The 112,299-nt window shown below is 56.8% G+C and carries 120 protein-coding genes, 1 tRNA gene and 5 pseudogenes (1 of these 126 only partly in view); 70 read left to right on the top strand and 56 right to left on the bottom strand.

What is annotated here, in order from left to right:
- From C8N45_RS15035 to C8N45_RS15025, 3 genes are all read left to right on the top strand, one after another.
- Positions 1-469: the 3' portion of a LysM peptidoglycan-binding domain-containing protein gene (locus C8N45_RS15035; protein ID WP_245882685.1), read on the top strand. 731 nt of this gene lie to the left of the window's left edge; 469 of the gene's 1,200 nt are visible here — the last part of the coding sequence; its start codon lies beyond the left edge, outside the window; its stop codon occupies positions 467-469.
- Positions 470-535: 66 nt separating this feature from the next.
- Positions 536-2,356, top strand: a complete 1,821-nt coding sequence (locus tag C8N45_RS15030) for an ABCB family ABC transporter ATP-binding protein/permease (RefSeq protein WP_108387073.1) — start codon at positions 536-538, stop codon at positions 2,354-2,356.
- A gap of 149 nt (positions 2,357-2,505) precedes the next feature.
- A complete protein-coding gene (locus tag C8N45_RS15025; protein ID WP_108387145.1) occupies positions 2,506-3,702 on the top strand; it encodes a multidrug effflux MFS transporter in 1,197 nt (398 codons plus the stop codon).
- Here C8N45_RS15025 and C8N45_RS15020 read toward each other — a convergent pair whose 3' ends face one another.
- Positions 3,703-7,443, bottom strand: a complete 3,741-nt coding sequence (locus C8N45_RS15020) for an efflux RND transporter permease subunit (RefSeq protein ID WP_108387072.1) — start codon at positions 7,441-7,443, stop codon at positions 3,703-3,705. It lies immediately after the preceding gene.
- Positions 7,440-8,675, bottom strand: a complete 1,236-nt coding sequence (locus C8N45_RS15015) for an efflux RND transporter periplasmic adaptor subunit (protein ID WP_108387071.1) — start codon at positions 8,673-8,675, stop codon at positions 7,440-7,442. The genes C8N45_RS15020 and C8N45_RS15015 overlap by 4 nt, the downstream gene beginning before the upstream one ends.
- A 266-nt stretch (positions 8,676-8,941) precedes the next feature.
- Here C8N45_RS15015 and C8N45_RS15010 point away from each other — a divergent pair, with 266 nt between their 5' ends.
- From C8N45_RS15010 to der, 3 genes are read left to right on the top strand one after another with little or no spacing between them, the layout of a single operon-like run.
- Positions 8,942-9,598 (top strand): tetratricopeptide repeat protein, encoded by a 657-nt coding sequence (locus C8N45_RS15010; protein WP_108387070.1) that lies wholly within the window; start codon positions 8,942-8,944, stop codon positions 9,596-9,598.
- Between the two features lie 18 nt (positions 9,599-9,616).
- Entirely contained in the window at positions 9,617-10,912 is a 1,296-nt protein-coding gene (locus tag C8N45_RS15005) for a PQQ-like beta-propeller repeat protein (protein WP_108387069.1), read from the top strand.
- A gap of 51 nt (positions 10,913-10,963) precedes the next feature.
- Positions 10,964-12,421 carry a ribosome biogenesis GTPase Der gene (gene der / locus C8N45_RS15000; RefSeq protein ID WP_108387068.1) on the top strand — a complete coding sequence of 486 codons (1,458 nt, stop codon included), beginning with the start codon at positions 10,964-10,966 and terminating at the stop codon, positions 12,419-12,421.
- Here der and C8N45_RS14995 read toward each other — a convergent pair.
- Positions 12,396-13,103, bottom strand: a complete 708-nt coding sequence (locus C8N45_RS14995) for a TspO-related membrane protein (protein ID WP_108387067.1) — start codon at positions 13,101-13,103, stop codon at positions 12,396-12,398. The genes der and C8N45_RS14995 overlap by 26 nt on opposite strands.
- 110 nt (positions 13,104-13,213) lie before the next feature.
- Between C8N45_RS14995 and C8N45_RS14990 the strand changes: the two genes are divergently transcribed.
- Positions 13,214-14,497, top strand: a complete 1,284-nt coding sequence (locus C8N45_RS14990) for a T6SS phospholipase effector Tle1-like catalytic domain-containing protein (protein WP_108387144.1) — start codon at positions 13,214-13,216, stop codon at positions 14,495-14,497.
- Here the strand turns inward: C8N45_RS14990 and serS are convergent.
- Together serS and C8N45_RS14980 are read right to left on the bottom strand one after the other, a co-directional pair.
- A complete protein-coding gene (gene serS / locus C8N45_RS14985) occupies positions 14,494-15,786 on the bottom strand; it encodes a serine--tRNA ligase (protein ID WP_108387066.1) in 1,293 nt (430 codons plus the stop codon). The two genes, C8N45_RS14990 and serS, sit on opposite strands and share 4 nt — an antisense overlap.
- Positions 15,787-15,945: 159 nt before the next feature.
- Positions 15,946-16,227: a hypothetical protein gene (locus tag C8N45_RS14980; protein WP_108387065.1), complete on the bottom strand. Its 282-nt coding sequence runs from the start codon at positions 16,225-16,227 to the stop codon at positions 15,946-15,948.
- 274 nt (positions 16,228-16,501) lie between these two features.
- Here C8N45_RS14980 and yajC point away from each other — a divergent pair, with 274 nt between their 5' ends.
- Genes yajC through C8N45_RS14935 form a run of 9 tightly spaced genes read left to right on the top strand, consistent with a single transcriptional unit; the run spans position 16,502 to position 22,518 of the window.
- Positions 16,502-16,786 (top strand): preprotein translocase subunit YajC, encoded by a 285-nt coding sequence (gene yajC, locus C8N45_RS14975; protein WP_108387064.1) that lies wholly within the window; start codon positions 16,502-16,504, stop codon positions 16,784-16,786.
- Between the two features lie 3 nt (positions 16,787-16,789).
- Entirely contained in the window at positions 16,790-18,463 is a 1,674-nt protein-coding gene (secD, locus tag C8N45_RS14970) for a protein translocase subunit SecD (protein ID WP_108387063.1), read from the top strand.
- A gap of 1 nt (position 18,464) precedes the next feature.
- Positions 18,465-19,433, top strand: coding sequence for a protein translocase subunit SecF (secF, locus tag C8N45_RS14965; protein WP_108387062.1), 969 nt, complete (start codon positions 18,465-18,467; stop codon positions 19,431-19,433).
- A gap of 11 nt (positions 19,434-19,444) precedes the next feature.
- On the top strand, positions 19,445-19,798 hold the full coding sequence (locus C8N45_RS14960; RefSeq protein WP_108387061.1) for an Mth938-like domain-containing protein: 354 nt from the start codon (positions 19,445-19,447) through the stop codon (positions 19,796-19,798).
- A 1-nt stretch (position 19,799) separates the two neighbouring features.
- Positions 19,800-20,423, top strand: coding sequence for a heme ABC exporter ATP-binding protein CcmA (ccmA, locus tag C8N45_RS14955; RefSeq protein WP_108387060.1), 624 nt, complete (start codon positions 19,800-19,802; stop codon positions 20,421-20,423).
- Complete coding sequence (gene ccmB / locus C8N45_RS14950; protein ID WP_108387059.1) at positions 20,420-21,076, top strand: heme exporter protein CcmB; 657 nt, start codon at positions 20,420-20,422, stop codon at positions 21,074-21,076. Before ccmA ends, ccmB begins: the two co-directional genes overlap by 4 nt.
- A gap of 42 nt (positions 21,077-21,118) precedes the next feature.
- The gene (locus C8N45_RS14945) at positions 21,119-21,853 is read left to right on the top strand and encodes a heme ABC transporter permease (protein ID WP_108387058.1); all 735 of its coding nucleotides are present in this window, start codon (positions 21,119-21,121) and stop codon (positions 21,851-21,853) included.
- Entirely contained in the window at positions 21,846-21,989 is a 144-nt protein-coding gene (gene ccmD, locus C8N45_RS14940) for a heme exporter protein CcmD (protein WP_108387057.1), read from the top strand. The genes C8N45_RS14945 and ccmD overlap by 8 nt, the downstream gene beginning before the upstream one ends.
- Positions 21,982-22,518 carry a DsbE family thiol:disulfide interchange protein gene (locus C8N45_RS14935; protein WP_108387056.1) on the top strand — a complete coding sequence of 179 codons (537 nt, stop codon included), beginning with the start codon at positions 21,982-21,984 and terminating at the stop codon, positions 22,516-22,518. Before ccmD ends, C8N45_RS14935 begins: the two co-directional genes overlap by 8 nt.
- A 46-nt stretch (positions 22,519-22,564) precedes the next feature.
- Here the strand turns inward: C8N45_RS14935 and C8N45_RS14930 are convergent, their stop codons facing one another.
- Positions 22,565-22,879: a hypothetical protein gene (locus C8N45_RS14930; RefSeq protein ID WP_108387055.1), complete on the bottom strand. Its 315-nt coding sequence runs from the start codon at positions 22,877-22,879 to the stop codon at positions 22,565-22,567.
- A 266-nt stretch (positions 22,880-23,145) separates the two neighbouring features.
- Positions 23,146-25,917 carry an aconitate hydratase AcnA gene (acnA, locus tag C8N45_RS14925; protein WP_108387054.1) on the bottom strand — a complete coding sequence of 924 codons (2,772 nt, stop codon included), beginning with the start codon at positions 25,915-25,917 and terminating at the stop codon, positions 23,146-23,148.
- 212 nt (positions 25,918-26,129) lie between these two features.
- Between acnA and C8N45_RS14920 the strand changes: the two genes are divergently transcribed.
- Positions 26,130-26,819, top strand: coding sequence for a DUF1223 domain-containing protein (locus tag C8N45_RS14920; protein WP_108387053.1), 690 nt, complete (start codon positions 26,130-26,132; stop codon positions 26,817-26,819).
- Between the two features lie 35 nt (positions 26,820-26,854).
- On the opposite strand, the gene C8N45_RS14915 is transcribed toward C8N45_RS14920, so the two are convergent.
- The 6 genes from C8N45_RS14915 to C8N45_RS14890 form a co-directional block, all read right to left on the bottom strand.
- Positions 26,855-27,751 (bottom strand): lysophospholipid acyltransferase family protein, encoded by an 897-nt coding sequence (locus C8N45_RS14915; protein WP_108387052.1) that lies wholly within the window; start codon positions 27,749-27,751, stop codon positions 26,855-26,857.
- A gap of 13 nt (positions 27,752-27,764) precedes the next feature.
- A complete protein-coding gene (nthA, locus tag C8N45_RS14910; protein ID WP_108387051.1) occupies positions 27,765-28,409 on the bottom strand; it encodes a nitrile hydratase subunit alpha in 645 nt (214 codons plus the stop codon).
- Positions 28,399-28,680 carry an SH3-like domain-containing protein gene (locus tag C8N45_RS23940; protein ID WP_108387050.1) on the bottom strand — a complete coding sequence of 94 codons (282 nt, stop codon included), beginning with the start codon at positions 28,678-28,680 and terminating at the stop codon, positions 28,399-28,401. Before C8N45_RS23940 ends, nthA begins: the two co-directional genes overlap by 11 nt.
- Positions 28,673-28,978 carry an SH3-like domain-containing protein gene (locus C8N45_RS23935; RefSeq protein WP_108387143.1) on the bottom strand — a complete coding sequence of 102 codons (306 nt, stop codon included), beginning with the start codon at positions 28,976-28,978 and terminating at the stop codon, positions 28,673-28,675. The genes C8N45_RS23940 and C8N45_RS23935 overlap by 8 nt, the downstream gene beginning before the upstream one ends.
- Before the next feature lie 88 nt (positions 28,979-29,066).
- Positions 29,067-30,113, bottom strand: coding sequence for a FliG C-terminal domain-containing protein (locus tag C8N45_RS14895; RefSeq protein ID WP_108387049.1), 1,047 nt, complete (start codon positions 30,111-30,113; stop codon positions 29,067-29,069).
- A 50-nt stretch (positions 30,114-30,163) separates the two neighbouring features.
- On the bottom strand, positions 30,164-30,652 hold the full coding sequence (locus C8N45_RS14890; RefSeq protein WP_108387048.1) for an autoinducer binding domain-containing protein: 489 nt from the start codon (positions 30,650-30,652) through the stop codon (positions 30,164-30,166).
- A gap of 138 nt (positions 30,653-30,790) precedes the next feature.
- Here C8N45_RS14890 and C8N45_RS14885 point away from each other — a divergent pair, with 138 nt between their 5' ends.
- Positions 30,791-31,399, top strand: a complete 609-nt coding sequence (locus C8N45_RS14885; RefSeq protein WP_108387047.1) for an autoinducer binding domain-containing protein — start codon at positions 30,791-30,793, stop codon at positions 31,397-31,399.
- Between the two features lie 120 nt (positions 31,400-31,519).
- The gene (locus C8N45_RS14880) at positions 31,520-32,197 is read left to right on the top strand and encodes an acyl-homoserine-lactone synthase (protein WP_245882683.1); all 678 of its coding nucleotides are present in this window, start codon (positions 31,520-31,522) and stop codon (positions 32,195-32,197) included.
- Positions 32,198-32,248: 51 nt separating this feature from the next.
- Here C8N45_RS14880 and purB read toward each other — a convergent pair whose 3' ends face one another.
- Complete coding sequence (gene purB, locus C8N45_RS14875; protein ID WP_108387046.1) at positions 32,249-33,556, bottom strand: adenylosuccinate lyase; 1,308 nt, start codon at positions 33,554-33,556, stop codon at positions 32,249-32,251.
- Positions 33,557-33,686: 130 nt separating this feature from the next.
- Between purB and C8N45_RS14870 the strand changes: the two genes are divergently transcribed.
- Together C8N45_RS14870 and C8N45_RS14865 are read left to right on the top strand one after the other, a co-directional pair.
- Entirely contained in the window at positions 33,687-34,100 is a 414-nt protein-coding gene (locus tag C8N45_RS14870; RefSeq protein ID WP_245882682.1) for a DUF6314 family protein, read from the top strand.
- A 113-nt stretch (positions 34,101-34,213) separates the two neighbouring features.
- Complete coding sequence (locus tag C8N45_RS14865; protein ID WP_108387044.1) at positions 34,214-34,813, top strand: biotin transporter BioY; 600 nt, start codon at positions 34,214-34,216, stop codon at positions 34,811-34,813.
- A gap of 85 nt (positions 34,814-34,898) precedes the next feature.
- Here the strand turns inward: C8N45_RS14865 and C8N45_RS14860 are convergent, their stop codons facing one another.
- The 7 genes from C8N45_RS14860 to C8N45_RS14830 all read right to left on the bottom strand — a co-directional run bounded on the left by C8N45_RS14860 (position 34,899) and on the right by C8N45_RS14830 (position 42,459).
- A complete protein-coding gene (locus C8N45_RS14860; RefSeq protein WP_108387043.1) occupies positions 34,899-35,651 on the bottom strand; it encodes an ABC transporter ATP-binding protein in 753 nt (250 codons plus the stop codon).
- Positions 35,648-36,514, bottom strand: coding sequence for an ABC transporter ATP-binding protein (locus C8N45_RS14855; protein ID WP_108387042.1), 867 nt, complete (start codon positions 36,512-36,514; stop codon positions 35,648-35,650). The genes C8N45_RS14860 and C8N45_RS14855 overlap by 4 nt, the downstream gene beginning before the upstream one ends.
- On the bottom strand, positions 36,511-37,425 hold the full coding sequence (nikC, locus tag C8N45_RS14850) for a nickel transporter permease (RefSeq protein WP_108387041.1): 915 nt from the start codon (positions 37,423-37,425) through the stop codon (positions 36,511-36,513). The genes C8N45_RS14855 and nikC overlap by 4 nt, the downstream gene beginning before the upstream one ends.
- Complete coding sequence (locus tag C8N45_RS14845) at positions 37,422-38,480, bottom strand: ABC transporter permease (protein ID WP_108387040.1); 1,059 nt, start codon at positions 38,478-38,480, stop codon at positions 37,422-37,424. Before C8N45_RS14845 ends, nikC begins: the two co-directional genes overlap by 4 nt.
- Positions 38,481-40,082, bottom strand: coding sequence for an ABC transporter substrate-binding protein (locus tag C8N45_RS14840; RefSeq protein WP_108387039.1), 1,602 nt, complete (start codon positions 40,080-40,082; stop codon positions 38,481-38,483). It abuts the gene before it with no gap.
- A 32-nt stretch (positions 40,083-40,114) separates the two neighbouring features.
- Entirely contained in the window at positions 40,115-41,164 is a 1,050-nt protein-coding gene (locus tag C8N45_RS14835) for a dipeptidase (RefSeq protein ID WP_108387038.1), read from the bottom strand.
- A gap of 89 nt (positions 41,165-41,253) precedes the next feature.
- The gene (locus tag C8N45_RS14830; RefSeq protein WP_108387141.1) at positions 41,254-42,459 is read right to left on the bottom strand and encodes a bifunctional alpha/beta hydrolase/OsmC family protein; all 1,206 of its coding nucleotides are present in this window, start codon (positions 42,457-42,459) and stop codon (positions 41,254-41,256) included.
- 101 nt (positions 42,460-42,560) lie between these two features.
- Here C8N45_RS14830 and C8N45_RS14825 point away from each other — a divergent pair, with 101 nt between their 5' ends.
- Positions 42,561-43,418: an endonuclease/exonuclease/phosphatase family protein gene (locus C8N45_RS14825; protein ID WP_108387037.1), complete on the top strand. Its 858-nt coding sequence runs from the start codon at positions 42,561-42,563 to the stop codon at positions 43,416-43,418.
- 154 nt (positions 43,419-43,572) lie between these two features.
- On the opposite strand, the gene C8N45_RS14820 is transcribed toward C8N45_RS14825, so the two are convergent.
- The 4 genes from C8N45_RS14820 to C8N45_RS14805 form a co-directional block, all read right to left on the bottom strand.
- The gene (locus C8N45_RS14820) at positions 43,573-43,893 is read right to left on the bottom strand and encodes a hypothetical protein (RefSeq protein ID WP_108387036.1); all 321 of its coding nucleotides are present in this window, start codon (positions 43,891-43,893) and stop codon (positions 43,573-43,575) included.
- Positions 43,894-44,199: 306 nt separating this feature from the next.
- The gene (locus tag C8N45_RS23010) at positions 44,200-44,472 is read right to left on the bottom strand and encodes a hypothetical protein (protein ID WP_133175991.1); all 273 of its coding nucleotides are present in this window, start codon (positions 44,470-44,472) and stop codon (positions 44,200-44,202) included.
- Between the two features lie 463 nt (positions 44,473-44,935).
- Positions 44,936-46,342 (bottom strand): type I glutamate--ammonia ligase, encoded by a 1,407-nt coding sequence (gene glnA, locus C8N45_RS14810; RefSeq protein ID WP_108387034.1) that lies wholly within the window; start codon positions 46,340-46,342, stop codon positions 44,936-44,938.
- A 33-nt stretch (positions 46,343-46,375) separates the two neighbouring features.
- The gene (locus tag C8N45_RS14805; protein WP_108387033.1) at positions 46,376-46,714 is read right to left on the bottom strand and encodes a P-II family nitrogen regulator; all 339 of its coding nucleotides are present in this window, start codon (positions 46,712-46,714) and stop codon (positions 46,376-46,378) included.
- 171 nt (positions 46,715-46,885) lie between these two features.
- Here C8N45_RS14805 and C8N45_RS14800 point away from each other — a divergent pair, with 171 nt between their 5' ends.
- Positions 46,886-48,532, top strand: a complete 1,647-nt coding sequence (locus tag C8N45_RS14800; protein WP_108387140.1) for an NAD(P)H-hydrate dehydratase — start codon at positions 46,886-46,888, stop codon at positions 48,530-48,532.
- On the opposite strand, the gene C8N45_RS14795 is transcribed toward C8N45_RS14800, so the two are convergent.
- The gene (locus C8N45_RS14795; protein ID WP_108387032.1) at positions 48,529-48,996 is read right to left on the bottom strand and encodes a Hint domain-containing protein; all 468 of its coding nucleotides are present in this window, start codon (positions 48,994-48,996) and stop codon (positions 48,529-48,531) included. The two genes, C8N45_RS14800 and C8N45_RS14795, sit on opposite strands and share 4 nt — an antisense overlap.
- Positions 48,997-49,162: 166 nt before the next feature.
- On the opposite strand from C8N45_RS14795, the gene C8N45_RS14790 reads away from it, so the two are divergent.
- Positions 49,163-49,247 (top strand) — tRNA-Leu (locus C8N45_RS14790).
- A 25-nt stretch (positions 49,248-49,272) separates the two neighbouring features.
- Positions 49,273-50,604: a trigger factor gene (tig, locus tag C8N45_RS14785; protein WP_108387139.1), complete on the top strand. Its 1,332-nt coding sequence runs from the start codon at positions 49,273-49,275 to the stop codon at positions 50,602-50,604.
- Positions 50,605-50,686: 82 nt separating this feature from the next.
- On the opposite strand, the gene C8N45_RS14780 is transcribed toward tig, so the two are convergent.
- The 5 genes from C8N45_RS14780 to rpsF form a co-directional block, all read right to left on the bottom strand.
- Positions 50,687-51,304 carry a hypothetical protein gene (locus tag C8N45_RS14780; RefSeq protein ID WP_108387031.1) on the bottom strand — a complete coding sequence of 206 codons (618 nt, stop codon included), beginning with the start codon at positions 51,302-51,304 and terminating at the stop codon, positions 50,687-50,689.
- A 197-nt stretch (positions 51,305-51,501) separates the two neighbouring features.
- On the bottom strand, positions 51,502-53,457 hold the full coding sequence (locus C8N45_RS14775) for a bifunctional 2',3'-cyclic-nucleotide 2'-phosphodiesterase/3'-nucleotidase (protein WP_108387030.1): 1,956 nt from the start codon (positions 53,455-53,457) through the stop codon (positions 51,502-51,504).
- 369 nt (positions 53,458-53,826) lie between these two features.
- The gene (gene rplI, locus C8N45_RS14770) at positions 53,827-54,447 is read right to left on the bottom strand and encodes a 50S ribosomal protein L9 (RefSeq protein WP_108387029.1); all 621 of its coding nucleotides are present in this window, start codon (positions 54,445-54,447) and stop codon (positions 53,827-53,829) included.
- A 12-nt stretch (positions 54,448-54,459) separates the two neighbouring features.
- Positions 54,460-54,687: a 30S ribosomal protein S18 gene (gene rpsR, locus C8N45_RS14765; RefSeq protein ID WP_108387028.1), complete on the bottom strand. Its 228-nt coding sequence runs from the start codon at positions 54,685-54,687 to the stop codon at positions 54,460-54,462.
- A gap of 27 nt (positions 54,688-54,714) precedes the next feature.
- Positions 54,715-55,068: a 30S ribosomal protein S6 gene (gene rpsF, locus C8N45_RS14760; RefSeq protein ID WP_108387027.1), complete on the bottom strand. Its 354-nt coding sequence runs from the start codon at positions 55,066-55,068 to the stop codon at positions 54,715-54,717.
- Positions 55,069-55,327: 259 nt separating this feature from the next.
- Between rpsF and C8N45_RS14755 the strand changes: the two genes are divergently transcribed.
- On the top strand, positions 55,328-55,915 hold the full coding sequence (locus tag C8N45_RS14755) for a hypothetical protein (protein ID WP_133175990.1): 588 nt from the start codon (positions 55,328-55,330) through the stop codon (positions 55,913-55,915).
- A 213-nt stretch (positions 55,916-56,128) separates the two neighbouring features.
- Entirely contained in the window at positions 56,129-56,707 is a 579-nt protein-coding gene (locus tag C8N45_RS14750) for a YceI family protein (protein ID WP_108387138.1), read from the top strand.
- On the opposite strand, the gene C8N45_RS24040 is transcribed toward C8N45_RS14750, so the two are convergent.
- The 4 genes from C8N45_RS24040 to C8N45_RS24025 all read right to left on the bottom strand — a co-directional run bounded on the left by C8N45_RS24040 (position 56,621) and on the right by C8N45_RS24025 (position 57,977).
- Positions 56,621-57,016, bottom strand: a complete 396-nt coding sequence (locus C8N45_RS24040) for a YceI family protein (protein ID WP_309499054.1) — start codon at positions 57,014-57,016, stop codon at positions 56,621-56,623. The genes C8N45_RS14750 and C8N45_RS24040 overlap by 87 nt on opposite strands.
- Positions 57,017-57,020: 4 nt before the next feature.
- A complete protein-coding gene (locus C8N45_RS24035; protein WP_309499026.1) occupies positions 57,021-57,215 on the bottom strand; it encodes a hypothetical protein in 195 nt (64 codons plus the stop codon).
- A gap of 144 nt (positions 57,216-57,359) precedes the next feature.
- Positions 57,360-57,791, bottom strand: coding sequence for a cytochrome b (locus C8N45_RS24030; protein WP_309499024.1), 432 nt, complete (start codon positions 57,789-57,791; stop codon positions 57,360-57,362).
- 33 nt (positions 57,792-57,824) lie between these two features.
- Positions 57,825-57,977 (bottom strand): hypothetical protein, encoded by a 153-nt coding sequence (locus tag C8N45_RS24025; RefSeq protein WP_309499022.1) that lies wholly within the window; start codon positions 57,975-57,977, stop codon positions 57,825-57,827.
- Positions 57,978-58,146: 169 nt separating this feature from the next.
- Here C8N45_RS24025 and fabD point away from each other — a divergent pair, with 169 nt between their 5' ends.
- The 3 genes from fabD to C8N45_RS14730 all read left to right on the top strand — a co-directional run bounded on the left by fabD (position 58,147) and on the right by C8N45_RS14730 (position 60,253).
- Positions 58,147-59,085, top strand: coding sequence for an ACP S-malonyltransferase (fabD, locus tag C8N45_RS14740; protein ID WP_108387025.1), 939 nt, complete (start codon positions 58,147-58,149; stop codon positions 59,083-59,085).
- A 14-nt stretch (positions 59,086-59,099) separates the two neighbouring features.
- Positions 59,100-59,837 (top strand): 3-oxoacyl-[acyl-carrier-protein] reductase, encoded by a 738-nt coding sequence (gene fabG, locus C8N45_RS14735; protein WP_108387024.1) that lies wholly within the window; start codon positions 59,100-59,102, stop codon positions 59,835-59,837.
- 182 nt (positions 59,838-60,019) lie between these two features.
- Positions 60,020-60,253 (top strand): acyl carrier protein, encoded by a 234-nt coding sequence (locus tag C8N45_RS14730; protein ID WP_108387023.1) that lies wholly within the window; start codon positions 60,020-60,022, stop codon positions 60,251-60,253.
- 47 nt (positions 60,254-60,300) lie between these two features.
- On the opposite strand, the gene C8N45_RS14725 is transcribed toward C8N45_RS14730, so the two are convergent.
- Positions 60,301-61,179 (bottom strand): hypothetical protein, encoded by an 879-nt coding sequence (locus C8N45_RS14725; protein WP_133175989.1) that lies wholly within the window; start codon positions 61,177-61,179, stop codon positions 60,301-60,303.
- 263 nt (positions 61,180-61,442) lie between these two features.
- Complete coding sequence (locus C8N45_RS14720) at positions 61,443-61,937, bottom strand: hypothetical protein (protein ID WP_133175988.1); 495 nt, start codon at positions 61,935-61,937, stop codon at positions 61,443-61,445.
- 284 nt (positions 61,938-62,221) lie between these two features.
- Here C8N45_RS14720 and fabF point away from each other — a divergent pair, with 284 nt between their 5' ends.
- From fabF to cysE, 20 genes are all read left to right on the top strand, one after another.
- Positions 62,222-63,481, top strand: coding sequence for a beta-ketoacyl-ACP synthase II (gene fabF, locus C8N45_RS14715; protein WP_108387020.1), 1,260 nt, complete (start codon positions 62,222-62,224; stop codon positions 63,479-63,481).
- Positions 63,481-64,638 (top strand): endolytic transglycosylase MltG, encoded by a 1,158-nt coding sequence (mltG, locus tag C8N45_RS14710; protein WP_108387019.1) that lies wholly within the window; start codon positions 63,481-63,483, stop codon positions 64,636-64,638. The genes fabF and mltG overlap by 1 nt, the downstream gene beginning before the upstream one ends.
- A 142-nt stretch (positions 64,639-64,780) precedes the next feature.
- Positions 64,781-65,152 (top strand): hypothetical protein, encoded by a 372-nt coding sequence (locus tag C8N45_RS23715; protein ID WP_245882681.1) that lies wholly within the window; start codon positions 64,781-64,783, stop codon positions 65,150-65,152.
- Complete coding sequence (locus tag C8N45_RS14705) at positions 65,073-66,416, top strand: DNA-packaging protein (RefSeq protein ID WP_245882686.1); 1,344 nt, start codon at positions 65,073-65,075, stop codon at positions 66,414-66,416. The genes C8N45_RS23715 and C8N45_RS14705 overlap by 80 nt, the downstream gene beginning before the upstream one ends.
- A gap of 127 nt (positions 66,417-66,543) precedes the next feature.
- Positions 66,544-67,725, top strand: a complete 1,182-nt coding sequence (locus C8N45_RS14700) for a phage portal protein (RefSeq protein ID WP_108387018.1) — start codon at positions 66,544-66,546, stop codon at positions 67,723-67,725.
- Between the two features lie 207 nt (positions 67,726-67,932).
- Positions 67,933-68,463, top strand: coding sequence for an HK97 family phage prohead protease (locus C8N45_RS14690; RefSeq protein WP_108387016.1), 531 nt, complete (start codon positions 67,933-67,935; stop codon positions 68,461-68,463).
- 31 nt (positions 68,464-68,494) lie between these two features.
- The gene (locus tag C8N45_RS14685; RefSeq protein WP_108387015.1) at positions 68,495-69,676 is read left to right on the top strand and encodes a phage major capsid protein; all 1,182 of its coding nucleotides are present in this window, start codon (positions 68,495-68,497) and stop codon (positions 69,674-69,676) included.
- Positions 69,677-69,859: 183 nt separating this feature from the next.
- The gene (locus C8N45_RS14680) at positions 69,860-70,459 is read left to right on the top strand and encodes a head-tail connector protein (protein ID WP_108387014.1); all 600 of its coding nucleotides are present in this window, start codon (positions 69,860-69,862) and stop codon (positions 70,457-70,459) included.
- The gene (locus C8N45_RS14675; RefSeq protein ID WP_108387013.1) at positions 70,456-70,794 is read left to right on the top strand and encodes a head-tail adaptor protein; all 339 of its coding nucleotides are present in this window, start codon (positions 70,456-70,458) and stop codon (positions 70,792-70,794) included. The genes C8N45_RS14680 and C8N45_RS14675 overlap by 4 nt, the downstream gene beginning before the upstream one ends.
- Positions 70,791-71,204, top strand: coding sequence for a DUF3168 domain-containing protein (locus C8N45_RS14670; RefSeq protein ID WP_108387012.1), 414 nt, complete (start codon positions 70,791-70,793; stop codon positions 71,202-71,204). The genes C8N45_RS14675 and C8N45_RS14670 overlap by 4 nt, the downstream gene beginning before the upstream one ends.
- A 21-nt stretch (positions 71,205-71,225) precedes the next feature.
- The gene (locus C8N45_RS14665) at positions 71,226-71,642 is read left to right on the top strand and encodes a phage major tail protein, TP901-1 family (RefSeq protein ID WP_108387011.1); all 417 of its coding nucleotides are present in this window, start codon (positions 71,226-71,228) and stop codon (positions 71,640-71,642) included.
- A complete protein-coding gene (locus C8N45_RS14660) occupies positions 71,642-71,956 on the top strand; it encodes a gene transfer agent family protein (protein WP_108387010.1) in 315 nt (104 codons plus the stop codon). Before C8N45_RS14665 ends, C8N45_RS14660 begins: the two co-directional genes overlap by 1 nt.
- A complete protein-coding gene (locus tag C8N45_RS14655; protein WP_108387009.1) occupies positions 71,953-72,156 on the top strand; it encodes a rcc01693 family protein in 204 nt (67 codons plus the stop codon). The genes C8N45_RS14660 and C8N45_RS14655 overlap by 4 nt, the downstream gene beginning before the upstream one ends.
- The gene (locus C8N45_RS14650; RefSeq protein WP_108387008.1) at positions 72,149-72,808 is read left to right on the top strand and encodes an RcGTA-type gene transfer agent tail tape measure protein; all 660 of its coding nucleotides are present in this window, start codon (positions 72,149-72,151) and stop codon (positions 72,806-72,808) included. The genes C8N45_RS14655 and C8N45_RS14650 overlap by 8 nt, the downstream gene beginning before the upstream one ends.
- 12 nt (positions 72,809-72,820) lie before the next feature.
- The gene (locus C8N45_RS14645) at positions 72,821-73,453 is read left to right on the top strand and encodes a DUF2460 domain-containing protein (RefSeq protein ID WP_108387007.1); all 633 of its coding nucleotides are present in this window, start codon (positions 72,821-72,823) and stop codon (positions 73,451-73,453) included.
- Positions 73,450-74,334: a phage/gene transfer agent baseplate hub protein gene (locus C8N45_RS14640; RefSeq protein WP_108387006.1), complete on the top strand. Its 885-nt coding sequence runs from the start codon at positions 73,450-73,452 to the stop codon at positions 74,332-74,334. Before C8N45_RS14645 ends, C8N45_RS14640 begins: the two co-directional genes overlap by 4 nt.
- Positions 74,331-74,759 (top strand): NlpC/P60 family protein, encoded by a 429-nt coding sequence (locus C8N45_RS14635; protein ID WP_108387005.1) that lies wholly within the window; start codon positions 74,331-74,333, stop codon positions 74,757-74,759. The genes C8N45_RS14640 and C8N45_RS14635 overlap by 4 nt, the downstream gene beginning before the upstream one ends.
- Positions 74,760-74,764: 5 nt before the next feature.
- Positions 74,765-78,694: a baseplate multidomain protein megatron gene (locus C8N45_RS14630; RefSeq protein ID WP_108387004.1), complete on the top strand. Its 3,930-nt coding sequence runs from the start codon at positions 74,765-74,767 to the stop codon at positions 78,692-78,694.
- 1 nt (position 78,695) lies between these two features.
- Positions 78,696-78,989, top strand: a complete 294-nt coding sequence (locus C8N45_RS14625) for a DUF7742 family protein (RefSeq protein ID WP_108387003.1) — start codon at positions 78,696-78,698, stop codon at positions 78,987-78,989.
- Between the two features lie 79 nt (positions 78,990-79,068).
- Entirely contained in the window at positions 79,069-79,872 is an 804-nt protein-coding gene (gene cysE / locus C8N45_RS14620; RefSeq protein ID WP_108387002.1) for a serine O-acetyltransferase, read from the top strand.
- Between the two features lie 27 nt (positions 79,873-79,899).
- Here the strand turns inward: cysE and C8N45_RS14615 are convergent, their stop codons facing one another.
- From C8N45_RS14615 to C8N45_RS14580, 8 genes are all read right to left on the bottom strand, one after another.
- Complete coding sequence (locus C8N45_RS14615; RefSeq protein WP_108387001.1) at positions 79,900-80,292, bottom strand: hypothetical protein; 393 nt, start codon at positions 80,290-80,292, stop codon at positions 79,900-79,902.
- The gene (locus C8N45_RS14610; RefSeq protein ID WP_108387000.1) at positions 80,289-80,495 is read right to left on the bottom strand and encodes a hypothetical protein; all 207 of its coding nucleotides are present in this window, start codon (positions 80,493-80,495) and stop codon (positions 80,289-80,291) included. The genes C8N45_RS14615 and C8N45_RS14610 overlap by 4 nt, the downstream gene beginning before the upstream one ends.
- Before the next feature lie 215 nt (positions 80,496-80,710).
- Positions 80,711-82,015 carry a pyruvate dehydrogenase complex dihydrolipoamide acetyltransferase gene (locus C8N45_RS14605; protein ID WP_108386999.1) on the bottom strand — a complete coding sequence of 435 codons (1,305 nt, stop codon included), beginning with the start codon at positions 82,013-82,015 and terminating at the stop codon, positions 80,711-80,713.
- 12 nt (positions 82,016-82,027) lie between these two features.
- On the bottom strand, positions 82,028-83,389 hold the full coding sequence (locus C8N45_RS14600) for a pyruvate dehydrogenase complex E1 component subunit beta (protein ID WP_108386998.1): 1,362 nt from the start codon (positions 83,387-83,389) through the stop codon (positions 82,028-82,030).
- A gap of 3 nt (positions 83,390-83,392) precedes the next feature.
- A complete protein-coding gene (gene pdhA, locus C8N45_RS14595; RefSeq protein WP_108386997.1) occupies positions 83,393-84,403 on the bottom strand; it encodes a pyruvate dehydrogenase (acetyl-transferring) E1 component subunit alpha in 1,011 nt (336 codons plus the stop codon).
- Between the two features lie 234 nt (positions 84,404-84,637).
- The gene (locus C8N45_RS14590) at positions 84,638-84,937 is read right to left on the bottom strand and encodes an FtsB family cell division protein (protein WP_108386996.1); all 300 of its coding nucleotides are present in this window, start codon (positions 84,935-84,937) and stop codon (positions 84,638-84,640) included.
- Positions 84,938-85,033: 96 nt separating this feature from the next.
- Positions 85,034-85,927, bottom strand: coding sequence for a fructose bisphosphate aldolase (locus tag C8N45_RS14585; protein ID WP_108386995.1), 894 nt, complete (start codon positions 85,925-85,927; stop codon positions 85,034-85,036).
- Between the two features lie 173 nt (positions 85,928-86,100).
- Complete coding sequence (locus tag C8N45_RS14580) at positions 86,101-87,276, bottom strand: phosphoglycerate kinase (RefSeq protein WP_108387136.1); 1,176 nt, start codon at positions 87,274-87,276, stop codon at positions 86,101-86,103.
- Between the two features lie 131 nt (positions 87,277-87,407).
- On the opposite strand from C8N45_RS14580, the gene C8N45_RS14575 reads away from it, so the two are divergent.
- The 3 genes from C8N45_RS14575 to C8N45_RS14565 all read left to right on the top strand — a co-directional run bounded on the left by C8N45_RS14575 (position 87,408) and on the right by C8N45_RS14565 (position 89,434).
- A complete protein-coding gene (locus tag C8N45_RS14575; RefSeq protein ID WP_108386994.1) occupies positions 87,408-87,914 on the top strand; it encodes a peptidylprolyl isomerase in 507 nt (168 codons plus the stop codon).
- On the top strand, positions 87,907-88,452 hold the full coding sequence (locus C8N45_RS14570) for a peptidylprolyl isomerase (protein WP_108386993.1): 546 nt from the start codon (positions 87,907-87,909) through the stop codon (positions 88,450-88,452). The genes C8N45_RS14575 and C8N45_RS14570 overlap by 8 nt, the downstream gene beginning before the upstream one ends.
- An 85-nt stretch (positions 88,453-88,537) precedes the next feature.
- Positions 88,538-89,434: a DMT family transporter gene (locus tag C8N45_RS14565; protein ID WP_108386992.1), complete on the top strand. Its 897-nt coding sequence runs from the start codon at positions 88,538-88,540 to the stop codon at positions 89,432-89,434.
- Here the strand turns inward: C8N45_RS14565 and C8N45_RS14560 are convergent.
- Both C8N45_RS14560 and C8N45_RS14555 read right to left on the bottom strand, forming a co-directional pair.
- A complete protein-coding gene (locus C8N45_RS14560) occupies positions 89,412-90,803 on the bottom strand; it encodes a protein adenylyltransferase SelO (protein ID WP_108386991.1) in 1,392 nt (463 codons plus the stop codon). The genes C8N45_RS14565 and C8N45_RS14560 overlap by 23 nt on opposite strands.
- Complete coding sequence (locus C8N45_RS14555; RefSeq protein ID WP_108386990.1) at positions 90,800-91,741, bottom strand: nucleoside hydrolase; 942 nt, start codon at positions 91,739-91,741, stop codon at positions 90,800-90,802. The genes C8N45_RS14560 and C8N45_RS14555 overlap by 4 nt, the downstream gene beginning before the upstream one ends.
- Positions 91,742-91,915: 174 nt before the next feature.
- On the opposite strand from C8N45_RS14555, the gene C8N45_RS14550 reads away from it, so the two are divergent.
- Positions 91,916-92,113 (top strand): hypothetical protein, encoded by a 198-nt coding sequence (locus tag C8N45_RS14550; RefSeq protein ID WP_108386989.1) that lies wholly within the window; start codon positions 91,916-91,918, stop codon positions 92,111-92,113.
- An 87-nt stretch (positions 92,114-92,200) separates the two neighbouring features.
- Here the strand turns inward: C8N45_RS14550 and ilvN are convergent, their stop codons facing one another.
- The 6 genes and pseudogenes from ilvN to C8N45_RS14515 form a co-directional block, all read right to left on the bottom strand.
- Positions 92,201-92,764, bottom strand: a complete 564-nt coding sequence (ilvN, locus tag C8N45_RS14545; RefSeq protein WP_108386988.1) for an acetolactate synthase small subunit — start codon at positions 92,762-92,764, stop codon at positions 92,201-92,203.
- A gap of 149 nt (positions 92,765-92,913) precedes the next feature.
- Positions 92,914-94,665: an acetolactate synthase 3 large subunit gene (locus tag C8N45_RS14540; protein WP_108387135.1), complete on the bottom strand. Its 1,752-nt coding sequence runs from the start codon at positions 94,663-94,665 to the stop codon at positions 92,914-92,916.
- Between the two features lie 333 nt (positions 94,666-94,998).
- Positions 94,999-95,217, bottom strand: a complete 219-nt coding sequence (locus tag C8N45_RS14535; protein ID WP_108386987.1) for a hypothetical protein — start codon at positions 95,215-95,217, stop codon at positions 94,999-95,001.
- Positions 95,218-95,420: 203 nt separating this feature from the next.
- A pseudogene (locus C8N45_RS14530) lies at positions 95,421-95,651 on the bottom strand (transposase); the annotation flags it as partial.
- 271 nt (positions 95,652-95,922) lie between these two features.
- Positions 95,923-96,172: pseudogene (locus C8N45_RS23710) on the bottom strand (transposase); the annotation flags it as partial.
- A 536-nt stretch (positions 96,173-96,708) separates the two neighbouring features.
- Positions 96,709-97,239 carry a MaoC family dehydratase gene (locus C8N45_RS14515; RefSeq protein ID WP_211095475.1) on the bottom strand — a complete coding sequence of 177 codons (531 nt, stop codon included), beginning with the start codon at positions 97,237-97,239 and terminating at the stop codon, positions 96,709-96,711.
- Between the two features lie 582 nt (positions 97,240-97,821).
- Between C8N45_RS14515 and C8N45_RS14510 the strand changes: the two genes are divergently transcribed.
- The 4 genes from C8N45_RS14510 (at position 97,822) to C8N45_RS14490 (ending at position 100,960) form a co-directional block, all read left to right on the top strand.
- Entirely contained in the window at positions 97,822-98,028 is a 207-nt protein-coding gene (locus C8N45_RS14510) for a hypothetical protein (protein WP_108386984.1), read from the top strand.
- A 559-nt stretch (positions 98,029-98,587) separates the two neighbouring features.
- Positions 98,588-99,418, top strand: coding sequence for a class I SAM-dependent methyltransferase (locus C8N45_RS14500; RefSeq protein ID WP_108386983.1), 831 nt, complete (start codon positions 98,588-98,590; stop codon positions 99,416-99,418).
- A 145-nt stretch (positions 99,419-99,563) separates the two neighbouring features.
- Positions 99,564-100,154 (top strand): histidine phosphatase family protein, encoded by a 591-nt coding sequence (locus C8N45_RS14495; protein WP_108386982.1) that lies wholly within the window; start codon positions 99,564-99,566, stop codon positions 100,152-100,154.
- Positions 100,151-100,960 carry a GNAT family N-acetyltransferase gene (locus C8N45_RS14490; RefSeq protein ID WP_108386981.1) on the top strand — a complete coding sequence of 270 codons (810 nt, stop codon included), beginning with the start codon at positions 100,151-100,153 and terminating at the stop codon, positions 100,958-100,960. Before C8N45_RS14495 ends, C8N45_RS14490 begins: the two co-directional genes overlap by 4 nt.
- A 124-nt stretch (positions 100,961-101,084) precedes the next feature.
- Here the strand turns inward: C8N45_RS14490 and C8N45_RS14485 are convergent, their stop codons facing one another.
- The gene (locus C8N45_RS14485) at positions 101,085-101,627 is read right to left on the bottom strand and encodes a hypothetical protein (protein ID WP_108386980.1); all 543 of its coding nucleotides are present in this window, start codon (positions 101,625-101,627) and stop codon (positions 101,085-101,087) included.
- 52 nt (positions 101,628-101,679) lie between these two features.
- Positions 101,680-101,976, bottom strand: coding sequence for a hypothetical protein (locus tag C8N45_RS14480; RefSeq protein ID WP_108386979.1), 297 nt, complete (start codon positions 101,974-101,976; stop codon positions 101,680-101,682).
- 413 nt (positions 101,977-102,389) lie between these two features.
- Here C8N45_RS14480 and C8N45_RS14475 point away from each other — a divergent pair, with 413 nt between their 5' ends.
- From C8N45_RS14475 to C8N45_RS14450, 5 genes and pseudogenes are all read left to right on the top strand, one after another.
- Positions 102,390-103,370 (top strand): hypothetical protein, encoded by a 981-nt coding sequence (locus tag C8N45_RS14475; RefSeq protein WP_133175987.1) that lies wholly within the window; start codon positions 102,390-102,392, stop codon positions 103,368-103,370.
- Positions 103,371-103,727: 357 nt separating this feature from the next.
- Positions 103,728-103,919: pseudogene (locus C8N45_RS14470) on the top strand (transposase); the annotation flags it as partial.
- Between the two features lie 84 nt (positions 103,920-104,003).
- Positions 104,004-104,717 (top strand): annotated as a pseudogene (locus tag C8N45_RS23705) (M48 family metallopeptidase).
- 229 nt (positions 104,718-104,946) lie between these two features.
- Entirely contained in the window at positions 104,947-105,333 is a 387-nt protein-coding gene (locus C8N45_RS14455; protein ID WP_108386975.1) for a transposase, read from the top strand.
- Positions 105,334-105,478: 145 nt separating this feature from the next.
- On the top strand, positions 105,479-105,868 hold the full coding sequence (locus tag C8N45_RS14450; protein WP_108386974.1) for a DUF2938 family protein: 390 nt from the start codon (positions 105,479-105,481) through the stop codon (positions 105,866-105,868).
- 319 nt (positions 105,869-106,187) lie between these two features.
- Here the strand turns inward: C8N45_RS14450 and C8N45_RS14440 are convergent, their stop codons facing one another.
- Positions 106,188-107,201: a LacI family DNA-binding transcriptional regulator gene (locus C8N45_RS14440; protein WP_108386972.1), complete on the bottom strand. Its 1,014-nt coding sequence runs from the start codon at positions 107,199-107,201 to the stop codon at positions 106,188-106,190.
- Between the two features lie 114 nt (positions 107,202-107,315).
- Here C8N45_RS14440 and C8N45_RS14435 point away from each other — a divergent pair, with 114 nt between their 5' ends.
- From C8N45_RS14435 to C8N45_RS14405, 7 genes and pseudogenes are all read left to right on the top strand, one after another.
- On the top strand, positions 107,316-108,272 hold the full coding sequence (locus C8N45_RS14435) for a tripartite tricarboxylate transporter substrate binding protein (protein WP_168769491.1): 957 nt from the start codon (positions 107,316-107,318) through the stop codon (positions 108,270-108,272).
- 70 nt (positions 108,273-108,342) lie between these two features.
- The gene (locus C8N45_RS14430; protein WP_108386971.1) at positions 108,343-108,798 is read left to right on the top strand and encodes a tripartite tricarboxylate transporter TctB family protein; all 456 of its coding nucleotides are present in this window, start codon (positions 108,343-108,345) and stop codon (positions 108,796-108,798) included.
- Between the two features lie 9 nt (positions 108,799-108,807).
- Complete coding sequence (locus C8N45_RS14425; RefSeq protein ID WP_108386970.1) at positions 108,808-110,298, top strand: tripartite tricarboxylate transporter permease; 1,491 nt, start codon at positions 108,808-108,810, stop codon at positions 110,296-110,298.
- Positions 110,295-111,125, top strand: coding sequence for a sulfite exporter TauE/SafE family protein (locus C8N45_RS14420; RefSeq protein ID WP_108386969.1), 831 nt, complete (start codon positions 110,295-110,297; stop codon positions 111,123-111,125). Before C8N45_RS14425 ends, C8N45_RS14420 begins: the two co-directional genes overlap by 4 nt.
- A complete protein-coding gene (locus C8N45_RS14415; RefSeq protein ID WP_108386968.1) occupies positions 111,122-111,952 on the top strand; it encodes an alpha/beta fold hydrolase in 831 nt (276 codons plus the stop codon). The genes C8N45_RS14420 and C8N45_RS14415 overlap by 4 nt, the downstream gene beginning before the upstream one ends.
- Before the next feature lie 22 nt (positions 111,953-111,974).
- A complete protein-coding gene (locus C8N45_RS14410) occupies positions 111,975-112,103 on the top strand; it encodes an NAD(P)-binding domain-containing protein (protein ID WP_309499052.1) in 129 nt (42 codons plus the stop codon).
- 41 nt (positions 112,104-112,144) lie between these two features.
- Positions 112,145-112,299, top strand: a pseudogene (locus C8N45_RS14405) (IS3 family transposase); the annotation flags it as partial.

Genomic DNA, 112,299 nt, shown 5'->3' with positions numbered 1-112,299 from the left:
GCTTGATGCCATCACCTATGACCCCAACGGAGCAGTCCAGATTTCGGGGCGGGCCAGTGGTGACGGGGCGGTTCAAATCTATCTTGATAACGCGCCTGTTTCGGCCTCTGCGGTGACGGAAGGCGGGGACTGGAAAATTGAATTGCCGGACATAAAAACCGGCGTCTATACGCTGCGCATTGATGAAGTCGATGAGACGGGGGATGTCGTGTCGCGGCTTGAAACCCCATTCAAGCGCGAGGTGGCGCAGGATGTTGCCGATGCCCTGGCGGCTGAACTTGCGCAAGAGGGCAGCGATGTCGCTGTCAGAACGGTCCAGCCGGGGTCCACACTTTGGGCCATTGCCGAAGAGAATTTGGGACATGGCCTTTTCTTTGTAGAAGTCTATGCGGCCAATTCCGATTTGATAAAAGACCCTGACCTGATTTATCCCGGCCAAATCCTGAGCATCCCGCAACGCAACGAATAAGCCGGACAGGTATGGTCATCTGGTGGACAGCGCCCTACTTAAAGGGGCTGTGATCCGGAGACCGCCATGCGCCGCCTTACCAAAACCGATGCCAATTTGAGCAATGCCAAGGTCCAGGGGATCGCGGTAATACGTCGTGTCATTCCTTATCTGTGGCCTGAAGACCAGACTTGGGTCAAGCGCCGCGTCATTCTGGCCCTTGCCGTGCTGGTCCTGTCGAAGCTGATCGCGGTAACGACGCCGATATTCTACAAGCAAGCGGTGGATGCGCTGGCCCCGGAAGGTACCGATGCGGCGACGGTTCTGGGGCTGGGGGCCGTCGGGCTGACGCTGGCCTACGGGCTTGCTCGGCTGATGACGGTCGGGTTTCAACAGCTGCGTGATGTGATCTTTACCCGTGTCGGGCAACGCGCCCTGCGGCAACTCGCGCTGGAAACCTTTACCCACATTCACCGTCTGTCGATGCGCTATCACATCACCCGCAAGACCGGCGGGCTGAGCCGGATCATTGAACGCGGGGTCAAGGGCGTGGACTTCCTGCTGCGCTTTTTGCTGTTCAGCATGGGGCCGCTTGTCCTGGAACTTTTGATGATCTCGGTCATCCTGTTTTTCCTGTTTGATGTCTGGTACTTGGCCGTCGTTGTTCTGACCATTGCGCTCTACGTCTGGTTCACCTTCAAAGTCACCGAATGGCGGGTAAAAATCCGCAAGGAGATGAACGACCAGGACACCGACGCCAATCAAAAGGCAATCGACAGTCTTCTGAATTTCGAGACCGTCAAATATTTCGGGGCCGAACGGTGGGAGGCAGACCGTTATGACCGCGCCATGGCCAACTACGAAGATGCGGCGATCCGGACCAACTATTCGCTGGCCTTTCTGAATTTCGGGCAGTCTTTTCTGATCACTGGTGGCTTGGTGGCTGTTATGATCATGGCCGCCGTGGGCGTCCAGCGCGGCGACCTGACCGTAGGCGATTTTGTCATGGTCAACGCCTATATGATCCAGATCACCATGCCGCTCAATTTCCTTGGCACGGTTTACCGCGAAATCCGGCAGGCGCTGATCGATATGGGCGACATGTTTGATCTGTTGGGCCAACCGGCCGAGGTGACTGACAAACCGGGTGCATCTGATTTGAAGGTCACAGGCGGGCGGGTGACTTTGCAGAATGTGGCTTTTGGTTATGATCCTGAGCGCCCTATCCTCAAAGGGATTGATCTGGATGTGGAGCCCGGCCAGACCGTGGCGATCGTGGGGTCCTCGGGCTCGGGCAAATCGACCATCGGACGTCTGTTGTTCCGGTTCTACGATGTGATCGGCGGTGCGCTGTTGATTGACGGGCAGGACGTCCGCGATGTCAGTCAGGAAAGCCTGCACGCGCAAATCGGCGTGGTGCCGCAGGATACTGTTCTGTTCAACGATACGATCCATTACAACATCGCCTATGGCCGTCCCGACGCATCCGAGGACGATATCATCGCTGCAGCGAAAGCCGCTAAAATCCATGATTTCGTGCAAACCCTGCCTGACGGATACCAGACAACCGTGGGCGAACGCGGGCTCAAGCTGTCGGGCGGCGAAAAGCAACGTGTGGGCATTGCGCGCACACTTTTGAAGAACCCGCCGATCCTGTTGCTGGATGAAGCCACGTCGGCGCTGGATACGGAAACCGAACGCGACATTCAGGCCGAGCTGAAAGCCATGGGCGAGGGCCGCACGGTGATCACCATCGCCCACCGCCTGTCAACCATTCAGGACGCGGACCGCATTGTAGTGCTGGAAAACGGGGTGATCGTCGAGCAGGGCAAACATGACGAATTGCTTACCGCCGACGGCCGTTATGCATTCCTGTGGAACCGGCAGTCAGAGGAAGAGTTGCTCTAGGGTCATGGCCCTAAAGCGTTTCGCATCTAACCTGAGGCATCAGATAAAGGCGAAACGCTGTGGGCCGTAGGGGGCAAATGATCGATTGTCATGGCGCTGACTGGACCGTAGAAAGTGCGTGATCCTACTTTGGGAAATTCTTCATGACAATGCTGCGCGCTGCCCTGATATTGGGGCTTCTTTCTGCTGTTGGTCCTTTTGCCATTGATATGTACTTGCCGGCCATGCCCGCGATTGCGGCCAGTCTGGGTGCCGAGGTCAGTGCGGTGCAACTGACGCTGACAGCCTATTTCGTGGCGTTCGGGCTGGCGCAGTTGTTTTATGGCCCATGGGCCGATCAGGTGGGGCGCAAACTGCCCCTGTTTGTCGGGCTTGCGATATTTGCAGCCGCCACGGTGGCCTGTGCGCTGGCCGGGTCCATCGAACAGTTGATCGCCGCGCGTGCCCTGCAGGGGTTGGGCGGGGCGGTGCTGATGGTCGTGCCCCGCGCGGTCATCAGGGATATGCATACCGGACCTGCTGCGACCAAGCTGATGGCAATGGTGATGCTGGTCATTTCCGTGTCACCGATGCTGGCGCCGCTGGCAGGGGCGGGCCTGATTGCTTTTGGTGACTGGCGCCTGATCTTTTGGGTTCTGGGCGCCGTTGCGCTGCTCAGCCTGATGCTGACAGCGACGGCCCTGCCGGAAACGCTGCCATCTGAAAGCCGAGTAGCCGTCAATCTGGCGAACCTGTGGCGGGGGACAAAGGTGCTTTTGCGTGATCCCGTCTTTATGGGGCTGACGTTTATCGGCGGTTTTGGTTTTGCCAGCTTTATGGTTTTCATTTCCAGCGCGTCATTTGTCTATACCGGCGAATTCGGGCTGACTCCGACGGGTTTTAGCCTTGCCTTTGCGATCAATGCCATCGGCTTTTTCGGCGCAAGTCAGGCGGCTGGCCCCTTGGCCGACAAGATCGGGATCATGACCGTTATTCGCTGGGCTGTGGTGGGGTTCGCGGGATGTTCGGCGGTTCTGTTTGCCGTTGCTCTGTCCGGATATGGCACGCTGCCGGTGGTTATGGCAGGGCTGTTTTTAGGGAATGCCTGTCTCGGGCTGGTGATCCCCACGACCATGGTCATGGCGCTTGATCCCCATGGTGCCATTGCGGGGCTTGCTTCATCGCTGGGGGGGACGTTTCAGATGGTAACAGGCGGGCTGATGGTTGTTGTGACTGGCCTGTTCTTTGATGGCACAGCTGTGCCGATGATCGGGGCCATCATGCTTTGCGCTTTTTGTGCGCTGGTGCTGGCCCTGCGCACACTTGCTGTGATGCACCGCGTTTCAACAAACGCGGTGCAGGGCTGATTATTCTGCCGCTTGCAAGGGGCGGGTCAGTGGCAACGGCTGGCTGTTATCTGTTTCAGTCCAGATCACCTCTGGCATGCGAGCGCGGCGGGCCTGTTTTGACAATGCCCAGTCGCGCGCCGCGCGACTGCTGCGCCCCATTGACAGTTTGGCCAGCAACCGCGCGGTCCACTGGGCGTAGGTCACGATCCAAACGCGGACGGCCAACATAGAGGGCGTGAAGACCAGCGTCAGAACGGTTGCAATACCCAGCCCGAAGACAACAGCCGTTGCCAGTTGTTTCCACCAAAGCGCGGTTGGGCTATCCACCGAATAGCCGCCGTTCATGAAATCAAGGCTAAGCCCGAACATCATCGGCGCCAGACCTGCCATTGTGGTGATGGTTGTCAGCAGCACCGGCCGAATGCGGTCTTCGGCGGTGCGGGTGATCGCCTCTGTCCGTGGCATGTACTGGCTGTATTCCTGATAGGTATCGATCAGAATGATGTTGTTGTTCACAACGATCCCCGCCAGTGCCACGATCCCTGTGCCGGTCATGATGATCGAAAAGGCCTGATCCATCACCAGCATCCCCACCAGTGAACCGGCTGTGGACATGACCACCGCCATAAGCACCAAGACAGAGTTATAGAGGCTGTTGAACTGCGCCAGCAGGATGATGAACATCAGACCCAGCGCACCGGCAAAGGCTTTCATCAGGAACGCGCCGGATTCCTCCTGGTCTTGCTGGTCGCCGGTCCATTCCCAATCGATGCCGTTTCCAAAGGGTTTTGTGTCCAGCCATTCGGTCAGAACAGCGATACGTTCGTTGGGGTTCAAGGGTACCTCGCTCAAACCGCCGTCGCCTATCAGTGTCTCAAGCGAAGCGGCGGTCGTGTCGCCCAGCAAGCTGACAACCTCGTAGCGGTCAATCCCTGTGGCCGCTTCATCCTTTACCTTGACGACGGCCACTGTTTCATCTTCGTGAACAAGGTTGAGCAGGCCAGCCTCGACCCCGGCCTTGACGTCGAAATAGCGTTTTTGATCGACACGGCTGATTTCGGCCAGCTTGGCGACAGGGGTGCGGGTGATGAAGTTGGACAAGGGGATCAACCCCTGATTGGTGCGCACGCGTAGACTGTCGAGGGTGGACAGTACCCTGTCCTCGGCGGGCAGGCGGACCCTGATGTCAATTTCTTCGTCAGAGCTGTCAACGCGCATCGTGTCCAGCAGGATGCCCCGCGTGACCATCTGCACCATAGCCCCGACAGAGGCCACATCAGCGCCAAAGCGGCCTGCCTTTTCGACGTCGACGTCAATCTGCCAGTCGATGCCGGGCAGGGGCAGCGAATCTTCGATGGTGATCAGACCGGGTGTTTCGTCAAACTTTGCGCGTGCCTGATTTGTGGCCGCAATCAGCGCATCCCAATTGTCGCTTTTCAGGCGCAGGTGAACAGGTTTGGCAGACGCGGGCCCGCGCGACAGGTTCAGGATTTCCAGCCGAATACCGGGCAGGGCCGACAGCGACTCTTCAAGCTGGGCGATAATCAGATCACCATCAAAAGCCGGGTCAACCTGCCGGGTTGTCCATGGAATGAAACCAAGCAGCCAGGTCCGCTCGGACACGCGCGGACGCTCTTCCCATGGGATCAACTCAAGCTGAATTTGTCCGATGGCATCTGCGGGGCCTTCGGCGCCGCCTGTGTTTGAATTCAGCCCGCCATCGCCCGCAAAGGCAAAGACGCTTTCAATCCCCGGCTGCGCCAGGGTGATGGCTTCGGCCTGTTTCAGTAGCGTGTCTTTTTCCTGCAAACTCAGGTTGCCGCGTGCCTGCACATAGACGATGGCCTGCTCGGGTTCGGATTCGACAAAGAATTCGACCCCGTTGTTGTTGGCCCCGAAGTAGCCAAAGATCGACACAACGGTAAAGATGACGGCCCCCACCGCGACAAGCGGCATGATCGGGTTGCCGGTGATGAAATACATCAGATGGCCGAACCATGTGCGTCGATAACCTGCCTTGATGGTCTTGGCTTCACGTTCAATCGTGGCCGCACCAACGGTGATCGACAACAGGACCGCGCCCACAAGGAAAACGATCATGCCCGGCACCCGCGCAGAGGAGGCTGTTCTGGCGACATCTTCCCCGCTCAGGTAGCCGGGGTTGAGGGTCAGCATTGCACCTGTAAACACGACCATGATCGCAGGGGCCACAAGGATGGCCCGCACAAACCACGGCAAACGCGCGCGCAGCCAGTCCGAGGATCTGCCGAAAGCCCTGCTCATCCGGCCCGTGACGCCGCCCATAACCGGCAGGTAAATCAGGGCCACAACAAGTGACGCGCAAAGCACAAAGATCAATGTGACTGGCAGCATCCCCATGAATTGTCCAGGAACGCCGGGCCAGAAGAGCATTGGCAGGAACGCACAAAGCGTTGTGGCGGTAGAAGAAATGATCGGCCAGAACATCCGCTTTGCAGCTTCGGTATAGGCGTGCATCGGGCCGGTGCCTTCGCGGATGCGCTTGTCGGCATATTCGACGACAACAATCGCCCCATCAACCAACATTCCCACAGCCAGAATCAGACCGAACATCACGATATTCGATATCGTAATATCCATGATCGCCAGCAGCGCGAAGCACAGCAGGAACGACGTCGGGATCGCAAAGCCGACCAGCAGGGCAGGGCGGGTGCCCAATGCGGCCAGCACAACGATCATCACCAATGCAATCGCTGTCAGCACCGACCCTTCCAACTGGCTGACCATCGACGCCACATTGCGCGACTGGTCGTTTGATGTGCCCACTTCGATGGCGGCCTGTTCTTCCGGAGTCCAGTTCTGGCGTTCTTCTTCGACGATTCCCTTGATTAGCGCAGACGTGTCGATCAGGTTGAAACCCTTGCGCTTGACCACCTGCAATGCCACAGAATTCACCCCGTTAAAGCGGGCGGTGCCGGCGCGGTCTTCGAATGTCAGTCGGATGGTGGCCAGGTCGCCCAAGGTTATCACACGATCACCGTTGATCTTGACCGGCAGGCTGTAGATGTCGCGCGGTTCGTCGAACGACGATGGAATTTTGACGGCAAAAGTGCCTTGGGCGGTTTCAACCTCGCCTGCGGCGATCAGCAGGTTGTTATTGGTCACGACGCCAATCAACTCGCCCGCGGTCACGTTGTAGGTTTCCAGCCGAAGCGGGTCGATGACAACTTCGATCATTTCGTCGCGGGTGCCTGCCAGACCTGCCTCCAACACTGCATCAAGCCCTTCGATGCGGTCCTGCAAGTCTTTGGCAACGCGGATTAATGTCCGTTCCGGCACCTGTCCGGTCAGGTTCACGATGATGATCGGGAATTCCGAAAAGTTGATTTCGTTGATCGAATATTGGTCAGCGCCTGCGGGGAACTGGCCTTCGGCGTTGTTCATGGCAGAGCGGATGTCGGCCAGAATCTTGGTCTTGTCCCAGCCGAATTCGAACTCAAGCGCCACACCTGCATAGCCTTCGGCTGCCGTTGACGACATGGTTTTCAGCCCGTCCAGATCCGACAGTTCGCTTTCCATCGGTTTGACCAGCAGTGTTTCGCTGTCTTCGGCCGAAATGCCGGGGAAGGGGACAGAAACAAAGATCGCTGGAATTTCGATGTCCGGCTCGCCTTCCTTTGGCAGGCTGACATAGGCCAACCCCCCCGCCAGAAGCGAGAGGGCAATAAAGGCAAGAACCATGCGGGCGCGTGATGCGGCCCAGTCGACGAGGCCGGTCATCCTTTTGCCTCCTGATATGTCGGCACGACTTCGACTCCGTCCACGACAAATTCCTGACCGATCGTAATGATCGTAACCTCCTCGGGCAGGTCAGTGACCCAGACGCCCTCGGCGGTGTCGCGCAGCAGCGTGACGGGCATGAATTTCGCGATGTTTCCCTGGGTGATCGTGCGCACACCGAGGACGCCATTGTCATCCAGTGTCAATGTGGATTGCGCCAGCAAGTGGGCCGCGCGCCCGTTTGAGGAGACAAGGATTTCGACTGTCTGCCCGTCGCTGATTGACAGATCATCATTCGGAACAGTCACTTCGACCCGGAAGGTGCGGGTTGTGTCGTCGGCGCTCCGAGACAAGAACGTCACCTGCCCTTGAATTTGGCGTCCGGTCGAGAGGCGCGCGCCTGCCATCGCCCCGACAGTGATCTTGTTCACGTCCGCTTCGGGCACGAAGCCGACCAGCTTGATCGGTGTCAGCTGGATGATCGTCGCACACGGGGCGCCGGGCTGCATCAGTGATCCCAATTCGGCTGTATCGGTTTCCAGCAGGCCCGAAAATGGCGCTCTGATGGTCAAACGGTCAATCTCGCGTTCGGCTGACGCAACTGCGGCGGCAGCGGCTTCGATGCCTGCCTGCGCGGATACCACGCCGGAATTCGCACGCTGCACGCCGGCTTTGGCGCCGTCCATTGCAGCCTGTGCGCTGACCAGCCGCGTCTCTGACGCAAAGCCATCTTGGCTGAGCTGAGCGGCTGCATTCAGGTTGATCTCGGCCTCGCGCAAACGTGCATTCGCTTCTGCTACCGCCGCCTGTGCTTCAGGTACGCGGCCTTGCGCTTCCAACAGTCTGGCACGGGCTTCGGCAAGCGAGGCCTCGCGGGCGCCGGGGTCAAGTTTGCACAGCGTTTCACCAACGGATACCGTCGCACCTTTGCGCAGGGGCTCTGAAATCACCAAGCCAGAGGTTTCAGCAGCCACGGTAACCTGACGCGCGGCTTCGGTCCGGCCCCGCAAAATAACGGCGCTGTCAATTGTCTGCGCGAAAGAGCGCAATGCGACAACGCCGACAGCGCCCTTTGCGGTGGCAGCAGGTTCTTGCTGTGCGACTTCGCTTGTTTCAGCGGTTTCGCGGGCAGACTCGACTTGTGCAAATCCAAGAAGGCGATCACGTTCGAAAACAACCAGATAAAGGAGTGCTAACACCACGACCGCACTGATGATCGACATGATTCTCATAATTTTGCCCCTCGGCTGACATCACGTCGTGTGATGCCCGTTTGCTTAATGTATCATCTTTACGATGTAATGATCGTTTCGGATCAGCTTTTTGAACTAAACCATTCAGTTCAAAATAGCGGTTTCGGGACTTTGATGCAAGCGTCGCTTCTGCACTGCCGCATGAAGTTGACGCCGCGACAGACAGACGGCACTTGTTCATTGTATCAGCTTCACGATAAGAACGCGTGACAGAATTTCCCAGCAGACGTTTAACGGGGGCCAAGGTGAGCAATACAGACGGTTTTATCGAAGAAGTCACGGAAGAGGTGCGCCGCGAAAAACTGTATGGGTATTTGCGCCGCTATGGATGGATCGGGGTACTTGCTGTGCTGCTGATCGTCGGTGGGGCCGCTTGGAATGAATATCGCGCCGCGCAGGACCGCGCGGCTGCGGAGGCGACCGGTGACGCGCTTCTGGACGCATTGAACGAAGAAGATGCAGCCGCCCGTACCGAACAGATCGCAGCATTGACCGCCGAAGGGTCAAGTGCTGCTGTTGTCGAACTTCTCAAGGCCGCCTCGCTTCAGGAAAACGGCGATGTGGCAGCGGCGATGTCTGTTCTGGACGGTTTGGCCGTGAACCCTGATGTCCCGCAGATGTACCGTGACCTCGCCGCGTTCAAAGCGGCCCTGCTGCCAGCGGATGATTCTGCCGCGCGTTTGGCGCGTCTTGAAGATCTGGCAAAGCCGGGCGCGCCGTTCCGGCTGCTTGCCCTTGAACAGATTGCCTTTGCACAGCTTGATCAGGGCAATGCCGATGCAGCGATCGCAACCCTGCAAAGCATCGTTGAAGATGCGGCCGTTGGCCGGGACTTGCGGGATCGCGCGCAAACGCTGATGGTAGCGTTGGGAGAGCCAATCCCGGACACGCAGACAGAATAGCATGTGATAGGACCAGCCGTGACAGTCAGAACAATCATTGGCGCAGGTTTTGCGTTGGCACTGTTGGCCGGATGCGCCGAAGAAGAAATCATTCTGCCCGGTGAACGTCTGGATATTCGCGACGCCCCTGTTTTCGTCAATCAGGTCGCTGACGTGTCACTGCCTGCTGCCCGCGCAAACGCTGACTGGACCCATCGCAACGGCGGTGCGGACCATTTGATTTCACATCCCGCTTTGGGGGCCAGCCTGACTGCGGCTTTTGTGGCTCCGATTGGTGAAGGCGACAGTTTGCGCGCCCGAATCACGGCAGACCCGGTCGTTGCAGATGGCATTGTCTACACACTTGATGCGCGTACAACGGTCACGGCAACGTCGGTTACGGGCCAGACGGTGTGGACCCGAACGCTGCCCACAGGTCTGGACAACCGGGCTGATGCCTCTGGCGGGGGTGTGTCGGTTGCCGGTGGTCAGGTTTTCGTCACAACCGGATTTGGCGACATCAGCGCGCTGGACAGCATGACTGGTACCATCAACTGGACACAGGACCTTGACGCGCCTGCACTTTCACCGCCAACAATCAATGGTGATCTGGTCTATGTGGTGGCCCGTGACAGTTCTGGCTGGGCCTTGGATGTGACCAACGGGCGGATCCGCTGGCAGATAAGCAACAACCCCTCGACGGCCAATTTCAGCGGCAGCGCGTCACCTGCCACAAATGGCAATATCGTGGTCTTTCCGTTTCCATCGGGTGAAGTCGTAGCGACCTTTCCGCAAGGTGGCCAACGTCGCTGGGCCAGCGCGGTCACAGGTGACAGGCTGGGCCGCGCCGCAGCACTTGTGACCGATATCACCAGCGACCCTGTAATTGATGGGCAGCGTGTTTATGTGGGCAATTTCGGTGGCCGGACGGCTGCATTAAACCTGCTTGACGGCGAACGGATCTGGACCGCATCCGAAGGCGCAATCAGTCCGGTCTGGCCAGTCGGGAACGCGGTATTCCTGATCAATGATATCAGCCAGCTGGTGCGTTTGGATGCGCAGAGCGGTGAGCCTGTCTGGCGCGTCGCATTGCCCGATATTGTGGGCGAGCGCAAAGCGCGGCAGCGCGAATTCGTTGGCCATTATGGCCCGATTTTGGCTGGTGGTCGGCTGATCGTTGCGTCAACCGACGGTCTGATCCGGCAGTTTGACCCTGCCTCTGGCGCGCTTGTGCGGACATTGGCATTGCCCGGCGGGGCCGCGTCGCATCCTGTTGTTGCGGGCCAGACGCTTTACGTGGTCAGCAAATCAGGGCAATTGCACGCTTTCCGTTAAGCGGTGTTTGGTGTACCTGCACAGCTTGAACCGCGTCAGGAGCCGTGAGAAATGAGTTTTACCCTTGCCATTGTGGGCCGTCCCAACGTGGGAAAATCCACTCTTTTCAACCGTTTGGTTGGCAAGAAGCTGGCTTTGGTCGATGACCAGCCGGGGGTGACGCGTGATTTGCGCGAAGGCGAAGGACGCATTGCGGACCTGCGTTTTACCGTCCTTGATTCGGCGGGTCTGGAAGAAGCAACAGATGACAGCCTGCAAGGCCGCATGCGCCGCTTGACCGAACGGGCTGTTGAAATGGCCGATGTCTGCCTGTTTATGATCGACGCGCGGGCAGGAGTGCTGCCAGCGGATGAGGTCTTTGCCGATATTCTGCGCAAGAAAAACGCCAATGTGATCCTTGCTGCCAACAAGGGCGAAGGCAAGGCCGCCGATGCCACGATTCTCGAGGCTTACGCCCTTGGGCTAGGAGAGCCGATCCGCATGTCCGCCGAACATGGCGAAGGCATGGGAGAGTTGCTTGATGTGTTGCGCCCCATCGCCAATGATTTCGAGGAACGCGCCGCAGCCGACGCCCCCGAAGTTGACGTGGACGTGGGTGATGAAGACGAGGACGCACCGCGCATCCCCACCCGCGCCAAACCATTGCAGATTGCTGTTGTCGGTCGTCCGAACGCGGGCAAATCCACCCTGATCAATAAAATCATCGGTGAAGAGCGCCTGCTGACAGGGCCAGAAGCCGGAATCACCCGTGATGCGATATCCGTCCAGCAGGACTGGGATGGCGTCCCGATGCGCATCTTTGACACGGCAGGCATGCGCAAAAAAGCCAAGGTGCAGGAAAAGCTTGAGAAACTGTCGGTCTCTGACGGACTGCGTGCGGTCAAATTTGCTGAAGTCGTCGTCGTTTTGCTGGATGTGGAAATCCCGTTTGAACAGCAAGACCTGCGCATTGCCGATCTGGCAGAGCGCGAGGGGCGCGCCGTTGTCGTCGCTGTCAACAAGTGGGATACAGAGGACGAAAAGCAGGACAAGCTCAAGACACTGCGCCAGTCGTTCGAGCGCCTTTTACCGCAGTTGAAAGGCGCGCCGCTGGTCACCGTGTCGGCCAAGACAGGCAAGGGGCTGGATCGTTTGCAGCAGGCGATCATGCGCGCGCATGACGTCTGGAACAGGCGGGTCACGACGGCCCACCTGAACCGCTGGCTGGTGGGCATGCTGGAACAGCACCCGCCACCTGCGCCGGGCGGCAAGCGCATCAAGATGCGCTATATGACGCAAGTCAAGACGCGCCCCCCAGCGTTCGTTGTGATGACATCACATCCCGATTTGGTGCCGGAAAGCTATAAACGCTATCTGGTCAATGGCTTACGCGAAGACTTTGATATGCCCGGAACGCCGATCCGGCTGTACCTGCGCGATCAGGGCGACAAGAACCCCTACAAGGACAAGAAGTCTTCGCAACCGTCACGTCTGTCAAAGCACCTTAAGAAGTCACCGACGCAGCGCTAGGCCGGATCAGCAACAAGGCTACGATCCCCAAGGCGGCCAGCGCGGTGACGCTCAGGTTTTCGGTGCCGTTGGCCACAATGATCCCGACGAGGGCCCAGACCACTGTCAGCCGATACGCATTTGCGCCGCTTTTGCGGAATACGGCTGTTGTGGCGATCAGCGCACCAAGAATACCTGCATAGGCCCAGCCCTGTGCGCCCGTGATCAGGCCGTAGCCCGCAGCGGTGCTTCCCAGTGACACAAATGACGCAGCGGTCAGCCAGCCCGCATAAATGGCGACGGGGATGCCAAACCACCCTTGATCTCGTGCCGGCGCGCGAAGGTGGGCATGGATTGCGGCGGCGGCCATGATGAAGATCATGATCGTGGCCCAGACAGCGCTCTGGTTCGCGACAGCCAGCCAAGGGGTGCCCACGGCAAGGCTGATGACGAGCGGCAGGCGGGCATGGTCCCAATCCGGCGCGCCTATGCGCTTCCAAAGACCAAAGACCGCAGCGACAACCAACCATCCGTATATCAGCCCCCAAATCGCGAAGGCATATCCCGCAGGCTGAACTGGCGGATCAATCTGGGGTATCGGCAATTGGTCGGCCCGGAAACCGCTGAAAGGGCTTGTCAGGGCCGGCGACACGACAAAGGTGACGGTCGTGATCAGCGTCAAGAGTGCTTTGATGTTTTTCATATTGCTCTGATATGTTCCTTGGTCATTTGGTTCCTGCGGCGGTGGGGAAAAACAGACTTGTCACAATGGCAGCCGTCCCACAGCATGGACATAGTGGTTGAGGGGGAATGATGAAACGTATTGCTTTGTTTATTGATGGCACTTGGAACAGGCCAGACGCTCTGAACCCCACAAACGTCGTGCGGCTATCGCGCTGCGTCAAGCCGTATGACATCGCGGGACGACCGCAACAGGTGATTTACTCGCCCGGTGTCGGGGCAGGGCGGGGCAATACATGGTTGGGCCGCAAGATGGACCGAATCCTTGGCGGGGCCTTGGGCTGGGGGCTGACGGATATTATTCAAGAGGCCTACCGGAACCTTGTGTTTGCCTATCAGCCGGGTGACGAGATTTACATTTTCGGCTTTTCGCGCGGGGCTTTTGCGGCCCGGTCGCTGGCGGGGTTGATCCGGTCCAGCGGAATCCCGTCGCGTGCAAAGCTGGATCAAATCCCCGTTGCCATGGCCCGCTATGTTGACAGTGACCATCGCCCGCATCCTGATGATCCGGTCAGTTTTCACTTTCGCAAGGATTTCGCTCCGCGCACAGCCACCAGTGAAAAGGAATTGAACTGGCGCCGCGCGCAGGGCCAGACGGACGCGATCCGCCTCAAGATCGCCTATGTGGGCGTGTGGGACACGGTCAAGGCGCTTGGCATTCCTGCATTTCTGCCCGGCGCGCGGGTGTTCAATGCGCAATACAGGTTTCATGATGCGGACCTCAGTAGCTCGGTCAAATCTGCCCGCCACGCGATATCCACGGATGAACGGCGGATCACCTTTCCTGCATCCCCGTGGGAAAATATTGGCGTTCTGAACCGCGACGCAGGTGTGGGCGACGACAAGGTGCAACCCTATGCCCAGCAATGGTTTCCGGGTGATCACGGGTCAGTGGGCGGGGGCGGGGCGCGCATTGGCCTGTCGTCGGTGGCCCTGCATTGGATCGCGCAGGGCGCGGCGCTGGCGCAACTGGATATCGACTGGCCGGAATTTGACAAGGTGGCCAACCGATTTGCCCCGCACATCGACAAGCTCACCAACAAGTTCGGTCCGGCAGGTGTGTCGGGTGCGATGTTGAATACGATCAAGAAAGAACGCGATGGCCCCAAAGAACTGGAAAACCTGTCCGTGGCCGCGCTTGACCGGCTTTTGCACGACCCCGGCTACCGGCCCGAAACGCTGAACTTTGTGCGGGATGATCTGCGCGACCAACCGCAGACAAAGACGGCCGCGATCCGCGATTGGCTTGTGGCCCGTGACGGTGGTCCGACCCACGAACTTGACAGCACAATGCGCCCGCGGCCTTGGGATTTGCCGCGCAATGCCCCGCTGGCTTCCGACGCAGAAAGTGCCTAGATCAATGCACCTTCGGCCGTGATCCGTGTCTTGCCGCGCAGGTAGGGGTGCAACACGGCGGGCAGGTCAACGGAACCGTCCTCTTGCTGCCCATTCTCCACGACGGCAATCAGGGTGCGCCCGACGGCCAAGCCTGACCCGTTCAATGTATGAACAAACTGCGGTTTGCCGCCCGCTTCGGGCTTGAAGCGCGCATTCATGCGGCGGGCCTGATAGTCGCCAGCCACGGAGACGGACGCGATTTCGCGGTAAGTATTTTGCCCCGGCAGCCAGACTTCGATATCGTGGGTCTTGCGCATACCGGCACCCAGATCGCCGGTACACAAGATCACAGTGCGGTAGGGGATTTCCAGCTTTTCAAGGATCGCTTCGGCGCATTTGGTCATGCGCTGGTGTTCTGCGGCGCTATCCTCTGGCTTGGTGATGCTGACCATTTCCACCTTTTCAAACTGGTGCTGGCGCAACATGCCCGATGTGTCGCGCCCGGCTGACCCTGCCTCGGACCGGAAACATTGTGTGTGGGCCACATAACGGCGGGGCAGATAGCTTTCATCAAGCGTGAGCCCGTTGACGATGTTGGTCAGGGTCACTTCCGCCGTAGGGATCAGCCACCAGCCGTTGGTGGTTTGATAGCTGTCCTCGCCGAATTTGGGCAACTGCCCTGTGCCATACATCATTTCCTCTCGGACCAGCACGGGGGTGATGGTTTCTGTCAGCCCATGTTCTTCGACATGCACGTCCAGCATGAACTGCGCCAGTGCGCGGTGCAGACGGGCGACAGCACCCGATAGCAGGACAAAGCGGCTGCCCGACAGTTTTGCAGCAGTTTCAAAATCCATACCGGGGCGGATGCCGGGGATGTCGTAATGCTCTTTGGGGTCAAAGCTGAAGCTGGGCGGCTTGCCGAAACGATGGATTTCGACGTTGTCTTCTTCGTCGGCACCCTGCGGCACATCGTCGGCGGGCAGGTTTGGCACGCGCATCAAAAGGTCAGTCAGAGCCGCATCTTGCGCTTTTGCCTCATCATTCAGGGCGGCGATCTGTGCCTTTTTCTCGGCTACAAGTGTGCGCAACCGTTCAAATTCGGCGTCATCGCCGCGGCCTTTGGCGGCACCCACTTCCTTGGCGGCCTTGTTGGCCTCGGCCTGGGCTGTTTCGGCAGCAAGGATCTTGGCGCGGCGCGCCTCGTCAAGAGCCAGAATTTCGGACGACATGGCATCAATCCCACGACGAGACAGGGCCGCATCAAATGCAGCAGGATTGTCGCGGATGGTTCGGATGTCATGCATGGGTCCGGTCCTTGGTAAGATGTCTGATGGATGCGGATATGCCCCATCCGCAGTTCAGAGTGAACCGGAAAGTGCAGTCTGATGCGCAGGCAGAAGGCCGTGGGGTGCGCTTTGTTGATGACAAAATCAATTTGACCAATTTTGACCGATGTTTTGGGCTTACAGGGTCATTGTTTGGTACGTGTCAAATGCAGCCATGTCCAAGGCCACGCTGCGCAGCAGATGTTGTAGCACATAGTGACGGATCGAGCATCGTCGCGCGTCGTGGGCGCGCAGTGGTGGGTGGTCGATCTTGTAGTAGTCGGCAAGCTGGTTGCTGCGGGTGGTCTTGAGGTCTTGGTAGGGTATGCCGCCCGCCAGCAGCGGTTTGCAGGCGTTGTCAAATTGAGTGGCAGGGATGGGGGCGGGAACCCCTGCGACATAACAGCTGATCGCGATCATGTTGAATTCGTCCTTGCCCCATCACCAAAGTCGCGCGCCGTCGCTGACACGGAATTCACAGTCAAAAATGATCGCAATTTTCATTTTTTCGCCTCCATTTGGGCAGAGCGATTGCTTTTTGCAAAGCTTGCACCCATATCGCAACGAAGCCCAGTTTTTGGGACGAGACAAGAACCTTTCGCGTGTGGTTGCCATTCACCCCAGCCGGACCTAATGTGCCGCGACTTTTGGGGCGCGGTGGGCGCACCGTAACTGAAAATGATAAGGGGCCACTATGCAGGGCATAGAATCACTCATTCCACTGATTTTGATTTTCGCGATCATGTATTTCTTGCTGATCCGTCCGCAGCAGAAAAAGCTGAAGGAACATCAGGCGATGCTGGGTGCGCTGCGCCGTGGCGACCAGATTGTCACGCAAGGGGGCATCGTGGGCAAAGTTGTCAAGGTAAAGGACGAGGGGGCCGAGGTCGAAGTTGAAATCGCCGATGGCGTCAAGGTCCGTGTGATCAAGTCGACCATTGCCACTGTCATGAACAAGACAGAACCTGCGAATTCCTAAGACATGCTGAACATCTCTTTCGCCAAGCAAGTGATGATCTGGCTGACCGTCGTGGTCGGCCTGACGTTCGCCATGCCCAACGGCTTTTATACCACTGTTGAGCAGCATAATGATGCCATCACAGCCCCAGAGCAGTTGCTTGCCGATGGGCTGACCCAGACTGACGTGGACGACATGGTGGCATCATGGCCGGATTTCCTGCCATCGGGGCTGGTTAATCTGGGGCTTGATCTGCGGGGCGGGGCGCATTTGCTTGTCGAAGTGAGCGTGGAGGATGTACACGCGACTTTCCTTGAAGGGTTCTGGCCGACGGTTCGTGACACACTGGTTGCAGAGCGCGACACAGTTGGCACAGTGACCCGCGACGACAGTGCACCAACAGAACTGAAAGTACGCATTTCCCAGACGACGGGGGCTGCCCGCGCACTGGAACTTGTGCGTGGCCTTGGACGTCCGGTCAATACATTTACAGGCGGTGTGTCCAACAATATCGAAGTGGCGATTGACGGCCCTGTTCTGACGATCACTCTGTCAGAAGCCGAAATGCAGGCCATGAACGAACGAACCATGGCGCAAACCCTTGAAATCATTCGTCGTCGGATTGATGAAGTGGGCACACGTGAGCCGACTATCCAGCGACAGGGGGCAGACCGCGTACTTGTGCAGGTGCCGGGCGTAGGCTCTGCCCAAGAGATTATTGCTTTGCTTGGTACGACGGCGCAGCTGACGTTTAATCCCGTGATCGGGCAAACGTCTGATCCAAGCGAAAATCCGGGCTCTGGCAATGTTCTTGTCAGGGATCAGGAAAGTGAAAATCTTTACTACATCCTGACGCGCAGGCCTGTCGTCACCGGCGAGGATCTTGAGAACGCGCAGCTTGATTTTGACCAAAATGGCCGACCTGCGGTCGGATTCCGTTTCAATGCATCTGCTGCGCGCAAGTTTGGTGATTACACCCTTGAAAATATCGGATCGCCCTTTGCGATTGTGCTGGATGACGAGGTGATCTCGGCCCCGCGGATTCAAAGCCATATTCCGGGCGGGTCGGGGATTATCACCGGCAATTTCACCGTTGAAGAGGCCACCAATCTGGCGGTTCTGCTGCGGGCCGGGGCGCTGCCCGCCGGACTGACGTTCCTTGAAGAGCGTACGATTGGGCCGGAACTGGGCCAGGACAGCATTGATGCCGGCAAGATCGCCTGTATCGTCGCGGGTCTGGCCATTCTGGCCTATATGGTGCTGAGCTACGGCTTGTTTGGCGTCTTTGCCAATATCGCGCTTATTATCAATGTGGGCCTGATCTTTGGCCTGCTCAGTCTGGTTGGGGCAACGCTGACCTTGCCGGGGATTGCCGGGATCGTTCTGACAATCGGGATGGCCGTTGACGCCAATGTCATCGTGTTCGAACGTATCCGCGAAGAGTTGAAAACCGCCAAAGGTCCGGCGCGGGCGATTGAGCTGGGCTATGAAAAGGCGCTGTCGTCAATCATTGATGCCAACATCACGACATTCATCACGGCGGTAATCCTTTTTACCATGGGCTCTGGGCCGGTAAGCGGCTTTGCTGTGACACTCGGATTTGGCATTATGACATCGGTCTTTACGGCCATTTTCGTAACCCGGTCCATCATTGTGATCTGGTTCGGGCGCGCGCGCCCCAAAACGATCGAGGTTTAGAATGCGCCTGAAACTGGTTCGCGAACATACAAAGATCGACTTTTTCGCGCGCGCGCGGCTTTGGCTGGGTATCTCGTTGGTAATGATGGTGGTGGCCTTTGGGTCATTCCTCATTCAGGGGCTGAACTTCGGCATCGATTTCCAAGGCGGGACAAGCATTCGGACCCAGTCTGAAGTGCCTGTCGATGTTGCAGCCTATCGTGATGCGCTGGCCCCGCTAGACCTTGGCGATGTATCCATCACCGAAGTTTTTGACCCCAATTTTGACGAAAACCAGAATGTCGCGATGGTCCGGATCCAGGCCCAGGACGGGGACGAGCGGATTGCGAGTGAAACGATTGCCGCTATCCAGGCGGCCTTGCAGACGATTGACCCCGATATGACATTTCCGTCTGTTGAATCGGTGGGGCCAAAAGTATCGGGTGAGTTGATAACAACGGCCGCAATTGCTGTCGCGCTCGCTGTGCTGGCAATCCTTGCCTATATCTGGCTGCGGTTCGAGTGGCAGTTTGCCGTCGGGGCGGTGCTGGCGCTGACCCATGATGTGATCCTGACCATCGGAATTTTCTCGGAATTGCAGATCAAATTCGATCTGGCAATTATCGCGGCCCTGCTGACGATCGTGGGCTATTCGATCAACGATACGGTGATCGTGTTTGACCGGGTGCGTGAAAACCTCCGCAAATATAAGCAAAAGGACCTCAAGGAGGTGCTGAACCTGTCGATCAACGAAACGCTGTCGCGGACATTGATGACCTCGGTCACGACGTTGCTTGCATTGATTTCGCTGTTCGTGCTGGGCGGTGACGTGATCCGGGGCTTTGTCTTTGCGATGATCTGGGGCGTTATCATCGGGACTTATTCGTCCATTTTCGTGGCGTCAGCGTTGCTGCTGGTGTTGGGGGTCAAGCGCGACTGGTCCAAAAAGGACCCGTCGGCAGGCACGCGATACAGCCATATTGACACCTGAAAGGCCAGCTCATGCGCCTGACCGAGATTGAATATAACGATGCGGTGCCCATCGATGGCTATGGTCCCGGCTTTTTCCGTATCGGCGGCGAAAAGGTGGAAGGGTCTTTGGTTGTCCTGCCCTCTGGCTTGAGCGCATGGGGCGGGTTTGATGATACTGCGGCAATCCTTGATCAGGCGGAGCATATTGACGTGCTCTTTGTCGGAACCGGGCCCGAGATCGCCCATCCGCCTGCGGCCTTTCGCAAGGCTTGCGAGGATGCGGGCGTGGGCGTTGAAACCATGGCCTCGCCTGCGGCATGCCGCACCTATAATGTGCTTTTGTCCGAGGGGCGGCGCGTTGCGGTTGCCTTGATTCCCGTCTGATATGTTGACGGTCACGGACCTGTGCTGTGCGCGTGGCGGATTGGCTGTGCTGACGGACGTCAGCTTTGATGTGGACGCAGGTAAAGCATTGATACTGCGTGGCCCCAACGGCATCGGCAAAACGACCCTGCTGCGCACGATGGCCGGGCTACAGCCTGCCTTGGCTGGCAGCATCACTTACCCCGAAGACGAAGCCGCCTATGCCAGCCACGCCGACGGGATCAAATCGGCGCTGACTGTCACTGAAAATCTGAAATTCTGGGCTGATGTGCATGGGCTGTCTGATCCAACCGGACTAGAGACCGCGCTGGAACGTTTTGATCTGACAGACTTGCGCGAACGGCTTGGCGGGACCTTGTCTGCGGGCCAAAAGCGGCGTCTGGGTCTTGCACGCCTTGGTGTCATCGGCCGCAAGGTGCTGTTTCTGGATGAGCCGACCGTGTCACTGGATGGGTTTTCAGTGAAGCTGTTCGCGGACTGGCTGCAAAACAACCATTTGGCAGGGGGCGGGGTGGCCGTTATTGCCACGCATATTGATCTGGGCATTGATGCACCTGAACTGGACCTGACCCCTTTCAAGGCTGATCCGAACGCTGGCGGCGGATCAGACGAGGCATTCTTGTGATCGCGCTTTTGTTGCGCGATCTGCGGCTGGCCGTGCGGGCCGGCGGTGGCTTTGGGCTGGGGCTGGCGTTTTTCCTGATTGTCATTGTGCTGGTGCCTTTTGGGGTCGGCCCGCAAAGCGATTTGCTCACAGCGATTGCACCGGGGATTTTCTGGGTGGCGTCATTGCTGGCCGCCCTTTTGTCGTTGGACCGCATATTCGCGCTGGATTTCGAAGACGGGTCTTTGACCCTGTTGGCCACATCGCCCTTGCCCCTCGAAGGGGTCGGCCTGATCAAGGCTCTGGCGCATTGGGTGACGACCGGGTTGCCGCTCACCGTTGCCGCACCTGCTCTCGGGTTCATGCTTGTCCTCGCGCCAGAGGCCTACAGCTATCTGTTGCTGTCGCTTTTGCTGGGCACGCCAGCCTTGTCGATGATTGGCACCTTTGGGGCAGCACTGACTGTTGGATTGCGGCGCGGTGGGCTGCTTTTGTCGGTGCTTGTGCTGCCGCTCTACATCCCGACACTGATCTACGGCGCAGAGGCCGTGCGGCGCGGCGCGGAGGGGCTGGACCCCAGCGGTGCGCTGATTTTGCTGGGCGGGATCACCGCCGGTACATTTGCAATCCTGCCGTTTGCCACTGCGGCAGTCTTGCGCATCAATCTGCGGTGATCGGGGATTGAGGGTGACGAAAGAGCGGGTTAGGTAACACACATGTCAATTTGGAAATATGCGAACCCGACAAAGTTCATGGGCTGGACAGCGCCTGTGCTGCCGTGGCTGTTTGGCCTTGCGGCCCTTTGTCTTGGGGTTGGGTTGGTCTGGGGGTTTTTCTTTACGCCTGACGACTTCCGGCAGGGGGCTACGGTCAAGATCATCTATCTGCATGTGCCCGCAGCCTTGATGGCCATCAACGCATGGATCATGATGCTGGTCGCATCGCTGATATGGTATATCCGGCGGCACCATGTGTCGGCCTTGGCAGCGCGGGCAGCGGCTCCGATCGGAATGGTCATGACACTGATTGCCTTGTTCACAGGGGCGATCTGGGGAAAGCCGATCTGGGGGACCTATTGGGAATTTGACCCAAGGCTGACGTCGTTCCTTATCCTGTTTCTGTTCTACCTTGGCTACATGGCATTGTGGGAAGCGATTGAAGACCCGGACACTGCGGCCGACCTGACCTCGGTGCTGTGCATGGTCGGGTCGATCTTTGCGATCCTGTCACGCTATGCGGTGCTGTTTTGGGGTCAAGGGTTGCATCAGGGGGCATCGCTGTCACTGGACAAGGAAGAGAACGTAGCGGATGTCTTTTGGGTGCCTTTGCTGGTCTGCATGGCAGGCTTTGTTTTGCTGTTCATCGCACTTGTGCTGATGCGGACCCGGACCGAAGTGCGCGCGCGCCAAATCCGGGCATTAGAAAACAGAGCGAGGGCGCAAAATGCCTGATCTTGGGAAATATGCGTTCGAAGTGCTGATGGCCTACGGCGTAAGTATCGCGATGTTGCTGGCCCTTGTGCTGGTCAGTTGGCGCCGTGCTACACGGGTCCGCGCGCAATGGGAGAAGATCAAGAAAAATGGCTAAACTATCGCCTTTGATGATTGCCCCGCTGGTGACTGTAGTGGCGCTCCTTGGGCTCGGAGCGGCAGGCTTGCTGCTGGAAAACCGCGACGAGTTGCCGTCAACATTTGTGGGCCAGCAGGCCCCGGCCGTACCGGTTGAGGCGGTGCAGGGCACCACTCAACTGACAGACGCCGACCTGCGGTCAGGCGAGGTGACAATCGTGAATTTCTGGGCAAGCTGGTGCCCGCCATGCCGGGCCGAGCATCCAAAACTGCTGGAATTGGACGCGGCCGGCTATCGCGTCGCGGGCATCAATTTCCGTGATCAGCAGGATCAGGCAGCGCCTTATCTGGCCGACTATGAAGACCCGTTCTTTGCAACCGGATTCGACCTGCGCGGCCGCGTGGCCATCGACTGGGGTGTTACAGCGCCTCCCGAGACCTTCATTGTGGACGGCGACGGCACTGTTCTGTTCCGCTTCGTCGGACCGCTGGTCGGGTCGGATTACGAGCAGCGGTTCTTGCCGGAATTGGCAAAGGCGGTTGAGTGAAACGCCCTCTACGGCGTTTCGCGAAAAGCTGTAGACAACAATATCTTCAGGTCATGTGGGCCAGAGTTCCCATCATGTAATTGCGATCGTAGTTCTGAAAGCGCACACGCGGATCGTCGCCGGCGTTTTGCATTACCCGGTCAAATTCGGCCAAGCAGATGATTTGCGCACCATTTTCAACAATCAGGAAGTTACGCCCGCTTAGGAAAATACCATGAAACTCGGCAGCCAATTCAATTGTGGGAAAATTCAGGACCGTCGTCGTCCCGCCAGCCTTGTTTTGCAGGCCATAGCAGACCACCTTTCTGCGTTCAAAGGTGAAGTCTGCAAACTCTATGATACTTTCAGTGTAACTTTGCATTGTACCCCCCTTTTGGTGTGGGACACGTTATGCTGTCAGGGTTTCCCTAATCGACGTCTGTTGCAATCATCATGGTGCAAAAAACGCGAGAATTTCTGCATCGCAGCAGGCGGTGCCTGAAAAAAGGGCAAGGTAGAATTATCCTTTGCGATCCTGGAACTGGCTGAAGAAACGATCAACTGCAAGCTGACGGCAGAAATCGTTGAAATCCCCCGCAATTGATAGGACGCTTATTGGCCCCGGCGTTTCCACCGGGGCCATTGATATCAGGCCGCTTTTGCCAGGTTCCGCAGCACATAATGCAGCACGCCGCCGTTTTCGATGTACTCGATCTCGACCGCTGTATCGATCCGACATTTGACGGTGATGTCCTTGGTCGTGCCGTCGGCATAAGTGATGCTCGCTGTCATCTCTTGCAGTGGCTTGACTGCGTCCAGCCCTTTGATGGTCACGGTTTCATCGCCAGTCAGGCCCAGTGATTTGCGCGTGTCGCCACCTGTGAATTCGAAGGGTACCACGCCCATCCCAACAAGGTTGCTGCGGTGGATACGCTCAAAACTTTCAGCGATGACCGCCTTGACGCCCAGCAAGGCCGTGCCTTTGGCCGCCCAGTCGCGCGATGACCCGGCGCCGTACTGTTCGCCTGCAAAGATCACCAGCGGCGTGCCTGCGTCCTGATAAGCCATGGCCGCATCAAAGATTGACGTCTGCGCGCCATCGGGGCCTTTGGTATAACCGCCTTCTACACCGTCGAGCATTTCGTTCTTGATGCGGATGTTGGCAAAGGTGCCGCGCATCATGATCTGGTGGTTGCCGCGCCGTGAGCCGTAGCTGTTGAATTCGCGCACAGGCACCTGCCGTTCGATCAGATATTGACCGGCGGGCGTGGTGTCCTTGAACGACCCTGCAGGGCTGATGTGGTCGGTTGTAACCATGTCGCCCAGTACAGCCAGCACCTTGGCGTCTGTGACGTTCTTGATGGTGCCCGCGTCCTTGGACATGCCTTGGAAATAGGGCGGATTTTGCACGTAGGTTGACGCCGCAGGCCAGTCATATGTTTCGCTGTCTGGTGTTTCGACCGCCTGCCACTTTTCGTCACCCTTGAAGACGTCAGCATATTTGCTGATGAAGGCTTCGCGTGTGACGGTCTTTTCAACCAGTTCATTGATTTCCTGATTGGTCGGCCAGATGTCTTTCAGGTAGACGTCATTGCCGTCTTTGTCCTGACCCAGCGGGTCCTTGGTGATGTCGATGTTCATGTCACCTGCGATGGCGTAGGCCACCACAAGCGGTGGAGACGCCAGATAGTTCGCGCGCACGTCAGGCGAAATGCGGCCTTCGAAGTTGCGGTTGCCTGACAGGACCGATGTGGCGATCAGGTCACCCTTGGCGATGGCATCTGACAGTTCGGGCTGGATCGGGCCAGAGTTGCCGATGCAGGTCGTGCAGCCGTAGCCGACAAGGTTGAAACCGATCTTGTCAAGGTCCTCTTGCAGGCCAGCGGCCTCAAGATATTCCGACACGACCTGTGATCCGGGGGCCAGCGAAGTTTTCACCCAAGGCTTGCGGTTCAGCCCCAAGGCTGCCGCCTTGCGCGCTACCAGACCGGCCCCGATCATCACATAGGGGTTGGATGTGTTGGTGCAGGAGGTGATCGAGGCGATCACGATGGACCCGTCATGCAGGGTGTAATCCTCGCCCTCGACCTTCTGGCTTTTGTGGTGGCCGCTGTCGCCGGGGATATGATGCGGAGTCACGGGCCCACCCTCGGCGGTCATTTCGGCCTTTTCTTCAGCGGGCACGGCCTTTTCAGGGCGCTGGCCGCTGATGTATTTGCCAAATGCAGTGGCGGCATCAGTCAGGGCGATGTAATCCTGTGGCCGCTTGGGGCCGGAAATCGCTGGCACGATGGTGCCCATATCCAAGTGCAGCTTGGCGGTGTAGACAGGGGAATAATCCGGATCACGCCAGAAACCGTTTTCCTTGGCGTAGGCTTCGACCAAGGCAATCCGGTCTTCGTCGCGGCCGGTGTTGCGCAGGTAGCGCAGTGTTTCATTGTCAATCGGGAAGAAGCCACAGGTCGCACCATATTCGGGGGCCATATTGGCGATGGTCGCACGGTCGGCAAGCGGCAGATGATCAAGGCCGGTACCGAAGAATTCGACGAATTTGCCAACGACGCCAAGTTCGCGCAGCATCTCGACCACTTTCAGCACCAGATCGGTGCCTGTTGTGCCTTCGACCATTTCGCCGGTTAGCTCAAAACCGACCACTTCGGGGATCAGCATGGAAACGGGCTGGCCCAGCATCGCGGCTTCCGCCTCGATCCCGCCGACGCCCCAGCCAAGGACGGCAAGACCGTTGACCATTGTGGTGTGGCTGTCAGTGCCGACAAGCGTATCGGGGTAGGCGACTTCTTGGCCATTCTGGTCCTTGTCGGTCCAGACGGTCTGGGCCAGATATTCGAGGTTGACCTGATGGCAGATGCCGGTGCCGGGGGGCACGACGCGGAAATTGTTAAATGCACCCTGACCCCACTTGAGGAACTGATAGCGCTCCATATTGCGTTCATATTCGCGGTCTACGTTCATCTGGAACGCACGCGGGTTGCCGAATTCGTCGATCATGACCGAGTGGTCGATGACCAGATCAACAGGGTTCAGCGGGTTAATCTGCTGTGCGTCGCCGCCAAGGGCCACGATACCATCACGCATGGCGGCGAGGTCAACAACTGCTGGGACGCCGGTGAAATCCTGCATCAGCACGCGGGCAGGGCGGTAGGCAATTTCGCGGGGGTTCTTGCCGCCATTGTCGGCCCAGTCGGAAAACGCCTTGATATCGTCAACGGATACCGAAAAACCTTCATCTTCGAACCGCAGCAGGTTTTCTAGAACGACTTTCAACGCAGCAGGCAGTTTCGAAAAATCGCCCAAACCTGCTGCCTGCGCTGCCGGAATGGAATAATAGGCAACGGACTGATCACCAACGGTGAGGGTCTTGCGGGTTTTGGCGGTGTCTTTGCCAACTGTAATCGTCATGGCGAATCCCTTTCAAGGCTGAAGCTGGATGGGTACTAGGCAGGCTTTTGCCTTATGGGGCAGCAAGGATCAAGTGGTAATTGTATGCCATTGTACACAAACCATGTTTGGCCGACTGAAATATTGATGACGGCATACTCGCAATTCCTTGATTAGTCTTTTCAGCCTATTCTGATTAGGTATGTTCACACAAAGAAAGACTAGGACCAGACATGCGCCCATTGATCGCAGCCATTGCACTTGGCAGTTTTCTGCAAACCAACACAGCGATGGCGGAAGGGCCTGTCGTGGTCGAGCTCTTTACGTCGCAGGGCTGTTCATCCTGTCCGCCCGCAGATGCTTTTTTGCATGGTCTTGCCGGGCGGGATGATGTGATCGCGCTGGCTTTGCATGTGGATTATTGGGACTACATCGGTTGGGCGGATATTTTTGCCAACCCCGCCTACACCGCACGGCAGCACGCCTATGCGCGGGCCGCCAATGCGACCACGGTCTATACACCGCAAATGGTGATCAACGGACAGGACCATGTGATTGGGTCGCGACCGGTGCAGGTGATGGAGCAGCTGCAATATCACCAACAGCAAGAATTGCCCGTCGATGTGACAATCACGCGGCGCGCTGGCGACGTTCAGATTCAAGCTGCAGCCAAGAGAAGCGGTGATTATGTGGTCCAGCTTGTGCGCTATACGCCCGAGCAGACAGTCGCCATCAAACGCGGAGAGAACGCAGGCAAGAAAATCAGCTATTCCCACATCGTCTACGATTGGCAGGTTGTTGGGCAGTGGGACGGCGTGCGGGCTTTTGAGCTTGACGTAGAGGCACCGGGGGATGAGCCGGTCGTCGTGATCGTTCAGGAAGCCCGCAATGGTCCAATCGTGGGGGCGGCGCAGTTGCGCTAACAACTATTTCTGCAACCCGTTTTGAGATAGCGCCGCTAGGTTGATTTGCTGTAGCCTTTCCAGCGTCGGTGAACCCAGAACCATTGCGCTGGATTGCGGGCAATTTGCGCCTCTAGTCTGCCAGTCATCTCGATCATCATATTGCGTGGGCTGTCGTGGGCAATTGGTGCCTCAACCTCGACTTTGAAGGACATGCCGTCCGGCTGCCTGATCCCGAAATAGGGAATTACCAGCGCGTTCAGTTTCAGTGCAATGTCAGCGGCTGATGTGGCGGTGCGTGCGGGTTTGCCAAGGAATGGGATCTTGACCCCCTTGGCAGAGACATCAAACAGCAATGTTCCCATGCCGCCAGCCTTCAGATGCCGGGCAAAACCCATTGTGCCGCGACGGCCCTGTTCAAATACAGGCCCACCCCATGATGTCATGGTGCGCGCGTAATGGGCATTGAAATAGGGGTTCATCATCGGCCGGTAGAGACCGCCAATGTTATGGCCCATTGCCGTCAGTACCTGACGCGGTGCTTCGTGATTTCCGAAATGACCGGTTACAAACATAACCGGGCGGTTTTCAGCAGTGGCTCGGGAGATTGCATCAAGTCCAAGCCCGGTCGGGATCACGCCGGATAGGCGCTCGCTGAATTCCTCCCAGGCGTAATTCTCGATCAACGTCCGTCCGAAATTATCGCAGCAGGCGGCGGCAAGCGCGCGACGTTCATGCGTGGGCATGTCGGGGTAAATCAGCGTCAGATTTTCTTCGGCTCGCTTGCGGTAGCCAACCAGCGGCCCAATCGCGTGGCGCAGGGCAGCGCCCATCATCGGCACGCGGGTCTGGTAGGGCATGCGTAACAACGTCCCGATCAGGCCGCGCAAGGCGCGATCTGCAAGCCAATCAGCTTTGGTGCCAATCAAGGGGGTTTCGTCTGTGTCAGCCATTCCGGCCGCAGACCTAGCTGTCCTGCACGGTTTTGGGAAGGCCGGTTCCTATCATACTGTCGCGGGTGACAAGTGCGGCCAGGGCATCGGCGGTCAATCCATCGGTTCCCGCAGGGCGCGCGGGGATGACGATGTAGCGCATATCAGCCGTGCTGTCGTGCACCCGAACAGTGGTCGCGTCGGGGAGGGTGACGCCAAATTCCGACAGCACTTTGCGTGGTTCCTTGACCGCGCGGGACCGATAGGCGCGCGATTTATACCAATCCGGTGGCAAGCCCAGCAGGTTGCGCGGATAGCAGGAACACAAGGTGCAGACGATCATGTTGTGGACTTCTGGCGTATTTTCGACCGCGATCAGCTTCATTGGTCCGATGTCATAGCCCATGGCTGCACTTGCAGCACCGGCGTCCGCAAGCAGGTCATTGCGAAACGCAGGATCGGTCCATGCGCGCGCCACAACGGCGGCCCCATTCGCGGGGCTTCGGGCATCCATTGCGTCAATCTGTGCGGCGATTTCCGCCGCCGTGGCGATATTCTTTTCAATCAACAGCTCGCGAATGGCGATTTCCATTTGTTGCCAATAGGTCAGCGGATGATCGTCGTCGGCCCGATAGGGATGCCCCGAAGGCGACAGATGGTCGTGATGATCATGTGGCATGTGGCGCCTCTTCGAGCCAGTGACTGTAAATCTCGGCATCTATTGTGTCTTGCGGGTTTTCCGCGGCAGGTCCCCAGACTTCCGACATCAAAAAGCGTACCCGCATCAGCGGCAGTTTGGCGGGCGGAACACCGTAGGCAAGTTGCTCGGGATTGGGAAAGGGGCCAAGTGTGCGTTCGACCCAGCCGGTCTTGCCCCGCAGATAGGCGGGTGTGCGCACGTGGCCGGGGGGCATATCGCCGCGCACACGGACGTAACGCCGCTCAGCCATCACATGCCTCGCCATAGGTTTCGCCGCGCGCGGCAACCTCAGACATGCGTGCGCCAAGTTCAGCGGGGGTGTAAACGCCGGCTTCCAGCAGGTTCTGGTTCACCGAAGCGATCCAGCGTTCGTAGTATGTCATTGTTTCAAAGGCTTCCTCGCCCATGTCCTCGAGGACACGGCGCAAGCCATCGACGGTGAAATAGCCCTTGGAAGAGCTGATCACCATCAGCGCATCAACGCGTTTTTCCCACAGCGAGAAATCATGTTGTTCTGTCGGGACTGGCCCTGCGGCGTCGCCGCCCATGTCATGCCAACGCCGCCCCGCCATTTTTTCGGCTTCATGTTCCATGCCCCGAATTTAGATGAAACAAACGGGGCCTGTCCATGAGATATCACTCTACTTCGTCTTCTTCATCTGGTTCCATGTATGTGATCATGCCGGTTTCGGCCATTTCGCGAATGGCCTTTGTTATTTCGCCCATGGCCGCCTCTGCATCGGCTTTCTTGATTTTGCCCATCTCGGCGGCATCTTCTCTAATCTGTTCGGCCATCCGTTGCGAAATATTGGCGAGAATATATTCCGCAGCCGCATTTGTCGCTTCGTCTGCCTTGAGAGCTGAGGCAATAGCTTTAGTCAGCACATCATTGTCCACCGCACGGATACAGTTTGGCACATCGGTTGGTTTGACCCGCGTTGTAATGTCCTTGAAGGTAAAGATTGCCTTGCGCACGTTATTGGCAAATTCCGGATCGCGTTCGTCAAGCCCTTCAAGTACGTCTTCGCGGGTGTCGGTGACGGTAGAGTTCAGAATCGCGCCTAGTCTGCTGACCGGGGCCTTGTCAAAGGCGACCTCTGCGGCGGTGCCGTAATCCTGTGCCAGTGCGGCACCTATCCGCCTGACCGCATCAGGCGATACGTCGCCTGTGTGTGACATGGCATAGGTGATTCGGCGTGCCCGCTCCCCTTGGGTTTTTTGCAGCACCTCTGATGCTTTGGCGATTGGCAGCTTTGACAGGGCGATAGCAGAAACCTCAATGCTCTCGTTGGCCATGATGGCGATGAGCTTTTCGACGGGAAGTTCGACGATTGTTGGCCAATAGTCGCCATTTCGGACCAGCGCCGTCTGTGCGCGCAGTCGGCTGGCGAGCCGGGGGCTAAGGTGATCAGCAAGCGACAGAATTGCCCCGTCATGCGTGCCCGGGGCGGACATGCCGACCGCATCAAGTTCATTGGCGAACTCGTCTGCGACGGCTGACACCGTGTCCCGATCGACCAGGCGTATCGCGCCAAGTTCGCGCGTTAACAATTCTTGAAGTGATTCGGGGAGTTGCGCCAATGACAGCGATCCGCCATCACTGATCAGCATGTGCACGATCATCGCCGCCTTGCGGCGACGCGTCAGTGCTGAGTCTGCAGGGGTATCAAGTTGAAAATCCATACCCAATCATAAGCGACTGGTCGTAAACGAAAGGTTAGACCTGTCCGTTATTATAAGCCGGGATGCGTGACCATAATCGACATGTTGCGCAACTGCGCGATTGTCTCGAGTGACAGTTCCGCCTGATCGGCAGTCGCCGCATGCAGAAGGTCCACCTTTGCGATCAGGGCGGCGATTTCGTCATCGGTGAACTCACGGTCATCGCGCGCGAAACCGGCCATACTGCGTGAACCGCCTGCGTCGGTTGCGTAGACTACACCGTAATTCAGGCCATATTCGGCGGCTTTTACCAAGACACCCGCATCGTCTGTCAGGTCCGACCAGCGGGTATAACCTGTGTTTTCAAAACACCAGGCGACGATGGGGTCGGCCATCACCAATCCGTGTTGTGAATAGTAGTCCAGCCATTTCTTTTCGTAGGTCTGGAAAAGAAACTTGGTCGAGGTGTACTGCACATGAAATCCCAGCGCATATCCCGACGGAGCGGCCTCATTCAGTTTGCCAAGTTCTGAGCTAATCTCGATGGAAGTGGCGGACATTAATTAACTCGCTTTCCGGTTGCCAAGTGTAGTGGGAACGAAATATCATAGTTTTAGGTGTTGCTTATCAATAGTCTAAAGACAACAGTGCCAAAATAAAAAGGCTTTTGTTTAAAACCGAAGCCTCGAGGTAATCGAATGACGTCACTACTGGGTTCTGAGGAGATCGAGCAGCTCGCGCCCTCAGGACACTACATTGCGCTGAGAATTGGGTTCGCTTTCCCGATGGAAGAGGTCAACATGCTTCCTCCTGAGTGGGTGGAGCATTACACAAAGCAGCGGTTTATGCTTTTTGATCCAGTAGTTAGGTGGGCCTACTCAAATGTCGGCACTTGCAGATGGAGTGACCTTGAGGCTAACGATCCAAAGCGTGTCATTGCGCAGGCCAAGACTTTTGGGATGCGCTACGGCGTGACGATATCGGTGTTCAAACCAGGAACTGATGCGCAAAGATCTTTTGCATCTTTTACCCGAGCAGACCGGGAGTATACCGAGCTTGAAACCAAGCTTTTGCATGCGTTTCTCTCCCGACGCCACAATGAAACCGCACCACCCACCAATCTGACCCGCGCCGAGTTGGAAGCTTTGGGGATGGTAAAGGACGGAAAGCGTCTCAAGGAAATCGCCCATGAGTTGAGCGTCAGTGAAGGTGCCGTCAAACAGCGGCTTAAGAATGCAAAGCTGAAACTTGGTGCAAAAACGGGCACGCAGGCCGCAACTATGGCCAGTCAATATGGTCTGATCTGATTGGCAAGCGCGACTTTCATGTCTAACACAGAAGAATTAGCTTCAAATTGAAATTGTTATGCTAAACATGACACCTAACAAGTGTAATGCTTGTCTGCCATCGCTTCTAAGTAGAGAGACATGAAAATGGAAAATATTACGTTTAATCTAGCACAAATGCACCAGTATGGGAGCGCCTTTTACGATTTCCTCGGGTTGCGGAAAAGGTTTTTTGTGGACCAGTTGGGATGGGATATTCCTCATGATGGGACGGTCGAAATGGACCAGTATGACAATCCGCTGGCATATTATTCGCTTGTGTTGCGTGACGGAAAGGTCATTGGAGGCGCGCGGGCGATGGCCACTACGGCGCAATGGGGTTCACACACCTACATGTTGCGCGACGCTGTTGCCGGCAAGCTGATCGGTATTCCCGAGAACATCATTAAGCAACCCATGGTTGAAAAAACGGTATGGGAATGTACTCGGGTCGTCATCTCTGACGAGGTGGATACACATGCGGATCGGTCACTATGTCTGTCTTATATTGTTGACGGTTTGGTCGATCAGGCCACCGAGCACGGTGCCACCGAAATGATGGCTTTGTGCCCGCCTTCCTTTGCGCGCGCATTGCGCAAACTCGGATATGGTGCGAATCTGATAGGCCAGCCCTATGTCAATTCTGACGATGGCCGCCGCTATGTCGCAATGAGCATGCCAGCAAAACGTCGTGAGGTGAGAACGGCGAATCTGGCACCGTCGCCGCGTCCGACCCATATTCCCCACACACAGCCAGTTCATGCGCAACCGGTCGCCTGATGCTGTTGAAGTGATCGGCCAGTCGGGACAGATGGCCGATCACAATTGCCTTCAGCTTTCGCCAAAGACCCGTTTGAAAATCGTATCAACGTGCTTTGTGTGGTAGCCAAGGTCGAACTTCTCTTCGATTTCCTCTTTTGACAGTGCTTGCGTCACTTCTGCGTCGCCCAATAACTCTGTTTTGAAATCAGCACCCTGTTCCCAGACTTTCATCGCATTCCGCTGCACCAACTTGTAAGCGTCTTCGCGGCTGACCCCTGCTTGTGTGAGCGCCAGCAGAACCCGCTGGGACATCACAAGCCCGCGGAATTTATTCATATTCGCCAGCATGTTATCTGGATAAATGACCAGCTTTTCGATGACGCCGGCCAGACGGTTCAAGGCAAAATCCAAGGTCACCGTTGTATCCGGCCCGATGGCGCGTTCGACGGACGAATGGCTGATATCGCGTTCATGCCAAAGCGCCACGTTCTCCATTGCGGGCACCACAGACATCCGCACAAGACGCGCAAGACCTGTCAGATTTTCGGTCAGGACCGGGTTGCGCTTATGCGGCATGGCAGAAGAACCCTTCTGCCCTTTGGAGAAGAACTCTTCGGCCTCGAGCACTTCCGTCCGCTGCATGTGGCGGATCTCTGTGGCAACATTTTCGATGCTGGAAGCGATGACGCCAAGCGTGGCAAAGAACATTGCGTGCCGGTCGCGGGGAATCACCTGAGTACTGATCGGCTCGGGCGTCAGGCCCATTTGCGCGCAGACATGTTCTTCGACCGATGGATCGATGTTGGCAAATGTGCCGACAGCGCCGGAAATGGCGCCTGTGGCGATCTCGGCGCGTGCGGCAACAAGGCGGGCGCGCCCGCGGTCCATTTCCGCGTAGAAACGTGCAAACGTCAGACCCATTGTTGTGGGCTCGGCATGGATGCCGTGGCTGCGTCCTATGCGCACCGTGTCTTTATGTTCAAGGGCGCGCGTCTTGAGTGCGGCAAGCAACCTGTCCATGTCAGCGATCAGGATATCGGTGGCCCGGACCAGCTGTACATTGAATGTTGTGTCGAGCACATCGGAAGAAGTCATTCCCTGATGCACAAAACGGGCATCGTCAGCCCCGATATGTTCGGCCAGATGGGTCAGGAACGCGATCACATCATGTTTGGTTACCGCTTCGATTTCGTCAATCCGGTCGACGTTGAATTCCACATCCTTGGCTTTCCAGACCGCGGCTGCGTTTTCCTTGGGGATCACCCCGATTGCCGCCTGTGCGTCACAAGCGTGGGCCTCGATCTCGTACCAGATGCGGAATTTGGTGGCAGGCTCCCAAATGGCGGTCATTTCTGGGCGGGAATAACGAGGGATCATGAGGTGTCACCTTATTGTGGAATGGGTCATTCAAGACTGTGCAGCGGATTTATGAGGCGTCATAAGGGGCGCGAACAGAACCCTCAAGGGAGTGAGAGAATGAAAGTTGGCCGCCCGATGGATGTGTGCCTTGCAGGTTGAACAGGATTTTCGCGGGCTTTGGCGCTTGGAGCGCCGGATCATTGACCGGATGGCTAATCAGGAAGGGACCTTGCAGGGAACGGTGACGCTGTTGGATCAGGCGCAAGGGGTGATGGACTACCGCGAAGAGGGCCAGTTCCAGCTGGGGCAGGGACCTGTCATGCAGGCAACCCGCAGCTACCAGTGGCATTTTGGCGGGGGATGGGTCGATGTCCGGTTTGCTGATGGCAGCCCCTTTCATCGTTTTGTGCCTGAGGGGTGTGTTGCGGGCAGTGACCATCCTTGCGGAGCGGATCACTATCAGGTGCGTTATGATTTTCGTGCCTGGCCGGACTGGCAGGCGGTCTGGACCGTCACAGGGCCACGCAAGGATTATACGTCGATCAGTCATTACTGCAGGTAGGATGGGTTAAAGCCCATCTTACGGTTTGGCCACTGTATGCGCATCGCGCTTGCGCCGCGTCGCAGCATCGGGCACAAAGATACCAAATTGTTCACATAAGGGGAGTGCGGCACATGGCTATCGCGCTGAATGACAGAGTTTTGACAGAGGCCTTTGGCCCATCTGCGGGCACCGCCTTGCGGATCAAGCAGGCTGCGATGGTTGTTGTGGGGATCGCAGCCCTAGTTATCTTTGCGAAAATCCGCATTCCGATGTGGCCGGTGCCGATCACCATGGGCACCTTTGCCGTGCTGACGATTGGTGCCGCCTACGGCCCGCGTCTGGGGCTTTTGACGATCCTTGGTTACATGATCATCGGTGCATTGGGTTTTGACGTTTTTGCGGGCTCATCTGCCGAAGCTAACGGCCTGACCTATATGATGGGTGGCACAGGCGGTTATTTGTTGGGGTATGTGCTTGCAACCTTGGCATTGGGCTTTGCCGCGCGTGCGGGATGGGACCGCTCGGTTCTGATGATGGCTGCGGCGATGCTGATTGGTAACGCGTTGATTTATGTGCCCGGCCTTGCATGGTTGGGGATGTTGTACGGTTGGGACCAGCCGATTTTGCAGTGGGGTCTGACGCCCTTTCTGATCGGCGATGCGCTCAAGCTTGGGCTGGCCGCACTTCTGGTTCCCGGCCTGTGGAAGCTGATTGGCAGCGCCCGTCGCTAACGGCGGACTGAGGTCTGAAGAATGAACCTGTCGGCTGAAAGGTCGGCAGGTTTTTTTATGGTCAGTATCGTCTGCGAAGTCCGGTTTAGCGGATGGAATGCACTGAACTTGCAAGCAGCTTGCGGGTATAGGGGTCTTGTGCCTGTAGCTGGCGCATTTCCGACACTCCCAGCACTTCGACGATGCGCCCGTCCTTCATGACCGCGATCCGGCTGCAAAGATGCCCGACAACGCCCAGATCATGCGAAACCATGATGTAAGTCAGCCGATGTGCGCGCTGCAAATCGGACAGCAGATTCAGTATTTCTGCCTGCACAGATACATCAAGCGCAGAGGTGGGCTCATCCAGCAGCAGAATGGCGGGATTAGACGCCAGCGCACGCGCAATCGCGACCCGTTGCCTTTGTCCGCCCGACAGTTGGTGCGGATAGCGGAACCGAAAGCCGGCCCCCAGCCCCACGTCGCCCAGCAGTTGCACGATCCGATCATCGACGTCCCTGATGCCATGGAGCCGCATCGTTTCAGACAACAGCCGGTCGACCGTGTGGCGCGGGTGCAGTGAAGCATACGGGTCCTGAAAGACCATCTGCACCTTGCTGTAGAATGACTGGCTGCGCCGCTTGCCAAGGGTTTCGCCAGCCACCGTCATTGTCCCCGACCATGTGGGAACCAGACCTGAAATCGCCCGCAGGATCGTGGATTTGCCTGACCCGCTTTCCCCGACAAGCCCGAAAATCTCGCCCTCTGCCACGTCAAAGCTGACATCAAGGACTGCATCTGATCGCGCTGCCCCTGATCCGAACCAGACATTCAGGTCGCGCACGGAAATTGCTGTCATTGGCGCGCACTCACTGATGGGGCCTCGCGCCAGGCAGGATCACGCGCCAGCACGTCCAGCCTTTCACGCGGGTGTTCAAGGTCTGGAACAGAATTCAGCAGGCCCAGCGTGTAGGGATGTTTGGCCTGCCGCAATTCGCTGGCCTTGCAGGTTTCAACAATCCGGCCCGCATACATGATCACGATGCGGTCGCAGAATTTCGCCACAAGGTTCAGGTCGTGACTGATGAATATCAGCCCCATGCCCCGGTCGCGCACCAGCTTGTCCATGATATCGAGAACCTGCAATTGCACCGACACATCCAGCGCTGACGTCGGTTCGTCGGCGATCAGAATTTCGGGGTTGGGCAGCAACATCATCGCAATCATGATCCGCTGTCCCATACCGCCCGACACCTCGTGCGGGTAGAGGTCATAGACCCGTTCGGGCTCTCTGATCGCGACCTCATCGAGCATCTCTATCGCGCGGGTCCGGGCTTGTGCTTTCGTGACCTTCTCATGCGCGCGCAAGGCCTCTACCATCTGCTGCCCGACCGTCATGACGGGGTTGAGCGAAAATTTCGGGTCCTGCATGATCATTGAAATCCGTCCGCCACGCAGTTGCCGCATCCGCGTTTCTGACGCTTGCAGGATGTCTTCGCCATGCAGCGACATGCGGTCGGCTTCCACGAAACCCGGTGGTCTGATCAGCCGCAGCAAGGCGCGGCCTGTCATCGACTTGCCTGACCCGGATTCCCCGACGATGCCCAGCCGTTCGCGCCCCAGCGTGAAAGACACGCCGCGCACCGCCTCGAACATACCTGCGCGGCTGCGGAATCGCACCCACAGGTTCTCAACGTCCAAAAGGGGGCCTTGGTCGGTCATGTCGCGCTGTCCTTTGGGTCAAGCACGTCGCGCAGCCCGTCGCCCAAAAGGTTGAACGCCAAAGAGATTGAAAAGATCGCAAGGCCAGGGATCGTCGCGACCCACCAGGAATCAAGGATGAACTTGCGCCCTTCCGATATCATCGCCCCCCATTCCGGGCTGGGCGGCTGCGCGCCAAGGCCCAGAAAGCCAAGTCCGGCGGCTGTCAGGATGATCCCTGCCATGTCCAGCGTAACGCGTACCACCAGCGACGACACGCACAGTGGCCAGATATGCCGCGTCACGATCCGCAGTGGTCCTGCCCCTTGCAGCCGGATTGCGTGGATATAGTCAGAATTGCGGATCGTCAGCGTCTCTGCCCGCGCGATCCGGGCATAAGGCGGCCATGCGGTGAGTGATATTGCCAGCACGGCGTTTTCGATGCCCGCCCCAAGGGCCGCGACGAACGCAAGTGCGAGGATCAGCCGTGGAAACGCTAGAAAGATATCCGTGATCCGCATCAGAACGACATCGGCCCAGCCACCTGCGTAACCTGCCACCGTCCCCACGATCAGCCCCAGCAGGGGGGCCACCATGGCGACCAGCAACACGATATAGATCGAAATGCGTGCACCATAAAGGATGCGCGAATAGATATCGCGGCCAAGGCTGTCGGTCCCGAAGATGTGTTCTTCGCTGCCCGGTGGCATCAGCCTGTTGCCAAGATCCTGCACAAACGGATCATGCGTGGCCAGCAGTGGCGCAAAGATCGCCGCAAGGATCAGCAAGGCAAGCACATAGAGCCCGACCATCGCCAGTGTATTGCCGCGAAACCGCAACCAGCCCTTATACCATGATGCAAATGCGGCCTGCCTGCGCGACGCCGGTTCTTCGGTCAAAAGCCAATCACGCAGGCTGGTTGCTTGGTTCATTTGGCCCTCGGGTCGAAAAAGCGGTAGAGTAGATCAGAGAAAATGTTGATGCCCACGAAAATGCTGCCGATGACGATGGTGCCCCCAAGCACTGCGTTCATGTCATTGGCCAGAAGTGATGTCGTGATATACTGTCCAATGCCGGGCCAAGCGAAGATAATCTCGGTCAGGACGGACCCTTCGAGAAGGTTGGCGTAGGCCAGCGCAATAACGGTGATCAACTGGATGCGGATATTGCGAAATGCGTGCCCCCAGATGACCTGCCATTCGCTTAGGCCCTTGACCCGTGCGGTAATGATATATTCCGCACTGAGTTGTTCGAGCATGAATGACCGCGTCATGCGGCTGACGTAGGCCATGCTGTAGTAGCCCAGCAGCGACGCGGGCAGGATGATGTGCGAAAAGGCGCTTTTGAACACGTCCCATTCGCCACGCAGCAGACTGTCTACCAAGAGCATGCCCGTAATCGGCTCCACTATCCCTTGGTAGAAAATCCCGACCCGTCCGGGGCCGGAGACCCAGCCCAAAATGCCGTAGAACACCAGCAACCCGACAAGACCCAGCCAGAAAATCGGCATGGAATAACCGATCAACCCGACAAAGCGGGCGATCTGGTCGATCCAACTGCCACGGCGCACTGCGGCCAGAACGCCAAGGGGAACACCCAGCACAACGCCAATGATGGTCCCTAACGTGGCCAGCTCAAAAGTCGCAGGAAACACCCGGGCGATATCCGTGGCAACCTCTTGGCCCGTGCGGATCGACCGCCCGAAATCGCCTTGCAGCACGTCGCGCAGATAAATGCCGAACTGGACCAAAAGCGGCTGATCAAGGCCAAGGGCCGCGAAGGTTTCGTCATATTGCGCCTGCGTCGCCCGTTCGCCCACGACAGCAAGAACCGGGTCAATCGGCATGACCCGACCGATCATGAATGTCACGAACAGCAGCCCCAGAATGGTCACTGCCACGGTCAGCAATGTCGCGGCCGTTTTCCGAAGCCATGGCGGGATGGACGGCGACTGCCGTCCATCTGCTGTCGTCACGCTTTGCGTCATTTACTTTGTAATGACCCAGTAGGACACGGCGGTCGTGGCACCGCCGGCAACAAAGTTTTCGACGTTCGACCGCATGCCGTTCTGTTCGATCTGCTGGAACATGATCCCGAAGGGCGCAGAGTTCTGGAATTCGGTCTGAATGTCCTTGTACATCGCGCGGCGGGCATCGGTGTCGTTCTCGACGACGGCTGCCAGTGTTTTCTCGCTCAGCTTTGGCAGGTCCCAAGCATTACGCCACGCGAGCAAGCCCGTTGCACCCGCTTCATCGCTGTTGTCGGGGTTAAAGGCGAATGTGCCCGCATTAGTATTCGGATCAGGATAGTCCGGACCCCACGCACCAAGATAAATATCATGTTCACGGGCGCGGTAGCGGTCGAGCGTTTGCGCGCCGGTGCCAACGATCAGTTCAATATCGCAACCCAACTGCCCCCATGTGTTTTGCAGGGACTGGGCGATGTCGATTCGCTCTTGCGCGTCACGGACCGATATTTTGATCGGACCGCAATCGGGGTAGGCGGACTGTGCCAATGTCGCTTTGGCCGCTTCGATGTCAAAGCTGAAGGGCTTGTCGTCGATCGCCCCGAGGAAAGTCTTGGGCAAGAACGCCTGATGAACGGTGTATTGCCCCTTCAGGAATGACCCGGACATGCCTTCGTAATCGGCGGCGAGTTTGAGTGCGGCGATCACGTTTGGATCGGACAGCATGTCGTTTTTCTGGTTAGCGGACCAATACATCAGGCGACCGCGCAGTTCGTCAACGATCTTGACGCCATCCACATCGGCCAGCCCGGCCACATCTTCGGGTGACAGGTTGCGTGCCACGTCGATATCGCCGCGTTCAAGTTGCAGGCGTTGGGTGGCGCTTTCCTGAATATGCTGCACGATCACCCGTTCCATTGCGGGCGTGTCTCCGCCGTAGTTGGGATTGAGGTCCATCAGCACGCTTTCGTTCGGCTTCCAGTCCACGACCTTGTAGGGGCCTGACCCCACAGTGTTTGTGCGCAACCAAGCGTTACCCATGTCGCCATCAACTTCGTTTTCCATGGCTGCCGTCATATCAACGATGCCGCCAATGGTGGCTGTCAGACAGTTCAGCACGAAGGAAAGCGCGTAGGGTTTGTCCAAGGTCAGAACCAGTGTGTTGTCGTCAGGCGCAACAATGGTTTCGGCGACATTCTCGGGCGTGAAACCGAACTGGGTCAGGATGAATGAGGGCGTCTTGTTGAGCATCACGGCCCGCCGTAGCGAAAACTCAGCGTCTTTTGCCGTAACGGGATTGCCTGTGGAAAACACATGTCCCTCGGCCATGGTAAAGGTGATGGTCTTGCCGTCCTCGGAAATTTCCCAGCTTTCGGCAAGCTGCGGCTGATATCCGGCGTCAAGGTCCAGCGGGTCGAAATTGACCAGCTTTTCATAGACATTTCGGCTGACGTCTGCGCCCGCGAATTCAAAGCTTTCTGCGGGATCAAAGGTTTTGATGTCGTCAATCCGGTTGGCAATCACCAACATGTTCGGCGGTGTTTCGGCGCTGGCCGTTGTGATGGCGGCCCCCGAAATCAGGGCGGAAAGTGCCAATGCGACGAATGTATATTTCTTGGTCATTGTTTTTTTCCCTATCTTTTGGTCTTTAACTTTTAAGCGCCCCAGGTCTGGCGCAATACGCGCAACCAGTTACCGTGCGAAATCTTGGCCATAAGACTGTCGTCCACACCATGTGATGCAAACGCAGCCAGCAGCCGTGGAAGTCCGGCGCAATCGTTGATCGGTTTCGGAACCAGCGCGCCATCGAAATCAGAGCCCAGTCCAACCCGCGTTTCCCCAAGCCGGTCAATAAGATGGTCGAAGTGTCGCAGTACGATGTCAAGCGTAAAGTCCGCATCCATCTGTCCGTCGGGCCGCAGAAAGGCGCTGGCAAAATTAATGCCTACCATTCCATCGCTGTCACGGATCATATCCAGCTGCCGGTCTGTCAGGTTACGCGAATGCGGCGTGACCGCCCATGCATTTGAATGGGTCGCCACAAGTGGGGCATCGGAAATGCGGGCCACATCATCAAATCCCTTTTCGTTCAGATGCGACAAATCAACAAGTATTTTCAGACTGTTACATTCCTTGACCAGCGCCTTGCCTGCGTCACTCAGGCCCGGACCGATATCGGGGTCTGACGGAAAGCGAAACGGGACACCATGCCCCCAGACAGTATCGCGGCTCCAGACCGGGCCAAGTGATCGCAGCCCGCGCGCGTGATAGCCGTGCAGGACCTCAAAATCGCGGTCAATCGCTTCGGCCCCTTCAATATGGGCAACGGCGGCCATTGCATCACCGGACAGGGCGGCCTGAACCTCGTCGGCAGTGCGACACAGTTGGATTGCGCCCGCCAGTCGCAGATCATCCAGCGCTGCAAATCCACGGTCTGTCCAGTCGCGTGCAACCCTTTCTTCGATCGGTGGGGGCAAAGGCAGATCGTAGGTGGGTTGTTGCATTTCTTCGTCACGCACAGCCTTGTCTGAGGGGCTTGGTACGAAAATTGCAAACATCCCCCCGCCAAAACCGCCCTTAATCGCACGTGGCTTGTCGATATGGCCATCAGCCAGACCGTCTGCGACTCCTTGCGCTGTCACATCACCCCGCAGCAGCCTGAGGAGCAGATCGTTATGGCCGTCAAAAACCGGGTGTTTGGTCATGTTTGTCCCCACTCCATGTCCAAGGTGTCGCGTTCGTTTCCACCTTGCGCCTCAAATCGCTCCGAACGCAAGGCTGGGGGCCCTATGTCTTATGCCAGCTTTGTCGTTACCGTTGACGCACGTTCGAGCGTGCGGTGCACGGGGCATTTGTCTGCAATTTCAAGCAGTTTACTGCGTTGTTCGTCAGACAAATCACCGCTCAGCCGGATCAGCCTGTCAAAATGATCCACCTTGGCACCCGGTTCTGCGGCGTCCTGTGCATGTTCTTTCGCATGTGTGATGTCCACGCTGACCGCGCTGAGGGGCCAACCCTTGCGACGCGCATACATGCGGATGGTCATCGCGGTGCAGGCCCCAAGCCCTGCGGACACAAGACCATAGGGTGTCAGCCCCTTATTCGTGCCCCCGAATTTAACGGGTTCATCTGCCAGGATGTGATGTTGCCCGGACTGGACGTCCTGCAAAAAGCCGCTCGCGTCCGCTTCGGTGACCCGCAGCACGCCTTCGGGGGCGGTGTCATGCGCTTTGGGCTGGGGCAGGTCCATGTAGCGTTTGGACCATGCTGCGATAACATCGGCGGCATATTCCGCGTCGGACGGCCTGCTGACAAGATGGTCTGCGTCGTCGAGTGTGATAAAGCTTTTGGGGTGTTTGGCCGCCAGAAAGATTTGCGAGGCATTTTCGATACCGACTGTTGCGTCCCGTGGGGCGTGCAAGACAAGAAGTGCGGCGTTGAGATCGGTGAGACTGTCAGCCAGGGCGACCTGTGCGATGTCTTCGATAAAGTTTTTGCCGATGCGGAATGGCCGGCCGCCAAGATTTACAGAAGCCACACCTTTGTCGGTTATTTCCTGGATGGCATCCGCGAAGTTGTGCGTCACATGGCCGGGATCAAATGGCGCGCCGATTGTGACGACAGCCTTGACGGTCGGCATGTCGGCGGCGGCCTTGATGACCGCAGCGCCGCCCAATGAATGGCCAACCAAAAGGGAAGGGGCCATGCTACGTTGCGCAAGTTCTGCATAAGCGGCGTGAAGGTCCTGCACATTGGAGGTGAAGTTTGTATTCTCAAACTCACCTTCGGAATGGCCCAGTCCCGTGAAATCAAATCGCAAGACCGCAATTCCCATTGACGCAAGGCGCGCCGCGATACGGCGTGCCGCTGTGATATCCTTGGAGCAGGTAAAGCAATGCGCAAATAGTGCCGTGGCAAGTTGCGGCCCGTCGGGGCGATCAAGGCGTGCGGCAAGTGTTTGTCCATCGTGACCGGGAAACGAGAGTTTTTCGGTGGGCATCTGGCATCGACCTTTCATGATTTTGGGCGCAGTCATGACCTGTCAGGACGCTGCAAACAAGAACCAGCCGATCCGGTCGCGGCAAGTTGAGAGATGTTACCATGATCAAATGGCTTTCCTTCATAATCGCGCTTGTCTTGTGCGTGGGGGTGTTTTCGGGATTTCTGGGCCGTTTCCACCCGTTGGGCGACAGCCTGTCGTTGTTGCGACTGCCGCTTGGGGTGGGTTGCGTGCTGCTGGTGATTGCCAGCCCATCACGGTCGCAACGGCTGGTTTGCGCAATGGCTGCCGTCGCGGCTGGTGTCACGACTGTGCCACTGTTCTTTGCCGGTGCGCCAAATGGCGATTTGACGCTTTACTCAAAGAATGTCTGGTATCGCAACAGCCAGTTGGATGCGTTGGCGCAGGACATGCGCGCAAGCGGCGCTGAAGTGATCACATTGCAAGAGGTATCCCACCGCAACAGGATGTGGCTGACCGGGCTCGCCGATATCTATCCGCACCAACATCTTTGTCGGAACGCAGGGTGGAGCGGAATTGCGGTCCTTTCAAAACACCCGATCCGGAAAACACGATGCTCTTCGCGGAGGGCAGTGGCTGCGGCGCAGATCGCACGCGATGGTCAGGCGATCTGGGTCGTATCGATACATCTGGCATGGGCCTACCCTTATGGGCACGAAACTGCGCTCCAATCGGCTTTGGCGGTGCTTGACGGCCTCACGGGGCCAGTGGTGATTGGCGGCGATTTCAACGTGTTCCCTTGGGCTAGCAGCGTTGGTGCCTTGACGGCGGCAACGGCCACGCAACTGGCAGGGCCCCTGCGTCCGACCTACTGGCTCAAAGGTGTGCCACTGCCGCTGGATCATGCCTATTCACCGGGCGGAGGGCAGGTGACCTATCAACCTGAGCTTGGCTCAGATCATCAAGGGGTATTGGCCAGGCTTCGGATTTTTCCGTGAGGGTGGATGGGTTAAAAACCACCTTACAGTTTGCAACTGCGACACCTAACGCAGCCGCCAAATCATGTGACGCACGATGGGGCCGGGTGCGACAGAGAATGCAGAGTAAGATGGGTTTTAACCCATCCCAGGTCAATCAGTTCAATGGATGGCGCTAGCGCTGCGGCTCAGGTTCCATTGCGATCTGTGATCCATCCTTGTTCAGCATTGATGTGCGTGTGTCTTCAGGCTGCTCGCAGATGGGCAGACCGGTCACGGGGCTGATCCGAATGCCCATGTATCCTTCGATCCCATCGTCGATTACCCAATATTGGCAGCCGTCGGGCGACACCCAGATAGACGCCACGCCATCCCTCAGCGGACCGCCATCAATGCCAGTGTCTGTGACGCTCGTGCTGTTGCTTGGCAAAACCTCGCACCCCGACACAAAAAACACTGTTGCCATCAAGGCGCAGTAGAGGGCACTCTTCTTCATTTCTTTCACTCTTTCCCATCAAACTAACGTCGCTGGACGTCGGTGTAAGACACTTTTTCGTACCCTACAACAATTTCACTAATAGCTTGTTTGGGACCTGAACCATATTTTTGATGAGCTGCCGAACTATGGTCTTGTTTGTAGTGATACGATTTCGAGAGGATTGAGTAAGACCTTGGTGTGCAACAAAAATAAACATCTTTCGTTGCTTTATCTCGCCATATAGCGTGTTTGAAACCACCAATGTTCCCTTCTGCTCAGAAACCGGCCAAAGCTGCCGTCTTGTCACCACATCCGCTTGCGAGGTCAAAAGCGGGCAAAGTCCCCATTCGGACTATTTTCCGCCGGAACGTGGGCGATCTGGAACGCGCACATAAGCCTCATCATTACAATACCGCTTTCAACCGGGCTGCCCCGCCTCATGATGAAATGCGCATTTTCCGAAATAGTGCCGTTACGCCGAACGATATCGCAGGGATCAAGTTGGAACCGGCCTGCTGTGCAAGCCTCCGGGTTTTCCACCCCAATAAGGTGCTTCAACTCCAGATTGATGTCCGCCTCGGTCGGGCTATCGCGCACCGTCGAGTCATGAATAACTTGAGATACATGACCATCTTGGAACAGGTTGAGCCTGTCAAATTAGTTGTCGGGAAATTGGGAAGGGCAGGCAAAGTAAGTCGGTTCTTCGCCCACATCGAACTGGCGAAGTTCTGCCGCAGCGTCAGGAGCGAGGTTTATCTACAATATCCAAGCTATTGGTTTCGCGAGCCAATCCTGCCCGCACCTATCTTTCCCGGCGTTGTCGCGCCACACACGAAGTTAAGAAGCGACATATTGCAGTCCCCCGAAATTCTCACATGTTTTGGCATGCGAAACAGATGGTTGGTTTGTCCGACAGGCAGAAAATCAGGTACCAAGGCCCCGCAGCCTGCTATTTTCGGCGCAAAGGATAGAAGCGGCCCGTCAAGCTGGCAATCTTCGGTCGGATAACAAAAAAGGGTGCCCGGTGGGCACCCTTTGTCGTATTCGTAAAACAGCGCAATCAGCAGCTATAGTAGAGCTTGTATTCCATGGGGTGTGGTGTGTGCTCGTAGGCGTACACTTCCTCCCATTTCAGCTCCATATAACCTTCCAACTGGTCTTTGGTGAAAACATCACCGGCCAACAGGAATTCATGATCTGCTTCCAGAGCTTCCAGAGCTTCCCGCAGTGATCCACAGACTGTCGGGATCGCGGCCAGTTCCTCTGGTGGCAGATCGTAAAGATCCTTGTCCGAAGACGCACCGGGATCGATCTTGTTCTTGATGCCGTCAAGGCCAGCCATCAACAGTGCGGCAAAGCACAGGTACGGGTTTGCCGCCGGATCGGGGAAGCGGGCCTCGACGCGCTTGGCCTTGGGGCTTTCGGCCCATGGAATACGAACACAGCCGGACCGGTTGCGTGCGGAATAGGCGCGCAGTACTGGCGCTTCGAAGCCGGGGATCAGGCGCTTGTAGCTGTTTGTGGATGGGTTCGTAATCGCATTCAGCGCCTTGGCGTGCTTGAGAATGCCGCCGATGAAATACAGTGCTTCATCACTGAGGTCGGCATATTTGTCGCCAGCAAACAGCGGCTTGCCGTCTTTCCAGATCGACATGTTCACGTGCATACCGGTGCCGTTGTCGCCTGCGATGGGCTTGGGCATGAACGTCGCCGACTTGCCGTAGGCTTGCGCGACATTGTGGATCACATACTTGTATTTCTGAAGCTCATCGGCCTGATGGGTCAATGTGCCGAAAATCAGGCCAAGTTCGTGCTGGCAAGACGCCACTTCGTGGTGGTGCTTATCGACTTTCATGCCCATGCGCTTCATGGTGGACAACATTTCAGAGCGCATTTCCTGCGCGTCATCAATCGGGTTCACAGGGAAATAGCCGCCCTTGACACCCGGACGGTGGCCCATGTTGCCCATTTCATATTCAGTGTCCGTGTTCCAAGCGCCGTCGATTGCGTCGACTTGATATGACACTTTGTTCATCGACACCTGAAAGCGCACATCATCAAAGACAAAGAATTCGGCTTCGGGACCAAAATATGCAGTGTCGCCGATGCCGGATGATTTTAGGTATTCCTCGGCCTTGACGGCTGTACCGCGCGGGTCGCGGTCATAGGCTTCCATCGTGTCAGGTTCGACGATGTTACAATGGATACATACAGTCTTTTCCGCATAGAACGGGTCAAGATAGGCGCTTTCGGCCTGTGGCATCAGTTTCATGTCGGACTGGTCAATGGATTTCCAGCCGGCAATGGAAGAGCCGTCAAACATGAAGCCTTCCTCAAGGAAATCTTCGTCAACGAGATCGGCAACAACGGTGACGTGTTGCAGCTTGCCGCGTGGGTCGGTGAAGCGGATATCGACGTAATCGACCTCTTCGTCCTTGATGAGTTTCAGAACAGCTTTGTTGTCCATGTGCTTGGGGTCCTCTGTTAGATATCTTGTTGATTAAAGGGCTTCATCGCCGGTCTCGCCGGTGCGAATGCGAATTGCCTGGTCGATGGTTGATACAAAAATCTTGCCGTCGCCGATCTTGTCGGTTTTTGCGGCACTGATGATTGCCTCGACTGCCGCATCGACCATGTCATCGGCCAGAACGACTTCAATCTTCATCTTTGGCAGGAAATCGACGACATACTCTGCGCCGCGATACAGTTCGGTGTGCCCTTTCTGACGGCCAAATCCCTTGACCTCGATCAATGATAGCCCTTGCACGCCAACTTCCTGCAACGCTTCTTTGACCTCATCAACCTTGAACGGCTTGATGATCGCTTCGATCTTTTTCATCGGCCCGCGACTCCCCTATGTTTCAGCAGTGGTGAGACCATTTCTCTTGCATAGGGACAATTCAAGGCCCTAGCTTCGGTCGTGTCCCGTGCGTGAAAGAACAGTTGTTGCTTAAATTTTAATCATTATGGATTCAAATAAGGCGAAATGAAAACAAAGGATGCCAAAAGGATGACCGAATTGCTGACTGCTGCCCAAATGCGCGCCATTGAGCATGCCGCAATTGACAGCGGCGAGGTCACCGGGCTGGAGCTCATGGAACATGCAGGGCAGGGCGTCTTTCAGGCGATTTTTGCGCAATGGCCGGAGCTTGCGCAGGATGGGGGCCAGCCCCCACACCCCCGGGATATTTCTGGCCATAAGAAGCTGTCCCGCCGCGCCGTTGTCTTATGTGGCCCGGGCAACAACGGTGGCGATGGCTTTGTTGTGGCGCGCCTGCTGGCGCAGGCCGGATGGGCCGTGGATGTGTTTCTTTATGGCGACGCGGACAAGCTGCCACCGGATGCGCGTGTGAATTACGAACGCTGGGGACGCGCGGAGCCATTGACGGATGCGGCGATGGCGTCTGTTTGTGGCGCTTCGCTTGTAGTGGACGCATTATTTGGAACGGGGCTGTCGCGCCCGCTGCGCGGCTTGGGTCGCATATTACGCGATTTGTGCGATTGCGTGGATGCGGGCGCTGGCTTGCACCTTGCAGACCGGGTGCAGCAGGACGCACCACCGGTCGTTGCCGTCGATATGCCAAGTGGTTTATGTGCCGACAGCGGAAGGTCGTTACAGGATGACCCGAGTGATGTCGCGGCGGTCCAGCGCGGCGGTTCGGCTGCAATGGCGGCGGCGGATCTGACTGTTACCTTCCACCGGGCGAAGCTGGGTCACTATCTGGATCAGGGACCGCGCCACTGCGGTCGCATCGTCATTGCGGACATTGGACTGAGAAGAGACTGCAAGCGCGCCACGACGGTCCGTTTGGTTGAGAAATGCATTGGGTTGGGCAAGAGGCAGGGACACAAATACTCTCACGGTCATGCCTTCATTCTGTCCGGAGGTGTTGGCAAAGGTGGTGCTGCGCGACTGGCGGCGCGGGGTGCGCTGCGGGTTGGGGCGGGGGCTGTGACTGTGGGATGCCCGCCTGCGGCCTTGATTGAAAATGCGGCGCAGTTGAATGCTGTTATGTTGCAACCGCTCAAGGATACTGAAGCGCTTGCCGAAATTCTGGCCGACTCCCGCGTCAATGCGCTCTGTGCCGGGCCCGGACTGGGTGTGGGCGACCGCGAAGCAGCGTTGTTGGCGCAGACGTTGCGGGCAGCGCCGCGCGGGCTTGTGTTGGACGCTGATGCGCTCACAATTCTCGCGCGAGAGGAGGCGCTTTTCGCAGGTTTGCTCCCGGATTGCATTCTGACACCGCACGCGGGGGAGTTTGCACGTTTGTTTCCCGACATTGCTGAAAGGCTTGCCGCACCTGCCAACTCTGGCCCGGCGTTCTCCAAAGTGGAGGCAACGCGCGCGGCAGCCGCAAGGGCAGGGTGCGTTGTATTGTTCAAAGGACCCGATACCGTCATCGCAGATCCGTCGGGAAGATGCAGTGTAAATGCATCAGTCTATGCGCGCGCGGCCCCCTGGCTGGCGACCGCAGGGTCCGGTGATGTGCTGGCCGGTTTCATCACAGGATTGGTTGCGCGCGGCTACGGTCCCCATGAGGCGGCTGAAACGGGTGCATGGCTGCATACGGAATGTGCATTGCGTTTCGGTCCGGGGCTCATTGCTGAGGATTTGCCCGATGTTTTGCCGGAGGTCCTGCGCAAACAGGGGACCTAGGCGGCAGCGGGCAGCACGATTTCGACACCGTTTGCATATATGATGCTTTCGTTTTCAAATTGCAGGTCAAAGACCTGCATCAGTCGCCAGGTCGCTTGGGATACAAACTCACCATCTGCAAGGCGCTGCGCGGCGATGTCGGCGCTGTCTGATCCGAAAAGAGCCTGCGCGCGCCAATCACGGACATGAATGCGGGTCGCTGGTGTGACTGTCATATCAACCCCTGGCCGGGTATGGCCGAACGAGCCACCCTTGATCACGATCGGGCGCACCTTGGCCCTGCGCGTTGTTACCCCGGCAAGAACCGCCACACCGGCGCGGGTGATCACCCTGTCACCGGCCATCAGATGTTCGACCGGCAATTCCCCATCAAGTGTCATGATCTCTGTGCCGGGGCATATCCCTGTTTCCGACACATGGATCACATGGAACGGATCGGTGTTTTTCTGAGCGGTCTTACGCATCGGTTATCCTTGGTGGCGCTGTTGTTCGGAGTTGGCCTGACAAACATGGCGACAAAGCGTTAAGGAACGGCTGATTTTATGATGATTTTTCTGCTCGCATCCGCTTGCGTCCTTTGCTAGACAGCGCGCAAACACGGGTCAGGCGACTGCTTGGCCCTATGATCATGCGGGTGTGGCGGAATTGGTAGACGCACCAGATTTAGGTTCTGGCGCCGCAAGGCGTGGGGGTTCAAGTCCCTTCACCCGCACCAAAATATGAACGAAGAAGGATACATGATGCAGGTCACTGAGACCCTGAACGAAGGCCTCAAGCGCGGTTACGCGATCACGGTCACGGCAGCCGAGCTTGACGCCAAAGTCGAGGAAAAGCTGAAAGAGGCCCAGCCTGATGTTGAAATGAAGGGCTTTCGCAAGGGCAAGGTTCCGATGGCACTGCTGCGCAAGCAGTTTGGCCAGCGTCTGATGGGCGAATCGATGCAGGAAGCCATCGACGCTGCCTTGACATCACATCTTGAAGAAACCGGCGACCGCCCGGCGGCCCAGCCCGAGATGAAGATGACCAACGAGGACTGGAAAGAGGGCGACGATGTCGCTGTCGATGTGTCCTACGAAAAGCTGCCTGACATTGCAGAGGTCGCGTTTTCCGAGATCACGCTGGAGCGCATGGTCGTGAAAGCGGATGAGGATTCGGTCAAGGAAGCGCTTGATAACCTTGCCGAGAGCCCGCAGGCCGTGACCTATGAGGCAAAGAAAACCCAAGCCAAGAAGGATGATCAGGTCATTCTGGATTTCGTGGGCAAGGTGGACGGTGAGCCTTTCGAAGGTGGTGCCGCCGAGGATTATCCGCTGGTTCTGGGATCGAACTCTTTCATTCCGGGCTTTGAGGATGGTCTGTTGAAGGTCAAAGCCGGCGACGAAAAAGATGTCGAAGTGACCTTCCCCGAGGATTATCAGGCTGAAAACCTTGCTGGCAAAAAGGCTGTGTTTTCTTGCAAGATCAAGGAAGTCAAAGGCCCCAAAAAGCCCGCGCTGAATGACGAGTTGGCCAAAAAGTTCGGTGCGGACGATCTTGAGGCGCTGAAAACGCAAATCTCTGAGCGTCTTGAGGCTGAATATACGGGTGCGTCCCGCGCGGTCGCCAAACGCGCATTACTTGACGCGCTGGACAAGGAAGTTTCTTTCGATCTGCCGCTGTCACTGGTCGAAGCAGAGGCCAGCCAGATTGCCCACCAACTGTGGCACGAGGAAAACCCCGACGTCGAGGGCCACGATCACCCCACCATCGAGCCGACGGACGAGCACACGCAGCTTGCAGAGCGTCGCGTGAAGCTGGGCCTGTTGTTGGCCGATATCGGTCAGAAGGCCGAAGTCAAAGTGACCGATCAGGAAATGACACAGGCGATTATGAATCAGGCGCGTCAGTATCCCGGTCAGGAACGCCAGTTCTTTGAGTTTGTGCAGCAAAACGCGCAATTCCGTCAGCAGCTTCAGGCACCGTTGTTCGAGGACAAGGTTGTTGATCACATCTTTGAAGCCGCCACAGTGACCGAAAAGGAAGTCAGCAAGGACGACCTGCAAAAGGCTGTTGAGGCGCTTGAAGAAGAGTAAGACCCTGTTGGGTTTATGAGAAAGGGCACCCGCTTGGGTGCCCTTTTTTGTTGTTCATCGGGTGGATGACCCGTGCTTGGCCCTACAGGTTCAGCAAACGCTTGAGTTCTGAAAATGCGTCGTCTGAAAGCTCGCGCCCGTCTGTCAGGGTCGACAGCCGGTCGTTCGCGAGGTCTTGCGCAGCCACGGCGTCATCGCGCGCAGCAAGATATTCATCTGCGGCGGATGTGACGGCACCCTCGTAGCCACCGTCTGGATAAGCCTCTGCAATTTCTTCCGGGCTCAGTCCGATCAGGCGCTGATACTCTGCATAGGCGACATCCTGAATCGCGACAGTTTCAACCAGATTCTGGTGCGCCTCTTTGTATTCGTTGAGCTTGCCGGGCATGCTGCCCGGTGCCGCGTTTGCCAGCGCATTTGGATTGGCGTGCGCCGCATTCAACCCTTTCAGTTCGCGCGCAATATGCCCGCGTCCGTTGTTGCCGTTATTTCCACGTGATGCTTCGCGGGCTTCGCGGCGTGATTGGCGGGCTTCGCTATTCCCACGGCCATTGCCATTGCCACGCGCCTTGCCATTGCCGTTTCCACCACGTTCGGCATATGCAGGCGTGGCAGAGGTAGCGACGAACGTAGCTGCGGCGGTTGAAACCGTCAGTGCGACGCAGGTGATTTTCAGAATTGTCGATGCTTTGAAGTTCATTTCGGTATCTTCCTACTCCTTGGGGCAGCACTTTCTTAGCGGACCGATTGTGAACCTCCGTTGAACAGTTTCCCTCGCGACGCGGCTCATGAGCGGCATGCTGCCGATGGGGCTCTCCCTCTGACATGAGGAAAGGGAAGACAGCATGTGCTGCCGGCGCTCCTGTGACAGGCACTCCGGCAGACAGGACCGATTGACTACATCTCAATCCGGAACAACGCAAAGCCAGTGTCGGACGTTCCTGCGGGCGCGATTTTCATGCCCGCCACGCTGTCCGCGTAGGCAGCGCCTGCGGGCCCGGTTTCAAACATCAGCGAGGTGCCGGGCAGTGGTTTGAACGACCAATTGGCGTCCGCCTTGGGGTCCACAGTGCCCTGATCCACGATATAGCGCACGATCACATCACGGTTCGTGTCCGGCCCCTCAAAGATGATCGTATCACCTGTGCCAGGGAAGCTGCCACCGCCCGATGCCCGGTAATTATTGGTAGCAATTATGAATTCCTGATCCGGATCAATTGGTTGGCCATCATACATCAAGTCGGTGATGCGGTTCGCATCTGCGTTGATCACCGCACCCTCCCGGTCAAACTTTGATGGTTGGCTCAGGTCGATCTGATAGGTGACCCCGTCGATTACATCAAAGTTGTAACTTGGGAAATCGGGGTTCAGCAGGGTCGCATCGGTGGTGCCGGGTGCCACTTGATTGAACATGCCTGCGCTGCGTTCCAGCCAATCCTTGACCTGCGCGCCCGTGACCTTCACCGCGCGCACAGTGTTCGGGTACAAATATAGATCAGCCACGTTCTTGATTGCTACATCGCCAACGGGCACATCGGTGAAATACTCCGGCCCACCACGACCGCCGGCCTTGAACGGGGCTGCGGCCGACAGAATAGGCAGGCCTTCGTATTCTGTGCCAACCATCTGTTCCTTAATATACCATGTCTGCGCGTTTGATACGATCTGGACCGACGGGTCATCCGCAACCAGCGCGAAATAGCTGTGCAGGGGCGCGGCGGTCTTGCCAACGGAGGTGCGCACATACGCGAGTGTCTGTTCGTGGACGTCCTGAACCGATTCCAGCACAGGTGTGAAATCCTCAACCAGAGGGGTGATGCTGCGGTCTTCATTGCGTTTTGAAATCGGTCGGGCCTCGGATGTGTGTGACAGAACCCGCCAGCCACTGCCATCGCGCTCAAGTAGCAAATCGACAAGCCCCATATGGCTGCCCCAGAACCCGCCCATCACACCGGGTTTGCCCCCGATGGTGCCTGCGGCTGTGTCAACACCCGCCCAATCGTCGTAGTTCGAGGAGGGGAAAACAAGATGGCTGTGCCCTGTCAGAATGGCATCTATCCCGTCTATGGCAGCAAGGGGGATTGCCGCATTCTCCATCCCGTCTTCTGCATTTGCGCCGCCTATCCCCGAGTGGCACAGAGCCACGATCAGATCGGCGCCCTGTTCCTTCATCTGGGGCACATAAGCGCGGGCGGATTCAACAATGTCACGGGCCTGCACGTTGCCTGCGAGGTGTTTGCGGTCCCAATTCATGATTTGGGGCGGCACAAAACCGATCAGCCCGATCCGGATCGGATATGTGTTGCCATCCCCGTCGATTATATTGCGTTCAATCATCACATACGGTGGCACCAGCGTTTTGTCGTCTGTCGGGGTCGCCCCCATCTGTGTCACCACATTGGCCGAAACCACGGGGAAGGCGGCCCCGGAAACGGATTTCATCAGGAACGAAATCCCATAATTGAATTCATGGTTCCCGAGAGTGGAGGCATCAAAACCCAGTGTGTTCATGGCCGTGATAACCGGGTGCATATCGCCGTCTTTCATCCCGCGTTCATATGCGATGTAGTCGCCCATCGGGTTACCCTGCAGAAAATCGCCATTGTCCAGCAACAAAGAGTTTGTGGATTCGGCCCGCACCCCCGCGATAATGCTGGCCGTGCGTGACAGACCAACAGTATCGACAGGGCGGTCTGCGTAATAGTCGTAAGGGAAAACATGTACATGCAGGTCGGTCGTTTCCATCAGCCGCAGGTGCGCCTGACCCGTTGCCGCATTGACGGAAAATGGATGCATGGCAACCAGCCCGGCTGACCCCGCGATGAAATGACGACGATTGAGACGTAGTGACATGATAACCCCTTTTGATGAATTCACGGTCAGTAAACAGCCGACGGATGAATGCCACAAGGGGGTTACTACGTGTCTGCCTGAGTCTTTGCGTCGGATTGCGGCGTTGCGCATGGCCTCAGCTCCATGCGTCAACGTCTTGGCAGATTTGATCTGGTCTCGCCTCAAGCAATCGCCAGACACAGCTTTTGCTTCTTATGGCCAGAAATATCCTGGGGGTCCGGGGGCAAAGCCCCCGGCCAATCGGCTTGCAAAGCAAGTCGAGATAGATTTGGTATAGACGGTTCCGCACGCTCTGCTTTTTGGATGTGCGTCATCAAAAAAGGCCGCCCTCAGAAAGGGCGGCCTAATAAATTCATAACATCCAGAGAATCAGTCTTTTGTATTCTCGTCGTCGGATGCGTCTGCGGCAGGTGCCAGTTCTTCGTCGTCCATAGCAGCCGATCCGATATCGTCGAACAGCTCCTGAATTTCGAATTCTGCTGCAGCTTCTTCTTCCGCTGCGAGCTCTGCAATCGATTTGCCTGCCTCTTGCAGTTCTGCTTCTTCAACCGAACGCGCGACGTTCAATGTAATGGTCGCAGTGACTTCAGGGTGCAGATTGACAGATACGTCATGCAGACCCAGTTCCTTGATCGCACCAAGCAGGACGATCTGCTTTTTGTCGACCGAAAAACCGGCTTCGGTCGCTGCATCGGCCGCGTCACGTGTGGTGACGGACCCATAAAGCGAACCGGCGTCAGAGGCAGAGCGAATCACAACGAAATTCTGTCCATCCAGTTTCGCGGCCAGTGCATCGGCTTCTTTCTTTGTTTCAAGATTGCGGGCTTCCATCTGGGCTTTTTCAGCCTCAAAACGCGCCATGTTGGCCGCGTTCACCCGCAGGGCCTTGCCCTGTGGCAGAAGGTAGTTGCGCGCGTAGCCTTCCTTGACGGAAACGACTTCGCCCATCTGACCCAGCTTGGCCACGCGTTCGAGCAGGATGATATCCATGATATGTTCTCCTTACTTTACAGCGTATGGCAGCAGGGCCAGGAACCGGGCACGCTTGATCGCCTGGGCGAGTTTGCGCTGGTTCTTGGACCCGACGGCGGTGATACGGGCCGGAACGATCTTGCCACGCTCAGAGATGTAGCGCTGCAACAGGCGGGTGTCTTTATAGTCGATCTTTGGGGCGTTGTCGCCCTCGAACGGATCGGACTTGCGACGGCGGAAAAATGGTTTGCTTCCCATGATTGTCTATCCTTTTGTGATCAACGATTAGCGGCGTTCGCGGCGGTCGCCACGTTCTTCGCGCTTTTGCATCTGGACCGAGGGGCCTTCTTCATGTGCGTCGACCTTGATGGTCAGCACGCGCATGACGTCTTCGTGAAGGCGCATCAGACGTTCCATTTCCTGCACGGCAGGGGCAGGGGCATCGGTGCGCAGGAAGGCGTAATGCCCTTTGCGGTTCTTGTTGATCTTGTAGGCCATCGTCTTGACGCCCCAATATTCGTTTTCCAGCAACTTGCCGCCATTGTCGGCAAGCACGGTTCCGAAATGTTCGATAAGGCTTTCAGCTTGCGTGTTGGACAAGTCCTGACGCGCAATCATGACATGCTCGTATAGCGGCATGCGTACTCCAGTTCATATCTCGGCGCATTTCAAAGTGCGGGGCATGTGACCTTCTGCACCCCACCCACGAGAGACTGCGCAGTTCATATCTAGTCGCAGAAGGATGCGGCCTTATACAGTCCGCGCGGGTTCACGCAACCCCTTTGCACGTGTCGACCCGGTCACACCGTCGGTTTTCTTAACCTTGCCTTGACCTTGCCCCTTTATAGCCCTGTTTGTCGGGCTTTAAAGGTGAACGACGGTGGCAAGGATTGATGACATGAGCAACGCGAATGTGTCCGTTAATAGAAGGCAGCAGTTGGCGAAGCCTTCGACCTTTTCGGTCGAGGATACCTATTGGGGCTACATAGTGCGTTCTGGACGGGGCCCTTCGCTGGGCGTAATGGCATCTCAGGCCGTTTCATTCTTTTTGGGTGCCTGCTTCCTGACTGCGTGCTTCAGCATCCTTTTGCTACCAACACTGATGTTTGATGGTGACATCGGCGTGTTCCGCGTTGGTGCTGCAACGCTCTTTGGTACGATTGCGATTTATCTGTTGTGGTTTGCAAGCCGCGGGTCGCGGACCGAACTGCACGTTGACAACAGCGTCGGCGAAATCCGTGAGGTGATCTGTAATCGGGCGGGCAAGCCCACAACCATCGGATGCTACGGTTTTGATGCGATTGGCGGGGTCTTTCTGGACTACAACGAAAGGATCGGCATGCACAGCCTTGTCCTGCGGTATCGCAATACGGTTCAAACCGTCCCTGTCGCTGAAGGCACCGAGGCGCAATTGATTGGTTTGCGCGATCGCCTGGGGCAGGATCTGATGGTTGTACCGCAATCGTCGGCCAGCGTCGCCGCCTGAGGACTTCTTGAACAAACAGATTTTCAAAGGCGCGCCCATGCGGAGCGTTTTCTTGTGTCATGAGCGCCCGCAGACTTATGTCGTTTTTTATCACGCGAACAGGTGTCGTGGTTATCCGCGCAAACAGTTCATGTTCACAAAAGCGGAAATGTGTCGCAGGGCCGCACACTATCTTTGAGGGGCGCACCCAAACACGCCTTTCAGGAGATGCCAATGAAGAAATTTTTGATCGCCGCAGCCCTCGTCATCGCAGGGTTCACAACGCAAGCCGCAGCCAGCAGCGCAAACTATGTCCTTGACGCAAGCCATAGCCAAGTTCTCTTTAGCTACAATCACTTGGGCTATTCTACAACTTATGGCCCTTTCTCCGGTATTGAAGGCACAATCAACTTCAATCAGGAAGACCCCGCCGCATCCCGCGTGTCTGTACCCTTTCCAGTTCGTTCGATGTTCACAGGCTGGGAAGAGCGTTTCAACCACTTCATAAGCGATGATTTCTTTGGCGCGGATGAAGATGAAATGGTGATATTCACCTCAACCTCCATCGAAGTGACTGGCGACACCACAGCGTTGAATACATGCGATCTGACACTGAACGGCGCCACAAAGCCCGTTGTGCTTGATGCCAAGATGAACCAGTCAGGCGAACATCCTATGGCGAAAAAGCCTTGGGCCGGGTTCGACGCAACCGCGACCATTCTGCGATCAGATTTTGAAGTCGGTGCGTTCGCACCGTTCGTGAGCGACGAGGTGGCACTGAACATCTCGATCGAGGCAACGGTTGCCGAATAGCACAAACGGAAAATTCGAAACGTAGGCCGCGCCATAACCGGCGCGGTTTTTTCTTGTCTTGCTGCGTGTGGCCGTCAGTGTGATGGCGACGCCAACGCCAACGCCAACGCCAACGCCAACGCCAAACCCCAAGCTTGATTCGTCTGCCATACTCTCCCCGATGTTGAAATCGCGGCGGTCGAGATTGATCGTGCCGTTCAACGTGGCGTTGTTATCGACAAGTATCAGGTCAAAGGGCAGCGCTACGGGTACCGAACTTCCCTTGATGGAAAGCTTCCCGTCTGCGAGAAATCCGGTGTCTGATTTGATGATATCAGCCGTAAAGGTTGCCGTGGGATGTGTCGCAGAAGTCAGTGCCCATCGCCTGATCCGTCACAGACCCAAGTGTCAGCGAATTGATAGTGATGATCGTTGTCACATCACCCACTGTGCCAGTGCCGTCCGGGTCGTAGCGAATAGCAGTCGTCCAGTCATTGAATTGCCCTTCGAGCGTACTGCCAAGTTGCATGACCGAAATCCCGATGGACCCTTCGTTCACCTCCCAGTCAGAGGCGACTCGTTCGAGCGCAGGGCCGGATGGGCCCGTGTCGTGACTGAAAAGTCCGGACGCAATTCCCGCGTTGGTCGCGATGATGTCGATGGCAATGGCCGCCTAAGGTGCCGTTGCCCGGCCCTCGTGCGCGTCTGTGGCCTTCGTTTGCGATTGGCCGAACCACATACGTCGCAAGGTGTTGTCATTGTCGATGACATGATGCTTCAGCGGGCCGGCGACGTGCAGCGGGCTTGTCCCGACCATGATCTTGCTCCAGATCCAGTGAAGTGTGCCGAACAGTTCGGCGGTGGTTTCGCTTTTTCCGACAAAGGACAGGTCTTGCCCCAGCGGGAGCAGGATTGGCGCAAACCCCGATGTGGCGGCATGGTGTATCCGGCCGGTCAGGGGGACGGCGACCAGCGACACATAAAGCAGCCAATGCACCAGATCGGCCAGAAAGGATTCGACCCCGCGTTCAGGGTGCAATCCGCCGGGTTTCGTTTGGGTGATCGCCCAAAGGATGCGGGCCAGTGCCACAAGAAATCTGATCACCCCAAGCGTCTTGTGAAGCGAAAACAACTGGGCCTACAGGGCAAGCTGCGCGTCGGTCTCGTCGGGCAGCCTGTTGGCAATGACCCCAAGCGGGATCACTGTCAGGATGAAAAGGGCGGTGAGCCAGTGAAACGTCTTGGTGATCGTTCCATAACTGGAAGCGGAATTTGCAGCGGGCTTATCCAATCCTCTTGTGGGTTGGTCGAAAGCTGGCACTGATGATTTTGGGCGCCTAGGCAAACGCGCGTTCCTCTGCCGGCAGGGGCTGCGCGTAAATGATCACTGATTGCTTTGCTTGAATGGGGCGCACGGGCAGGGTAAGCCTGCCGCAACAAAAAATATCAGGAGAGTGCCAATGCGCGCATTTGTATTTCCGGGCCAAGGGGCACAGACGATTGGGATGGGCAAGGCACTTGCCGAAGCCTATCCGGCTGCCAAGGCTGTGTTCGACGAGGTCAACGATGCCCTGAACGAGGACTTGTCCGGCCTGATCTGGGACGGCGACATTGAAACACTGACGCTCACCCGCAATGCGCAGCCCGCTTTGATGGCCACATCGCTTGCTGCTGTGCGTGCGCTGGCAACAGAGGGTGTTCATATCCATGATGCATCCTTTGTGGCTGGTCATTCGCTGGGGGAATATTCGGCCTTGGCTGCGGCGGGGGCCTTTTCCGTTGCGGATACAGCCCGCCTGTTGCGCATTCGCGGGACGGCCATGCAAGAGGCGGTTCCGGTGGGTGTTGGTGCCATGGCGGCCTTGTTGGGGCTAGGGTTTGATGATGCGCAGGCCGTCGCGGAAGAAGCCGCGCAGGGAGAAGTGTGTCAGGCCGCAAATGACAATGACCCTAGTCAGGTCGTTGTATCAGGCCATAAGGCGGCGGTGGAACGCGCTTTGGTGATCGCCAAGGAAAAAGGGGCGAAGCGGGCAGTTCTTTTGCCAGTCAGCGCCCCATTTCATTGCGCACTGATGTCCCCCGCTGCGCAAGTGATGGCCGACGCGCTGGCTGATGTCACCATCGCGGAGCCAACGGTTCCGGTCGTCGCCAATGTGCTTGCAGCGGGCGTGACCGACCCCGCAGAGATCAGAAAGCTGCTGATCGCGCAAGTCACTGCATCGGTCCGCTGGCGCGAAAGCGTTGGCTATATGGCCGCAAACGGGGTGACGGAGGTGTTCGAGGTTGGTGCTGGCAAGGCATTGTCGGGTATGATCAAGCGGATTGACCGCGATCTTGCGACAGCTGCGATTGCAACTCCGGACGATGTGGCGGCGGTCGCTACTGCGATAAATACATAAATAAGGGCGGATAAATGTTTGATTTGAATGGAAAGAATGCGCTTGTAACAGGTGCATCTGGCGGAATTGGCGCGGAAATCGCACGGACACTGCACGCGGCGGGGGCCACCGTTGTCTTGTCCGGCACCCGCATTGACCCGCTTCAGGCATTGGCGGATGAACTGGGCGACCGTGCCTATGTCTTGCCTTGTAACCTGAGCGATGCAGAGGCTGTGAGCGCACTACCCAAGCAGGCGGCTGACGTCATTGGGTCTGTGGACATTCTGGTCAACAACGCGGGCATCACCCGTGATAACCTGTTCATGCGGATGTCTGACGATGAATGGTCGTCTGTGCTTGATGTGAACCTGACGTCGACAATGCGCCTGTGCAAGGGTGTGATCCGCGGCATGATGAAGTCCCGCTGGGGCCGAATTGTAAATATTTCGTCGGTTGTTGGTACGACAGGGAACCCAGGGCAGGCGAATTATGCAGCATCCAAGGCGGGTATGGTCGGCATGTCCAAATCGATCGCCTATGAAGTTGCCAGCCGGGGAATCACAGTCAATTGCGTTGCACCCGGTTTCATCACCACTGCGATGACGGACAAGCTGACGGACGACCAAAAAACTGCGATCCTGGGGCAGGTGCCAGCAGGGCGGATGGGCAATGCAGATGAGATTGCAGCAGCAGTCCTGTATCTTGCCAGCCCCGAGGCCGCATATGTCACCGGCACGACTTTGCACGTAAACGGCGGGATGGCGATGATCTAGCACGATAGTCCGAAACCGTTTGCGTTGGTGGAATTCTCTGCTATAGGCCACCCAGATTTGCTTGGCCGCGCGGCGTCAATGACATTGTGCGATTTGGTGAAGTCTTGCTATGGTAGGACAATAAGGCGGGCAGAAGCCCTAGGTTAAATCGGGCGCAGGCCCAAAATACGTGAGGAATTGATATGAGCGACGTTGCAGACCGTGTGCGCAAGATTGTTGTAGAGCACCTGAGTGTTGAAGAAGATAAAGTGACCGAAGCTGCGTCCTTCATTGATGATCTTGGCGCTGACAGCCTTGATACAGTCGAACTGGTCATGGCATTCGAAGAGGAATTCGGCATCGAAATCCCAGACGATGCAGCAGAGACCATTCAGACCTTTGGCGATGCCGTGAAGTTTATCAACGGCGCAGCCTGACAGGCACCAGAATTTTTCAAAGAACGGCGTCCTCGGGGGCGCCGTTTTTACGTAAAGTCATCAATCCTTTTGGAAATGTGACTGTGCACTGCGCGCACGACCTTGGGTTTCGGCCCGCTGCGGAATATGACACCAGCGTAATGGTCATTGCTCCATGCGACGCTGCCTTCGTACCATTCATCGAAAATCTGGACAGCAACCGGTGTTTTAATTGCGATTGATCGATCCAGACTGTGTGCGAACTTGGTTCCGCGGCTGCTGATGTCGTGCAACACACCCTCGATGGTTTCGCCGTCGATCTTCGAGACTGTCTTGTATTGCGCTGGATAACGGCGCGCGCGATGTCGGCGCCCGGCCAGCAACCACCGGGATGCCCAAAAGGCTATATAAGCGGCCCCGGCAGCAAGTATGCCAATGCCAAGTTTCAGAACACCATCAAGAATCGATGTTGTTGCCTCACTGTCCAAATTGATCTGTAAAGATGAAGGCGCACTTACTCTGTCCTGGAGAGTCTTTTTTTCGGTCGCACCCATCTCATCCCCTATCACTTCTTCAAGGGCACTTTTGAAAGCAGTATCGCTGCTGCCTGCTCTGCGAAAATCACCCGGCGACGGAGACGTTGGTTGCGCCACTTCTGTTTCGTCGCAGAGCAAAGAGGGCAGGTAGAATCCAACCAAGAGTAGATTATCCCGCACTTCGGGCGTTCGATAATATTCATATGCAGCGACAGGATCATCACCGTTGAAGGTCTGTAGGGCGAAACGGCTATTGTACAGAAATCTGCGAAAAACCTCCTGAAGTTGCAGACGATCTGGCCCCCCGATCGCGTCAATTACGGTCCGATCAGCCAATAAATCAAGGCGTTTGCGCAGCAACCTGACGTACTGTGGGAGTGATGGCGTGTCTTTTGCCGCAGCTATTTGCATCTGAGCCTGGTGGAGTATCCGCACCTGTGTGAATAGATAGCAAGCGTCGTAGGCCGCAGCCGTTGGCAGCGAAAGGCAAGCCCAGCAAGACAGGGCAAGGATCAGTTTTTTGCTACGACGCATCATTAGCAAAAATATAGACAGGATGTCCTAAAATCTTATTGCGCTTCGCGTATCCTATGATGGATATTTCTTGGGCTGGCCTGCAACAGCCTGCCGCTTCCAAATGGAAAATGTTCTTTTGAAAACGATCATTATTCCTGTTAGCCGCCCGTGCGTGACCGCAGGTTTTTCCAGAGCTTCGCCCCGCCAAATGTGCCCAAAGTCGCCGCAGCCAGCAAAAGTAGATTAATTAGTGTCAGCTTCTCGATCAGAGCTTCCCGTCGCGCGGCGCCAAAATCTTCCGGGTCAGTTTCGGGTAGCTTGGCGGCTTTTGTTTCCGCAGCGCTGCAACGCAGTTCATTCAGATAGTCCCCAATATTGCGCAAATTGCGCAGCACGCCTCTGACTTGCAAGTGACGCTGGGCCGTGTCCGGTTCGTCGATACTGATACGGTTCACCAACCGGCGCGCATTGAACGTGAAGCGGAGAAATGTTGCGCCGCGGCGCGAAAGTTCATGTGAATCAATTGCTTCAATCAGCATACTGTCGTTGATTTTTTCTGAGTGCCCCCGGATCAGCCGAATTTCCGAGATATACGACGGTGTCTGCGGATTGAGAATCAGCCGTTGTTGTGCCGCGTACATTTCATCAATCATGCCGACCACACGGCAATTTGCCTGCGCTGACCCTGCTGCCGCACCTGCAAAGACCACACAGAGCAGCAGGCACAATAGCGCCCGGCGCAAGATATCAGGAGCCCTTCTCATGCGCGCGATCATAGTGAAAGGGTATTAACCGCTGGCTAAGGCGCGCCGCGCAGACAACCGCCTGTTCGCGCTGCGCGAAACGCGGTCCTTTGCTTAGGGTCAGGACCCATTGATCCTTTGCATGATGCTGGGGTATGTTCCGGTGAAATTACCCCAAGAGGTGAGGGCAGAATATGCGTCGTGTAGTCGTAACAGGCTTGGGGTTGGTTACTCCCCTTGCAGATGGTGTCGAAGAAACTTGGAGTCGTCTGCTGGACGGCGAGTCGGGTGCGGGAACGATCTCGCGGTTTGACCCCAGCCGTTTGACAACGCAGTATGCCTGCGAGGTGCCGTTTGGTGACGGAAGTGATGGCACCTTCAATGCCGATAAATACATGGAGCCCAAAGATCAGCGCAAGGTCGATACCTTTATCCTGTTCGGGATGGCCGCTGCTGAGCAGGCGATTAAGGACGCAGGTTGGGAACCGACTGACCGGGAAAGCCTTGAGCGGACCGGTGTCATGATGGGCTCTGGCATCGGTGGTTTGAACTCTATTGCCAACACCGCAGTCATGATGGCCGAAAAAGGCCCGCGCCGCGTATCCCCTTTCTTTGTTCCCGGGGCTTTGATCAATCTGATTTCGGGGCAGGTGTCCATCAAGTACGGGTTCAAAGGACCCAACCACGCTGTTGTAACGGCATGTTCGACTGGTGCGCATGCGATTGGCGATGCGTCGCGCCTGATTCAGTTCGGCGATGCTGATGTGATGGTTGCAGGCGGCGCGGAAGCGGCGATTTGCGAATTGGGTATTGCTGGCTTCAACGCCTGCAAAGCGCTGAGCACCAAGCACAATGACAACCCGAAAATCGCGAGCCGCCCATGGGATCAGGACCGTGACGGGTTTGTCATGGGTGAGGGGGCAGGTATGGTTGTTCTGGAAGAATATGAGCATGCCAAGGCACGCGGCGCACGCATTTATGCTGAAGTGCTTGGTTACGGGCTGAGCGGTGACGCGCACCACATTACCGCCCCTCCACCTGATCATGAAGGTGCAGAGCGGGCCATGCGGGCGGCCTGCCGTAACGCCAAGATTGAACCGGGCCAGATTGATTATGTAAATGCGCATGGTACGTCAACTATGGCGGACACGATTGAGTTGAGCGCGGTTGAACGCCTGCTTGGCGATGCCGCGTCGAAACTGACGATGTCCTCGACCAAATCGGCTACAGGCCATCTGCTGGGCGCTGCTGGCGCGATCGAGGCGATCTTTACGATCCTCGCAATCCGCGATCAGGTCGCACCGCCGACGATCAACCTTGATAATCCGGCAGTTGAAACCGTGGTTGACCTTTGTGCGAACGCCAAACGCGCGTGCAAGATTGATGTCGCGCTGTCCAACTCTTTTGGGTTTGGCGGAACGAATGCCAGTGTTGTCTTTGGAAAGGCTGACTAATGTGGCGCCATGTGGCCGCGAACGGTCTGACATTTCTGATCGTTGCCCTTTTCCTTTTGGTGGGAGTCGTCAGTTGGGGGGCAGGGCAATACCGTGCTCCTGGTCCATTGGCTGAAGCGATATGCTTTGAGGTTCCCCAAGGCGCGAACATGCGCCGTGTGGCGCAGGACCTTGAGGCGATGAATGCGGTGAGTTCTCCGGTTTTGTTCCGAATGGGGGCTGATTATTCTGACAAATCGGGTTTGCTGAAAGCTGGCAGTTTTCGTGTGCCCGAAGGCGCGTCGATGGAAAGCATCGTCGACATTGTGACCCGCGGTGGCCGGAGTACCTGCGGCACGGAAGTAATTTATCGCATCGGGATCAACCGTACCACGGTGGACGTCAGAGAGCTTGACCCGGTATCCAACCAGTTTGTCGAGGTCGCGAGTTTTGACAAGGATGAGGACGCGGCGCCGGAAGGTTATCTGTCGGTGAAAGACGAGATAGGCACCAGTTTTCAGGTGATCGTGGCCGAAGGAGCGACCAGCTGGCAAATTACTGATGCGCTAGGCAAGATTGACGTGCTGGAGGCCGATACGACCGAAGTCCCGCCTGAAGGGTTTCTGGCCCCCAAGAGCTACCCCATCACGCGCGGTGATACGGTATCCGGTGTGCTGGATGACATGGTCGCGGAACAAGAGGCGATCATGGCTGAGCTATGGCCAAATCGCGTGAACGATTTGCCGATCAACAGCCCCGAAGAGGCGTTGATCCTTGCCAGTATCATTGAAAAAGAGACTGGTGTGGCCGAAGAACGGCGGCAAGTGGCAAGCGTTTTTGTGAATCGTTTGAACCAAGGTATGCGTTTGCAGACTGACCCCACGGTCATTTATGGAATCACGCAAGGCGAGGGTGTTCTGGGGCGTGGTTTGCGGCAAAGCGAATTGCGTGGGGAAACCCCTTGGAACACCTATGTGATCGAAGGTTTGCCGCCAACGCCAATCGCCAACCCGGGCCGTGCGAGCATTGAAGCAGCCCTTAACCCTGACACGACAGAGTATATTTTCTTTGTCGCTGATGGTACCGGTGGCCACGCGTTTGCGACGAATTTAGACGACCATAATCAGAATGTTGCACGCTGGCGTGCCATCGAAGCAGAACGTGCTGATGGGGGCTGACTCTCCCGGGGCGGTTACTGAAAAGTAAACGTGGAGCGCGGGCTACAACCTTGGAGTGATTGACTTTTTTGCCTCTTTTGGGGTAGTTTGGTGAAGCTAGAAGGCAGATGTGTCCTGCCTCTCGACTGCGACGGAAGACCCATTGCAGGCGAAAATTGACATGACTGAGAATTCTCGAAATCGACTGGCCGGCAGTGGGAACGCAGCCGATCGTGTCGCAGAAGTAACAAGGCTGTTCGAAAGTGTCCGACATCGACTGGATCAAATGATTCAGGAGATTGGCGCGACCGACGAGAGCACGCCGAAATCAATTGTCTCAAAATTAAATGAACTGCAGGCCGCCCATCTTCGGCTGCTTGTTGCAGAGGATGCGTTTTATGACCAAAACCGGAGTGATACTGAAGAAGAAACCGTCGACTTCAGAACCATCCGGGCTGAAATCGGGCGCAAACTTGATCGCCTCCGCGACACCCTCGCAACAGGCGGTATTTCTGGCGAAGCTGACTCCAACTGAATTGGCAGCCTTGCCTTATCTGTTTGAATTCTGGGCCATGCCGCACCAGTTGCCCCCGTTGGGCGACTGGCGGTCATGGGTGGTCATGGGCGGGCGCGGCGCAGGTAAAACGCGGGCAGGATCCGAATGGGTACGCGCCATGGTTGAGGGCGTCACGGCGGACAAACACGGCGCAGCGCGCCGTGTGGCGCTTGTTGGTGAAACCCTGGATCAGGCCCGCGAAGTCATGGTCTTTGGTGAAAGCGGCTTACTGGCTGTTTGTCCGCCCGACCAGTTGCCTGTCTGGCGTGCCAGCAGGCGGATGCTTGAATGGCCAAATGGTGCAATTGCACAGACCTTTTCTGCATTCGATCCCGAAAGCCTGCGCGGACCGCAATTCGATGCTGCCTGGGCGGACGAGTTGGCCAAATGGCCGCGCGGCAGAGACGCCTGGGATATGCTGCAATTCAGCTTGCGACTGGGTGACGATCCACGCGCCTGTGTGACGACCACGCCCCGCCGGGTCGGCGTTTTGCGCGATTTGCTGGACCTCGATACCACCGTAGTCACGCATGCCCCGACAACAGCGAACCGGGCAAATCTGGCCAAGAGCTTTCTGTTGGAAGTGCAGTCACGCTATGGTGGCACGTCCCTTGGCCGTCAGGAGTTAGAGGGTGTATTGCTTGAAGATGCAGAGAATGCCCTTTGGCTCTCTGGTCAGATGGCTGCTTGTCAGCGCGCCGAAATACCGAAGCTGTCGCGCGTTGTTGTCGCGGTCGATCCACCGGGGAAGTCAAAGACGAATTCTGACGATTGCGGGATCATCGTTGCTGGCGTGGACATGACCGGTGATGTTGGCGAATGGACTGCGTATGTGCTTGAGGACGCAACGGTGCATGCCGCCAAACCGTCGATCTGGGCGCGGGCGGCAATCGAGGCGATGAAACGCCATGGTGCTGAACGGCTGGTTGCCGAAGTGAACATGGGCGGGGATATGGTTGAGGCGGTGATCCGCCAGATCGATCCGCAGGTGTCGTTTCGTGCGGTCCATGCGACCCGGGGTAAATCTGTCAGGGCGGAACCTGTTGCCGCTCTTTATGAACAGGGGCGGGTCTTTCATGCCCGTGGTTTGGGCGTGCTTGAGGATCAGATGTGCCAGATGACCACATCCGGCTTTGCCGGAAAGGGATCGCCAGATCGGCTGGATGCGCTTGTCTGGGCGTTACAGGATCTGATGATCGAGCCAGCCCAGAAGTGGCTTCGCCCCAGTATACGCGGGCTTTGAGGGTGTTGCGTGGGGGTGCGTACGCACCCCTCGCAACTTCGTAAACTATTCAGGTCAAATTACCTTTCATGGATCGCAGACGATCATCAGCCGAACAAGACTGATGGTTGCCACCGAGGAGTACTGAATGTTTGATTTTCTAAATCGCGCCAGGTCGAAGCCCGAAGCGGTTGAGGTGAAAGCCTCGGCTGCGGGTCGCGTGAAAGCGATGAGCGGCAGCGGGCGCGTCGCCTGGAGCCCACGCGATGTGGTGTCACTGACCCGTACCGGCTTCACTGGCAATCCCATCGGCTTTCGCGTCGTCAAGCTGATCGCAGAGGCCGCAGCGGCCCTGCCGGTCGTCTTGCAGGATGCAGACCGCCGATATGATGCGCATCCGGTGCAGGCCCTGCTGGCCCGTCCCAATGCAGGGCAGGGGCGTGCGGAGCTGCTGGAGGCGCTTTACGGCCAGATTTTGCTGACCGGGAATGGCTATCTGGAGGCCGTTGGCGAAGAGGATTTGCCGGTCGAGTTGCATGTCTTGCGCTCTGACCGGATGTTGATTGTGCCCGGCCCCGATGGATGGCCCGCAGGTTACGAATATCAGGTGAACGGACGGAAACACCGGTTCGACGTTACCAACGATCAAAGCCCTATCTGCCATATTAAAAGCTTTCATCCACAAGACGATCACTATGGTTTGTCCCCTTTGCAGGCGGCAGCCAATGCGATTGATGTGCATAATTCGGCATCTCGTTGGTCGAAGGCATTGCTGGACAATGCGGCGCGCCCATCTGGAGCCATCGTATATCGGGGGGCCGACGGTCAGGCATCTTTGAGCGCCGACCAATATGATCGGTTGCTTGATGAGATGGAAACCCAGCATCAGGGTGCGCGCAACGCGGGCCGTCCGATGCTGCTGGAAGGTGGGTTGGACTGGAAGCCGATGGGTTTTTCGCCGTCCGATATGGAATTCCAGAAAACAAAGGAAGCTGCGGCCCGCGAAATCGCCATTGCCTTTGGTGTGCCGCCGATGTTGCTGGGTATTCCCGGCGACGCCACCTATTCCAATTACCAAGAAGCGAACCGCGCATTCTATCGTTTGACGGTCCTGCCTTTGGCGACCCGCGTTGTCAGTGCGATTGCCGATTGGTTGTCGGACTACACCAATGAAGCGATTTTTCTGCGCCCCGATCTTGACCAGATCCCGGCCCTGTCGATTGAGCGCGACGCCCAGTGGCGCCGTGTCAGCGACGCAGATTTTCTGACGGCGGCAGAAAAGCGGTCACTGCTTGGCCTGCCCGCGTTGGAGGTCGGCGATGGACAGTAAAGAGAACAAGGTTGTCGATCTCACTGGCAAACCCAGACCGCAAGACAGCCCCCCCGCATCGCATTTCTGGTTTGCGCAGGTCGATCTGCGCCTTGGCCAGATTGAGTCGGTCGTCACACGCTTGGAATGGCAAGTCTGGATCATTGTCTGTGCTTGCGGAAGTTTGCTTGTCTTTGAAATCGTGGAAATACTCAGCAGGAGTTCCCAATGAACCTAGAGCATAAGTTTTGTCAGCTGGGTGCTGAAGTCACGGTCACAGACGGCACCGTCATCAGTGGCTACGCGTCCTTGTTTGGTCAGTCGGACCAGGGTGGAGATATCGTCGAGTCAGGCGCCTATAAAACATCGCTTGCCCAAAAGCGGGGTATCAAGATGCTTTGGCAACACGACCCGACCCAGCCAATCGGGGTCTGGGACGAAGTGCGCGAAGATAGCAAGGGCCTGTGGGTCAAAGGCCGCTTGCTGACCGATGTGGCCAAGGGCCGAGAGGCGGCATCACTGATCAATGCGGGCGCGATTGATGGCTTGTCGATTGGCTATCGCACCGTCAAATCCCGCAAGGATGACAAAGGCGGACGCCTTTTATCGGAACTGGAGCTTTGGGAGGTGTCACTTGTGACTTTTCCCATGCTTCCGAGTGCGCGCGTGGGTGCCAAGGGTGATGACCCGGACGTTGTCATGTTGCGTGATCTGGCCGCCGCTTTTGAGAATGCGCGCCTGTTGATGGGGCCAACCTAACCCCGAAACCGACAATCAAAAGGACTGATTGATGACCAAGACTGAGACCAAGTCTCGGGCCGGGGAAGATGTGTCTCCTGCCCATGCCCTGAACGCTGCGATTGCCGGGTTCATGAGCGATTTCAAAGAGTTTTCCCACGGCGTGAATGCCAAACTTCAAAAACAGGATGACCGGATGAACAAGCTGGATCGAAAGACGATGACACATGCCCGCCCCGCGCTTGCCGCAGCGGCCGCACAAGATGCGCCGCATCAGAAAGCCTTTGCTGCATATGTGCGGTCGGGCGACGATGATGCGCTTCGCGGGCTCGAAATTGAAGGCAAGGCGCTTGCAACGACAATTGCAGCCGATGGTGGCTATCTGGTGGACCCGCAAACCGCAGATGCGATCCAGAGCACGCTAAGCTCGACCGCATCGATCCGTGCCATTGCCAATGTGGTGAATGTCGATGCGACTTCCTACGATGTGCTGGTGGACCATTCCGAACTGGGGGCCGGCTGGGCCACCGAGACCAGCACCATCACGGAAACTGACACACCGCAGATCGAACGGATTACGATTCCGCTGCATGAATTGTCGGCTTTGCCAAAGGCGTCGCAACGTCTGTTGGACGACAGCGCCTTTGACATCGAGGGATGGCTTGCGACGCGTATTGCCGACAAGTTTGCACGCTCTGAAGCAGGTGCTTTTATCAGCGGTGATGGCGTGGACAAACCCACGGGCATTTTGCATTACCCTGCCGTTGCCGATGACAGCTGGGAGTGGGGCTCGATCGGTTATGTGCCTTCCGGCACCGCTGGTGGCATCACGCGCGCTGATGCGATTGTCGATCTGGTATATTCGGTGGGCGCTGAATACCGCGCCAACGGCACATTTGTCATGAACTCCAAGACAGCGGGCCATGTTCGCAAGCTCAAAGACAATGACGGACGCTTTGTGTGGGTTGACGGCCTGGCAGTTGGCGAACCAGCCCGTTTGATGGGCTACCGTGTGTTGATCGCCGAAGATATGCCTGACATCGCCAACGATACCTATGGCATCGCCTTTGGTGACTTCAACGCAGGCTACACCGTTGCCGAACGCCCTGATCTGCGGGTTTTGCGCGATCCCTTCTCTGCCAAGCCGCATGTGCTGTTCTATGCGACCAAGCGGGTCGGCGGTGCGGTCAGCGATTTTGCTGCGATCAAGCTTTTGAAATTCGCCACCAGCTAACGCTGGCGCGAAGGGGCGCGGTTCCACGGGGATGGCGCCCTTACTCCCGGATGCACACGACGACAATCCCGCGTTGTCTAGCTGCTCCCTTCCGTCCGAGCAATGCGGGAGGTGTGCATCCGGGATCCCAATAGTTTTGCGATCTTGAGCGGCAGAAAGATCAGAGATTTTCGGAGTAGATCCATGATATTAGTCGAAGAGACCCCCGTGCCGCAGTCGGCGCTGCCGGTCACACAATTCAAAGACCATTTGCGCCTTGGCACGGGCTTCGCCAATGATGGAGACGAAAACCCGGTTCTGGAGAGCTATCTGCGGGCCGCAATGGCCGCCATTGAGGCGCGGACCGGCAAGATCCTGATCGAACGCGAGTTTAGCTGGACGCTGTCAGATTGGCGGGATCGTGAACGCCAGCCGCTGCCTGTTGCCCCGGTCAATGCGATTGTGTCCATGGTGCTGTTGGACCCGCGCGGCGAAGAAGCATTGGCAAACGATGACGCATGGGTCTTGCAACCTGACCTGCAACGTCCCCTTCTAAAGCCGACATCTGGTCTGCTTCCCCCTATCCCATCCAATGGATCGGTCCGTATCCGCTTGCTTGCGGGTTTCGGCCCCGAATGGTCGGACCTGCCGTCTGATCTGGGGCAGGCAGTGCTGATGCTTGGCGCACATTTTTACGACTATCGCCACGACCTGACACGCGGTGTGCCAGCCATGCCCTACGAGGTATCGGCGCTGATTGAACGCTATCGTACAGTCCGCCTGCTGATGGGGAGCCGGTCATGAAGCGACCGCTGTTGACCAGATCACTGACCTTGGAAGCCCCTTTGCAGGTCTCCGACGGGGCAGGTGGCTACACCCATGAATGGCAGACACTGGGCTTTCTCTGGGCCCAGCTCAAGGCGGGGTCGGGCCGTGAAAGGGCAAGTTTTGCCGCGACCGTGTCGCGTGTGCCTTACCGGATCATTGTCCGCGCGTCGCCCTATGGTTCACCGTCGCGACCCGTCGCGGGCCAAAGATTTCGCGACGGTGAACGTATCTGGAAAATCGATGCTGTCGGCGAACATGATGCATATGGCCAGTTCCTGACCTGCTATACTCAAGAGGAGACCGCGTCATGAGTTATGGTACCTCCGCGGCGCTACAGTTGGCCGTCTTTCAACAGATGTCGAATGATCCCGGGCTCATCGCTTTGGTCGGTGATGCGATCTATGATGCGCTGCCCAGTGGTCCACTGCCACCACTTTATGTTGTGTTGGGGACCGAAAGCGCGCGCGATGCGTCCGACAAGACCGGCGGCGGTGCGCTTTTTGAATTCATGATTACGGTCGTCACTGAAACAGCCGGCTTTGCCTCTGCCAAAGTCGCTGCTGCTGCTGTGTCTGATGTGCTGGTGGATGCACCGTTGCAGTTGAACAGGGGGCGTCTTGTGTCCCTGAATTTCTACAAGGCGAAAGCCGCCCGCGTAGGGTCTGGCGATGTTCGCCAGATCAATCTGACTTTTCGTGCCCGCGTTGCGGACGACACCTGATTCCTGAAAGGAGACAAGCCAATGGTGGCCCAAAATGGTAAAGATTTGTTGATCAAAATCGACATGACCGGTGATGGACAATTTGAAACAGCTGCGGGACTGCGCGCAACCCGGATCAGCTTCAATGCGGAAAGCGTTGATGTGACCAGTCTTGAAAGTGCGGGTGGCTGGCGGCAGTTACTGGGGGGCGCAGGTGTCAAGACGGCGAGCATTTCGGGTTCGGGTGTCTTTAAGGATGATGCAACCGACGAACGCGCCCGGCAGATTTTCTTTGATGGCGAGACGCCCAATTTCCAGGTCGTCATTCCGGACTTTGGTATTGTCGAAGGCCAATTTCAGATCACGTCGATCGAGTATGCCGGGTCATATAATGGCGAGGCGACTTACGAACTGGCGCTTGCTTCGGCGGGTGCACTTGTGTTCACGGCTTTTGCGTGATGACCAATCCCATGACGGGGGAAGTGTCGCTCACCATTGATGGTCAGGCCTTTGACTGCAAATTGACCCTTGGTGCCCTGGCAGCGTTGGAAACGGGACTGGGCGACGAGTCACTGATCGACCTGATCCGCCGCTTCGAGACCAGCGCCTTTTCCAGTCGGGATGTGATGGCTGTTGTCATTGCCGGGCTGCATGGCGGCGGATGGACAGGCAACAGCGACGATCTGATGACCGCAAAGATTGAAGGCGGGCCTGTGGAGGCAGCTAAAGCGGCCGCGTTGATGCTGGCCCGCGCCTTCACCCCGCCAATATGAACGGGCTGGATTGGCCGCGTCTGATGCTGGCGGGGATGCATGGGCTGCGCCTGAAACCGGCGGATTTCTGGGCGCTCACGCCGGCCGAATTGCAGCTTATGCTGGGCCAGACCGAAGCAAGATCACCAATGGGGCGCAAGCGGCTTGGTGAGTTGGAGCAGGCCTATCCTGATCGACAAGAGGATGTGAAGAATGGATGAGATTGATCGGCTTGATACGCTGGAGAGCGATATCAGCGGGCTGGAGCGCAGTCTGGGTGATGCCACGGCGATGACGGCGGCCTTTGATGACCAGTTGCGTGATGTGCAAGGATCGTTGGGCAATACTACCCGTGATCTGGGCAATCTGGAGCGTGGGTTTTCAGGGGGGCTGAAACGTGCGTTTGACGGTTTGCTGCTGGATGGCGTGAAACTGTCGGATGCATTGAGTGGGCTGGCCAATGCAATGATCAACACGGCCTATTCTGCCGCCACCCGTCCGGTCACGGATCATTTGGGCGGTATGTTGTCGGACGGGCTGAATGCGGCCGTATCGGGCATGATGCCTTTTGCGGCGGGCGCCCCGTTTTCGCAAGGCCGGGTGATGCCTTTTGCCAAGGGCGGTGTTGTTGGCGGGCCGACAACGTTCCCTATGGCGGGCGGCACAGGACTGATGGGCGAGGCGGGGCCAGAGGCGATCATGCCACTGTCACGCGGTGCTGACGGTCGCCTTGGGGTCCGCACACAAGGGAGCGGCGCAATCACCGTGAATATGAACATCAGCACGCCGGATGCGCAAAGTTTTCAACGCAGTCAGGGCCAGATCGCCACCCAGATGTCACGGGCGCTTGGGCGCAGTCAACGCAATCGTTAGAGGGACAAAGCAATGGCATTTCACGAGGTCAGGTTTCCTGCATCACTCAGCTTTGGCTCAGTCGGTGGGCCGCAAAGGCGCACCGATATTGTCACGCTTGCCAGCGGCTACGAAGAGCGCAATACGCCTTGGGCCCATGCCCGCAGGCGATATGATGCGGGATTTGGCTTGCGGTCGCTGGATGATGTCGAGGCGTTGATTTCGTTTTTCGAGGCGCGGCAGGGCCAGTTGATCGGATTTCGCTGGAAGGACTGGAGCGACTATAAATCCAGCCTGCCATCACAGGCTATTTCCGCCACAGATCAATTGATCGGCGTGGGCGATGAGGTCAACGCAGCATTTCAACTGACGAAATCCTATCGCTCGGGTGAGACGACCTATGTACGTCCAATTACCAAGCCTGTCGCGGGTACGGTGATTCTGACTGTCGGTGGCGACCCGGTGGTTGAAGGCGTGGATTACGCGCTTGACATTGAGACCGGCGCGCTAGCCTTTTCCCATCCGCCTGATGACAGCGCCGAAATCCGCGCGGGGTATGAATTTGATGTGCCCGTCCGCTTTGACACGGATTCGATCCTGACGTCGATCTCGAACTTTCAGGCAGGCGAAGCCCCTAACGTACCCATCGTGGAGATCAGGGTATGAGCGCGCAAGATCTACAGGCGCATCTGGCCAGCGGCACCACGCATGTCTGCACTTGCTGGGCAGTCACAAGGCGCGATGGCGTCACGATAGGGTTCACTGATCATGACGGACCCTTGCAGTTTGACGGAATGACGTTTGAGGCCTCCCGAGGCCTGTCAGCACGGGCGCTGTCAAGTAACAGCGGCCTAGCCGTCAACAACACCGAAGCGCTGGGTGTTTTGCAGTCAGATGCGATTACCGAACGTGACATTGCCGCTGGGCGCTATGATGATGCAAAGGTCACGATCTGGCAGGTCCAATGGGACAACCCTGAGGCGCGCGAGGTCCGTTTTGCTGGCACCATCGGTGAAATCACCCGTGCCGCGGGCGGTTTTCAAGCCGAATTGCGCGGGCAGACCGACGCGCTGAACCTGCCGCAGGGGCGTTCTTATCTGAAGACCTGTAGTGCCATCCTTGGCGACGTCGCTTGTGGGTTTGATCTGAGTGAGTTGGGTTTTCACCTCGAGGCCGCAGTCCATGACCAGACCGCGGCACAGGTCATTTGGTTGGGCGGGGTCACGGGCTTTCACGACCGCTGGTTCGAAGGCGGCGTTTGCGAGGTCATGTCCGGTGCCGCACAGGGACTGAAGGGCGTGGTCAAGCTGGACCAGACTATTGATAATCTGCGCCAGATCACCCTTTGGGAACCCATTCGCGAACAGATTGCGTCTGGTGACATGCTGCGCCTGACCGCTGGCTGCGACAAGCGTACCCAGACCTGCCAACAGAAGTTCGACAACCTGCTGAACTTTCGTGGCTTCCCCGACATTCCGGGCCAGGATTGGCTGGTGAGCGTTCCACGCTCCGATGACGCCAACACGGGTGGGAGCCTGAAACGATGACGCATCCGTTTGCAATTGCCGCGCGCGACTGGATTGGCACTCCTTATTTGCATCAGGGTGCGACCAAATGCGTTGGCTGTGACTGTCTGGGGCTGATCCGGGGTATCTGGCAAGAGGTCAACGGTGCAGAGCCTGAACAGGTGCCTGCATACACCGCCGATTGGGCCGAACCACAGGGGCGGGAGGTGCTGCTTGCCGCTGCAACACGGCACATGCACCGGACCGAGGCACTGATGGCGCCCGGACAAATCCTGCTGTTCCGTATGCGTGACGGGGCGGTGGCAAAGCACTTGGGCATTCTGACCGCCACTGACCCCTATCCGAAATTTGTCCACGCCTACACCGGGCATGGGGTCGTTGAAAGCCCGCTTTCTGCCCCTTGGCGCCGCCGTATCGCCGCCCGTTTCGAAGTTTTACAAGGATAAATCTGATGGCCACGATCGTACTTTCTGCCGCAGGCATGGCGCTGGGCGGCTCTGTTGGCGGCTCTGTTTTGGGGCTGTCGATGGCAACCATTGGTCGTGCTGCCGGGGCTGTTATCGGCCGCCGAATTGACCAGCAGGTGATGGGTGGCGGGAGTGAGCCGGTCGAGACCGGGCGCGTTGACCGGTTTCGTTTGACAGGTGCAAGCGAAGGCACCGATCTTCAGACGATTTATGGCCGGATGCGTGTGCCGGGGCAGGTGATCTGGGCCAGTCAGTTTCGTGAACGCACCCAGACCACAGGGGGCGGCGGCGGCGGCAAGGGTACACCACCTGCGCCTGCGCAGCCGTATGTCACCAGCTATTCCTATTCCGTCAGTATGGCGCTGGCGCTGGGCGAGGGGCCCGTGGCCCGTGTGGGCCGGATTTGGGCGGACGGGGCAGAGGTGTCGCCCGAGGATCTGAACATGCGGTTCTATCCCGGGTCGGCAGACCAATTGCCTGACCCCAAGATCGTCGCGGTCGAAGGGGCTGCCAACACGCCAGCCTATCGGGGCACCTGTTACGTTGTGTTTGAAGATTTGGAGCTTGGCCAGTTCGGCAACCGCATCCCGCAATTCACATTTGAAGTGATGCGCCCCACGCCTGCCGATATTACACAAACCGCACCTGACCTTGATCAGTTGGTCAAGGGTGTCGCCCTGATCCCGGGCACGGGCGAATATGCCTTGGCCACAACGCCTGTTTACTTGTCGCAGGGGTTCGGCAAACGGTTGGCGATCAACACCAATTCACCCATGGGCGGCACAGATTTCACTGTGTCAATGAACGCGCTGGAGCAGGAACTGCCCGCCTGCAAGTCCGTTGTTGTTGTTGTGTCATGGTTTGGCGATGACCTGCGCTGCGGTGAATGCAGCGTGCAGCCCAAGATCGAGCAGCGCGAGGTGGATTCAGGCCGGATGCCATGGACCGTCGGAGGCGAGACGCGCTACAGCGCGTCTGTTGTACCGCAGCAGGATGACAAGCCGATATATGGCGGCACACCAGCAGACCAGTCGGTAATCGAAGCGATCAGGGACATGAACGACCGCGGGCTGTCTGCTATGTTCTATCCGTTCATCCTGATGGAGCAACTGGAAGGCAACATGAAACCGAATCCGTGGACAGGGACTGCAGGGCAACCCCCATTGCCATGGCGTGGCCGCATCACAACATCGCTCGCCCCGACGCAATCGGGCACGCCGGACGGAACAGCGGCGGCAGTGGCAGAGATCGACGCTTTCATGGGTCAAGCGGCGGTCAGCGACTTTTCCGTGACCGGTGAAGCGGTGCTTTATACAGGTCCAAATGACTGGGGTTATCGACGGTTCATCCTGCATTACGCGCACCTGTGTGCGGCGGCAGGTGGTGTGTCTGCTTTCTGTATCGGATCCGAAATGCGGAGCCTGACACAGATCAGGGGGCCGGGGAACAGCTTTCCTGCCGTAGCGGCCCTGCAGCAACTCGCAGCGGACGTGCGGGCCATTCTCGGGGCAGGGTGCAAGATCAGCTATGCGGCCGACTGGTCGGAATATCATGGCTATCAACCTGTCGGGACCGGCGACAAATTCTTTCACCTTGACCCATTGTGGGCCGACCCGAACATCGATTTCATCGGGATCGACAATTACATGCCATTGTCTGACTGGCGGGATGAAGATGATCACGCTGACAGCGAAGCGGGCAGTATCTATAACCTTGATTATCTGCGGACGAACGTGGCCGGTGGTGAAGGGTACGACTGGTATTACCCGTCACCTGAAGCACGCGCAGCCCAACGCCGCGTGCCGATCACTGATGGCGCAGGTGAGCCCTGGGTCTGGCGCTACAAGGATTTTGCTGGCTGGTGGGGCAATCCGCACCATGACCGGATCAACGGTGTGCGGCAGGCGCAAAGCACACCGTGGGTGCCGCAAAGCAAACCGATTTGGTTTACAGAGTTCGGCTGTGTGGCGATGGACAAGGGCACCAACCAGCCCAACAAGTTCATTGATGAAAAGTCATCCGAGTCTTCGTTGCCATATTTTTCGACGGGAAATCGCGATGATTTCATCCAGATGCAATACATCCGCGCTGTCACAACCCATTATGCAGATCCGGCCAACAATCCCCGGTCAGAGCTTTATGATGCGCCAATGGTGGCGACGGACCGTATGCACGTCTGGGCGTGGGATGCGCGCCCTTACCCGTTTTTCCCCGGCAACCGGTCGCTTTGGTCTGACGGTGTAAACCATGCACGCGGGCATTGGCTGAACGGGCGGGCCACCAACCGGTCACTGGCCACTGTGGTGGCCGAGGTCTGCCAGCGGTCAGGGCTGCGCGATATTGATGTCTCTGAACTTCATGGCATCGTGCGCGGCTATAGCGTGGCTGACGTCGGGTCAGCACGGGCGGCGCTGCAACCGCTGATGATTACCTACGGGTTTGACGCGGTCGAACGTGGCGGAAAGCTGGTTTTCAAGAACCGTCATGGTCGCCTTGATCACAGGCTTGACGATGAGTGCCTTGCCATCAATGCCGAACAGGACCGGTCTGTCGCGCTGACCCGTAATCCGACGTCAGAGATCGCGGGACGCGTGCAACTCAACTACCTTAGCGCCGAAGGGGATTATGACCCCATCGCAACAGAGGCCATTCACCCCGATGACGCGACAAACAGTGTCACAAGGTCAGAGGTGTCATTGTCCCTGACCCGCAACGAAGGGCGGCAAACCGTGGACCGCTGGATTCAGGAAACCCGAATTGCACGCGATACGGTCGAATTTGCGCTCCCACCTTCGCAATGCAAGGTGAATGCGGGTGATACCGTATCGCTACAAACTGTCGACCACGCGGGCTGCTACCGTGTTGACCGCGTCGAAGAAGCAGGGCTGCGGCTGATCGAGGCCACGCGGATTGATCCCGAAGCCTATCGGCAGCAGCGATCAATGGACGAATCCCCGGTGCTGAAACCCTTTGTCGGACCGGTGCCTGTGGACATGTTTTTCATGGATCTGCCCCTGATTACGGGCGATGAAATGCCCACATCACCGCATGTTGCGGCCGCAGGGGCACCATGGCCGGGCAGCGTCGCACTTTACGGGTCATCGCAAGACAGCGGCTATGTCTTGCAAGATCTGATCCGGGCACCGTCAACCGTGGGGCTGACGCAAACCACCTTGCTGCGCGGCCCCGCAGGAATTTGGGATCGGCAGGCTGATTTCACAATAGAACTGATCAATGGCGCGCTCAGCTCTGCCTCGGTCGAGGCGGTCTTGAACGGGGCCAATAGCCTTGCCATTGGGGACGGCACAGCCGACTTGTGGGAAGTCGTGCAATTTCAGACAGCAACAGCATTGGGCGACAATCGCTTTGCCCTGAATGGGCTGTTGCGGGGGCAGGCGGGTAGTCGCGGGGTGATGCCGGATGTCTGGCCGGAAGGGTCAGTTGTCGTGTTGCTGGATGGCACCCCCGAGCAGATCGCAATCCCGAGTGCGGCACGCGGCAACACACGCCACTACCGCTATGGACCCACGAAAAGCACGATCAATTCGCCAGCTTTCAAATATGCCTCCTATGTCTTTCAGGGTAACGGGTTGCGCCCATATCCCGTCGCCCATCTGCGGGCGGACGTGACCCCGACGGGCCTGACCCTGAACTGGATTCGGTGCACGCGCATTGATGGTGATCTATGGGCCGATGCGGATGTGCCTTTGAGTGAAGAAACCGAACAATATATGGTACGTGTGATACAGACAGGGGCCGTGCGCCGTCAGGAAACGACCACCAGCGCACAGTGGAGCTATGCCAGTGCAGATGCCACCGCCGAAGTCGGGACTGCGCCGTTCCGGGTGGAAGTTGCCCAAATGTCGGCTCGCTACGGGGCCGGGCCCTACACCGACATCACGCTGCAGGTTTGATATGCGCCCTGTTCAGTTCGCAGATATCGAGATTGCAGCACGGGTCCTGAGGCGCGCCCCGGCAGACCGCAGGGCCAGCATAATCGGGCAGATTTTGCAGGATGCGGATACTGCTGACCGATATCGCAAAAGACTGCGGCGCCTGCATCCGCAATATGGTGACGGCAGCCTGATGTCCGCCGCACTGCGCCATGACAAGGCCCCGCGACCTGCATCCTGCGATGCGCTACACCTGCGTTGCATCGCCCAGATTGTGCAGGAATTGCTGGTCAGCGAGCCCCATCAGGAAAGGTGATTGCAGAAATCACACGTTTGTTCTTGGCCAAATGCGCCAATTTGGATTACACAAAGGTTCCAGACAGAGGAACAGCGCCATGGCAAAAGTTCAACCATCCCTCACCGAGATCGACCCCGTATGGCACCGCATCTGCGAAGAAGCGGAAACAGCGATCGCCGATGAACCCCTGATGGGGGGGCTGATCCATGCGGGTGTCCTGCACCACGCTACGTTTGAGCGTGCGCTGGCCTACCGTTTGTCGATGAAGCTTGCGTCACCCGAAATGTCCGAGCAGATTTTGCGCGAGATCGCAGACGCTGCCTATGCAGAGGCACCAGCCTTGCCCACAGCGGCCCGCGCTGATCTGGTGGCGATCTATGATCGTGATCCCGCCTGCCACCGGTTCATGCAGCCGCTGTTGTATTTCAAGGGCTTTCAGGCTGTCCAATCCTACCGGTTGGGCCATTGGCTATGGAAAAATGACCGTCGCGACCTTGCCTACTTCGTGCAAATGCGGGTCAGCGAAATCTTTGGTGTCGATATCCATCCCGCCGCGCGGATCGGGAAGGGCATCATGATTGACCACGCCCATTCCATTGTTGTCGGTGAAACGGCCGTCGTGGGTGACAATGTGTCCATGCTGCATTCCGTCACGCTTGGCGGGACTGGCAAGGAAGATGATGATCGTCACCCCAAAATCGGCAATGGCGTGCTGATCGGGGCAGGGGCAAAGGTCTTGGGCAATATCACGGTTGGTCATTGTAGCCGGATTGCAGCCGGGTCTGTGGTTCTGGAAGACGTCCCGCCGATGAAAACCGTTGCGGGGGTTCCCGCACGGATCGTGGGCGAAGCAGGCTGTGCGCAGCCTTCGCTGGCGATGCATCAGTTATTGGGCGAATAGCGGATTGCGCCCGCGCGCGTCAGATCGCTAGGTTCGCTTTGGTCTGGCTGCGAAAAGCTGCAAAACCAGCGCGCGCTGTGGCCTGAGCGTTCTTTCAAACGCCGCGCCGAACAGGGCACAGTGCAGCAATGTCATGACAAGCAGCGACAGGTCCGGCAATGGCAGCCTCCCGACGGACGACATCATCGGTTTGAGAAACTGCAAAACCGGATTTTGGAGCAGATAGAGGGAGAAGCTGACAAAGGCTGCGTCTCTTACGCCTTTTGAAAGTGCGTTCTCTTGCCCCTGTAGGGTCTGGCAAAGGGCCTGTACGCCTGCCAGATGCGGGCCTGTCAGCACTGCCAGAAAGACGTTCCAGATGAATTCATCCGAGAACCGCAAGCTATAGAGTTGGTCGAGCGAAATCAGGCCAAGCGTCACCTGCCCAAAACCTCTGGCACATCCGCCGACAAGGCACCTGCGTAGATGACGACAGGCAGGATCGTCAGTATCAAGCCGGACACGCGCGACAGCGCAGGCGCGGCCTTGACCCAGCCGTAGAGCCAGACGCCGATAATCCAACAGGGCAGCAGCAGAATGATGTTCAGGCCAAACAGCACAAGCATAACCGCCAATAGCGCCATACGCCTTGCCCCTTGGACAAAAAGATAACCACAGCATCACTGCCAAGGTTCAGGTCTCGTAACCGCCAAGAATATTCTCAAGAACATCCAGCACGATCAGATTCACTTGTTTCGCCACCAAATCCTATCACTCGGTCGGTCAGATATTCTGAAAATATGAGGATTTTGGGCAACCGACCAGAATTCTTCCAGTCGGTTGCAGAACCGACTGGACCTTAGGCCAGCATCGTCATCGGGTTTTCAAGATTGTCCTTGATCGCCTGTAGCAGGTTCGCGCCAAGCGCGCCGTCAATCACACGGTGATCGACAGACAGGGTTGTTGACATCACAGTCCCAACAGCCAGTTCGCCATCGGCACCAACAATCGGTTTCTTAACGCCCGCACCGACCGCAAGGATGGCCGCGTGGGGCGGATTGATGATCGCATCGAAATTGTCGATGCCGAACATGCCAAGGTTTGAAATCGCAAAACTGCCGCCCTGATATTCATGCGGGGCAAGCTTGCGGTCACGGGCGCGGCTGGCAAGGTCTTTCATCTCGGCAGAGAGGGCGGACAGCGACTTCATCTCCGCATCTTTCAATACCGGCGTGAACAATCCGCCTTCGATGGCGACGGCCACAGCAACATCGGACTTTTCAAATTGCAGCGTACGATCACCCGCCCAGACTGCATTCGCTTCGGGAACCTGTTGCAGGGCCAAAGCACAGGCCTTGATGATGAAATCGTTGACGGACAGCTTTACACCTCGCGGCTCAAGCTGCTTGTTCAACTGGCTGCGGAACTTGAGCAATGCGTCAAGCTGGATGTCGCGGCGCAAATAGAAATGCGGCACGGACTGTTTGGCTTCGGTCAGACGGGCGGCGATGGTCTTGCGCATCCCGTCCAGCTTGACCTCTTCAAAGGGGCGGTCTGCATAGGTTTTCAGAACGGCATCGGTGCTGGGGCCCGCGGCCATGGCAGCGGCTGGCGCTTCTGCCTTTGGCGCAGCAGCGGACGCGTCGGCCGTTTTTGCGCCGGGTTTTGCGTTTTCGACGTCGGCCTTGATGATACGGCCATGCGGGCCCGACCCTGTGATCTCGGCCAGATCAAGCCCCTTGTCCGCCGCGATCCGCCGCGCAAGCGGGGTTGCAAAGATGCGGTTGCCATCTTTGACCGGGGCGGCGGGTGCCGGTGGTGCGGCCTTGTCGGAGCCCCCTGCGGGAGCCGCCTCCGCAGCCGCGGCGGGCTGCGCCGCCGGAGCGGGTGCGGATGTTTCGCCAATATCATCGGCGCTTTCGCCTTCTTCCAGCAGCACAGCGATGACGTCATTGACTTTCACACCCTCGGTGCCCTCAGCGATCAGGATCTTGCCCATCACACCTTCGTCCACGGCTTCGAATTCCATGGTGGCTTTGTCCGTCTCGATTTCGGCCATTATATCACCAGAGGAGACGGTGTCGCCCTCTTTGACGTGCCATTTGGCAAGCGTGCCTTCCTCCATTGTGGGGGACAGGGCGGGCATCAGGATTTCTGTGGGCATAGCGCTCTCTCCTTACCGGTAGGTGACTTTTTTGCAGGCGTCGACCACTTCGTCTGCGGTCAGCAAGGCATGCTTTTCAAGGTTGGCGGCATAGGGCATCGGCACGTCCTTGCCGGTGCATGTGATGACGGGGGCGTCGAGATAATCAAAAGCTTCCTGCATGATGACCGAACTGATGTAGCCACCGACGCTGCCTTGTGGCCAGCCTTCTTCGACGGTCACGCAGCGGTTGGTCTTGCGCACAGATGCAAGGATGGTTTCTGTGTCCATCGGGCGCAGGGTGCGCAGGTTGATAACCTCGGCATTGATGCCATCCTCAGCGAGCTTTTCAGCCGCTTGCAGGGCGTATGTCATGCCGATCCCGAAACTGACGATAGTCACATCATCACCGGCGCGCTCAATCTTGGCTTTACCAAATGGAATGGTGAAATCATCCATGACTGGCACATCGAATGACTTGCCGTAGAGAATTTCGTTCTCGAGGAAAATCACCGGGTTGGGGTCGCGGATCGCGGTTTTCATCAACCCTTTTGCATCAGAGGCAGAGTAGGGCATCACAACCTTCAGGCCCGGTATCTGCATGTACCATGCGGCGTAATCCTGACTGTGCTGGGCACCCACGCGGGCGGCAGCACCGTTCGGGCCGCGGAAAACCATCGGCGCACCCATCTGACCGCCAGACATATAAAGTGTCTTTGCGGCAGAGTTGATAATGTGATCAATGGCTTGCATGGCGAAGTTGAATGTCATGAATTCCACGATAGGCTTCAACCCGCCAAATGCGGCGCCGGTTGCGATCCCGGCAAAGCCATGTTCGGTGATTGGCGTGTCGATCACACGCTTGGCGCCAAACTCATCCAGCAGGCCTTGGGAAATTTTGTAGGCACCCTGATATTCGGCGACCTCTTCTCCCATCAGGAACACGTCACCATCGCGGCGCATTTCCTCGGCCATGGCGTCGCGCAGGGCTTCGCGGACTGTTGTTGGCTTCACCTCAACATCAGCGTCCCAATCAGGCGTCGCATCCACTTCGGGTGCCTTGGGGGCCTCTGATGCGGCGGGTGCCGTCTCTGGTTCTGGCGCTTTTGCTTCGGCAGGGGCCTTGGCTGCGCCCGCTTCGGGCACATCTTCACCGTCCTCGACCAGAATGGCGATCACGTCGTTGACCTTCACGCCTTCGGTGCCTTCGGCAATCACGATCTTGCCGACGATGCCTTCATCAACGGCTTCGAACTCCATCGTGGCCTTGTCGGTTTCAATCTCGGCCATGATGTCGCCGGATGATACGGTGTCGCCTTCCTTGACCAGCCATTTGGCCAAAGTGCCTTCTTCCATGGTGGGGGACAGGGCGGGCATAAGAATTTCGGTTGCCATGGCTCAAGCCTCCTGCGGGATTTCTGTGGCGTAAATGTCTGTCCAAAGCTCTTCCAACGCGGGCTCAGGGCTTTCCTTGGAGAATTCGGCCGCCTCATTGACGATGGCCTTGATCTCCTTGTCGATCGCCTTGAGGTCCTCGTCGCTGGCGTGTTTGCCCGTCAGCAGCATGTCGCGGACCTGTTCAATCGGGTCACGCTCATCGCGCATTTTCTGGACCTCTTCGCGGGTGCGGTATTTCGCCGGGTCCGACATGGAGTGGCCGCGATAGCGATAGGTTTTGACCTCAAGAATATAGGGGCCTTTGCCCGCGCGGCAGTGCGCGACAGCGCGCTCACCAGCCTCTTTGACCGCCAGAACGTTCATCCCGTCGACCTCTTCCCCCGGTATGCCATAGGCTGCCCCACGTTCCCACAGAGATGGTGATTTCGTCGAGCGCTTGACAGATGTGCCCATGGCGTACTGGTTGTTTTCAATGACAAAAACGACGGGCAAATCCCACAGCTCGGCCATGTTGTAGGTCTCGTAGACTTGGCCCTGGTTGGCGGCACCGTCACCGAAATAAGTGAATGTCACCCGGTCGTTGCCACGGTATTTGTCGGAAAAGGCCAGTCCGGCACCCAGTGGCACCTGAGCCGCCACGATGCCGTGGCCACCATAGAAATGTTTCTCTTTCGAGAACATATGCATGGAGCCGCCCTTGCCCTTTGAAAACCCGCCGTCGCGCCCGGTCAGTTCGGCCATGATCCCTTTTGGGTCCATGCCGCAGGCCAGCATGTGGCCATGATCGCGGTAGGATGTGACACGTTTGTCACCTTCGTCAGCGGCGGCCTCAAGCCCGACAACAACCGCTTCCTGACCGATATACAGGTGGCAGAAGCCGCCGATCAGGCCCATGCCGTAAAGCTGGCCTGCCTTTTCTTCGAACCTGCGGATCAAGAGCATTTCACGGTAATGGCCCAGTAACTCCTCGGCCGAGACATTGGGTTTTGCGGCGGCTTTTTTTGGTGGCATCTGTATTCCTCCAGCGCATGAAAATTAGTTTAGCGTTAAACTATTTCTTAAAGCATGCCGTTTGACTTTGCGAGAGTCAATCCAAGGTTGGGCAATTGCTGCCTGCATAGCCGTTCTGCGCAAAAGGCAAGGCAGCGGATGGGTGAAGCAGGCAAATGGCGGTCCAAATGCAAGACATGCTTGTGCCCTACTTTTCGGTTTGCTGCAAAGTCTGGATGCCCGTCGAAACGGGCACTACCGGATCACAATTTCATCGGCGCGGATCAGGCCCAGAACATCGCGGGCCTGCTCGTCCAGCAGATCAAGATCAAGGTAACTGTCAGAAAGCCGCGTTGTCAGATTTTCCATCCGCGCGACCTCTGCCTGTAAATCCGCCAGTTCGTCCTGCAATGCGGCCCCTTCGGCGCGCACTTCGATCCGCTTGAAGAGCCCGTAGTCACCTTGCACAGCTGCGAAGGTGAAATAGAGACCCAGCATCAGGGTACCAAGAAAATAAAACACAGCACCCATCGCCGGGCGGTTACGTCGCAACATCTGCTTTGCCTCTCAGGTCGTCTCTGGCGGACCGGTTTGCGGCAGAATCGCACAAATGGTGCACGAAGGGAATCCCAAAAAGTCGATACGTGGAGATTATCCTGCAACCGATGCGGCATAGACCTCATCAATGGTCTTGGCGATGGTGGCGTTGAAGTCTGCATCGCTTTGGTCGGCAGACAGACCTTCGGTCAATGCCCGCGAAAAGCTTGCGATGACCCCCTTGTTCCGGGCCAGCTTCGCGTTGGCTTCGGCGCGGCTGTAGCCGCCGGACAGGGCGACGACGCGCATGACCTTGGGGTGGTCAACCAAAGGCTGATAGATGTTGGCCTGCGCTGGCAGCGTCAGCTTGAGCATCACGTTGTCGTCCGCGCCGAGCTTGTCGAGCTGTGCCAGTATTTCGTCACGCAGCATTTCTTCGGCCTGCGCCTTGTCTGGCATGTTGATGTTGATCTCGGGCTCAAGAATGGGGACGAGCCCGTGGCTGATGACTTTCTGACCCACTTCGAACTGCTGGGCAACAATTGCGGCGATGCCCGCAGGGTTGGCGGCATTGATGACCGACCGCTCTTTGGTGCCGAATATGCCATGTTCCACGGCCCGCGGCAGCAGTGCGTCAAGATGGTCCAACGGTTTCATCAGTTGCACGCCGTCGGCTTCGTCCAGCAACCCCTTGTCGATCTTGAGGAAAGGCACGACATGGCGGTCTTCCCACAAATACCGGGCCGACGGTTTGCCGTTGATTTCGCGGTCCATCGTCATTTCAAACAGGATGGCACCGACGATCTTGTCGCCGGTAAAGGCAGGCGCATTCACGATCCGGCTGCGCATTTCATGGATCAGGTCGAACATTTGTGCATCGTTGGCATAGGCATCTGAAGAGACACCGTAGGCGGCCAATGCCTTTGGGGTCGATCCGCCGCTTTGGTCCAAAGCTGCGATGAATCCCTTGCCATGACGGACTTGTTCGGCCTGTTCCTGTTGCGACATCAAATACACCTTCCCAAATTTCCCGGGCTCGAGCCCCTCAGTTCTGGCATAAGGGACTGATTTTTGTGATGCAAATATGATGGCGCTAACTGTTTGCGCTAACTCGCGGAAAACCCTGCATCGCAAGGGATTGCGTGACCACAAGACTCGCAACCCCTGTAGGGGCGGATGGTCTACCCGAGCGCGGCGACACCCGGCAGGGTCTTGCCCTCCATCCACTCAAGGAACGCGCCACCCGCAGTTGATATATAGGTGAAATCCGCCGCAGCTCCTGCCTGATTGAGCGCCGCCACAGTATCGCCGCCACCTGCAACCGAAATCAGCCTGCCTGCCTTGGACAATTCCGCCGCCTTCAGGGCTGCCGCATTGGTCGCCGCATCAAAAGGAAAGATTTCAAATGCCCCAAGCGGGCCATTCCAGACCAGTGTTTTGGCAGCCTCAAAAACCTCGCCGATATAAGCCACTGTGGCCGGACCCGCATCAAGGATCATCGCATCCTCGGGGCAAGCATCTTGCGCCAACGTTTCGTTTTCAGCTCCGGGGGCGAATTGGCGGGCGACCACAATATCGCGGGGCAGTATGATTTCACAGCCCGCCGCATCGGCTTTGGCCAGAATATCGCGGGCGGTATCGGCCAGATCATGTTCGCACAGCGACTTGCCAACACTGATGCCTTGGGCTGCCAGAAAGGTATTCGCCATACCGCCACCGATCACCAGATGATCGACCTTGCCCACAAGGTTGCCAAGCAGGTCCAGCTTGGTCGATACTTTCGCGCCGCCGACCACCGCAACCACGGGGCGTTCAGGGTCGCCAAGTGCCTTCTCGAGTGCACCAAGTTCTTCGGCCATCAAACGGCCCGCACAAGAGGGCAACAGATGCGCAATCGCTTCGGTGCTGGCGTGGGCGCGGTGGGCGGCGGAAAACGCATCATTCACATAGATGTCCCCAAGGGATGCAAGGCGCTTGGCAAAACCCATGTCATTGGATTCTTCGCCGGGGTTGAAGCGCAGGTTTTCCAGCAACAACACCTCGTCATCTTCCATTTCGGCGACCGCATCGGCAAAATCGCTGTTGGCCCATGTGACGGGCACCCCCAGAATGTCGGCGACTGTGGGCGCGATGATTTCCAGCGACATCTCTGGCACGACCTTGCCTTTGGGGCGACCGAAATGCGCCATCAGGATCACCTGACCACCCTTGTCCTGAATATCATGAACCGTTTGCACGATCCGCTCGATCCGGGTGGTGTCGGTGACTTCGCCCTTTTCGACAGGCACGTTGATATCGACACGCACCAACGCACGCTTGCCCGCAAAATCCATATCGTCGAGTGTTTTCCAAGCCATCAGCGGCCCCCTGTTGCATAGTGATGCCATGTTCATTGCGGCAACCACACGCCAACGTCAACCGGACCTGCTTGGCTTTCCGGTACAGGCACAATATGTGGGACGACGAATTTGCATAACAGGAGTGCACCATGGCCGATTATAAAGACCCCGAAAACACGATTATCATGACCCTGAAAGACGGCGACGTGGTGATCGAACTTTTGCCCGATGTGGCCCCCAAACACTGCGAGCGGATGAAAGAACTGGCCCGTGCCGGTGCCTATGACAACGTCTGTTTCCACCGTGTCATCGACGGCTTCATGGCGCAGACCGGCGATGTGGCCAACGGCAACATGGAGAAAGATTTCAACATTGGCCGCGCAGGCACTGGCGCATCCGACTTGCCCGATCTGCCCGCCGAATTTTCCAAGATCCCCCATGCGCGTGGATCGTTGGGCGCTGCGCGTTCGCAGAACCCGAATTCGGCCAACAGCCAGTTCTTTATCAACTTCAAGGATAATGACTTTCTGAACGGTCAATACACTGTCTACGGTCAGGTCACATCCGGCATGGAACACGTCGATGCCATCATGCGCGGTGAGCCACCGATGAACCCTGATCGTATGATCAGCGTGAAAGTAGCCACCGATGTTTAAGTACGCTGCGATCCTTTCGCTTGTCGCAGGGCCCGCGCTGAGCGCAGGTTTGGAAATCGACATTGCGGGCGAAGCTAACGGCACCATCACCATCGACCTGTTCGAAGATATCGCGCCCAAGCATGTGGAACAGATCACTGCCATTGCGGCTGCCGGTGATTATGACGGCGTCGTCTTTCACCGGGTGATCGACGGCTTCATGGCCCAGACGGGTGATGTGCAGAACGGCATCATGGGCAATGACCTGTCACGCGCCGGGACTGGTGGCTCGGAATTCCCGGATATCCCCGCCGAATTTTCGGATCGCCCGTTCGAGCGTGGAATCATAGGCATGGCGCGCGCGCAGAACCCAAATTCGGCCAACAGCCAGTTCTTTATCATGTTTGCGCCGGGTTATTTTCTGAACGGTCAATACACTGTTGTCGGCGAAGTCACCGAAGGCATGGACATTGTTGATGCGATCAAACGTGGAACAGGTGCGAACGGTGCAGTGATCGGCAAACCGGACGTCATGCAAGCGGTTCGTGTGATCGACTAAAGCAAAACAGCCTCCGCGCCGCCAAGGGGCGGAGGCAACCGAATGCCCGCTTGACTTCGCCGTGCTGCACCCATCACTTGCGCGGATGGAACGCAAATCCCAACTTGATCTTTTTGGTGCCGCTGGCCTGACGGGGATGGCCTTGTTGCTGGCCCTGAACCAAGTCGTGATCAAGGTCACAAATGACGGGTTTCAGCCGGTCTTTTTCGCCGGTCTAAGGTCGCTTGGGGCTGTTGTCTGCATCTGGCTATGGCTCAAGTATCGCGGTATCCCGCTGCGGTTTGCACCCGGTACGCGCCTTGCCGGACTGATCACCGGTTGTATTTTTGCCGCTGAATTCCTGTGCCTGTTTGTTGCGCTGGACCTGACAACTGTTGGTCGGTCAGGAGTGATTTTTTACACGATGCCTGTCTGGATGGCGCTGATGTCGCATTTCATCCTGCCTGATGACCGGATCAGCCCGCAAAAGGCCCTGGGCCTTGCGATCGCCGTCGTCGGGGTCGGTTGGGCGATTTTGGATCGGGGCGACGCGGCAGGGAACCTGTGGGGTGATCTGGCGGCCCTTGGCGCAGCGATTGGCTGGGCGGCCACGGCGATGATGGCCAAAGCATCGCCCCTGTCGCGGGTCAGACCAGAGATTCAGCTCTTCTGGCAGGTTGCTGTTTCCGCGCCGCTGCTGTTGATTGCCGCACTGTTTTTTGGGCCGCTGGTCCGTGAGCTTGCGCCAATTCACTATGCCGGACTGGCATTCCAGATCGTCATTGTGGTGACGGCGGGCTTTATCTTCTGGCTATGGCTTCTGTCGATCTATCCGGGTTCCAGCGTGGCGTCATTTGCCTTTCTGTCGCCCGTGCTGACAGTTGGGTTGGGCTGGCTTTTGCTGGGCGAAGAGGTCGGGCCGAAGCTGTTGGGGGCCTTGGGGTGTGTGGCGGTTGGTATCATCCTGATCAACCGGCCTGTCAGGTCCCGCAAAAGGTCCTGACGACTTTTTCCTCGACAGTTGGCGCGCGGGCAAACCGGGCTGTGTCATCGGTCAGCGGCGCGTAGGGGGCAGTGACAGCGGCCAGAAGCGCATCAAAGTGCGTATAGTCGCCGTCGCGCCCGGCGGCGATTGCTTCTTCCACCCTGTGATTGCGGGGGATGATCTGCGGATTATATTGCGCCATCAGTCCGGCATCAGGCGCGCGCGCACGCCAACGCACCGCCCATGCATCAAAGGCATCACGGTCAATGAACTGATCACGGGCCGCATCCTGATCCAGATTGGCAAAGACATTGGTGAAATCGGCCTGATCCTTGGTCATCAAATCCAGCAGATCGTTGATCAGTGGAATGTCCGCGTCGGTCGGGGTGCCAATCCCCAGTTTGGCACCGAACACCTCCAGCCACGCAGCTTCGTAGAGGGGAGGGAAACGGTGAACGGCTTCGGTGAAATCCTCAATCGCCTTGTCCCGGTCAGGCATCAGCGGGATCAGGGCGGTCGCGAACTGCGCCATATTCCACGCGCCAATGCCGGGCTGATTGGAATAGGCGTAGCGCCCGAACTGATCAATGGCGCTGAAAACTGTATCGGGGTGAAATGCGTCCATAAATGCACACGGCCCGTAGTCGATCGTTTCACCAGCAATCGACACATTGTCTGTGTTCATTACCCCATGGATAAACCCGAGGCCCATCCACTTGGCCACCAGACGCGCATAACGGGCAATCACGGCGTCCAGCAATCCGGCAGGACCTGCGGCATCGGGATAATGGCGCGCAATCACGTGATCGGTCAGTGCCTGCAACGCCTGCATATCGCCGCGCGCGGCAAAGAATTGGAAAGTGCCGACGCGGATATGGCTTTGAGCGATGCGTGTGATAATGGCGCCGGGCAGAATTTCTTCGCGGTAGACTGGTTCGCCTGTGGTGACAGCCGCCAGTGCGCGGGTGGTTGGCACGCCCATGGCATGCATCGCTTCGCTGACCAGATATTCGCGCATAACGGGCCCAAGCCACGCGCGGCCATCGCCGCTGCGCGAATAGGGGGTAGGGCCAGAGCCCTTGAGCTGGATATCGCGGCGGATGCCGTCTTTGCCTATCACCTCACCCAGCAATACGGCGCGGCCGTCACCCAATTGCGGGTTCCAGTTGCCGAACTGGTGGCCGGCGTAGGCCTGCGTCAAGGGTGACGCTCCATCGGGGACATGATTGCCTGCAAAGACCTGCGCATCAGGGGCGTCAATTCCCAGCTGAGCGCCCAAATCGGCGTTGAACGCAAACAGGGCAGGGGCTTTGACCGGTTTCGGCAGTTGTGGCGTAAACATCTGCGGCGGCAGGGTTGCATAGCTGTTGTCGAAGCGCAGCGTCATAGGGTGGTCAACCGCTCTGCCAGCAGCGCATAGAAGCCTTCTGCATCGATATCCTTCATGAAGGTCGCATTGGGCGCGCGGTCGGTGACACGCCACCAATCCGCAACGGTCATGCCCAAGGTCAGTTCCGATGTGGTTTCAACTTCGACATTGATATGACGGCCCTGAAACAAGTCAGGCTTGATGAGGTATGCAATGGTGCAGGGGTCATGCAGCGGGGCACCTTGCGATCCGTATTTGTCCATATCGAACCGCTCGAAATAGTCGGTCCATGCGGCGACCATATCGCCTACCTTTGTGTCAAATGCGCGAAATGCGTCAATGCGGGGCTTTGTGGTCAATGCCTTGTGGGTGACATCCAGCGGCATCATCACGGTTGGCACGCCAGCCTCAAGAACGATCTTTGCCGCCTCGGGGTCAACATAGATGTTGAATTCGGCGGCAGCGGTAATGTTGCCCCCTTCAAAAAAACCACCGCCCATTAAGACAATTTCCTGCACCTTGGACACGATGTCAGGGGCTTTCTCAAAGGCGGTTGCGATATTCGTCAGCGGGCCGATCGGACACAGGGTCACGGTGCCCGCAGATTCCGCGCGCAAGGTCTCGATAATGAAATCGACCGCATGCTGATCCTGCAAGGGCATGGTCGGGTCATCCATCTGGGGACCGTCAAGGCCGGTCTTGCCATGCACATGTTCTGCGGTGACAAGTTTGCGGGCCAATGGCGCATCACAGCCAGCAAAGACGCGCACATCAGGACGCCCCGCCAGTTCACAGACGATGCGCGCATTCTTCTGGGTCAGATCAAGTGGGACGTTGCCAGCCACCGCGGTGATCCCCAGCAGGTCAATGTCTTGCGGCGACGCAAGCGCCAGCAGGATCGCAACCGCGTCATCCTGTCCGGGGTCTGTGTCGATTATCACTTTGCGCGGGGGCATTTTCGGTGTCCTTTTATTGTCATTTGCCGTCAGAGTGTCCTGACAAGGCAGCAGGGGCAAGTGCCGGTGGCGATTGTGTGTCTTTCAAGACGGGCGGGACGATTTTGCCGTCAAGGGGGGGCGGCGGCCATTTGTTGCCCAAAACATATTCCCCCACTGGACGTTGTTCTTGCAATGGTGGCACCTGCGTTCGCGGTTAAGCCCGAGATCAATCTGAACGGCGATGGGGTGTACAGCTTTCCTGAATTGCAGGCCGCCATGCCGGAAATGACCAAAGGCGACTGCATCGTTCTGGATGCAACAGGTGACGGCCTATTGGACGAAGACGAGATTGCGGCTGCACCCCAAGCAGGGCTTCTGTCCGCAGCCTGACCCGAGGTTCCTGTCGGGGCAGCCCTCTGCCCCGATCGGCCCTGCAACTCACCGCCTTTATCGCCCCAATCTTGGGCTGGGGGTGCTTCAGATCGCCCCACGTGACAGCGCGGCAACACCCGTGCGAGCGATTTCCTGAAGTCCCAAAGGCCGCATCAGGTCAGCAAACGCATCGATCTTTTCCGACGTGCCTGTGATCTCAAACACGAATGATTCCAATGTGCTATCGACCACACTTGCCCTGAAGATATCGGCCAGCCGGATCGCCTCGATCCGATGATCGCCCGTGCCAGTGACCTTGAACAGGGCCAGTTCGCGTTCGACCGACGGCCCTTCGACGGTCAAGTCATTGACTGTGTGCACGTCCACGATCCGACCGATCTGCGCCTTGATCTGGGTGATGATCTGCGGCGTGCCGGTGGTGACAATCGTGATGCGCGAGCGGTGGCCCAGATGGTCCACTTCCGCGACGGTCAAGCTTTCGATGTTATAGCCGCGTCCGGAAAACAGGCCAATGACCCGCGCCAGAACGCCGGGTTCGTTTTCAACGAGGATGGCCAGCGTGTGCCGTTCTTCCTTATCCGAAAAGTTGGGCCGTAGGTCATAGGCGGAATGGCTGGTCGCGCCTTTTTTGATTTTGAGCGGTGACATGTGATAAGCCTTTTCAGTGTTATTCTATTTCGCGTCGAGCTGAAGGCAGCCCCTGACCCTGAGTGGGGGTGAAGGCCCCCTCCCGTGGGGCGGGTCGGGGGCTGACCAGCGTCAGGGCCGGGCGTACTGCAATGGCCATGGCCATGGCCTTACACCAACACCGCACCGCCCGCCTGAATGGCATCTGCCGTTGACGCATCGCCCAGCAACATTTCATTGTGCGGCTTGCCTGACGGGATCATCGGGAAGCAGTTTTCGTGCTTTTCCACCAGACAGTCAAAAATGACAGGGCCCTCGTGGGTGATCATTTCCATGATCGCATCATCAAGGCTGTCGGGGTCATCGCACTGGATACCCTTTGCACCGAACGCCTCGGCCAGTTTTACGAAATCAGGCAGGCTTTCGGACCAGCTGGAAGAATAGCGTTCCCCATGCAGCAATTCCTGCCACTGGCGCACCATGCCCAGACGTTCGTTGTTGAGGATGAACTGCTTGACGGGCAGGCGGTACTGCATCGCGGTGCCCAGTTCCTGCATGTTCATCAGCCATGAGGCTTCGCCAGCGACGTTGATCACAAGTGCATCCGGGTGGCCCATCTGGACCCCGATAGAGGCAGGGAACCCGTAGCCCATCGTACCCAGCCCGCCGGACGTCATCCAGCGGTTGGGATCCTCGAAACCCAGATATTGCGCGGCCCACATCTGATGCTGGCCCACTTCGGTGCAAACATAGCGGTCGTGCTTCTTGGTCAGTTCTTCAAGCCGTTGCAGGGCGTATTGCGGCTTGATGATCTTGCCATCCTGCTTGAAGGACAGACAATCGACCTTGCGCCACTCGTTTATCTGGCCCCACCATTTGGCAACGGCATCCTTGTTGGTTTTGCGGCCACGGGATTTCCAGACGTTCAGCAAATCTTCAAGCACATGGGCCACGTCGCCCAAAATCGGGATATCAACCTTGATCACCTTGTTGATCGAGGATGCATCAATGTCGATGTGCGCCTTCTTCGAATTTGGGCTGAAGGCATCCAGACGGCCGGTGATCCGGTCGTCAAAGCGGGCCCCGATGTTGATCATCAGGTCGCAGTCGTGCATGGCCATGTTAGCCTCGTACAGCCCATGCATCCCCAACATGCCGACCCAGTTTTCACCAGATGCGGGATAGCAGCCCAGCCCCATCAGGGTCGAGGTGATCGGAAAGCCCGTCGCACCGACCAGTTCGCGCAGCAATTGCGACGCGGCAGGGCCAGAGTTGATGACACCACCGCCAGTGTAGAAAATCGGGCGCTTTGCCGTCTCCATCGCTTCGGCGAGCTCCGTGATCCAGCCCATGTCGCCCTTGACTTGCGGGTTGTAGTGGGTTTCGACCTGCCGGGCTTCGGTATAGGTGCCGGTGGCGAATTGAACGTCCTTTGGAATATCAACAAGCACCGGACCGGGGCGGCCGGATGTGGCCACATGGAATGCCTCGTGCAGGGTAGGTGCCAGTTTTTCAGTGTCTTTCACCAGCCAGTTATGCTTGGTGCAGGGGCGGGTGATGCCCACGGTATCGGCCTCTTGAAACGCGTCAGAGCCGATCATGAATGTCGGTACCTGACCTGTCAGCACGATCAGCGGGATGCTGTCCATCAGCGCGTCGGTCAGGCCGGTGACGGCGTTGGTGGCACCGGGGCCGGATGTGACCAGCGCAACACCGGGTTTTCCGGTCGCACGGGCGTAACCTTCGGCGGCATGCACCGCACCCTGTTCGTGACGGACCAGAACATGCTTGATGTGGTTTTGCTGAAAAATCTCGTCGTAAATCGGTAGGACGGCACCGCCGGGATATCCAAATACGACGTCCACGCCCTGATCAATCAGTGCCTGAACTACCATTTTTGCGCCCGTCATGGCTTTGGTCATGTGCTTCGCGTCCTTCGCGTGTTTGTTGTCGTTGCTCACAAAAAAACCCCCGATAAAGTCGGGGGCGCATGGGAGTGTTATGGTCTAACCGTTACCGGCCCATGCGCGTATATCTCACAAGTAGTACGACGTTTTCCATCGGGATTCCTTACGTGTCCGCAGACTTTAGTCCCCGCTCAATGGTGGGTCAACCGTGCGGGTGGAGAAAATGTCGCAAAGTAGCGGCATTTTGCAACTTTATTTCCGTGCGTCCTTTGGGCGACCTGCTTTGGGCGGCAATATCTTCCGCATGATAAGCGGGCCAGGTACTGGACGGGCCTAGCCGCAGGATTCTCACTTGATGACCAGCGGCACAAGATAACCGGTGCCGTGTTGATCGACCCATTTGCCCTGACTGTAAGCGAAACCGGTCAGGTTGACGCAGGGTCCAGCGGTGTGCGTTTGGTCGCGCTTGGCAAAAGTGTGTTGGTGCGGGATTGCACGCGGTTTTTGTGGCTTGCCCATCGTTGCGGTCATGAAAATGCCGCCGATTGAGAATGTAAGACTTACCATAATTACCCCCTTTAATTTCATAGGGTGTCAAAAAACCGTGGGCGGTCCCCGCGAGAAATGCGCAAGGCCGGCTGTATTGGAATCAAAACTTAAGCTTGAAATGAGACCTTATTGTTGCCAGCTCGTTTTGATTTTGTGGCATTCCTGTGGCTGTCCAGGTGCTCCAGAAGTTCGCTCTCCCTAAACCGACCATGCCGGTTCTATGAGAAGGTGGAATGATTAGGGACACGATCGCGCAGATCGAGGCGGCAGAACCAACGATACGCGAGGTTCAGATGCACCTCTTCGCAGAGCCGCAGCCCTGACCGGACGCCAAAGCAATAACCGACCAGCAGCATCCGGATCAGCAGCTCGGGATCGACCGACGGGCGACCCGTATGGCTGTAGAACACTGCCAGATGGGCAAGGATACTGCTCAGGTCGACGAACCGGTCAGCGTCTGAACGCCCAGCCTACAGAATGTCGATGAATGGACATGCCCTTCCCGAGGCAGCCGCATAAGTCGGGCATGCTGAATGTGACGCGCGTGGTCCGAACTCACCCAAAACACTGAAACCCTCAATAAATGGGAGACCTCCAATGCCCAAATTCATAGTTGAATGAAATATTCCCGGTGCCAATCAGCTGGGATCTGACGAACTCTGCGATATCGCGGCCAAATCGAATGCAGTGGTGAATGGGCTTGGCGTGCCCTACGTCTTTCACCCGCACCTTCGGCACTTTGACCGTCACCGGCCCGATACCGGTTTGAACGGCGCGTTCGGGGTGATACCCGCTGCGGACAACCGCATACCGGCCATCCGATGTGTGGCGTTCTGCAAAACTGGCCAGAAAGGCGTCCCTTTCAGCTTCGACCGCTGCTTGCAAAAGCTCGCGCGCCTTTGCGCAGAAGATCGGTCAGCGGGTCAGTAACTGAGTCTCGACCGGTGAAATCAATGATGTTAGCATCGTCCATCGGGGCGCGTCCTTTTTGGTAGGCGGTTTGTGTTGCAACAACAAACCAACCAGATGCACCGCCAGCTTTCAAATCGCAGGGACACCCGATTCACTATAGCTCCTGCAACGCGGAACGCACCCACTCGACACGCGGCATATTGCCCCCCGATGAAGCGTATGCCAGCAAAATAGAACCAATGAGATTAGCAGCCTGAAATGAAATCCTGATCCACCTTAACAGGGCTGCAAACTGGTCGAAAATCCAGGACCACCTCTCGAGAGCATTAACAACGTCACACCTGCCGGCGCCTACTTTTGGCGTGACAAAGCCACTCTAAAGCAAAGGGAAAAGATCAAACGAAAGACACTCGAAGCGACGCTCGCATCACTGCCAGTACGCCGCATAATCAAACCAACCAGATGGGCCAAACTCTCTCTTAGCTTAGGCTGTCATTGGTGCCAAAAAACCTGACGACAGACATTGGAGGTCACTTTGTCCCGCAAAGCAGTTATTGGCGAAACCGGCTGGGAGCCATCGTATATAGATGAACCGACTTATTTCGGCCGCGCCATCACATGGTCCATGGTCATACTCAGTACCTTGACGTCGTTTTGGTTGTAGGTTCGGTAGCGGAACCGGACCGTTCCCCGGTCGGGCTTCGAGCGTGATGGCGTGAGGACCTCGACAGTCACACTTGCATGCAGGGTGTCGCCGGGAAACACGGGAGCCAGCCATCGCACCTCATCCATACCATGCCCCCCCATGTTCGTACCGGTCAGGACGCCGGTATCACGAAATAGGCGGAAAGTGAGCGCTATGGTTTGAAAGCCGCTAGCGATGATCCCACCGAATATCGACTCCGTTGCAGCCACCCTGTTCACATGGAAAGGCTGCGGGTCGTGGGTCAGTGCAAAGTCAATAATCGCGCCCTCGGTGAGCGTAATCCCACCAGTCTCGAAGGTGTCTCCGACCGACAGATCGTCAAAGTACTTGCCGCTATTCATGTTAGAAGTATAGGAGGATGGCGATTTCCCCGTCAACTTAGGCACTTTCAGAAACATCTTATTGGATGATGCTTGTGCCATGCGGACCGCGCGCACTACCGCGCGTATCTCTACACAGTGGTGCTTGGTCCCGCACAGTAGACTTTGGCGTGATTTGCGGCGATGGTCTAATTCTAGCCCAGATCGGTCAAGGATTCCGACTGAAACGCAGATACATTTGCGAGGACCTGACTTAGTGGAGTGCGTTGACGCGTTGCAAAGTCTGTTTATTGCTCGCCCCGGCAACCAAAGGCCCGGAATTTCTGAATGGAAGGCACTCGAATAGAGTTGCAGGATTGGCATTCCTGAGCGACTGTCACGCCACACGTGCCAATTTTGAAAGGCCTTTTCATGAATCTCGTCCCCGCAGTACTCACGATCGCGTTTCTTGCCACATCGGCAACAGCGCAAGAAACTTATCGCTTCACTCTTACGACCAAGGGTCAAACGAACTCCACGTTCACACCTCTCTCCGGTGCACTACAGCTGTGGTCGGGAACCAACACACAAGAACTCGTTGAATATACGGCCGACCATCCGTCCTACATTCCACCACAAACATGGGCTTGTAATAGCTCCTTCGTCATTGTGCGCGGCATCCCGAACGGGCAAGGGCATTGCTTGATGGAAAACGCTGACGGCGACCAGACGATCATTGCGACATCCACGGCGCATGTGTCAGAAGGTCGGAACGCTGGTACGTGGTACTCGGTTGGGGGCACAGGTGCGCAGGAAGGCATCCAGTCCCGTGGCACTTTTTACAGCGTCTACACCCCATCCACGGGCCAAATTGTCACAACGGTTGAGGGTGAGGTTACACTGATGGAGTGAATGCAAGTCATTTTGCAATCCACCGACCCCACCTTTCAACATAAGGGTTATGACCCACAAATTGAAAACTGCCGAAAATCGTCAGAGCAGACCTTAGCGTTAGCAGCCGCGAATGGGGCTTTGAGCCCATTTGGTCCGTCGCATTAAACCTTTCACATAGGAGCTGCATTGACTTCGATGGTGTGACGGTCGGGGTCGAGTAGGTAGAGTTGCGGAAAGCCGGCGAGACCTTCGCGGATATCCGTCACGTTCTCTGCCCGCATTTTGGTGCAGAGCTTCCAGGAGACGATGTATCGGCTGTAATCGTCGAGGACCGTGCTGAGATAGAACCAGTTTCGTCATCGGAACCTCCTGTCATCAGATTGAGAGTATTCCAATCGCCAGACAGGTGCGTCAGATCTCAAAACCAAGGCGCTCAAATCAACGCACATCTCCAACCAAAAGCGCCACTACCGCACGAGCGGTTTCTTCCTCGAGCCAAAAACTGCCTAAGTGGACCCGCGTATTTGTGTCACGTAAGGTGTGCTTGCATAGTAGCGGCAACAGGGCGGGTGAGCAGATGACAGACGCAAAGACCATTTCAGATCATTGGGGTAAAGGAGACGTGTTCTCCCGAATTCTAGAGGCGATGGAGCGGTCGGGAATTGACGCCAGTTCTGTCACGATAGAACAACTTGCACCTGTGGATCATTTCCATGCGAGAGGTTTTCCGGCAACTGTTGAACTCGCTGACGCTTTGCCGGTCAAAGACGGTGACCGTCTCGTCGATATAGGCTGCGGGCTCGGTGGTCCCGCCAGGTATCTAGCAAAACGTTTCAACTGCCACGTTGACGGCATAGACATAACGGCTCCGTTCGTAGATGCCGCCAAAAAGCTAAGCGTACTCGTCGGGATGGAAGATGCAGTAGAGTGCCAACACGGCGATGGGCAGAAACTGCCATATGATGACGAAGTCTTCGATGGTGGGTATACGCAGCACGTCACAATGAACGTGCCGGATCGGGACGTGTTTTTTGACGAAGCCTTCCGGGTACTGAAGCCTCGTGCTTTTTTTGCGCTTACAGAACATGGACTGGGCGAAGTCGGGGGGCCGCACCATCCCGTGCCTTGGTCAGAGGACGGAAGCGGCGCATACCTTATGCGACCTGCGGATACCGTTACCGCGCTGAAGAACGCAGGTTTCACAGACATCAAGGTCACTGACACAGGTGAAAAATACCTCCAAGGCTACAACCGCGCGATCGAACTTGCCGAAAAGGGTCAAGCGCCGGTATTTGGTGCCCATATTCTGTTGGGCAAATTGGCTCCGCAGATCGTGCGCAATGCCGCGCGGAACATCGAAGAGCGAAGAACTCACCCAGTCCAGATAATCTGTTCCAAGCCCAAGTAGCATGGGTGCCGAACAGTGAGCCCCGCTTCACATCGTCCGCTGAATAGACATTGGTGTATGCTGTAGCAAAGGCTGCAGTCCGAAGCATGGCTACCCACAAAGGCTAATACGCACTAAGCTGAGGTATGAAGGGGACGGGTTGCGAATGATATTTCTATTGCGTCACGGGGAAACCGAATTGAATTTGCAGGGGCGCTTGCAAGGTAGGAGTCAGGCCAGTCTTACCGAAGCCGGACGGTCTTTTGCCCACGACACTGCCCGTGTGATATCTCGCGAGGTTGGAGAAGACGATTGCGTGGTCTTCACAAGCCCTTTGATAAGGGCTTTGGAAACAACCGAAATCATCGGCTCGGCACTTTCAGGTCTGAGAAAAACAGTGACGGATGACCGGATTTCCGAGCTCTGTTTCGGAAAATGGGACGGGCTTACCAACGATGAAATCGACGCGGGATGGCCCGGTGACCGTGATGTAGGCGCGCCCGGCGAATGGTATTTCAATTCACCCGGAGGTGAAGGTTTTGATGCCTTCCGGTTGCGCCTTGCGCATTTTCTGGATGACGTGACTAACGACCCACAGAAGCACAGGATTATTGTTTCGCATGGATTGGCAGGTCGGGTGCTGCGAGGAATTCACGCCGATTTATCCACACCAGACACAATGTCCCTGCCGGTGCCTTCGCAGGCCTTCTTTATTTTGCAGACACACGGCGGCATCAAGGAAGTGGCGGTAGAATGATCATCGAAACGGATCGGCTCATTCTACGGCCGGTAACCAAGCAGGACACCCACGGCATTGCGCAGGTGGTGTTTTCAGACCCAAATGTCGTCGGAATGCTGGCGCATGATATCAGAACGGCAGAAAGCGCCATCACTGAAGCCGAACGCTGGACCTCGATTATGGGAATCGACGGCGATGGCGGCATTTGGGATGATGGCGGCATGGGCCTTTTTTCGGTCGTGCTCAAATCCGATCAAGCTTTGGCGGGCGTCGCTGGCTTCTACATGGAACGCAACGAACACCAACGTTGGAACGGCGAATACTTCTATGCATTGGGAACGCAATGGCATGGTCGCGGACTTATGAGCGAAGCTGCTGATGCATTGGGTGAGAGGCTTCGTTCCCTCGACGACCTAGGTGTCATCTATGCCGGCTACTGGGACATGATAAACGAAGCCTCCGGACGCATCCTGCGTCGCACTGGATTGAAGCCAGAAGGGCGGAAGTCAGTGACCGAAGAATATGGCGAGGATCGGTGCCGAATGATCTTTGAATTTGATCTTTGGCGGCTGTCAGAGGCTGCGCCGGGTAATCTGCAGGATTCCATACTGGTCCAAGTTGCGCGTCGCGCGGGCGCATTCGTTGCAGAGGACATCATCGCCAAGGATACAGTCCTAAATTCGCTGAAAGACAATTACGGATCGCCGCTGCTAACCCGCGATGCGGTGACTATGTTGGAAACATCCATCGAACGACCTGGCATGGCCTATCTGGAAATTCGTGGCGCGGGCCATACGGACGCGCCGGAAAACCGCTTGAAGTGAGCAAACTCTATATCAAAGTGAGGGAAGTTTCGGGGGGCAGGTCATCACATATTAGAAATGCGCACCGTTTTGTGTACAAGTATGCTTGTCGCAACCCGTTGTTTCAGCTTATCTTTTCGTGAATTTAGCGCGTGGCTTTAAAGAACAACATCAGTAAAAACATACAGGCAAATAATCCAGTTACGTCACCCACAAAATACCCAACCAGCGTTGCCAAGTTGTGCTCAAATGCCCAGCCCATTCCAAACGTATTGATAGTGGACGCAATGCACCCAGCAAGCATTACATCTCGCCAGTTAGCCTTTCTGGCAGCGGATAAGCGAAAGTCCATTCCTACAAGCGACAGCGCCCAGAATGTGAGTGTTGCGCACACGATGCCCGAAAAAACTCCAATTATTCCAACCAGTGTAAAGCCATCAACGCCAAAATTAATCCAGTGCCAAAACAATGCCGTCGGTGCAAAAAGTGGAATAGACCACCAACCCATCAACCAAGCGGACAGAATGCGCACTCCATGTGGAAGAAATAGAAGGCTGGCATAAGGTGCTAGCTCAGGCGTGTATTGAGCTTGAAGCGGGAGCAGAAGGTAAATTGAGATTACAAAAGCAAGTATGTGCGCAAGTGATATTACGACAAAGGGAATAGCGAGTCTTTTGAGGTTTAGCAATTGCGTAGCCCGATTTTCTAGAATTGCAACCCTAACTTCGCAGCTTGCGGCCCTAATTTCTCAGCTTATCGGAGAGAATATAAGCAGACCGTTGCCTGCCATCCGTGTGCCTTAAGTATCCATTTTCAACGAGTTCTTTAAGTGCACGAAAGAAAGCACTGCGGGAAACGTCATCAAGCAACTCGTGTTGCCGTAAATTTTCAGTTGTCAATGTGCGCGATGTTTCGGACAGGAGCGTAGCAGCGTAGACAATATCTCTCTGCACGGTACTTAATCCATCCATTCCTAAGTCCCGCTCCATACCCAAGAGCAAATGCTTGAGGCGCGCAAGCTTTTCGACACCTGTCATATGTTAACGCACCCAAATCACTTCTCATCCGCAAAGTGGTAGACTTGACTGGCAGATGCGTCAAGACCCAAAATGGCACTTGTTAAGTCTCAAAATGGCACTTAATGTGTTTGCATGTGCAAGTTGAGGCGCGAGCAGGTTTGAGCATTGGCAGATAGACCGTGACTGGAAATCTCAGATTGAAATGTGGTTGTTCCTCGCTGCGTGGTTCCTCAGTGCTGGGGTAGGAGTGGGCAATCATTAGGTGAGTTGCCGATTGGGCAAAGGATAGTGCCGGAAGTCAAAGACCCCAGGGTCAGGACTCATCGTTGACAAAAGGGGAAGAAGAAGAATTTGTTATTTCAGAAAATTCTTCAACAAGACTTTTTTAATATCAAAAGTTATTTTCATAAAGCTAATAACGGGTAATGAATATGATACGTATCCAACCTCAGTTTCTGGCCTTTGGAAGCGGCTTGCTTCTTCTTATACTGTCATTTTGGCTGACAGCCGAACGCCTCATATCTATTGGCATACTGGATGCATCACTTACCTCCGAAAATATTATGACACGAAAGGTAGCTCAATTTGAGGTATCTGCGGCAAAGTATATCCTGCTGGTTCTCGCATTGAGCATCATGATTATTTCCATGCGCTGGAAAAGCATTGAGAAACTAGAAGGCTATCAGAAGTTCATGAGCAGAGATCTCCGTTATCCGTTGGCATATGAGAGAATACTTCGAACGGTAATTGATCGCTCTTTGTTGACCATGCTGATTCTTATCATAAGCTCGCTCATCTATATCGCCATATCTGAAACTATTTTCTCTGAAGTGACTATTGGGTTCATAAATGCTGAAGATGGGTTGATAGAGTATGGTTCAGCACTAATGCTTTTGATGGCCAGCCTGATTGCTCTTATCAATAGCTTTAGTAGGGAAATGCGCCCAAGCTCGCGCGGTTTCTTTATTTTTCTGACACTTCTATTCTTTGCCATGTGTGGTGAAGAAGTCAGTTGGGGACAACGCATATTTGGTTTCGAAACGCCTAAGGCTCTTGCTGAAGTAAACGTACAAGAAGAGCTTAACCTTCATAATATGTTTGGTTATTTTTTCGACCATCTATTTATACTACTGTTTTTCCTCTGGGGATGTGTATTGCCAGCTATTTATCATATAACGCAAACGGGTCAGCAAATCCTCCGCTGGTTAGGCATACCTCTTCCCAGCATTGGACTATCGATAGCAATGCTTCTTATTACACTCTATCAAGGCCAAATTGTTTACGCTTTTTTTGATCCTGTTATTTTTTTACTTATTCCAGAAGTTCGGGAATTCTTCTCTGCAACAGCATTTTTACTGATGATGCTTCAATCTTATGGTGGATTCCGAAGTTCTAGAGAATATTCTAATTAGATTATGACTTGCAAAGTTTTGATATAATCACGGCTTTGTTGGTCTTTGTTGCGCAAATCGGTTTAAGCTCGGACTTCCCCTTTCCAGTACGGACTGACCCTAGGCTCAGGCCTCATAACCAGAATATGACGGTTGCGGCGAGAGCGATTGCTGACAGGAACACTTTAGGGCAGCGATGTCGATGTGGATCGGTCTTTCATCCCGTTAAGAATAGCACAGATGTCCATTGCTTGCCTTGATGGGGCAAGACTCTGCTCTGAAAGCTGATTCAACAACAAGTTCCGAAGGTTGATGTGACCCGCGCCCCTAAAACTCCTCCAAATCTGTGTAGAGTCCGCCCAACAAAAGCACGGACAAATGAAAGCACGATTTACGGATGAACAGATCATAGCGATGATCAAGGAGCAGGAAGCTGGCGAGAAGACCGCTGATGTATGTCGGCGGCACGGGATTAGCTCGGCGACTTTCTACAAATACAAATCAGAATACGGCGGCATGGAACCGCGTGACGCGAAGCGGCTGTGTGCGCTTGAGGACGAGAACGGACAGAACGTTTGGTTCGTCGGAGCATATCTGATTCATTGCCGGAGGGCGCAAACGCAGAGCTCATCTTCGAAATTGTGAAGGCACAGCATGAGTACTGAACACATGCAATTGGCCGCCATCGAGATTGAAGTTGTCCATAAATCCATCAAGAACTTGCACATCGGCGTGTATCCACCGGACGGCCGCGTTCGCGTTGCGGCGCCACCTTCAATGAGTTCCGATGCGGTGCGCGTTGCGGTGCTGACAAAACTCCCGTGGATAGAAAAGAGACGCCGCGACTTTGAAAAACAAGCTCGTGAGAACACCCGGAAATATGTCTCGGGAGAGACCCACTGGCATTTAGGTCGGCCGTTACGACTGCGGGTCGAAACTGTCGCGCAAGGACGGCCAGGGATTCAGGTTTAGGGCAACGATGATCTTAGGATGCGGCTGCGCACCGACGTAACTTTTGAAGATCGGGAGCGCATGGTTTTACGGTGGTATCGTAAAGAACTGCGCACCCGTGGCCGTGATGCAGTGGAAAGATGGGCCAACATACTTGATGTGCCCCAGCCAGAGTTTGGCATCAAGCGCATGCGTACGAAGTGGGGCAGCTGTAACCCGGATATGGGTCGTGTTTGGCGCAATCTTTCGCTGGCCAAGAAGCCGTTGCAATCGATCGAATATGTGGCGCTTCATGAGGTTGCACACTTCATTTCTCGAAAACACGATGATGCGTTTTTCGCAGTTCTCGACAGACTAATGCCATCTTGGAGGCAACGAAGAAGCGAGCTCAATTCTCTGCCCCTGGACGCATGGTAGTCCCATTCGCGGATCAATTTTGCGAGCGCCATTTGGCGGTCTGTCGGGCTACGTCGCAGTATCCCCGGTGGAGGAAGGATGTCTGCTATGGGCCCGATGTGCTGATTTTGCTGCTTACGTATTGGCGTACCGCCAATATAGGGTAACCGCTGTTTAGACCCCACCTTCCGTTGACGCGTTTATTCTGCGAGTCCGTGCTTCATGGATTTGAGCGAGTTTCTCCAAGGATATTACGGTTGAGTTTCTCACGGATGCGAGCGTTTGTGGTCGGAGGTGCCCACGCTGGCCGCAGGATGTGAAGGCGCGGATCGTAGCCGAGACGCTGGTTGATGGTGCGACGGTAAATGCGGTTGCACGGCGCTATGGGATGCGACCCAATCATTTGTCCGAATGGCGACGGATTGCGCGCGAGGGCAAGTTGGTCCTGCCGAACCTTGACGGTGTTTCCTTCGTTCCGGTGGCGATTGAGGAACCTGCCGTCACGTTGCCAGACATAGCCGAGTTTGATGCGCAGGCTGAGATTGGCGTGATTGATATATTGAAGGGCAACGTGACGATCCGTCTGGCGGCAGACATTTCCGCCGTGCGGATCGCAGAGATCGCGGCTGCGCTGTGATCCACCGTCGCACGGTGTGCAGATTTTTGTGGCAACCAAGCCGGTGGACTTCCGCAACCCTCATCGATCTTATGCTGCGCCAGCAGTTCACCCCCGCACGCCACCGCGTGGATCTTCAACATCACCGCTTGGTCTGGGAATACCCATGCCTAATTGGGCCATGCCGGGGTGTGGGTTTGCCCATCTATTCAAGGGAAAAATGTTTCACGAGGATATCGAACAGGCCGATGAAGCCTCCGGTGAACTGGTCTTGGGTTGGCTGCTTCACTACGGCGTCGGCGTCATATACGGCATTGTTTTCTTACTTATTGTCGGGTCCACTTGGCTGATGGAACCCGACTTTCTAACAGCTGGGATATATGCCATGGAGACGATTGCTGCCGGCTGGTTCATCCTCCAACCGGGCATGGGCCTTGGCGGGGCCGCCAGCAATACGCCGACGCCTTGGAAGTCACGCGGCCTTGGATTGATTGCCCACACGGCGTTTGGCTTGGGGTTATGGGGCAGCGGACTGTTGATCGGCTCAACCATTTAGCGCCTGTGTTGTAAACCAGAGTGGCATGGTCAGAGGCACTTTCGGCCCAAAGCTGCCGTTCGTCGGTCGATCTGGTGCTGCGCTGCAGCTTCATCGAACCGGCCATTCGCCGCATGTGCTAAATCAGTGCCATACTGAATGACAGCCTGAAGGACGAAGTGTGCATTCGTTGCGGCTGTGCGAAAGTCAGTACATAGCTCCATACGGTTTTGGCCCAAAGCCCCCGGAGGGCGGAGTTTCACGAGATCCAGTAGACATAACGCATTCAGGATAGAGATTGGCTCGAAGATCTGCTGACCCAATCCCGCTCACAGATAAGTCAACTCGTCTCACCCAAGATAAGCGTGACGGGGAGTTCGTGTACCGACTGTTTGCGTGCTAATGTCCCTTCGATCCTTTGGCAAAGCAGTTCGCCAGCCATGCGACCCATCTCAAAACGGGGCGTTCGCAGCGTGGTCAGGCAAGGGGAGATCATTTGCGCCATTTCCATGCCGTTGAATCCCGCAATCGCCACATCTTGCGGGACCGCAATCTTTTCCCTTTGGCAGTACAGCAGTGCGCCGAGCGCGAGGTCGTCATTGGCAAAGAAGACAGCATCGACGTGTTCATTCTCTGCCAAAAGCCGTTCCATTTCACGTGCACCGATCATGATGGATGACGCCTCTTCGCAAATCCGCACGGCCTTAATCGGGTTTCCTAGTTTTTCGAGTTCAGCTTCAAAAGCGATACGTCGTTTGCGAGACCGCACCGGGCGTTCGCCCCATGCGCCGATATAGCCGACATTGCGATACCCCCGGGAGGTGAAATGCCGCGCGATCAACTCGCCCGCAGCGATCTGAGAGACGCCAACAGCGATGTCTGTCGCCTCACCATCGGTATCCATGACCTCAATGATGGGTCCGTCATAGGTGGCGAGTAATGCGCGGGTTTCGGCGGAATGCTCCAATCCGGCCAAGACGACGGCGGCAGGGTTCCAGGACAGCATGTCGCGAAGAATGTCTTCTTCTTTGACGTTGCTGTATTGCGTCATCCCCAGGACCAGACGCAGTGGCGTATCCTGGAGGCTTTCACTCAGCCCATCCATGATATTGGGAAAGACGTTGTTGCTCATGGAAGGAAGAATGACCGACACAAGATCACTTGTCTGGCCACGCAATGATCCTGCGATTCGGTTGCGTTGATATCCGAGGCTTTTTGCGGCCAATTCCACCTTGCGGCGCAGATTTTGGGAAATATTTGGACCGCCACTCATCACACGAGAGGCAGATATGACGCTGACACCGCTCAGTTCGGCGACGTCCTTAAGCGTTGGTTTTTTGTGTTTTTCAACCATTCTAACGCTATCTCCCTCTGGTGCGACACTGCCACGAAGAACGAAGATTGACAACGTTATCAATTTAATTGACAACGTTACCAATGCAACTGCTTCATGCATCGGGAGGAAAACATGAACATTTTTAAGGCAACTGCGACAGCTGTAGCGGCGGTTATGGCATTTTCAACACCGGCATCCGCCGAAGAGTTCCCTGAACGCCCCATCAATCTGGTAGCCCCGTTCAATGCAGGGGGCGGCACTGACTTGCTGCTGCGCGCTTTTGCACCTCACTTCGCCGAAGCGTTGGGTGGTGATGCCTATGTATCAAACATGGCCGGTGGGTCGGGCACGGTCGGGGCTGCGGCTTTGGCAGGGCAACGGCCTGACGGATATCAAATGGGGTATTGGTCGGTGACGGTCGCGACGATCCAGCCGCAGATCAAAGACGTGCCTTATGATGTCGACAGCTGGACACCGATTTGTTCGGTTGCCGCATCGCCAACCGTGTTGTTCACAAACGCTTCAAGCCCGTTCCAGACCATTGAGGACGTTGTTGCTGCTGTGCAGGCCGAGCCGGGCAAGTATATTTACGGATCATCTGGCCCCGGCGCCATCACGCATCTGACGACCGTTGCGGCGTTCGAGGGTCTGGGCATCATCGATGATATGAAGCACCTGCCTTTCCAAGGCTCCGGACCTGCGTTGCAGGCCATGGCCGCCGGCACGATCCAGTTCTTTGGTGACACTGAACTTTTGATGACCCGCGGCGATTTCCGCCCATTGGTCGTGTTCAACGCTGAGCGTCTGGAGAGCTTTCCTGATGTCCCAACGGCAGCCGAGGTTGGCATCGCCGCGCCGTTGAATGAACTTTACCTGTGGGGCGGCTTGTTCGCACCAGCAGGGGTTGAGCCGGACGTGACCGAAAAGCTGAGCACTGCCTGTGAAACGGCAATGAATTCCGACGGGTTTCAGCAGTTTGCGGCGGACACCAGCACAGTCTTGAATTACCGCAATGCGGCTGACTTCGACGCATTCTTCCGCGCGCAGTACGAGTCAAACTCTGCTTTGATCGAGGCTGCTGGCCTTTAAGCCAAATTGACAATTATCTGCGCCCAAGGGCTTTCTTGGGCGCAGATAGGTTCAACCTCGGGGCGCTCTCATGCAAAACTTGGTCACTGAACGGCGCATCGTTGCGCTGCTGATCCTAGCGTTGTCTGCTGGTTTGGTTGTGTCGACGTTTGGCTTGCAATTTGCGGAGCTTGGCGGGGCGTTTAGCCCGATGTTTTTTCCACGGATCATTCTGATGATCTTGCTTGCCCTTGCCGCGCTCAACATGGTCATCGACATGATGACGAACGTAGAAAGCAAGGAACTGCGACTTGCGCCGACATTGCTGATTTGCGCGGGGTTTGTGGGTTATGTTTTGCTGATCATGCCGCTGGGGTACTTCATCAGCTCTGTCATGTTGGCCCTGCTGATACTGATCACGCTCGGCATCCGTAGCCCATTGGTATTGCTGGTTCTTCCGATTGCTTCGGCTGGCAGCCTTGTCGTTCTTTTCAACCACATTCTGAAGATGCCATTGCCTAACTCACCCTTCTTTTGGTGGATTTGAGGAACCCTGATGATTGAAGCCATCCCACAAGCTTTGTCCCTGATTTTCACTGTCGAGGGGATGTTCGTTCTTACGCTTGGTACGATGCTTGGGATCGTGCTGGGTGCGCTGCCCGGGATTGGGTCAACTGTTGCAGTGGCAATGATCCTGCCCTTTACGCTGACAATGACCCAGGCCCCTGCGATCCTGTTGCTTTTGGCGATCTATGCGGGGTCGGTTTATGGCGGGTCGATTTCCGCGATCCTGATCAACACGCCAGGCACACCGCAATCGGCCGCCACCTGTCTTGACGGCTATCCCATGGCCCAGAGGGGCGAGGCCGGAAAGGCATTGGGATGGGCCACGATTGCGTCGGTTGTTGGCGGGCTTACTTCGGCTGTGGTCCTGATTTTTGCGGCCCCGCAGCTGGCCGCATTCGCCTTGAACTTTGGCCCTATCGAGACCTTTGCGCTGATCCTGCTAGGCTTGACCTGTATCGTCTCTGTCTCCGAAGGTTCAATGATCAAAGGTCTGATCGCTGGTTTTCTAGGATTGTTCCTGTCGACCGTTGGGGGTGACCCGTTGACAGGCGAGGCACGCTTTACCTTCGGCAACTTCCAACTGATTGCAGGTTTCAACCTTTTGGCCGTCGTGATTGGTGTCTTCGCCTTGTCCGAGGTGCTGATCCGCGCCTCTGCGATCTCTGACGCGGACAACAAGCTGGTCAAGTTTTCAGGCATTGTTCTCCCCAAGTTGTCTGAATGGTCAGGCCGCGTCAAAGGCCTGATCAAGTCGGTCCTGATCGGCAATGTCATTGGCATTTTGCCTGGCACTGGTGCGGCAACTGCGGCGTTTATTTCCTATGCCGAGGCGCGGCGCTCTGCGCCGACCCGAGACAACTTTGGCAAGGGTGAACCAGATGGGTTGATTGCGTCGGAATCAGCAAACAACGCGGTCACGGGTGGTGCACTTGTCCCTACGATGGCGCTGGGCATTCCTGGCGACGCGATCACTGCCGTGATGCTGGCCACCTTGACCTTGCACGGTGTGACACCGGGCGTGCGGCTTATGTCTGAGAACCCTGTGTTGATGGCCGCGATCTTTTCAGGCTTTTTCATCATCAACCTGATGCTGCTACCGTTCGGTATGATCGTGTCGCGGCTGGCCGCCCCGATCCTGCGGATCAAGGAAGCCTATATGCTGGTCATGATCTCACTGCTTTGCACGGTTGGTGTGTTCTTTGTGCGCGGCAATCCGTTTGATCTGCTGGTCATGGCCTTGGCGGGTATCTTCGGGTTCGTTTTGCGCCGTCAGGGGTTCCCGATGGCACCGCTGGTGATCGGCATGGTCCTTGGCCCAACACTTGAGATCAGCTTGCGTCAGGGATTGATCATCACCGATGGCAGTTTCGCCGCCTTCTTTACCGGTCATCCGATTGCCGCAGTATTGGCCGTAATCGCGTTGGTCATGCTGACACTTCCAGTGATCCGTTTCTACCGAAGCAAAAGCGCAAAGGCATGATCACCGGTTTTTCGATTGCCGCATTGCTTGGTCTGATTGGTGGCCTTCTGATCACCGGAGCGATTGCGGGCCTGCTTGCGGGGCTCTTGGGTGTGGGTGGCGGGATCGTGATCGTGCCTGTCCTGATCATCGTCGCCGAACTTTTCAATATCCCGCAAGAGGTTGCTATGCTGACGGTCGTTGCCACATCTCTTGCAACTATCATCCCGACGTCAATTTCATCAGCGGTGGCGCATAACAAGCGCGGGGCGATTGACCGCGATATCCTGCGGGGCTGGATACCTGCTATCTTTGTGGGGGCTTTGCTGGGCGGGATCGCGTCGAAAACCCTTGGGTCCGACGGGCTGACATTGGTCTTCGGATCGGTCGCGCTGCTAGTGGCGGTTAACCTGGCACTGGCCAAACCGATTGTGCTGACCGACCAACCGCCTGCCACACGCATCGGCCAGAGCGCGATTGCGCTGCCGATGGGGTTCATCTCTGCGCTGATGGGTATTGGTGGGGGCACTTTGGCTGTGCCGGTTATGACGATGATGTCGGTCACCGTGCATCGCGCGATCGCAACGGCCTCTGTGTTCGGACTTGCCATTGCTGTGCCTGCTGTCTGCGGCTTTATCTGGAACGGCTTGGGCGTCGAGGGACGTCCGCCTGCGTCGCTTGGTTTTGTAAACCTTCCCGCAACCGTTATATTGTTCTCGGTCAGTGTTCTGACCGCGCCTATCGGTGCAAAACTGGCACATGGCCTCTCTGCACGCCCCCTGAAACTCGCCTTTGCGGCCTTCTTGGCGATCAGCGGCGCGCGCATGCTGTGGAAGTTCTTTGCATGATAAAACCTCACCGCATCAAAACGGCTGGTCTGACAGCCAACATTCGGGTTGAGGGGGCAGGCCCTGCGTTGCTGTTTCTGGGCGGATCGAACTTTGATTTGTCGATCAAAGCGCCTGTGTTCGAGACCCGATTGGTGGATAACTTCACTGTTGCCGCCGCTGACCCGAGGGGCCTGGGGCAAACCGATGCCCCGCCGGGCGATTGGACAATGGCCGATTATGCAGACGACGCCATCAACGTCATGGATGCATTGGGCTGGGACCGCGCGTGTGTCCTGGGTGAAAGTTTCGGTGCAATGACAGCCCTTCACTTGGCCAAGCGCGCACCAAAGCGGATTGAGCAGCTTGCATTGGCGGCAGGAACGCCGGGCGGTCGTGGCGGGTCATCATATCCCATTGAAAAGCTGCGCGACATTGCCAACCCCATTGAACGCGCGACAACAGCGCTTGGCATCATGGACACCCGGTTCGCCGGGGCGCTGCGTAGCGATCCCGCCGCGCAGACCGACAAAATCGAAGCGCGGATCGCCTTTGAGGAACGCTTTCTGGCAAGTCACAACAACGCAACCGGCTATCCGCGGCTTTTAGCTGCGCGTGCGTTGCATGATTGTTGGGACGCTCTGCCAAACATGCACGTCCCGTGCCAAGTATTCGCGGGGAAATTTGATGGGCAAGCGCCAAAGCAATATGCGCAAGCCATGGCGCAGGCCATGCCGGACGCAGAGTTCCACCTAATTTCAGCGGGGCACAATCTGTGTTTTGCCTCCACTGAACTTGCCAATACACTCATTGCCAAGTGGTCAAATTCGGCACAAAGACAAGGATAGGATCGAGATGTAACATACAGCAATTTCTATCGTCGGCCTGGGGTCGATGGGCTATGGGATGGCGACGTCACTGGTGCGTGCCGGGCATGTCGTTCACGGCTTTGATTGTCTGACGTCAGCGCCTATGGGTCCAAATAGCTGTATTTGCTAAGAGAGGTTTTGTTGCTCATCCTAGCCACTGAGGAGTGGACGATGAGAAAGACAACGAAGAGCCCGGGCGAGAAGATCGTCAAAGACATCAAGCGTGCAACCCGCAAGCATTATTCATCTGAAGAGAAGATCCGGATCGTGCTGGATGGCCTGCGTGGCGAAGACAGTATCGCGGAGCTTTGCCGTCGCGAAGGCAT

Origin of the sequence: Yoonia sediminilitoris, assembly GCF_003058085.1 — a bacterium.
GTDB classification, from domain to species: Bacteria; Pseudomonadota; Alphaproteobacteria; order Rhodobacterales; family Rhodobacteraceae; genus Yoonia; species Yoonia sediminilitoris.
This window is presented reverse-complemented; position numbering and strand designations above follow the sequence as displayed.

Coding starts and splice junctions, on each gene's coding strand:
- C8N45_RS14885 (WP_108387047.1), top strand. CDS start 30,791: ATGACGTCACTACTGGGTTCTGAGGAGATCGAGCAGCTCGCGCCCTCA.
- C8N45_RS14540 (WP_108387135.1), bottom strand. CDS start 94,665: ATGACCAAAGCCATGACGGGCGCAAAAATGGTAGTTCAGGCACTGATT.
- C8N45_RS14420 (WP_108386969.1), top strand. CDS start 110,295: ATGATCACCGGTTTTTCGATTGCCGCATTGCTTGGTCTGATTGGTGGC.
- C8N45_RS14795 (WP_108387032.1), bottom strand. CDS start 48,996: ATGCGTAAGACCGCTCAGAAAAACACCGATCCGTTCCATGTGATCCAT.
- secF (WP_108387062.1), top strand. CDS start 18,465: ATGCGCCTGAAACTGGTTCGCGAACATACAAAGATCGACTTTTTCGCG.
- C8N45_RS14575 (WP_108386994.1), top strand. CDS start 87,408: ATGGCCGATTATAAAGACCCCGAAAACACGATTATCATGACCCTGAAA.
- C8N45_RS14570 (WP_108386993.1), top strand. CDS start 87,907: ATGTTTAAGTACGCTGCGATCCTTTCGCTTGTCGCAGGGCCCGCGCTG.
- C8N45_RS15025 (WP_108387145.1), top strand. CDS start 2,506: ATGCTGCGCGCTGCCCTGATATTGGGGCTTCTTTCTGCTGTTGGTCCT.
- der (WP_108387068.1), top strand. CDS start 10,964: ATGAGTTTTACCCTTGCCATTGTGGGCCGTCCCAACGTGGGAAAATCC.
- C8N45_RS14490 (WP_108386981.1), top strand. CDS start 100,151: ATGATCATCGAAACGGATCGGCTCATTCTACGGCCGGTAACCAAGCAG.
- C8N45_RS14670 (WP_108387012.1), top strand. CDS start 70,791: ATGAGTTATGGTACCTCCGCGGCGCTACAGTTGGCCGTCTTTCAACAG.
- C8N45_RS14995 (WP_108387067.1), bottom strand. CDS start 13,103: ATGAAAAACATCAAAGCACTCTTGACGCTGATCACGACCGTCACCTTT.
- C8N45_RS14645 (WP_108387007.1), top strand. CDS start 72,821: ATGGCATTTCACGAGGTCAGGTTTCCTGCATCACTCAGCTTTGGCTCA.
- rpsR (WP_108387028.1), bottom strand. CDS start 54,687: ATGGGAAGCAAACCATTTTTCCGCCGTCGCAAGTCCGATCCGTTCGAG.
- C8N45_RS14440 (WP_108386972.1), bottom strand. CDS start 107,201: ATGGTTGAAAAACACAAAAAACCAACGCTTAAGGACGTCGCCGAACTG.
- C8N45_RS14580 (WP_108387136.1), bottom strand. CDS start 87,276: ATGGCTTGGAAAACACTCGACGATATGGATTTTGCGGGCAAGCGTGCG.
- rpsF (WP_108387027.1), bottom strand. CDS start 55,068: ATGCCGCTATACGAGCATGTCATGATTGCGCGTCAGGACTTGTCCAAC.
- C8N45_RS14750 (WP_108387138.1), top strand. CDS start 56,129: ATGAAGAAATTTTTGATCGCCGCAGCCCTCGTCATCGCAGGGTTCACA.
- fabG (WP_108387024.1), top strand. CDS start 59,100: ATGTTTGATTTGAATGGAAAGAATGCGCTTGTAACAGGTGCATCTGGC.
- C8N45_RS14725 (WP_133175989.1), bottom strand. CDS start 61,179: ATGCAAATAGCTGCGGCAAAAGACACGCCATCACTCCCACAGTACGTC.
- C8N45_RS14755 (WP_133175990.1), top strand. CDS start 55,328: ATGAGCAACGCGAATGTGTCCGTTAATAGAAGGCAGCAGTTGGCGAAG.
- glnA (WP_108387034.1), bottom strand. CDS start 46,342: ATGGACAACAAAGCTGTTCTGAAACTCATCAAGGACGAAGAGGTCGAT.
- C8N45_RS14690 (WP_108387016.1), top strand. CDS start 67,933: ATGAACCTAGAGCATAAGTTTTGTCAGCTGGGTGCTGAAGTCACGGTC.
- C8N45_RS14830 (WP_108387141.1), bottom strand. CDS start 42,459: ATGCCCACCGAAAAACTCTCGTTTCCCGGTCACGATGGACAAACACTT.
- C8N45_RS23940 (WP_108387050.1), bottom strand. CDS start 28,680: ATGGCTGAGCGGCGTTACGTCCGTGTGCGCGGCGATATGCCCCCCGGC.
- C8N45_RS14650 (WP_108387008.1), top strand. CDS start 72,149: ATGGATGAGATTGATCGGCTTGATACGCTGGAGAGCGATATCAGCGGG.
- C8N45_RS14435 (WP_168769491.1), top strand. CDS start 107,316: ATGAACATTTTTAAGGCAACTGCGACAGCTGTAGCGGCGGTTATGGCA.
- acnA (WP_108387054.1), bottom strand. CDS start 25,917: ATGACGATTACAGTTGGCAAAGACACCGCCAAAACCCGCAAGACCCTC.
- C8N45_RS14895 (WP_108387049.1), bottom strand. CDS start 30,113: ATGGATTTTCAACTTGATACCCCTGCAGACTCAGCACTGACGCGTCGC.
- C8N45_RS14990 (WP_108387144.1), top strand. CDS start 13,214: ATGAAACGTATTGCTTTGTTTATTGATGGCACTTGGAACAGGCCAGAC.
- C8N45_RS14630 (WP_108387004.1), top strand. CDS start 74,765: ATGGCCACGATCGTACTTTCTGCCGCAGGCATGGCGCTGGGCGGCTCT.
- C8N45_RS14720 (WP_133175988.1), bottom strand. CDS start 61,937: ATGATTGATGAAATGTACGCGGCACAACAACGGCTGATTCTCAATCCG.
- C8N45_RS14600 (WP_108386998.1), bottom strand. CDS start 83,389: ATGGCAACCGAAATTCTTATGCCCGCCCTGTCCCCCACCATGGAAGAA.
- C8N45_RS23935 (WP_108387143.1), bottom strand. CDS start 28,978: ATGGGCGGCGACGCCGCAGGGCCAGTCCCGACAGAACAACATGATTTC.
- yajC (WP_108387064.1), top strand. CDS start 16,502: ATGCAGGGCATAGAATCACTCATTCCACTGATTTTGATTTTCGCGATC.
- C8N45_RS14730 (WP_108387023.1), top strand. CDS start 60,020: ATGAGCGACGTTGCAGACCGTGTGCGCAAGATTGTTGTAGAGCACCTG.
- C8N45_RS14700 (WP_108387018.1), top strand. CDS start 66,544: ATGTTTGATTTTCTAAATCGCGCCAGGTCGAAGCCCGAAGCGGTTGAG.
- C8N45_RS14680 (WP_108387014.1), top strand. CDS start 69,860: ATGATATTAGTCGAAGAGACCCCCGTGCCGCAGTCGGCGCTGCCGGTC.
- ccmA (WP_108387060.1), top strand. CDS start 19,800: ATGTTGACGGTCACGGACCTGTGCTGTGCGCGTGGCGGATTGGCTGTG.
- C8N45_RS14585 (WP_108386995.1), bottom strand. CDS start 85,927: ATGTCGCAACAGGAACAGGCCGAACAAGTCCGTCATGGCAAGGGATTC.
- C8N45_RS14480 (WP_108386979.1), bottom strand. CDS start 101,976: ATGACAGGTGTCGAAAAGCTTGCGCGCCTCAAGCATTTGCTCTTGGGT.
- purB (WP_108387046.1), bottom strand. CDS start 33,556: ATGATCCCTCGTTATTCCCGCCCAGAAATGACCGCCATTTGGGAGCCT.
- C8N45_RS14860 (WP_108387043.1), bottom strand. CDS start 35,651: ATGACAGCAATTTCCGTGCGCGACCTGAATGTCTGGTTCGGATCAGGG.
- C8N45_RS14605 (WP_108386999.1), bottom strand. CDS start 82,015: ATGCCCACAGAAATCCTGATGCCCGCCCTGTCCCCCACAATGGAGGAA.
- C8N45_RS14825 (WP_108387037.1), top strand. CDS start 42,561: ATGATCAAATGGCTTTCCTTCATAATCGCGCTTGTCTTGTGCGTGGGG.
- nthA (WP_108387051.1), bottom strand. CDS start 28,409: ATGCCACATGATCATCACGACCATCTGTCGCCTTCGGGGCATCCCTAT.
- serS (WP_108387066.1), bottom strand. CDS start 15,786: ATGCATGACATCCGAACCATCCGCGACAATCCTGCTGCATTTGATGCG.
- C8N45_RS14935 (WP_108387056.1), top strand. CDS start 21,982: ATGGCTAAACTATCGCCTTTGATGATTGCCCCGCTGGTGACTGTAGTG.
- C8N45_RS14425 (WP_108386970.1), top strand. CDS start 108,808: ATGATTGAAGCCATCCCACAAGCTTTGTCCCTGATTTTCACTGTCGAG.
- fabD (WP_108387025.1), top strand. CDS start 58,147: ATGCGCGCATTTGTATTTCCGGGCCAAGGGGCACAGACGATTGGGATG.
- C8N45_RS14500 (WP_108386983.1), top strand. CDS start 98,588: ATGACAGACGCAAAGACCATTTCAGATCATTGGGGTAAAGGAGACGTG.
- C8N45_RS14535 (WP_108386987.1), bottom strand. CDS start 95,217: ATGGTAAGTCTTACATTCTCAATCGGCGGCATTTTCATGACCGCAACG.
- C8N45_RS14510 (WP_108386984.1), top strand. CDS start 97,822: ATGGAAAACGCTGACGGCGACCAGACGATCATTGCGACATCCACGGCG.
- C8N45_RS14915 (WP_108387052.1), bottom strand. CDS start 27,751: ATGGCTGACACAGACGAAACCCCCTTGATTGGCACCAAAGCTGATTGG.
- C8N45_RS14660 (WP_108387010.1), top strand. CDS start 71,642: ATGACCAATCCCATGACGGGGGAAGTGTCGCTCACCATTGATGGTCAG.
- ccmD (WP_108387057.1), top strand. CDS start 21,846: ATGCCTGATCTTGGGAAATATGCGTTCGAAGTGCTGATGGCCTACGGC.
- C8N45_RS14920 (WP_108387053.1), top strand. CDS start 26,130: ATGCGCCCATTGATCGCAGCCATTGCACTTGGCAGTTTTCTGCAAACC.
- C8N45_RS14820 (WP_108387036.1), bottom strand. CDS start 43,893: ATGAAGAAGAGTGCCCTCTACTGCGCCTTGATGGCAACAGTGTTTTTT.
- C8N45_RS24035 (WP_309499026.1), bottom strand. CDS start 57,215: ATGCAACTTGGCAGTACGCTCGAAGGGCAATTCAATGACTGGACGACT.
- C8N45_RS14565 (WP_108386992.1), top strand. CDS start 88,538: ATGGAACGCAAATCCCAACTTGATCTTTTTGGTGCCGCTGGCCTGACG.
- C8N45_RS14775 (WP_108387030.1), bottom strand. CDS start 53,457: ATGTCACTACGTCTCAATCGTCGTCATTTCATCGCGGGGTCAGCCGGG.
- C8N45_RS14640 (WP_108387006.1), top strand. CDS start 73,450: ATGAGCGCGCAAGATCTACAGGCGCATCTGGCCAGCGGCACCACGCAT.
- C8N45_RS14665 (WP_108387011.1), top strand. CDS start 71,226: ATGGTGGCCCAAAATGGTAAAGATTTGTTGATCAAAATCGACATGACC.
- C8N45_RS15030 (WP_108387073.1), top strand. CDS start 536: ATGCGCCGCCTTACCAAAACCGATGCCAATTTGAGCAATGCCAAGGTC.
- rplI (WP_108387029.1), bottom strand. CDS start 54,447: ATGGATATCATCCTGCTCGAACGCGTGGCCAAGCTGGGTCAGATGGGC.
- C8N45_RS14655 (WP_108387009.1), top strand. CDS start 71,953: ATGAACGGGCTGGATTGGCCGCGTCTGATGCTGGCGGGGATGCATGGG.
- C8N45_RS14635 (WP_108387005.1), top strand. CDS start 74,331: ATGACGCATCCGTTTGCAATTGCCGCGCGCGACTGGATTGGCACTCCT.
- C8N45_RS14840 (WP_108387039.1), bottom strand. CDS start 40,082: ATGACCAAGAAATATACATTCGTCGCATTGGCACTTTCCGCCCTGATT.
- C8N45_RS14610 (WP_108387000.1), bottom strand. CDS start 80,495: ATGGCGCTATTGGCGGTTATGCTTGTGCTGTTTGGCCTGAACATCATT.
- C8N45_RS14685 (WP_108387015.1), top strand. CDS start 68,495: ATGACCAAGACTGAGACCAAGTCTCGGGCCGGGGAAGATGTGTCTCCT.
- nikC (WP_108387041.1), bottom strand. CDS start 37,425: ATGAACCAAGCAACCAGCCTGCGTGATTGGCTTTTGACCGAAGAACCG.
- C8N45_RS14430 (WP_108386971.1), top strand. CDS start 108,343: ATGCAAAACTTGGTCACTGAACGGCGCATCGTTGCGCTGCTGATCCTA.
- C8N45_RS14780 (WP_108387031.1), bottom strand. CDS start 51,304: ATGAACTTCAAAGCATCGACAATTCTGAAAATCACCTGCGTCGCACTG.
- C8N45_RS14475 (WP_133175987.1), top strand. CDS start 102,390: ATGATACGTATCCAACCTCAGTTTCTGGCCTTTGGAAGCGGCTTGCTT.
- C8N45_RS14890 (WP_108387048.1), bottom strand. CDS start 30,652: ATGTCCGCCACTTCCATCGAGATTAGCTCAGAACTTGGCAAACTGAAT.
- C8N45_RS14590 (WP_108386996.1), bottom strand. CDS start 84,937: ATGTTGCGACGTAACCGCCCGGCGATGGGTGCTGTGTTTTATTTTCTT.
- C8N45_RS14515 (WP_211095475.1), bottom strand. CDS start 97,239: ATGGCACAAGCATCATCCAATAAGATGTTTCTGAAAGTGCCTAAGTTG.
- tig (WP_108387139.1), top strand. CDS start 49,273: ATGCAGGTCACTGAGACCCTGAACGAAGGCCTCAAGCGCGGTTACGCG.
- pdhA (WP_108386997.1), bottom strand. CDS start 84,403: ATGCCACCAAAAAAAGCCGCCGCAAAACCCAATGTCTCGGCCGAGGAG.
- C8N45_RS14805 (WP_108387033.1), bottom strand. CDS start 46,714: ATGAAAAAGATCGAAGCGATCATCAAGCCGTTCAAGGTTGATGAGGTC.
- C8N45_RS14450 (WP_108386974.1), top strand. CDS start 105,479: ATGCCTAATTGGGCCATGCCGGGGTGTGGGTTTGCCCATCTATTCAAG.
- C8N45_RS14930 (WP_108387055.1), bottom strand. CDS start 22,879: ATGCAAAGTTACACTGAAAGTATCATAGAGTTTGCAGACTTCACCTTT.
- C8N45_RS14675 (WP_108387013.1), top strand. CDS start 70,456: ATGAAGCGACCGCTGTTGACCAGATCACTGACCTTGGAAGCCCCTTTG.
- fabF (WP_108387020.1), top strand. CDS start 62,222: ATGCGTCGTGTAGTCGTAACAGGCTTGGGGTTGGTTACTCCCCTTGCA.
- C8N45_RS15020 (WP_108387072.1), bottom strand. CDS start 7,443: ATGACCGGCCTCGTCGACTGGGCCGCATCACGCGCCCGCATGGTTCTT.
- C8N45_RS14550 (WP_108386989.1), top strand. CDS start 91,916: ATGGTGGCACCTGCGTTCGCGGTTAAGCCCGAGATCAATCTGAACGGC.
- C8N45_RS14415 (WP_108386968.1), top strand. CDS start 111,122: ATGATAAAACCTCACCGCATCAAAACGGCTGGTCTGACAGCCAACATT.
- C8N45_RS14945 (WP_108387058.1), top strand. CDS start 21,119: ATGTCAATTTGGAAATATGCGAACCCGACAAAGTTCATGGGCTGGACA.
- C8N45_RS14960 (WP_108387061.1), top strand. CDS start 19,445: ATGCGCCTGACCGAGATTGAATATAACGATGCGGTGCCCATCGATGGC.
- C8N45_RS14560 (WP_108386991.1), bottom strand. CDS start 90,803: ATGACGCTGCGCTTCGACAACAGCTATGCAACCCTGCCGCCGCAGATG.
- C8N45_RS14625 (WP_108387003.1), top strand. CDS start 78,696: ATGCGCCCTGTTCAGTTCGCAGATATCGAGATTGCAGCACGGGTCCTG.
- C8N45_RS14800 (WP_108387140.1), top strand. CDS start 46,886: ATGACCGAATTGCTGACTGCTGCCCAAATGCGCGCCATTGAGCATGCC.
- C8N45_RS14865 (WP_108387044.1), top strand. CDS start 34,214: ATGGCTATCGCGCTGAATGACAGAGTTTTGACAGAGGCCTTTGGCCCA.
- C8N45_RS14880 (WP_245882683.1), top strand. CDS start 31,520: ATGAAAATGGAAAATATTACGTTTAATCTAGCACAAATGCACCAGTAT.
- cysE (WP_108387002.1), top strand. CDS start 79,069: ATGGCAAAAGTTCAACCATCCCTCACCGAGATCGACCCCGTATGGCAC.
- C8N45_RS14555 (WP_108386990.1), bottom strand. CDS start 91,741: ATGCCCCCGCGCAAAGTGATAATCGACACAGACCCCGGACAGGATGAC.
- C8N45_RS14835 (WP_108387038.1), bottom strand. CDS start 41,164: ATGACCAAACACCCGGTTTTTGACGGCCATAACGATCTGCTCCTCAGG.
- ilvN (WP_108386988.1), bottom strand. CDS start 92,764: ATGTCACCGCTCAAAATCAAAAAAGGCGCGACCAGCCATTCCGCCTAT.
- C8N45_RS14980 (WP_108387065.1), bottom strand. CDS start 16,227: ATGATCGCGATCAGCTGTTATGTCGCAGGGGTTCCCGCCCCCATCCCT.
- C8N45_RS14855 (WP_108387042.1), bottom strand. CDS start 36,514: ATGACCGACCAAGGCCCCCTTTTGGACGTTGAGAACCTGTGGGTGCGA.
- C8N45_RS15015 (WP_108387071.1), bottom strand. CDS start 8,675: ATGAGAATCATGTCGATCATCAGTGCGGTCGTGGTGTTAGCACTCCTT.
- secD (WP_108387063.1), top strand. CDS start 16,790: ATGCTGAACATCTCTTTCGCCAAGCAAGTGATGATCTGGCTGACCGTC.
- C8N45_RS14495 (WP_108386982.1), top strand. CDS start 99,564: ATGATATTTCTATTGCGTCACGGGGAAACCGAATTGAATTTGCAGGGG.
- C8N45_RS14845 (WP_108387040.1), bottom strand. CDS start 38,480: ATGACGCAAAGCGTGACGACAGCAGATGGACGGCAGTCGCCGTCCATC.
- mltG (WP_108387019.1), top strand. CDS start 63,481: ATGTGGCGCCATGTGGCCGCGAACGGTCTGACATTTCTGATCGTTGCC.